The organism is Klebsiella sp. RCJ4 (assembly GCF_009025755.1).
Classification (GTDB): Bacteria; Pseudomonadota; Gammaproteobacteria; order Enterobacterales; family Enterobacteriaceae; genus Klebsiella; species Klebsiella michiganensis.
In genome coordinates this window covers 1-114,510 of record NZ_WCIN01000036.1, presented here as the reverse complement: position 1 = coordinate 114,510, position 114,510 = coordinate 1, and the positions used below count along the sequence as shown (strand labels likewise).

The following is a 114,510-nucleotide window of genomic DNA, read 5'->3' as shown; positions in this document are numbered from 1 at the left end:
GGTGGACGCCGGCAACCGCTACGGTATGCCGGTGCTGGCGGTAACCGGCGTGGGCAAAGAGATGACCCGCGACGCCCGCTACTTCTCGCTGGCCAGCCGCATTGCCGCCGAAATGGGGGCGCAGTTCGTGAAAACCTACTTTGTTGAGGAAGGCTTTGAGAAAGTCACCGCCAGCTGCCCGGTGCCGATCGTCATCGCCGGGGGTAAAAAGCTGCCGGAGCAGGAGGCGCTGGAGATGTGCTGGCGGGCGATCGACCAGGGGGCTTCCGGCGTGGATATGGGGCGGAATATCTTCCAGTCCAGCGCGCCGCGCGCGATGCTGAAGGCGGTGAAAAAAGTGGTGCATGAGAACCTGAGCGCCCGCGAGGCGTATCAGTTCTGGCAGGAGGAAAAACAGGGAGAGCTGCAATGAACGTAACGCTGGTGGAAATCAATATCAAACCGGAACGGGTCGACGAGTTTCTTGAGGTGTTCCGCGCCAACCACGAAGGGGCGCTGCAGGAGCCGGGCAATCTGCGCTTTGACGTCCTGCAGGACCCGGAGGTGAAGACGCGCTTTTTTATCTATGAAGCCTATATCGACGATGACGCGGTGCTGGCGCACAAGAAAACCCCGCACTATCTGGCCTGCGTGGCGAAGCTGGAGGCGCTGATGTCGCAGCCGCGGCAGAAGCGCAGCTTTATCGGCCTGCTGCCGGAGGTGTAAGACGAGCCCTCACCCCGGCCCTTTCCTGAAGGGCTGAGGTACCCCAGAAAAATGAAAAGCACGGTGAAGTGCGATCTGCTGGTTGCGCTAACAAAACAGCAGAGACTTCATCGTGCATTTATTACAGTCTGCCAGAAGCGCTTTTCCACATCTCTACACGGTATCCATTCCTTCCGTACTAATGTGCTTACTGATATGGCTACGGCTTGTTGTCATGTCGACTTTTTGACATACGGCCACAGGATGGACAGGCACGTTTACGGCCATCGATCCGGCTATCGTTATTCTCGGTAACAGGCCGCATTCGCCAGTGGCGACATATAGATGGATTGTCGAACAGATTTATGGTGCACTGAAATAACAACGAAAAAATGAAAAGGGACTCAACAGAGTCCTTTTTTTAATTATAAACTGCTTGCAATATAAACCCTACTATCATTGTAGGTATGGAAATAATCCATAAAACTGCTTCTATTTTAAAACCAATAGTCAATTTTTTTGGTAAATTGTTTATATAATCATATTGTTCTTTTGTCATATCATGATTGGATATTTTATTATATGGCAATGTTAATGTTTCTATAATGAATCCAATTTTTGCAAAATATGCACCTGGCGTGACTATTAAACTAGCCTCTTTTGCTAATGCTGCTGTTATTGGTAGCCGTGAATATTTATTAATATAAAGCGAAACGATTTTTCTGTAGGCAATCTTATTAATAAATGAAATTATCATAATTAATAACATGCCAAGCATAGAAAATGCCACCAGATAAACAATGAAATTCGGATTGCTATTTAAAAATTTTCTCATAAAGAATATCCCCTCCAAAAGATTCACCTAAATCTTCTGCTCCTCCTTCAACTAGCTTTGCTGCTCCTAGCGAAGCTCCCACTCCTGTAACTAAACATAAGCCAGCGCCTAATGCGCCAACTTCAGAAGTTACTATTCCCAGTATCCACATACAGGCTCCACGGGCAGCCCATCCACTTGCACTACCAACAGCAGCACTTCCAATTTGCTTAAACCCAAATTTACTATATTCAGTAATAGCTGCCTTACGGCATTCACTTTCTCGCCCCTTCGAACATGCATCATAAACATTTGAAGTATAACTTGCAAAATCTAAACCTATGCCCACATACCCTACTGTTTTCATAATCTTCATAAGTTTAGCTGACTGTTCAATATATGTTGCATATCCTTCTATATTATCAACACCTGTTCTATCCCAGCGGTGCATAATAGATCTTGTTGACAAGCCTAACGCTCTTTTAATGCTCTGATATTCGCCTAAGTTTAACTGTGCTTTTGAGAATTTAGTTAAAACCAAATCAAGTTGTTTGAATAACCTTGTCCTTTGACCAAAAAACTCTTGACCTGAAATAATACCTCTGTTGCGATTGTAAGTGTTTTTATATAAATCTTCAATCTCAACCAAAATTCTATTGATTTCATCATAATAACTTTTTCCTATTTCACTGATATAGCCTAATCCATCACCAGCTTTACCTAAATTATCGGCAAAAAGCTGATATGAAAATGCATCTACCGCCCCTCTGTTATCATGCAATAACTTTGCTTCCTGAACTGTCAGAGGGGCCAATGCTGCATCAATTCTGTCTCTTGCTCGCTGTAGCGTCTCAACCTGTTCTGGTTCCTGCTTTTCAGGATCCACCACGATTAATATCGAACCAGGCTTTTTCTTCATTTCTGGATTCAGTTGATAATAGAGTTCTCGTGTTCCCGCTGGAGGCGTAGTGAAAAGATACGGTTCATATGATGCGGGAGTCGCGCCATAGGGCAGTACGCAAAAGCCTGCATCTACGGGGTCACGCTTTTCCTGCGGTTTTGTAGGCGCTTCAGCAAGTTCTACAACGGGTGTAACGGGTTTTGGTGCTGGTGATGATTCTGATAATGATTGTGAGTGTATGGGTGAAGTGGGCCGGGTAGCACTCGCAGTACTTTTAATAGTTTCAGATTCATATCCATAAATACAATCAGTAAAAGAATTTATAAAATAGCATTTGCAAGCACATGTCCCTCTGCTATGTGCAGTTCCAGCTGCTGCAACGCCATGTATAAAATAATTAGGTATGCCTCCCGCAATATGATATATTTTTTTATCAACTCCACATATATATTTATCACCATTACGTGCTGTGGCCTGACCGTGTATAGAATGATTATCACATCCTTCTATAATACTACCACCACAGGTTGTTCTATTACCACGCACTAAAAAATAGCCAATGCCCATAATGACCTCATTTAATCAAAGTTAAATTTTCTGGATTATTAAAAATCCAGTTGTTTTTCCATGTGGTAATATATTGGCAGTCTTCTATACTGTTAGATTCAATTAAGCTTAAATTATTGTATGCAAGTAAGGCTTGTTCCTGAATGATTTCATTATTCGAACCTGCAAGGAATTCAGTATAATCTTTAAAATCTGCAAATCTTGATTTCCAGTATTTTTCAAAGTGTTCTATGACGTTTGATGGTATTCTTAATATGGCATGACCATTTTCATTTGCTACAGCATTGGAGTTATAAGTAATCGGAATCGTAACCTGTACAAGATGATGTCCTGAATACATTAATTGATTATCTTTATTAGCCCAAAAACCTGCACTCAGCAATACATTATAATCTTCACTTTTTTTAACACGCTGATTATGAATCATCATTTCTTTAATGTTAAATTCATTCAGGGAATAAACTGCCCATTTTTCACTGAATTTTTTCTCCAGATGTATACTGTATATTGTAGCTTCTATTCTGGATAAAAATACCATTACCCCCTCTAAATTTGCATTGTATTTTCTCCAAAGTGGCTCTAACATTTTTTCTTTTTTGTTTGTATTGCTGTTATATAGATCAACAACGCGCCCTGGAACCCATAATTCGTGCTGACATATATACTGATGGATGTTTTTATCTTCCTGGAGAAAGTACATGCGTGATTCACCACTCTAATGAAAGACTGAACATCACACATTTTTATAATTAAATAATGCGGTCGTGATCACATAAATAATAAAAGGAATCTGAATTTCTTCAATGAAATTCAGACCAGGAATTCATATTTAGTTAATAATTATCTGGTGAATGATTCAGCGAAACTTTTGATGCTTAACTAGCATTTCAATTTCTTTAAGCCCATTAACTGATAACAATAAATTTAAAGCTTATCTTTTTACTCAGTGAGTTATAACAAGTCCGCTATTAAATTATAGTCAATGATTTTGAATACCCCTCTCCCTGGGGGAGAGGGGGAGGGTGAGGGTGAGGGCAATATTCTATGGCTTACGGAAAAACTCGTTATACAGCATGTACAGATGCGCCGCGCTCCAGGAGAAGTTCGGCGCGCCCTGCTGAGCGCCGGTGAGCGGATTGTAGTTCTCCTGAATCGGGCCATCGGAGGTTAACCCCCGGGCGTGCCTGAAGAAGGCGTCCGCCAGCTGCAGCGCCTCTTCGCGGTGGCCGTAGCGCTCCATCCCTTTCAGGCCGAACCAGAACTGGTCCACCCACACGCGGCCGCGCCAGTAAATATCCGCGCCAAACGCCGGATTCGTTAATGCGGCGGTACCCAGCGGTACGAAAGTATTGAACTCTTTGTTGTCCAGCATCACCGAAATGACGTCATCGGCATGCGCCTGAGTGGCCGCGCCGTTGAACAGCGGCGACCAGCCCTCCGGCCCTTTGCCGCGCTCGACGATCGGCTTACCGGCACAGCCGTTTGCCAGCGGCTGCGCTTCAATGCGAATGTCGTAATAGAATTTGCTCTGCGGGTCGAACATGCAGGTGTTGATATAGTCGGCGAGCTTTTGCGCCAGCGCCCGGTAGCGTTTTGCCTCCTCCGGCTTGCCGAGAAGGGTCGCCATCTCCGCCAGATAGTGGTTGTCGCTGTACATATAGCTGGCCTGATCGACCGACTCCTGCAGCAGCGAATAGCCGAGCAGATTGCCGCTTTTATCCCGGTTTTCAGCAAATTTCACCGTCCAGTCGCTGCGTTTTCCGCCGTCGGCGATGTATTTATCCAGCTGATCTTTATCGATAAAGCCGAAGACCGCCGCGTCGTCGCGCCCCGACTCCCAGGAGGCGGCCACCTGTGCCGGGATCTCCAGGCTGTCGTAATCGCCCTTCGCCGTCACCTGCTCGTAGGTTTTCAGGCCGGAAAGCGTCCGTTCTTTATCGCCCTTTTTCACGGTAAACAGCATCGCGCCATCGGCGGTGTTGTGCGCTTTATCGCGGGTCGCACCGTACTCCGGCACGCCGTTGCCGTTGTGGTCGCGATTGCGCAGCCACCAGTCATGGTAGGCCACCAGCTTCGGGTACATTTCCACCAGCCAGGCTTTATCTTTCGTGACGTTATAGACTTCCATCACCGACCAGGCCGCCAGGCTCGGTTTGGTATTCCGCTCGTTCCAGTTGCTGCCGTCGCCGCCGCGCTCCGGGCTCAGGTTCCAGGCGATCAGATCCGGAATGAACCCGGCATCCTGCGGCCGCACTTTATCGTCGGCGGCAATCTGCCAGGAGAAGACGGCGCGGATGTTCTCTTTCGCGATCTCCGGGTTGAAGTGGGCCATGGTGTAGGCCTGCTTCCAGGTATCCCACGGCCAGGTCTGGTTGCCGGAGAACCAGCGCCCGGTTACCGACGGCGTGACGGTGTTGTGCTTAACGGCGCCGCCCGGCGCGCGCCAGTTGCCGTTAAGGGTTTCGATCGCTTTCACCGCCACCCGGGTTTGCTGCGCCGTGGCATCAGGATTGGTCAGCCCCTTTTGCAGATAGCCGTTCCAGCGCGCCTCGGAAGCGCGCAGATAGTGCGCCGGTCGCGCCAGAATATCGCGGATTTGCGCTTTCTCAAGGCGCACCTGCTCGGCGTTCAGCAGGTGCGAGTAGGTGGTATAGAGCGTGGTCGAGCCGTTGATTTGCGCGCTACTGGTGAATCGATGGCCATCGATTTGGGTGACCGTCGGCAGGGAGCGATGGATCTGATACTGCGATTCGCCGGAGGTCATTAAATCCGATGCGGAACGGACTTTACCGAAGCTGACCGTCAGTCCGTCGTGGGTCGCGCTCAGGCGGCGCTGATAGTCCGGGAAGGCCTGGTCGATGGTTTGCGTTGACTGCGGTTTCCCCTCTTTGGCGGAGAGCGTCTCCAGCAGCTCGCCGTCCCAGACCAGCTTAAGCGGACCGCTGCTGGTGATTTTAGTCTCCAGTAAAGAGGTGTGCGCGCTGGCAAAGCGCAGGGTCATCTCGATCTGTACGCCGGGCGCGGAGAGCGTTTGCACCAGCGCCCCGGGCAGGCTCCAGGCCTGCATGGTGAAGGCCACTTTTTTGCCGTTCTGGTACACCGTCAGGCGATCGAAATAGGTCGCCATAAAGTTGATGTACTCCTCGGTGAGCAGCGCTGGCCCCGGAAAGCTGCCCATGGTGGCTGGACCGTCCGGCAGCAGATGCCCATGCCATGCGCCCAAATCGAAAAACGGGTTGAAACGCTGGTGGTCGTCGCCATCGAAATCCTGCATCGCCTGCGGCGCGCCGCTGCGGTTGATAACATTTTTAAAGTCATCCGCGGTCAGCGCGTGGGCGGAAAAGCTTAGCAGCAGGGCGCAGGCCAGCGGCGTCAGAGTGGTGATGATTTTCACGGTATTGATATCCCTTTTTACCAATAGAAATATTGCATCAGGAAAACCTGGTCGCTCGGGTCTCCGGAGGCGTTTTTCATGTAGAAGCGGCCGTCCGCGGCGGTCGCGAACCGTCCGCCGCCGTATTCGTACCAGATGCCGAACTGCATAAACGAGGTGGTTTCCTCAGCGGCGCGATCCGGGCGGTGTTTGGCGTAGCTATAGGCGGTAGAGAGATACACGCCCTTGAGCGCTTCATACATGGCGCTGGCCATAAAGCCGGTCTCCGTTCCCGGCACGTTTTGCCCCCTGGCGCGCCCGGTATGGTGCCAGGCGCGGGCGGCGAGGTTGGGGGTGAGAATACCGGTTAACAAGAGCTGACCGGTACCGTCGGTCAGCTCAAGACCGTTCATCCAGGTGACCTTTTCGGCAATATCGTACTGGACGTAGCCGTTGACCATCGCCGGGTAGGTATATTTATCGTCGTAGCGGTCGTATTTGCCGAAATGGAGCCACGCTTTGCTTTCATCGTGGTGCCCGGCGGGCGTGGCGGTCACGCTGTAGCGAAAATCTCCCGCCAGGTTCTGCACCTTGAGCGCGTACATAATATCGCGCGTATTGGGGATCACGTAGCCGAGGTCGGGTGTGAAATCGCCCCACCACTGCAGATCGTCGAGCGATGAATCCTGGCGCAGGCTGAGCATAATCTCGGTGCTGCTATCGGTTTTATATCCGCCGTAGAGGCGGTTTATTCCACCTTCAAATCCGCCCCAGCCGTGGTCCGGTACCCAGGCATTCCCCTGACGATCGGCCTGGACCGTCCAGCCTTCGCCATAAATTAAGCCAAACCAGCTGCCGTGCTTTATTTCCAGCCCGCCTTCAATATAGGTGCCATCGCTATATTTATGTTTATCCTCGCCTTCTAAATCCATATATCCGCCGACCCCCAGTTCACCGTAAAAACGATAGGAAGTGGTGCTCAGTTCAGGCGTTTTCATATCATCATGTTCCGCCGGGTGAGCAACATCAGCCGCTATGGCAGGTGTGCAGAAGGCCAGGGCGGCAAGCGCCCCGTAAATCAAGTTATTATTTTTCATCGCATTATTAAGAGATATTGTAATTTATTATTTTAGGGAAAATGGCTTATGACGCGTCGGAAGCCGGCGCCGCTTCAATTATTTTTTCTTCTGCCGTTAATCCCTTCACGTATTTGCTGTATTTCCACCACGCAAATCCGAGGAAGATAACAATGCCGCCGACGTTATAGAAAATAATGGTCAGAATATTGCCGCCGGTGGGAAAGGTTGAGGCGACGAAGCCGATAGCGAAAATAACAATCAGCATCGAGACCACCGTAATACCGGTGGTGCGTGAGCCCATTTTAAAATCGCGCGGCAGATGATCGAGCCTGCGGCGCAGGTTGAGATACGCCAGCATGATAAACAGCGGCGGCAGCATCGAGGCGGCGGCGGTCATGTTGATGATGGTGTTCATTAAATCCTGCACGGTACTGGAGCCCATCATCGGGATAATCATCAGCGGAATCACAATCAGGAACTGGATCCACGCCGCGCGCGCCGGTACGCCGTTTTGATTGAGCTCGACGGTTTTTTTACCAAATATGCCGGCCGGGATTTCGGAGAAAAAGATTTTGACCGGCGTCGCGGTCCACATTAATAACGAACCAAACATGGCGGTAAAGGAGACCAGGCCGACAAAACGGTTGACCACGATTTCCGGCAGGCCAAACCAGACCGCCATGCCGTGGAAGACCTGTACCGATCCGCCGGTATATTTCAGCTCTTTACTGCTGATAAACACGTTAATCAGCACCGAGGAAATGGAGTACAGCACGCCAATCACGATCCCGGCGAGGATAATGACCTTAACAAATGATTTCGAGCCGCCTTTCACGTCATTGACGTACACCGCGACGGACTCCGCCCCGCCGGCCGCCATAAAGATCCATGTGGTGATGCCGAGGAACGCCCAGTTAAAGTTCGGGATCATTGCATCCACGGTAATCGGATCCGCTGGCTGAATACCGCCCACCAGCGCGCTGCCGGAAAGCAGAATGTAGGAGAGCGTCAGCAGCAGCATTAACGACGAGGTCACCGAGGTAATAGGACCCAGCATTTTTGCGCCGTTGGTGGACACCCAGGTCGACAGGGCGAACAGTGCCATGCTCAACATCGTGGTGGCCACGGGCGTCAGAATGTACTCGTAGCCGAGGAAGGCGTAGGAGGCATACGCGATGACCCTCGGCAGCAGCGAGGTGAAAAAGAAAAGATTCACGAACCAGTAGGTGTAGGCGGTAATAAAGGCCCAGCGCCCGCCGAGGGAGCTTTTTACCCACGCATAAACCCCCGCTTCGGAGTTTTTATTCAGCGAAACGAATTCCGCGATGATCAGGCAGAAAGGAACGAAGTAGAGCAGGGTCGCGAGGAAGAACATGGGTGCCGACGCCAGCCCCAGCTCAATATTGTTATTGATCACGTTGTTAAAACTGAAGACGGCGGCGAAGGTCAGCGACAGCAGGCCGAACTTGCCGATGGTATTACGTTTGATATCAGACATAACACATCTCCACACATTGTCCTTCAGAGAATGGCCGAAGGGGATTGTGTTGTTTGTAGGGTAGAGGTAGTTAAGTATTGTGGTTAATTTTAGTAAAAATTTTAGTAAATAAAAGCGGTAAAAATGAATTGCTTTAACTCGATCACGAAAATGGTTGAGCGCGAGATCCCGGCTGGCGGGTAAAAAAATCCCGCCAGGCGATTTAACGCTGGCGGGAGGAACGGTCGCTTATTTCACCGGATTTACGGCTGATTTCAGCACCGATGGTTGGCTCTTGCGCTGTTTTTTCTCAAAGCGGGTTATCCACCACCACGCGAGTCCGGAGAAGACTGCGGTCATAAAGACGTTAATGAAGAAGGCATTCACCAGATCGACCCCCGGCGGGAAAGCCGAGGCGGTCATGCTGACCAGGAAAATCACCATCAGCATCGACACCACGGCCATCCCAACCTTTCGTGACCCCATGCGGAAGTCGCGCGGCGTGTCGTCGTGTTTCCAGCGGAAAACAAAGTAGGCGGCCATGATAAACAGCGGCGGTAGCATCGCGGTACCCGCGGTCAGGTTGATAGCGGTGTTCATCATTTGCTGAACGCTGGCGGAGCCGAAACCGTTCACGATGAGCATCAGAAAGACGAAGACAAATTGCCACCAGGCGGCGCGCACCGGCACGCCGTGGACGTTCAGCTCGGTGGTTTTTTTGCCATAGATGCCGGCAGGAATTTCAGAGAAGTGAATTTTTACCGGTGCGGCGGTCCACATCATCATGCTGCCGAAAATGGCGATAAACAGAATGATGCCGACGAAGCGGCCCATCAGCGCTTCTGAAATATGGAAATAGGCGCCGAGGCCGGTGAAGATTTCCACCATGCCGGCCGCATAGGTCAGATCTTCACGTGCCACAAAGACGTTGACCAGCAAAGAGCCCAGCGCGTACATGCCGCCAATCAGGATCCCGGCGGTGATGATGACTTTAATAAACGATTTCTGCCCACCTTTGGTGTCGTTCAGGTACGCGGCGACGGTTTCAGCCCCGCCTGCCGCCTGGAAAATCCAGCACATGATCCCCAGCGTCGCCCAGTTGATGGTAGGCGCCATGGCGTGCAGCGTAATCGGCTGCGCGGGGATATGGCCCGCGCCCAGCGCGGTAAAAGCGCCGACCACGTAAATCGCAAATAGCGCGAAGACGCCATACGCCACGCATTCGGAGATTTTCCCCAGCCAGGTCGCACCTTTAGTGGAAATGTGGGTGGCCATGGCGAACAGGACGATAGAGATCAGCGACGTGACCATCGGCGAGAAAGGAATGGCGTAACCCATAATGGCGTACGAGGCGTAGGCCACCACGTTCGGCAGCAGCGACAGGAAAAAGAACAGGTTCACAAACCAGTACAGGAACGAGCCGAGATAGGCCGCGCGGGTACCTAAAGGCTGCTTCAGCCGGGCGTACATACCTGATTCGGAATTCTTATTCGCTGACACGAATTCGGCGATGATAAACACAAATGGAATAAAATAGACCACCGTCGCAAACAGAAAGATAGGGGCGGAGCTGAGCCCTAACTCGATGTTGTTATTAACAATATTTCGTACGTTAAATACGGCGGCAAACGCCATCGACAGCAGGGCGAATTTACCTATTTTGGCACGAACTGATTCGGACATAAGTCCTCCGAAAAATTATCTGGCCCGCATTGAGGGTTAGGGCCGGGAAGGCCAGCGAGTCAACCCGCTGGCCTCATCTTGCTTCACGCGGGCTTACTTATTCAGGAAGTAGCCGTCTTCGATAGTTACTCTGAGCACCACCTTTTTGACCGGCGAGTCGCAGATAAAGCGATAGGCTTCATGGGTGTCGCAAATCACCATTTGTCCTTCGTGAACCTGCACGGTTTCACCAATGCCTTTCAAATATTCACGGTCGGTTTCATCGCGATAGCAGGCCACGGTCTGCAGCTGCTCTTTGGCGGCAAACTCAATTTTTTGCTGACCCTGAAGGTAGTAATGCACCTCGAAATAGCGGCGGTTGCCAACGAACAGCGCATCCGTGGTGCTGTCGCTTGCCACGCGATAGGAGAGCGAATCGCCGATAGAGTGGGCCACCCCGGGCCGAATATTGTCGATGTTATTAATCGCTTCTACGCAGCGCTGCCATTTACGCCCACTGTGATAAATTTGCTTAAACTGTTCTAAGTTATCGAGAATTCTCATTTTTCAGCCTCGCTGTGTGAATCGGAGGAAAAGAAACCGGCGCCAAAGCTATGATTCGCCAGCGTCTGCGAGGAAGCGCTCCCGCCTTCCAGCGGCAGCAGCGTAAAGCCATAGTTGAACGGTTTGAGCCACACCCGCCAGCTATCCAGCACCTCGCTCCCCCAGGAGTTAGAGCCCAGGCCGAGCAGTTGGGCGTCGATATTCAGGGTGATGTCATCGCTGCGACGCAGTTCGTTACAGTGCTGCGCGGCGTGCAGATTCTCCGCCGTATAGTGCCAGGCGCTGATGTTGAGCGGATCGCGCGGGACCACCATCAGACCGCTGCCGTGACGGTCGGTAAACGCGGCCCAGCGGACGTGCTGGCGGTTGCCGTTGTTCTGCGGGAACGGATAGTTCACGAACATGTCGTCCACGGTGGTGCGCCAGAGGTCAATGATGTTGCTCTGCTGGCTGTCGGCGTAGTTTTCGCCGGGACCGCGACCGTAGTAACCCACCTGTTCAAACTGACCGTTAATGCCCAGCATAAAACCGATGCACGGCACGATGTGCGGATAGTCGCCGTAACGTTCGCCCGCAAGCTCAACGTTAATATGGCCCTGCGGGGTAATCTGCCAGCGATAGGTGCAGCGCATGCCGAAATCGAAAACCGGCGGGGCGATGATGCTGCGGGCGGTGATAATCACCGTATCGTCGCGCTGCTCGGCGCTGAATTCGCGCAGATGCTCCTGCATGATTTGCAGATGATTGGGCTGCCACAGCCCTTCGTATTCCTGCTTGTGGTTATCAATCATTGGCTTGAAGAAGTTAATCTTCGGTTCACGGGTCACCTGGTCTACGCCGTTCACCTGCCATTCGCTCAGTTTGCCGCTGACTTTAGAGAAGACCACGCGGAAGTTATGCCCGGTGATGCTGTAGCTCAGTCGTTCATCAACTATCCGTAGCGGGGTTGCGCTGGCATTTATCAGCGGCGCTTTCGCTGTGGTCTGCTCCTTAAGCCGAAACTGGTAAACGGCGATCGGATGGTTGGCCTCGCTGTACGGCGTACGGGAATCTTTGGTCACTATGATGTTGACGAAGGTTTCGCGGTCGTCGAGCGCCGGCAGGTCGATTTTGATATCGCGGCCGCTGTTTGGCGCAAGATCGCGCACCTTAAGCTGCTGGCTGGCAAGCGTAGCCCCCTCGGCGCGCACTTCCACGCGCAGGGTGTAGTCATCGAGGGTCGAGAACCAGAGCTTATTGTCGATGCGCAGCTCGCCGCGGGCGATGTCGGTCGCCTGAACTTTTACCGGGGCGATAACCTGCTTGTACTCTCTGAGCCCGGGTCCAGGCGTCTGGTCGGAGAAAATCAGCCCGTCGAGGCAGAAGTTGTAGTTATTGGGATAGTCGCCGTAGTCGCCGCCGAATTTGTACCATACCGCGCCGCTGTCGTCGGTGGCCTGGATTCCGTGATCGCACCACTCCCATACGTAGTGGCCCTGAATACTGTCATGCTGATAGAACACGTTCTGGTATTCGCTCAGCCCGCCTGGACCGTTGCCCATCGCATGGGCGTATTCGCAGATAATCCGCGGCTTGGCATGCGGATATTCCCCAAATTCGTTCATCAGCGGCACGCGGGTATACATGGTGGAGATGATATCCACCACCTCCGCGTCGCGATCCTCTTCGTAATGCACCAGCCGGGTATCATCGATCGCCTTAGCGGCGTGATACATCGCGCGAATGTTGCAGCCGTAGCCGGACTCGTTGCCCAGCGACCAGATGACGATCGACGGATGGTTTTTCTGCGCGTGGACGTGGCGCACGATCCGCTCAACGTAAATATGCTCCCATGCCGGGTCATCGGTGATGGCGCTCAGGTTGCCGACGTTGGCGAAGCCGTGGGATTCGACATCGGTTTCCGCCATCACGAACAGGCCGTAAATGTCGCACATCTCATAGAAACGCGGGTCGTTGGGATAGTGGGCGGTACGTACCGAGTTGATATTGTGCTGCTTCATCAGCAGCAGATCTTTCTCAACGCGATCCATCCCTACGGCGCGGCCCTTCAGATGGTCGTTGTCGTGACGGTTAACGCCGTGCAGCATCACGTAGCGGTTATTGATATAGAACAGGCCGTTGCGCACTTTGATATCGCGAAAACCGACGCGCTGCGGGATAACTTCGATAATCTCCCCGGCGGCGTTTTTCAGCGTCATCACCAGGTGATAGAGCCAGGGATTTTCCGCCGACCACTGCTGCGGCGCCTTCACGTCGATCGCAAAGTCGACGTTCAGCAACTGGCTGACGCTCAGGCGCGGCGTTGCACCTTCATACAGTACCTTTTCGCCGTCGAACAGCGCGTATTCCAGCGTCGCTGCGTCCGGCTGCGCGGCGAGATTTTCCAGCACCAGCTGGCAGGAGAGCGTGGCGTCGACGTAGTCATCGTTAAAATCGGTGCGCAGAGTGAAGTCCTGGACGTGAAGCGGGTTTTTGCCCATCAGATACACGTCGCGGAAGATACCCGCCGACCACCACATATCCTGATCTTCTATATAGGTGGAGTCCGCCCACTGCATGACGCGCACGCAAAGCAGGTTGTCGCCGATTTTTACCGCGTGACTAATATCAAACTCCGCCGTCAGGCGGCTGCCTTTGCTGAAACCGATGTACTGACCGTTAACGTACACTTCAAAATAGGTTTCGACGCCATCAAATTTAATCAGGGTCTGCTGGCCCTGCCAGCCCTCGCTGAGGGTAAAGATGCGCTGATAGGCGCCGGTAGGGTTGTCGGTCGGCACGTAGGGAACGTCAATCGGGAAAGGAAAGCCTTCGTCGGTGTACTGTAGCTGGCCGTGGCCTTCCATCTGCCACATTCCCGGTACGGTAATCGGCCCCCAGTCGCTCATGTATTGCGAGGTGAACGCTTCCGGCACCCGCAGCGGGTTGTTAAAGAAGCAGAAGTTCCACTGTCCGCTAAGGGACAAAAAGCGGCTGCTGGTTTCACGGGCGAAGGTTCGCGCCTGGGCCAGCGAATCGTAAGAGAAGAAATAGGCGCGCGGAGGCAGCCGGTTTTCATGAGTGAGTTGAAGATTTTCCCAGCGATTCATATCGCCTCCCTGAACGGACTAAACGGATGGAGGTTATTTTAGTAAAGTTTTTACTAAATAAAATCACCGGGAGCGATTTACTTTAACTCGATCACAAAATGAGCGTTACCGGACGCCTGCGGTTAGCGTCGGGAAGGGGACATTCCCGGAGGCGATGCTGCGCATCTGTCCGGGCTACCGTTTGGCAGGCGGCGGTGAACCCGTAGCCCGGGCAAGGCGCGATAAGCGCCGCCCCCGGGGGCCGGGCGCAGAGGATTTAGCGCCAGAAACGGGATTAGCGGGTGGTGCCGCGCAGCTTCAGCACGCTGGGGACAAAGACGTTTAGCGGCAGCGCGCGGCCATCGCGGGCTTTCTCAACCAGCAGGTTGACGCCCTGGCTGCCCATCATTTCTGAATGAATGCGCACCGTGGAGAGCGGCGGAAAGGTAAAACGCGCGGTGGGGATATCGTTAACGCTAATGAGCGAAATATCTTCCGGGATCGAGAGACCGCGTTCATGAATGGCGCGCAGCACGCCGATGGCGATAGAGTCTGATGCGACGAACAGCGCAGTGGGGAAATCCGCCTTTGCCAGCATCGTTTTTGCCAGCTCATAGCCGGAGGAACTGGAAAACCCGCCGCGCCAGATATCTTCTTCCGAAACCACTCCCTTCAGGCGGCCATATTCGACGAAGGCCACTTCGCGGATGTCGGCTTTACCCGGCTCATCCTGGCCACCAATAAAGCCGATGCGCCGCGCGCCCTGGGCGATAAAAAAGTCGATAACTTCTTTGGCGATGCGCACCAGATCGATGTCGACGGCGTCATAGCCGCTGCCGGGTTCATGGAAATCAATAAAGCAGACGTTGTCGGTTAACGCCGTGGCGGCGTCGCGAATCGCCCGCGAAGGCTGGCCGACAATCAGAACGCCGGTCACTTTTTTCAGCTCGGGTAGCGCGTTGTTAAAGTAGCAGTTGGTCAACTCGATACCGAGCTTTTCGCATTGTGTTTCGATGCCGTGGCGGATCGCCAGATAGTAAGGATCGTTGATTTCCAGATCCTGCTGGTAGCTGTAGATGGCCAGAATATGGTGGTGGCCGACGGTGTGAACCTGAGCCTTACGCGAGCTGGTACTTTTATATTCCAGCTTTTCCGCCACCTCAAGAATGCGATGTTTTGTCTCTTCTTTCACGTTCAGAGTGGGGTCGTCGTTTAAAACGCGGGAAACCGTCGCCAGTGAAACGCCTGCTTCGGTCGCGATATCTTTTAGTGTGGCCATTGTTTTCCTTATCTGACGTTGCCCCATCGACGCAAACCATTGTAAAGCAAGCGCGGGCAGCTGCATCTCTTTTCAGTAAATTTCCGCCGTATTATTCATCTCCGCCGCAGCGTTTCCAGCGCGCAAAAGAGTGATGAATCTAACATTCTTCGCACTATTATGCGGAAACCTCGCCGACATTTGTTATCTTTTACTAAAATTTTACTTGAGGGGTGCAAGATGGAAACGGTGCTTTATGCTGATTTTGCCAGACTGGAAATGCGTACGGGAAAAATTGTGGCGATAAAACGACATGAGAATGCCGACAAGCTCTATATTGCCCGGATTGATGTTGGCGATCGCACGCTGCAGACGGTAACCAGCCTCGTGCCGTACTACAGCGAAGAAGAGCTGCTGGGAAAAACGGTCGTGGTCCTGTGTAATCTGGCGAAAGCCAAAATGCGCGGTGAAACCTCGGAGTGCATGCTGCTTTGCGCCGAAACGGACGATGGCAGCGAAAGCGTACTGCTTACGCCGGAAAGGGCGATGCCTGCTGGCGTGCGGGTGGTATAACGCAATGCCCTCTCCCTGTGAGGGAGAGGGCAGGTCACTACGCCTCTTCCACCGAAACCCGCAGCGCCGCCAGCGCCAGGCGGGCCGCTTTTAGCACCTGTTCACACTGCTCAGGGGTCAGCGTCAGCGGCGGTTCAATGCGGATCGTCCTTGCGTTGTTGAGCGTTCCTGCCACCAGTACGCGCTGGCGGAACATCTCGCTGGCAAAGTCATAGCCGATTTCGTTATCGACAAACTCAATGGCCATCAGCATACCTTTGCCGCGCACGTCATTCACCAGATCCGGATATTCGCGGGCCAGCTGACGGAAGCCGTCCAGCAGCATGTCGCCTTTCTGCTCCGCCTGCGCGGGCAGGTTTTGCGTCAGCAGCACGTTGATGGTCGCCAGCGCCGCCGCGCAGGCCAGCGGGTTGCCGCCGAACGTGGTGGTATGCAGGAACGGGTTATCGAACAGCACCGAGAATACCTCTTCGGTGGCGACCGTTGCGCCAATCGGCATGACGCCGCCGCCCAACGCTTTGGCAAGGCACAGAATGTCCGGCTGGACGTTTTCATGCTCGCAGGCGAACATCTTGCCGGTGCGCCCCATGCCGGTTTGCACTTCATCGAGGATCAGCAGCGCGCCAAACTCGTCGCACAGCTTGCGCACCGCGGGCAGATAGCCCGGCGGCGGCAGAATCACCCCGCCTTCGCCCTGAATAGGCTCAAGGATCACCGCCGCGACGTCATCACCGGTCTTTTTGCACTCGCTCAGCAGGGTGCGCATCGCGTTGATATCGCCAAAAGGCACGTGACGGAATCCCGGCAGCAGCGGCATAAAAGGCTTACGGAAAGTCGATTTCGCGGTGGCCGAAAGCGCGCCCAGCGACTTACCGTGAAACGCGCCGCTGGTGGCGACGAAGGTAAACTTGCCGCGCGGAGACTGATAAGCCTTCGCCAGCTTTAACGCCGCTTCGACCGATTCGGTACCGCTGTTGCTAAAGAAGCTGTATTTCAGTTTGCCCGGCGTTAAGGCCGCCAGGGTTTTAGCCAGCATGGCCCGCAGCGGGTCCAGCAGTTCCTGACTATGAAGGGGTTGTTTAGCGAGCTGATTTTCGACGGCGGAAACGACAACTGGATTACGGTGCCCTACATTAAAAATCCCAAACCCACCCAGGCAGTCGATAAACTCCTGTCCCTGAGTGTCGACAAGCGTATTTAACCCTCCCGCTTGCCACTCTACGGCTCCGTAATCCCCGCCAGCAGTGACCGATTTTCGATACGCTAAAAACCCCGGGTTCACATGCTCTTTAAAGTATTCCCTGACCTCCTGGTTAAGTGATTTCATCTCCTCATGATCGAGCGTTCGCTTCTCAATGAGATTCAGTGCGTGTGCGCTGCAGGCCAGAGCCGATGCGCTGGAAGGTAACCTGTTCAAAATATGCTCCTGGGCGGGGCGTATCACATGATACTGAATTAAGTATTGCAGGGATTACGCCACTTCGGCGCGGGCCAGGAAAATCGGGATAAACGCAACGTGAAATTGCGGTTGAGCAAAATTTAATCTTATCGCGAAATTATTGGCATGTTTTACTCCTGAAGGCGTGAAACCATGCGCAGAAGGGGTCCCGCCGCGTGCTTCGCGGCGGTGCAGGCTGCCCGGCGATGGAGCAGAGGGCTAGTCGAGCTGGGAGATTTCCATTGCCGCGCGGTCAATGACGCCGACGATCTGCTTTAGCTGAGCTTCGGTTATTTCCTGCTGGTTAACCCTTAAATCCAGTACCGCCTTAAAATTCTCCAGCGCGCGCTTCATCTGCGGATTTTTACGGAGTTCACAGCCCACCATGCGCGCCTGCAGCCTGGTCTGAATATGCTCCAGCTGCTCCAGGTTTTCCGCGTGCAGCTGACTGCCTTCGGCGGTAATGGCGATTTTTTTGCGGCCGTTTTCGTCAGCCACGCTGATTAATCCCTGATCCTGAAGTAAATCGAGCGTCGGGTAGATGACGCCGGGGCTCGGGCTGTAGTTGCCCTGGGTCAGGGTTTCGATCTCTTTAATCAGTTCGTAACCGTGGCTGGCATTGCGGGTGAGGATGTCCAGAATCACCAGGCGCAGCTCGCCGTGACCAAAGAAGCGCTGCCGGCGTCCGCCGCCTCTGCGACCGTGCTCGCCGTGTTCGCTATGTTCCCCGTGGCGTCCGCGTGGGCCACGGCCTTCTTCGTGATGGTGTCTCATGTTTTGTTCCTGTGGTTATTTGATATATCTAATTTATATCTAAAAATAATAAAGTAGCAACAAAGTAGTGAATGTATTTTTTATTTAATTGATATTTAACGTTTTAATTTTTGATTTTGGCTTTTGTGGCGTTTTTCTATGACTATATCAAAAAACGCTTGCATTCTTTTTTAATGGCAATCATTATCATTTGCAAGATTTTTAGATATATCTATTCCGTTCACGAAGGCGATGAAAGATGACAACGACCAGACACCCCAAATACCCGCAGCGCGTACGTAATGAACTGCGCTTCCGTGAGTTAACCGTATTGCGCGTCGAGCGTATCGGCAGCGCATTCCAGCGTGTCGTGCTGGGCGGAGAGGCGCTGGAAGGCTTTGTTTCCCAGGGTTTTGACGACCACACCAAGCTCTTTTTCCCGGCCGCGGGCGCTGCGTTCACGCCGCCGGAGGTGACGGATGAAGGCATTAACTGGGGCGATGGCGTGCGTCCGGCGACCCGCGACTATACGCCGCTGTACGACGCCGGGCGTCATGAGCTGGCGTACGACTTTTTTATTCACGATGGCGGTATTGCCAGCAGCTGGGCGCTGGCGGCGAAAACGGGCGATAAGCTGGTGATCGGCGGGCCGCGCGGTTCGCTGGTGGTGCCGGAAGATTACGCCTGGCAGCTGTATGTGACCGATGAGTCAGGCATGCCCGCGCTGCGCCGCCGTCTGCTGGGATTGCAGCAGCTTCCGACGCGCCCGCAGGTCACGGCGATCGTCACCATTGGCGATGAGTCTTATCAAGATTACCTGGCCGATCTCGATGGTTTTCATATCGAGTGGGTGGTGGGACATCACTCCACTGCCGCGGCCGAGCGCCTGGCGCGAATAGCGGTGCCGGCTGAGGATTATTTTATCTGGCTGACCGGGGAAGGCGCGGTGGTGAAATCGCTGCTGGCGCGCTTTGAAGGCCCGGAGATTGATCCGCAGCTGGTGCGTTCGCAGGCCTACTGGCACAGCAAATAAGCGCGGAGAAACCCCGGGTTGCGGCTGGCGCCTTACCCGGGCTACCGGCCCGCAGACGGGGGTGAACCCGTAGCCCGGGCAAGGCGCGTTAAGCGAAGCCCCCGGGAGCAGAGCCCAGAGTGGCCGATTTTCCCGGAGGCGATGCTGCGCATCTGTCCGGGCTACCGGCCCGCAGACGAGGGGGAACCCGTAGCCCGGGCAAGGCGCGTTAAGCGCCGCCCCCGGGAGCAGAGCGCAGAGTAGCTGAATTTCCCGGAGGCGATGCTGTGCATCTGCCCGGGCGACCGGTCCGCAGACGAGGGGGAACCCGTAGCCCGGGCAAGGCGCGTTAAGCGCCGCCCCCGGGAGCAGAGCGCAGAGTGGCCGATTTTCCCGGAGGCGATGCTGCGCATCTGCCCGGGCGACCGGCCCGCAGGCGGTGGTGAACCCGTAGCCCGGGCAAGGCGCGTTAAGCGCCGCCCCCGGGAGCAGAGCGCAGAGTGGCCGATTTTCCCGGAGGCGATGCTGCGCATCTGCCCGGGCGACCGGCCCGCAGGCGGTGGTGAACCCGTAGCCCGGGCAAGGCGCGTTAAGCGCCGCCCCCGGGAGCAGCGCGCAGAGTGGCTGATTTTCCCGGAAGCGATGCTGCGCATCTGTCCGGGCTACCGGCCCGCAGACGAGGGTGACCTGTAGCCCTGCTAAGCGCAGCGCGAGCAGGGGAGACTATTTCTGCGCCAGCGCTTTAAATACCATGGCCACCGCGTGGGCGCCGGGGTCCATATTGCCGCGCAGGCTATCGCTGTTCAGATACGATGCGCGCCCGGCGCCCGCTTTGCTGGCGTGAAGCGTACGATCCGCGCCCGCCTGGGCCGCGGCGAAAGCCGCCTGCAGGTTATCCGGTTCGGCCAGCAGCGCCGTGAGCGCCGGCTGCAGGGCGTCAATCATGGTCCGGTCGCCTTCATCCGCACCGCCGTAAAACTTCATCTGCGCCAGACCGGCGTTTAATGCTTCGGCGACGCTTGCCCCCTGTTCCAGCTTCTGCCCGGCGGCGGTAAAGAAAATCGACATCAGCACGCCGCTGGAGCCGCCCATCACAACCGTCAGACGCTCGCCAATCAGGGCAAACAGCGTGGCGAGGTTAGCCAGCGGCAGCTGACGACGCTGAAGTAAGTCGGCGATGTCGCGCGCGCCGGCGGCGAAGGTGGAGCCGGTATCGCCGTCGCCGACTTTCGCATCCAGCGCGTTAAGGTCTGCTTCCAGCCCGGACAGCGTGCCGGTCACCCGTTCCACGTAGCCCGCAACTTCGCTGTTCTCCGAGGGCGCAAACTCCACCCGCGTACTGCGCAGCGATGATGGCATCACGCTGACCGCGCGCGGCTGTACCGGCGTCTGCCAGCCGGCGGTTTCTACCGCGGAAAGCAGCGCCTTCTCAATGCTCTCTTCCAGCACGATGGCGGTGAGGGAGAAGCCTTTCATATCCAGCGCGGTGACCAGCGACGCCGGACCTATCAGCCAGTCGATACGCTGATGCAGCGCAGTATTGGCCAGCTCGCGGGTCAAAATCGCCATTTCGGCAATCGACACGCCGCCGAGATTATTGATCATCACCGCCAGGCGGCCGGTTTCCGGCAGGGCGGCGCTGAGCTTCTCTACCATCAGCGTAACGATTTCCGCGCTGTTCTGCGTGGCGATAACCGAAGCGCCCGGTTCGCCGTGGATCCCCATCCCCAGCTCGGCCTGGTCCGGATGATGGCGCGGAGTCGTTTCCGCATCCTGCGGCAGATGACAACTGGAAAGGGCCAGGCCGAGGCTGAAGGTGTGTCTGGCGGCATACTGCGCTTCGCGCAGCACGGTTGCCAGATTGTGGCCGCGTTCGGCGAAGTAGCCGGCCACTTTATGCACCAGAATCGTCCCGGCAATGCCGCGCGGATGTTTGTTATCCGGCAGTGAAATATCATCGCCAACGATCAGCATCTCGACGTTATAGCCCATACGGCGCGCTTTCTCCGCGGCGAGGCCGAAGTTCAGACGATCGCCGGTGTAGTTCTTGACGATCAGCAGGCATCCGGCATCGCCGGTCACGGCCTGGATGGCGGTCAGCACCGCATCGACGCTCGGCGAGGCAAACAGATCGCCGCAGACGGCGGCGGTCAGCATGCCTTTACCGACAAAGCCCGCGTGGGCCGGTTCGTGACCGGAACCGCCGCCGGAGATTACCGCCACGTTGTTTTTGTCGAGATCGCGACGCACCACCACGCGAATGGCGGGATCGCTCTCCAGCCGCGCCAGGTTGTTCCACGGGCTGGCGATAATGGTCCCTTCAATCACTTCGTTGACGAGGTTGGCGCGCTGATTAAAAAAGAATTGAGACATAACGGATCCTGAAAGTTAAGCGAGTTCCCGGAGGGGACAGCCTCCGGGGCGGAAAGGTTAGGGCAGGTTAGCCGCGAATCACGCGTTTGCCGGGAATATCAAGGATGACGTTCTCGCCATCTTGCAGCGTCAGGGCATCGCTCTGCTGGCACAGCATCGCAATACCCGCCTGGCGGGCGATAATGGCGCCGTGAGAGAGCTCGCTGCCGGCCTGCAGGCAGATCCCCTTCACCTGCTCTGCGTTAAGCTGCAGGACGGTAGAAGGGAAGATATCGTCGGCAACGAGGATCGAAGGCGCGCTAAACTGCGGCAGCGCTTCATCGCGCTCGTTAAGGTGACGCAGCGTGCGGTGCAAAATATCTTCAATATCAATATAGCGCGCCTGCAGGTAAGCATCGTCGAGATGGCGATATTGTTGGCTTAAATCGCTCAGCACCTGTTGCCAGGCCCACGCCGCGCTGCACTGCTCGTCGCGTATGATGTCGCACGCCGCTGCGTATAAATCAGGGTCATCGAGCAGGGTATGATGCCCGGAGAAGATCGCCGCGATGTCGGCGGAAAACGTCGCCTCTGCCAGAGTCGTCAGCGCGCTAAGGTCTTCCAGCGTCCGGTCGATGGCCCGTTTCAGCCGCAGCTGCTGCTGGCCGATGGCGGCGCTCGTTTCCCGCGAGATCCTATCCCGCGGCTGGGGATAAAGCACGACCTTACCCTCAACGCGGTCGGCGCTGGCGGGCCGACGCGCGGGCGCCGCCTCCGTTGGCTCGCCGAAGTTCTCCGCCGCCAGTGTCTGGAACGCCGCCAGCGCGGCGTCGGCGTCCGGGCCGCGGGCAAGCAGCCTTAAGGTATCGTTTCGGCGCACCTGAAGCAGGGCGATTTGGTTGAGGCTGTCCGGCGTGACGCATTTACCCCCTTTCTCCAGCACCAGGTCGGCATTGAATCCCGCCAGCGCGGCGACCAGCTTTGACGCCGGGCGAACGTGCAGTCCGTTGTGGTTTTGAATCACCACGGAAACCGAGCGCGCGTCGCGGTCGTCGACCGGCGCGGCGGTCAGCGAAGCGTGTTGCGGTTGCGATGGTAACCCCAGCTGTACGCGTTTTGCCTCCAGCGCGTTCATGGCGTCTTCGATCACCTTGTCGATGCCGGCTCCGGCGGCGGCGCTCACCGTCGCCGCCAGAGTCCCTTCTACCAGCGGCGCCGCGCACAGGCGAACCTTAGCCGCAATGGCCGGATCGAGGAGATCCAGCGCGGTTTCGGCGCTCAGCAGGGCGCTGCCGATATCCATCATCACCAGGATATGATCGGCGTCGGCGACGGACTCGATAGCTTCCATAACCTTAATGGGATCGGTGCCGATCGGACTGGCGGGATCGTCAATTCCGGCGGCGATCGCCAGCTTACAGCCATCGTTCATTAACATCTGCCGGGCCAGTTCTCCGACACCTTCGCCCAGACGGGCGCTATGAGAAACAATAACCAGGTTTACCATCGCGTTTTCCTTACTCTTTGGCCGCTGCGGCCAGCATCTGAACCATCAACATCACCGAGGTCGCGCCCGGATCCTGGTGCCCGATGCTGCGTTCGCCCAGGTAGCTGGCCCGCCCTTTGCGAGCCTGCATGGCGATTGTGGCGTGGACGGCGGCTTGCGCCTGTTCGCAGGCAGCATCAAGGGCGCCTGGTATCGACAGGTGCTGTTCGCTGGACTGGCGCAACGATTCCACCACCGGCAGCCAGACGTCGCACATGGTTTTATCGCCAGGCTCGGCTTTGCCGCGATTCACCACCCCTTCCGCGCCTTCGCGAAAGGTCTGATAGAGCTCCTCCAGGGTCAGGCTCTGGTGGGCCTGGGTCACCTGAGCGGCGCGAATAAAGAAGGTGCCGAACAGCGGGCCGCTGGCCCCGCCGACGTTGGAGAGCAGCGTCATACCGGTATTTTTAAGAATAAAACCAATGTCTTTATCGGCAATCGACGGCAGCTTTTCTACCACCTTGCTAAAACCGCGATGCATATTCAGGCCGTGGTCGGCATCGCCGATTTCCCGGTCCAGACCGGTCAAAAAATCGCTCTCTTTGGTGAAGATATCGCCGCAGCGATAGAGCCAGTCTACGATTTGCGTTCTGCTTAATGACATGTCGTTGCTCCTTATTTGCCCCAGTTCAGCGCCGGGGTGTGGACCGGGGCGTCCCATAATGCCAGCGTCTCTTCATCGGCCTTTAGCAGGGTGATGGAAAAGCCCACCATATCCAGAGAGGTACAGTAGCTGCCGATAAGGTTGCGCGCGATAACGATACCGGCCTCCTCGCAGCGCTGCGTCAGACGGTTATAGACGCCGTAGAGTTCGGACAGCGGCGTGGCGCCGAGGTTGTTGACCAGCGCGATAACCCGATCGCCTTTTTGCAGCGCCTGCTTGGTCTGCGTGACCTCCTGCCACGCGCCTTTCACGTTGTCCCAGTGGCGCAGCGTGCGGCTATAGGCGCCGTTTTCCAGCAGGGTATCGAACATTTCGTCAACGGTGCGATCGAGAGAGGTGAAGCGGCGGCGGTCGATGCCCGGTTCGCCGTGAATGCCGACGCCGAACTCCATCTCATCGTCCTGCAGTTCGAATGAGGGTTGCCCGGCGGCCGGAACGGTGCAGGCGCCGAGCGCGATGCCGATAGAGTGGCCGAGGTTGTTGAGCTTGCGCCCCAGTTCGGCGCAGGCTTCCAGCGAGTCGCCGCGTTCGGCGGCCGCGCCCACCAGTTTTTCAATCAGCACGGTATTCGCCACGCCGCGCCGCCCGGCGGTATAGAGGCTGTCCTTCACCGCCACGTCGTCATCGACTACCACGGTGGTAACCTTGACGCCGCTTTCGTGCAGCAACTCGGTGGCGGTTTCGAAGTTAAGAATATCGCCGGTGTAGTTTTTGATAATCAGCAGCACGCCTTCGCCGCCGTCGATGGTCATGGCGCACTCAAACATTTTATCCGGCGTCGGGGAGGTGAAAATTTCTCCCGGGCAGGCCCCGGAAAGCATGCCCTGGCCAATATAGCCGCAGTGCATCGGCTCGTGGCCGCTGCCGCCGCCGGAGAGCAGCGCCACTTTCCCGGCCACCGGCGCATCGGCGCGGGTGACGTAGACCGGATCCTGGTGCAGCGTCAGTTCAGGGTGGGCTTTTGCCAGGCCAGCCAGTTGTTCACTCAGGACATCTTCGACACGGTTAATCAGTTTTTTCATTGTTTATGCTCCGTCGGAGTTTCGATGCGGCCTCTCTGCTGACGGAGGCGGTCATCGTGTAGGGGTACCGCCTGACGATATGCGATATCGGGCGATGTATTGATTCTGGCTGAGTTGGCGGGAAAAAAAATCGCCATAAAATGAGTTTCATTACGAAACGTAATTATTAATTTTTGTTCCTTAATGAAACATTTTTGCGCAAGGAAAGGGAAAAATGCGAAGTAAGGCGCCTCTTTCACCTCGCTTCATCAGCGTGGAAAGCCCGCTCAGAGAAATAATTTTGCCCTTTCTTGCCGCCCGTGGTGGTGAAAAACGTCGACGATCGTCCGGTTGGTGACCTTCTTTTGCGCCAAAGGGGCGGATCGAGATCGCAATCCCATCGTTTCACATGAATTCATGTTTCAATATGAAACAATAAAATTTATGTCCTGTTTCATATCGGGACAAAAAGGGGAAAGATTTTTTTGCCCGCGGCTCGCCCTACAGTGATGGCATCGCTCAGGTAGCGCTTTCGTCCCCGCCTTTGATGTAAGGCCGGACGGAGAAACACCGGGGCTCATCATGTCAAAACATGCACTTATTTGAGGGTGAACGGAATGCTAAAAGTTATTCAATCTCCAGCCAAATATCTCCAGGGACCAGATGCATCCACGCTGTTTGGGCAATACGCCAAAAACCTGGCGGACAGCTTTTTCGTGATTGCCGATGACTTCGTGATGAAGCTGGCGGGAGAGAAAGTGCTGGAAGGTTTGCACAGCCATAATATCAGCTGCCATGCGGAGCGCTTCAACGGCGAATGCAGCCACGTTGAGATCAATCGCCTGATCGCCATTCTGAAACAGCACGGCTGCCGCGGCGTGGTGGGCATCGGCGGCGGCAAGACGCTCGATACGGCGAAAGCCATTGGCTACTACCAGAAGCTACCGGTGGTGGTGATCCCGACGATCGCTTCCACCGATGCGCCAACCAGCGCGCTGTCGGTTATCTACACCGAAGCCGGCGAATTTGAAGAGTATCTGATCTACCCGAAAAACCCGGACATGGTGGTGATGGATACGGCGATTATCGCTAAAGCGCCGGTGCGCCTGCTGGTAGCCGGGATGGGGGATGCGCTTTCAACCTGGTTTGAAGCCAGGGCCTGCTATGACGCCAGAGCCACCAGCATGGCGGGCGGTCAGTCGACGGCAGCGGCGCTGAGCCTGGCGCGCCTGTGCTATGATACGCTGCTGGCGGAAGGCGAAAAAGCCCGCCTCGCCGCCCAGGCCGGCGTGGTGACCGATGCGCTGGAACGTATCGTTGAAGCGAATACCTACCTCAGCGGTATCGGCTTTGAAAGTAGCGGTCTGGCCGCCGCGCACGCCATTCACAACGGTTTCACCATCCTCGAAGAGTGCCACCATCTGTACCATGGTGAGAAAGTGGCGTTTGGTACCCTGGCGCAGCTGGTGCTGCAAAATAGCCCGATGGAAGAGATCGAAACGGTGCTGAACTTCTGCCATACCGTCGGGCTGCCGGTTACGCTGGCGCAAATGGGCGTTAAAGAGGGCATCGATGAGAAAATTCAGGCAGTCGCCAAAGCGACCTGCGCGGAAGGTGAAACCATTCATAACATGCCGTTCCCGGTCAGCGCGCAGAGCGTGCATGCGGCGATTCTGACCGCCGACCTGCTCGGACAGCAGTGGCTGGCGCGCTAATTTAGCGTCGATCTGCCCCGTCTCATTTTAGCGATGAGACGTTTTCTCCCCCTCTGGCGGTAGCCGCCGGAGGGGTTGTCGTTTATGAAACAGCGGATAGGGATATGACTGCGCAGACTCAGAGCTTTCCTTTGGTGATAACCCAGTCGTGGCATCGCTGCAGCAAGTTTATGCAGCGGGAAACCTGGCAGACGCCGCATCAGGCGCAGGGGCTGACGTTTGAATCGATTTGCCGGCGCAAGACCGCGCTGTTGACGATTGGTCAGGCGGCGCTGGAGGATGCCTGGGAGTTTATGGATAACCGCCCCTGCGCGCTGTTCATCCTCGATGAGTCCGCCTGTATTCTTAGCCGCTGCGGCGATCCGCAGACCCTCGACCAGCTGGCGGCGCTGGGATTTCGTGACGGCAGCTACTGCGCGGAAAGCATTATCGGCAGCTGCGCGCTTTCGCTGGCCTCCATGCTCGGGCAGCCGGTCAAAACGACGGGCGAGGAGCATTTTAAACATGCGCTGCACGGATGGTCGTTTAGCTCCACGCCGGTGTTTGATAACCACGGGCGTCTGTTCGGTTCCATTTCCCTGTGCTGCCTGACGGAAGAACAGGCTTCGTCTGACCTCTCCCTGACCCTGGCTATCGCCCGGGAAGTCGGCAACTCGCTGCTCACTGATAGCCTGCTGGCCGAGTCGAATCGCCATCTTAACCAGATGTACGGTCTGCTGGAGAGCATGGATGACGGGGTGATGGCGTGGAACGAGCAGGGGATTTTGCAGTTTCTTAACGTGCAGGCCGCGACGCTGCTGCATCTTGATGCCCAGGCCAGCCAGGGGAAAACCATTAATGAGCTGGTGACGCTGCCGGCCCTGCTGCGTCGGGCCATTAAGCACGCGCGCGGGCTGAACCATGTGGAGGTCACCTTCGAAAGCCAGCATCAGTTTGTCGACGCCGTGATTACGCTCAAGCCAATCGTTGAAGAGCAGGGCAACAGTTTCATTCTGCTGCTGCATCCGGTCGAGCAGATGCGACAGCTGATGACCAGCCAGCTTGGCAAAGTGAGCCATACCTTTGAACAGATGTCGGCGGACGACCCGGAAACCCGGCGGCTGATTCACTTTGGCCGCCAGGCGGCGCGCGGCGCTTTTCCGGTGCTGCTTTGCGGTGAAGAGGGGGTGGGTAAGGAGTTGCTCAGCCAGGCGATTCACAATGAGAGCGAGCGGGGCGGCGGGCCGTATATCGCGGTCAACTGTCAGCTGTATGCCGACAGCGTCCTGGGCCAGGATTTTATGGGCAGCGCGCCGACGGACGATCAAAACGGGCGTCTTAGCCGTCTTGAGCTGGCCAACGGCGGGACGCTGTTTCTGGAAAAAATCGAATACCTGGCGCCGGAGCTGCAGTCCGCGCTGCTGCAGGTGATCAAGCAGGGGGTTTTAACCCGTCTGGATGCCCGCCGCTTGATTCCGGTAGACGTTAAAGTGATCGCCACCACCACCGTCGATCTTGCCAATCTGGTGGAGCAAAACCGCTTTAGCCGCCAGCTTTACTACGCGCTGCACTCCTTTGAAATCGTTATCCCACCGCTGCGCGCGCGGCGTAACAGTATTCCTTCGCTGGTGCACAATCGCCTTAAGAGCCTGGAAAAGCGCTTTTCCTCGCGGCTGAAGATGGATGACGATGCGCTGGCGCAGCTGGTGGCCTACTCCTGGCCGGGCAACGATTTTGAGCTGAACAGCGTGATTGAAAATATCGCCATTAGCAGCGATAACGGCCATATCCGGCTGAGTAATTTGCCGGAATATCTGTTTGCCGAGCGGCCCGGCGCCGACGCGGGCTCCTCGCTGCTGCCCGCCAGCCTGACCTTTAGCGCCATTGAGAAAGAAGCGATTATCCATGCCGCCCGGGTGACCAGCGGACGGGTGCAGGAGATGGCGCAGCTGCTGAATATTGGCCGCACCACGCTGTGGCGAAAAATGAAACAGTACGATATCGATGCCGGCCAGTTTAAGCGCGGACGTATGGAGTAGTTTCCTGTGAGGAATGGTACGAAATAGTCGAGCAGAAAAGCACCACGCAAGCGTTTAGCTGCGGTCTGAATCAAAGAAAGGCAACGATCTCTTTGATATCCCGGCGAAGATGGGTCCATAGTGTCATCATGTTCATTACGTGGTTAATTTTAAGGATAAGAGTATGCCAACAGCAATCGATAAAGCCCTGGATTTTATTGGTGGTATGAACACATCGTTGTCGGTGCCGAATACTATGGATGAAAGTACCGCTAAGGGAATTTTGAAGTATTTGCATGAACTGGGCGTACCGGCAAATCCTGCCGACGTCATGGCCCGGGGTGAAAAGGAGGGATGGGATGCCGGGTTCACGGAAAAAGTGGCCGGCTGGGCGGAAAAAATTGCCTCCGGTAACCGGATCGTCATTAAAAACCCGGAATTCTTCACCGTCTATATGCGCGAACAGCTGCAGGGGCTGGTGTAAGCCGCCTGTCGCGAACCTCACGTTAAGCTGCGGCGCCCCGAGGGGGCCGCACAATGCAAAAGGGCTGACGATTTCTCGTCAGCCCTTGCTGTATCTGGTGGCCCCTGCTGGACTTGAACCAGCGACCAAGCGATTATGAGTCGCCTGCTCTAACCACTGAGCTAAGGGGCCGTGGCGAGGGATTATAAAGTAACTGTTCCCCGCAATCCAGCCTAAAAATCACGCCTGCTGTTTTTATAAACAACGCATTTTCAATCCTTTATAATTACCTTTTAGGCATTGAGCTGGGGAAAACATGATTAACGATATTCTGGCGCCGGACCTGCGGGTGGTCTTTTGCGGTATCAATCCGGGGAAGTCTTCCGCCCATACCGGTTTTCATTTCGCCCATCCGGGCAATCGCTTCTGGAAAGTGATTCACCAGGCCGGCTTTACCGACCGTCTTCTGAAACCCGAGGAGGAACTGCAGCTGCTGGATACTCGCTGCGGGATTACGATGCTCGTCGAACGCCCGACGGTGCAGGCCAGCGAGGTTGAACTGCTGGAGCTCCGCGACGGTGGCCGTGAACTGGTCAGAAAAATGGAAGAGTATCAGCCGCGCGCGCTGGCGATCCTGGGTAAACAGGCCTTCGAGAAAGCATTTCAGGTGCGCGGCGTAAAATGGGGCAAGCAGCAGGTGACCATTGGGGCGACGGAAGTGTGGGTGCTGCCGAATCCCAGCGGCCTCAACCGGGCGACGCTGGATAAACTGGTGGAGGCCTACCGGGAGCTTGACGAGGCGCTGGCCACGCGAGGGCTTTAATGCATTTCCGACGACAAAAGGGTTACGGCTTTCACCCCGGTCGTCGGCGGCTGGCTTAAGCCTGAGGCTTTAGTCAGCTTTTTCGCAATCGCTAATATTCCCTTTTTCTATCATGAATAAGAGGGCGTCAAAAGCGAAGTCGAGAAAGGCTTTACGGTCTTTCTCAAGGTGACGTAAAAGACATTCTTCTCTGTACGAGGACTTTTCCACTAGCCCGGTCAGGCAGAGCCAGAACAGCATCATGACGTCCGCGACGGGAGCATTTAATCCAATCTCTTTTTTTTCGGTGGCGTCTGTGATTCGTTTTGCGATAAGCTGGTGGATCTGTTCTCCAGTCATTGCGATATTTTTCAACGCCTTATTGTTTTTAGTGATTTTTTCAGAACAGGCGATCTTCCCGGCTATCGCGGAAAAGTAGGCAAGGCTTGTTTCGTGGAGAGCCATCAGCGCATGGCACAGCTCGCGATAAAATTCGCGAAATGAATTTTGCCTATTGGCGATTGGTATGAGCTCCTGATAGAAACGCGCCATTACCTCTAGGATAAGATGATCCAGAATATCCTTTTTATTGTCGAAATAGGTATAAAGCGTGGTTTTACTAAAACCGGCTTCATGTGCGATCTCATCCATGGTGGTACTTTCTATTCCACGGCTTAGAAATAATGTATTAGCGGTGGTTAAAATAACCGTTCTATTAAAATCAGCCAGCTGAATTTTACGCTTGCTATTCATTTCATTTCCCTATGATTTGCCTGCGGTTTTAGGCGTAAATACGCTCCATCAACCAATAGTACAATCGTAAAACTATGAGTCCAGCGGTTTAATGGCACATAAATAAATAATAAGAATAAAACCTGGATATATATTGATGAGTTTTATATTGGGCTTTTAATATTTATTAAATAAATAGTTTCTGCTTAGACATAAAAAAAGCCAGTCATGTGACTGGCTTTTCAGGGGACGCGGCGATAATTAATCGTCGAGGAAGCTACGCAGTACTTCAGAACGGCTCGGATGGCGCAGTTTACGCAGCGCCTTCGCTTCGATCTGACGAATACGTTCGCGGGTTACGTCAAACTGTTTACCCACTTCTTCCAGCGTGTGATCGGTATTCATGTCGATACCAAAGCGCATACGCAGGACTTTCGCTTCACGGGCGGTCAGGCCAGCCAGAACGTCGTGGGTGGCGGCGCGCAGGCTCTCGGTGGTGGCAGAGTCCAGCGGCAGCTCGAGGGTGTTATCCTCGATGAAATCTCCCAGATGCGAATCTTCATCGTCGCCAATCGGCGTTTCCATGGAGATAGGCTCTTTGGCGATTTTCAGCACCTTACGAATTTTGTCTTCCGGCATCAGCATGCGTTCGGCCAGCTCTTCCGGCGTCGGCTCGCGGCCCATCTCCTGCAGCATCTGGCGGGAAATACGGTTGAGCTTGTTGATAGTCTCAATCATATGCACCGGAATACGGATGGTGCGCGCCTGGTCTGCGATAGAGCGGGTGATCGCCTGACGGATCCACCAGGTTGCGTAGGTGGAGAACTTGTAGCCGCGGCGGTATTCAAACTTATCAACCGCCTTCATCAGACCGATGTTGCCTTCCTGGATCAGATCGAGGAACTGCAGACCGCGGTTGGTGTATTTCTTGGCGATCGAGATAACCAGACGCAGGTTCGCTTCAACCATCTCTTTCTTCGCACGGCGCGCTTTCGCTTCACCGATGGACATACGACGGTTGATATCTTTTACCTGCTCGATGGTCAGGCCGGTCTCTTGTTCAATCTGCTGCAGTTTCATCAGGCCGCGCTGAACGTCTTCTTTCACGTCAAGCAGCTTCTCTGACCACGGCTTGTTCATGGCGATGGCCGCATTGAACCAGGTTTCGCTGGTTTCGTTGCCGGTGAACAGAGTGATGAAGTTTTTCTTCGGCATTTTGCACTGCTCAACGCACAGCTTCATGATGATACGTTCTTGAGTACGAACGCGATCCATCATGATACGCATGCTGTTAACCAGGTAATCGAACTGCTTCGGTACCAGACGGAACTGTTTGAACACTTCGGACAGCTTGAGGATCTCTTCCTGCGCTGCGGCGTGGCTACGACCTTTCGCTTTGATGGTGTCGCGGGTCAGTTCGTACTGCGTACGCAGCTCGGCGAATTTCTCGCGCGCCAGCTCGGGGTCGATGCTGTTGTCGTCATCGCTGCTGTCGTCGTCTTCTTCTTCATCTTCGTCTTCGTCGTCATCCATCTCTTCCTGAGAGAGTTCAGAACCGACGTGCGTCGCCGTTGGCGCCATATCTTCTTCGGCGTTCGGGTCGACAAAACCGGTGATCAGATCGGACAGACGCGCTTCTTCCGCTTCAACGCGATCGTACTGCTCCAGCAGATAGGTGATCGCTTCAGGGTATTCAGCCACCGAGCACTGAACCTGGTTAATACCGTCTTCGATACGTTTAGCGATGTCGATTTCGCCTTCGCGCGTCAGCAGTTCGACGGTACCCATTTCACGCATGTACATGCGCACTGGGTCGGTTGTGCGTCCGATTTCAGACTCAACGCTGGAGAGAACCTGCGCCGCAGCTTCTTCCGCATCTTCGTCAGTATTGTTGTTCGTTTCAGCAAGCAAAAGATCATCGGCATCCGGTGCTTCTTCCATCACCTGAATGCCCATGTCGTTGATCATTTGGATGATGTCTTCGATCTGGTCGGAGTCGACGATATCTTCCGGCAGATGGTCATTGACCTCGGCATAGGTCAGATAGCCTTGCTCCTTACCACGTTGGACAAGAAGCTTCAGCTGTGACTGCGGGTTTTGCTCCATAAGACGGTATCCACACTTAATTCGTTTGATTGGTGTAAGCAGGCGAACTGCCAACATTTAAAGCGAGGGCGTACTTATATTATTGCCGCTGCGCCTCGAGCGGCTGTCGGGGTCTTCCCGAACGATATTCGGCACTTAAGCCGTTCAATGCGTTATCTTTCAAGTTGTCTCTGCGTTAGCTACGTTCTCTCATCCTGGTCATGTGCTTGTGCGCACTCCCGGGGATTCGTTCTCTTGCTGCTTTGATACAACTTGAATGAGTTCGTCTTTCGTTTATTTTTTGGCCAGTTCCTGGCTGATGGTCCAGAGTTCCCGGCGCTCTTCGCTGCTTAAGCCGTGCGTGCGGTCGCGAGCTATCAACTCTTCTTGCCGCAGCTCCAGCAGTGAATCAAACATATGGTTGAGCGAGTCGGTGAAGGTTTTTTCAGCAATATCCTTATCTGCTATATCGTCCCACATCGACAGTTTTTCAAGGGTTGCGGCCTCATTTGTGCCGCGATACTGCTCTAACAGCAGCCCGGTGGTCAGGCCCGGCTGTGCCAAACAGGTTTTAACCAGTTCGTTGAACAACCCAAGCCCCGGCATTTTACGCGGGTCCAGCCCTTCCAGGGGCGGTACCAGCGGCGCCAGATCCGGGTTTTGTACCAGTAACCCTATCAGTATACGCATGGTCGTGCGTTTTAGCTGCGGAGCAGGGCGCTGGATGCCATTTTCAGACTGTTTTGGCATTAAACGTTCAAGCTGCGCATCATCTAAAATCCCCAGCTTATTGCCTAACTCCTGGCGCAGGTAAATGCGCAGCGTTTCACCCGGCACCTGCGTTATCAGCGGCAGCGCTAAGGTACTCAGCTGCGCGCGGCCGTCCGGGGTGCTCAAATCCACCTGCGGTAGCAGGCTGTTGAACAAAAACGTGGAGAGCGGTTGAGCCTGCTCCATCCGCGCTTCAAATGCGGCTTTCCCTTCTTTGCGCACCAGCGTATCCGGGTCTTCGCCATCCGGCAGAAACATAAAGCGCAGCTGGCGCCCGTCGGTCATATACGGCAGCGCCGTTTCCAGCGCGCGCCAGGCGGCATCGCGGCCAGCCCGGTCGCCGTCGTAGCAGCAAACCACCTGATTGGTGACCCGGAACAACAGCTGAATATGGTCAGCGGTCGTCGACGTTCCCAGCGACGCAACGGCATAGTTAATGCCGAACTGCGCCAGAGCCACCACGTCCATATAACCTTCGACCACCAGCAGGCGGGGCGGTTCAGCGTTATCCTGCTGCGCTTCATAAAGACCGTACAGCTGGCGGCCTTTATGGAAAATATCGGTCTCCGGGGAGTTCAGGTACTTCGGCATGGCGTCACCCAGCACGCGACCACCAAAACCAATCACCCGGCCTCGCTTATCGCGGATGGGGAACATCACCCGTTCGCGGAAGCGGTCGTAACTGCGCCCCTGATCGTTAGTGACCAGCATGCCCGCATCAATCAGCGACTGGCGGTTTTCTTGATTACCGCCAAAACGTTTTAAAACGTTGTCCCAACCGGGAGGGGCGTAGCCAATCGCGAAGCGCGTAATCACCTCGCTGCTTAAGCCGCGTTTTTCCAGATACTGGCGCGCGGGGCCGGCGGCGGGTTGCATCAGAGACTGTTGATAAAACGTGTTCAGACCATCCATCAGCTGATAGAGATTTTGCCGCTGATGGCGCTCAATCTGGCTGGGTCCGCTACCTGCTTCATACGGCACGTCTAAATTATGCATGGCAGCCAGCTCTTCGACGGTTTCCACGAACTCGAGCTTGTCGTAGTTCATCAGGAAGTCGATAGCATTGCCGTGCGCACCGCAGCCGAAGCAGTGGTAAAACTGTTTTTCACCGTTGACGGTGAAAGAGGGGGTTTTTTCGTTATGGAACGGACAGCACGCGTGAAAATTTTTGCCCTGCTTTTTCAGCTTTACCCGGGCATCGATCAGATCGACGATATCGGTGCGCGCCAGCAGGTCATTGATAAATACTCGTGGAATTCGTCCAGCCATATGCCCCGTTTTATACACGTTACCCTTCAAGCTGCCTCTGCGTTGGCTTCGCTCGTTCACCCCTGTCACTTACTTCGGTAAGCTCCGGGGACTCACTCCCTTGCCGCCTTGATGCATCTTGAATGATTGGGTGTATATGCTAATGCATAAACGAAAATAAGCCGCGCATTCCTTTCGGAAGCACGGCCTTACAACTACAACTCGGTCTGAATTGAGAGCCTGGCTCCCAACAGATTAGTACAGACGAGTGCGGCGTGCGTTTTCGCGAGCCAGTTTCTTCGCGTGACGTTTCACTGCGGAAGCTTTAGCGCGTTTACGTTCGGTAGTCGGTTTTTCATAGAACTCACGACGACGAACTTCCGCCAGAACACCTGCTTTTTCGCATGAACGTTTGAAGCGACGCAGCGCTACGTCGAACGGCTCGTTTTCACGTACTTTAATTACCGGCATGTAACTCTCACCTTTGATAAATTCGGTTTGCCGCTGGCATCAGCCAGCTTATTTCAAAATGGTGCGGAATTTTACTGCAATTGCTGCTGCTTTGTAAAGCACCGACGCGATTTTTGAAAGGGACTTTTATAAGGACAGGGAGTATACACGAAGTGAACGCCAGGGGTGAGGAAAGTTTTATACCCGTCGTCTTTCAGCCCGCAGGAGCGTTGGCTTTTCTCGCTTACCCCAGTCACGTACTTTCCGTACGCTCCGGGGGATGCGCTGCGTCGCCGCCTTCCCGCGACCTGAAATTCTTAGGGTATACATCAACCCGCATTGGTCCTACACTGCGCGGTATTGAAACGAGGTAAAACTAGCCATGCGTGTACTGGGAATTGAAACATCCTGCGATGAAACCGGCATCGCCATTTATGACGACGAAAAAGGTCTGTTAGCCAACCAGCTGTATAGTCAGGTGAAATTGCACGCTGACTACGGCGGCGTGGTGCCCGAGCTGGCCTCGCGCGACCACGTACGTAAAACCGTCCCCCTGATTCAGGCGGCGCTCAAGGAAGCCGGGCTGACGGCAAAGGATATCGATGCCGTTGCGTATACGGCGGGCCCCGGCCTGGTTGGCGCGCTGCTGGTCGGCGCGACGGTAGGCCGCTCGCTGGCCTTCGCCTGGAACGTGCCGGCGATCCCGGTACACCATATGGAAGGGCACCTGCTGGCGCCGATGCTGGAAGATAATCCGCCGCAGTATCCTTTTGTCGCGCTGCTGGTTTCCGGCGGCCATACCCAGCTGATCGGCGTCACCGGCATTGGCCAGTATGAACTGCTGGGCGAATCGATTGACGACGCGGCGGGCGAAGCCTTCGATAAGACAGCGAAACTGCTGGGGCTGGATTATCCCGGCGGCCCGATGCTGTCGAAGATGGCCTCCCAGGGCACCGCAGGGCGCTTTGTCTTCCCGCGCCCGATGACCGACCGCCCCGGGCTGGATTTCAGCTTTTCTGGCCTCAAGACCTTTGCCGCGAACACCATTCGCAGCAACGGCGATGACGATCAAACCCGCGCCGATATCGCCCGCGCTTTCGAAGATGCGGTTGTGGATACGCTGATGATTAAGTGCCGCCGCGCGCTGGATCAAACCGGCTTTAAACGGCTGGTGATGGCGGGGGGCGTCAGCGCTAACCGTACGCTGCGCGCGAAGCTGGCCGAAATGATGAAAAAGCGCGGTGGTGAAGTCTTCTACGCTCGTCCTGAATTCTGTACCGATAACGGCGCGATGATTGCCTATGCGGGGATGGTCCGTCTGCGCTCCGGCGCTAAAGCGGAGCTCGGCGTCACCGTTCGTCCGCGCTGGCCGCTGGCTGAGCTTCCGGCGGCATAACGTCTGATATTTCACAGGCCGACGTCCTGTCGGCCTGCCTTCGCGACTTATTCCATACTCTTACACAGCGAGCAAATCGCCCCCTGGTGCTTGTGCGAATGCATCACGTCAGGACGTTCGTACTCTTCCCGGCAGCTCAGGCAGCGGTAAACGGTGATCGACGCGTTACCCTGCGCATCGTAGCGCGGCTCGGCGATACCATCATCGTGCTGTTTAATGTAATAGCGCCCGCGGGTGGCGATCCCCATGACCGGCGTCATCACGAAAGCCACCGCCAGCGCAATCAGCGGCGAGAACGGCGCCAGCGTTTCGCCCAGCAGGCCGAAGAAGGCGCTAATCGAAAGGCCTGCCGCTAGGGCAAAAGAGACTACGCCTACCGGGTTGACGTTGTAGATCATCCCGCGGCGATACTCCGGCTGCGCCGGCGCCAGCTTCAGCACCCCTTTGTTGACGGTGATGTCGGTGGCGACCACCACCACCCAGGCGATGGCAAAGTTAGAATAGAAGCCGAGGATCCACGCCAGAGCGCTAAACATATCGCCTTCCATCAGGGCAAGGGCAATCGTCAGGTTGACGATGACGAAAATAATCCGCCCCGGATAACGTTTGGTGGTGCGCGTCCAGGCGCTGGTCCACGCCAGCGAGCCGGAATAGGCGTTGGTGACGTTAATTTTAATCTGCGAGATAACCACCAGCACTACCGCGAGGGTGAGCGCCAGCCAGCCGGGGACCAGGTTATCGAAGACGCTGACGAACTGTTGCACCGGTTCGGTGTTGTGCACCGCCGGGAAGCGGGTCAGCAGATAGAAGCCGAGGAAAGCGCCGATAATCTGTTTAATCGCGCCTAATACGACCCAGCCCGGGCCGGCGGAGAACACCGCCAGCCACCAGCTTTTGCTGTTTTCCGCGGTCTTCGGCGGCATAAAGCGCAGATAGTCGATCTGCTCGCCAATCTGCATGATCAGCGACAGGCAGACCCCCGCGCCGAGCATAATGGCGGTTAAATCTACCGTTGCGGCGTTGTTTTTACCGGCGAAGTTCATAAAGCCGTCCACCAGATCCGGGTCTTTGGCGATAAGCCAGACCACCGGAACCACCATCAGGACCAGCCACAGCGGCGTCGTCCAGACCTGAAGGCGAGTCAGCGCCTTCATGCCGTAGACCACCAGCGGCAAGACCATCAGCGTGGCGATGAGGTAGCCCATCCACAGCGGGATCCCCAGGCCCACCAGCAGCCCCTGCGCCATGATCGAGCCTTCAAGCGCGAAGAAGATAAAGGTAAATCCGGCGAAGATAATGCTGGTGATCACCGAACCAAAGTAGCCGAAACCGGCGCTGCGGGTGATCAGGTCGAGGTCGATGTTATAGCGCGCGGCGGTAATCGCCAGCGGAATACCGGTAAGAAAAATAACCAGCGCCGCCAGCAGGATCGCGTAAATCGCATTGGTGGTGCCCCAGGCCATGCCGATGCTGGCGCCGATAGAAAAGTCAGCCAGATAGGCGATGCCGCCCAATGCGGTCACCGCGACAACCCCCGGTCCCCAGCGGCGAAAGCTCAGCGGAGCATAGCGAAGGGTATAATCTTCCAGCGTTTCTTTGGAGCCGGAGGAACTGGTTTGCGCAGGTAAATCAGTTTTTATATCCAGTGATGACATAGTCATTCCTTAATGGTTAGGCATGACTGGAATTAGCAAACCTTATGCCACATCGCAGGGCAGGCGCTATCAGGGCTTCATGAAGGGGATGGCTAAAGAGAGGGCAGGGTATGCACCATCCCGACACCTCTGCGCCGGGATGGTGCAGGGGTTACTTGCCGAGCATGCCTTTGTCTTCGATAAAGGCGATGATATTTTGCAGGCCGTCGCCGCTTTTCAGGTTGGTGAAGCTCCACGGGCGTTCGCCGCGCATGCGCAGGGTATCGCGCTCCATCACTTCCAGAGACGCGCCCACGTACGGTGCAAGATCGGTTTTGTTGATCACCAGGAAGTCGGATTTGGTGATCCCCGGTCCGCCTTTGCGCGGGATCTTTTCCCCTTCCGCCACGTCGATGACGTAGATGGTGAGATCCGCCAGCTCCGGGCTGAAGGTGGCGCTCAGGTTATCGCCGCCGCTTTCCACAAAGATGAGATCGAGATTGCCGAATTTATCGCTCAGCGCTTCCACCGCGGCAAGGTTCATCGACGCATCTTCCCGAATAGCGGTATGCGGGCAGCCGCCGGTTTCGACGCCGACAATGCGTTCAGGCTCCAGGGCGCCAGCCTCGGTGAGAATGCGCTGATCTTCTTTGGTGTAGATATCGTTGGTCACCACCGCCAGCTGCCAGGTGTCGCGCATGGCTTTGCAGAGGGCTTCCAGCAGCGCGGTTTTTCCGGAGCCGACCGGGCCGCCGACGCCGACGCGCAGCGGTTGCTTAATCATGTTCATACCTTCTCCTAAGAACGGAATAATCGGGAATACTGGGTTTCGTGCCGGGCGGAAGCGATAGCCGCAAGCGGCGTCGCCGAACCGATGGCGTCGTCCGGGGTCGCCAGGGCGCTGTCCATGTCCGCCGCGTAGCGGTCGCACAGGCGAAGAATCAACTGCTGGGCCGCCTGCTGGCCAAAGGGCACCAGCTTGACGCCCGCCATCACCGCGTTTTCAATCCAGCTATAGCCAAGGCTCAGGGCCAGGTCAGGAATGGCGATTTGCCAGCGTACGCCGAGCCACGCCATACCGGTTAGCTGACTTTGCTGGCACAGCTTGCGCCACTCGGGCGGGCAGTCCGGCTGCCAGTCGGCCAGCAGCCGGGTGAAGGCCGCGCCGCGGTTGCGCTCTTCATCGCGCAGCTCGCGAGTTTCCCGGCAGGCGAGCAGATAAGCGGTCCAGCGCCGGGCGCAGGCCAGATCGCCCGCTTCGCAGGCCCGGTAGAGGCGGGCAAACAGCGGCAGGTCGACGGTAAAAAAGCTCTGCTCCATTTGGCGCAGCTGCCAGCGCTCAAAGGCGGCGGTATCCGCTACCCAGCCCGCTTCCACCGCCCACTCCAGCCCCTGGGACCAGCTGTAGCCGCCAACCGGGAGGCTGCTGCTGGCAAGCTGCATCAAGCGCAGACGTTTTTCCGGCGTCGGCATTTAGTGGCTGTGCTCACGATCGTGATGGTGGTGGTGATGGCCGTGCGATTCGCTGGCGTAGGCGCCGGCTTCCGGTTCAAACGGCAGATGCGCGAAATCCACGGCCAGGCCAAACTGGCGCAGCATATCGTCCAGGACGTGATCGTGATGATAGCGCAGCTCGCCGGGCATAATCTGTAGCGGCACGTGGCGATTGCCAAGGTGATAGCAGGCCTTCGCCAGCATAAAAGGATCGGCGCAGCGTACGACCGAAACGGCTTCATCAGCGGCGATCACTTCAATGAATTCGCTACCGTTTTCGTTACTGAGAATGTCGCCGCCGCGCAGCAGCAGACCGCGCGGCAGCAGCAGGCCCGCCTGACGGCCATCGTTAAGCGTGACTTTAATGCGGCTTTTTACCCGCACGTCAATCGGCAGGGTAACGCTGGCCGTGGCCTGCGCCGGGGTCTCCACCCGTTGGGTCAAATAAAGCATTTGCGCTCCTTAAAACAGGAAATAACGTTGCGCCATCGGTAACACGTCCGCCGGTTCGCTGGTTATCAGTTCGCCGTCGATGCGCACCTCGTAGGTTTGCGAATCCACGGTAATAGTGGGCAGCAGGCCGTTGTGGTGCATATCGCCTTTTTGTACCGTGCGGCAGCCTTTAACCACCGCCGTCGCGCTGTGCAGGTTCAGCCGTTCAGCGACGCCGTTTTCCGCCGCCGCCTGCGACAGAAAGGTCAAACGGCAGCGGTGGCGAGCGCTGCCCAGCGCGCCGAACATCGGGCGATAGTGCACCGGCTGCGGCGTCGGGATAGAGGCGTTGATGTCGCCCATCGGCGCCATCGCGATCATGCCGCCTTTGACGATCGTCGCCGGCTTCACGCCGAAGAACGCCGGGGACCACAGCACCAGATCCGCCAGTTTCCCCACTTCAATCGAACCGACTTCATGGGCGATACCGTGGGTTAACGCCGGATTAATGGTGTATTTGGCGATATAGCGCTTCACGCGGAAGTTGTCGTTGTCGCCGCTCTCTTCCGCCAGCGGGCCGCGCTGGACCTTCATCCGGTGCGCCACCTGCCAGGTGCGCAACACCACTTCGCCGACGCGGCCCATCGCCTGCGAATCAGACGAGGTGAGGGAGAAGGCGCCCAGATCGTGCAGGACGTCTTCCGCGGCAATGGTTTCCCGCCGAATGCGCGATTCGGCAAACGCCACGTCCTCGGCGATATCCGGGTCGAGATGATGGCAAACCATCAGCATATCCAGATGTTCGTCAATGGTGTTGACGGTATAGGGCAGCGTCGGGTTGGTCGACGAGGGCAGAATATTGGGGTGCGCGCAGGCGGTAATAATATCCGGCGCATGGCCGCCGCCCGCGCCTTCGGTATGGAAAGTATGGATAGTGCGCCCGCCGATGGCCGCCAGGGTATCCTCAACGAATCCGGACTCATTGAGGGTGTCGCTGTGCAGCGCGACCTGTACGTCCATTTCGTCGGCTACCGTCAGCGCGCAGTCGATTGCCGCCGGGGTCGCGCCCCAGTCTTCGTGAATTTTCAGGCCGATAACCCCGGCCGCGACCTGCTCACGCAGCGCATCCGGATTCGAACCATTGCCTTTACCCAGCAGGCCAATATTGACCGGCAGGCTGTCCGCGGCCTGCAGCATCCGCGAGATGTACCACGGCCCGGGCGTGCAGGTCGTGGCGTTGGTGCCCGCCGCCGGGCCGGTCCCGCCGCCGATCATGGTGGTGACGCCGGAGACCAGCGCCTCTTCCGCCTGCTGCGGACAGATCCAGTGAATATGCGTATCGACGCCGCCGGCGGTGACGATCTTGCCTTCCGCCGCAATAATTTCCGTGGCCGCGCCGATCGGGATCGTGACGTTTGGCTGAATATCCGGGTTGCCGGCTTTGCCGATCGCGAAGATCCGCCCGTCTTTGACGCCAATGTCGGCTTTGACGATCCCCCAGTAATCGACGATCAGGGCATTGGTCAGCACCAGATCCACGCACCCGGCGGAAAGCATCTGTCCCTGGCCCATACCGTCGCGGATCACTTTGCCACCGCCGAATTTGACCTCTTCGCCGTAGGTGGTCAAATCATCTTCGACCTCGATCCACAGCTCGGTGTCCGCCAGGCGAACTTTATCGCCGGTGGTGGGGCCGAACATGTCGGCATAGGCCTGACGTGAAATGTCACTCATCGTTTGCCTCCAGCGCGCCCATAACGTCTCCGCGGAAACCGTACACCGCGCGGGTTCCGGCCAGCGCCACCAGCTCCACCTCGCGCTTTTGGCCCGGTTCGAAGCGCACTGCGGTGCCGGCGGCGATATTCAGGCGATAGCCGGTCGCCTGCTGGCGATCGAACTTCAGCGCCGGGTTGACCTCGGCGAAGTGGTAATGCGAGCCGACCTGAATCGGCCGGTCGCCGTGATTTTCAACGATAATGCAGCAGGTGGCGCGGCCGACGTTAATCGCTATCTGGCCGGGTTTTACCTGATATTCTCCTGGGATCATCGCGCTACCTCAGATTATCGGGTTATGGACGGTAACCAGCTTCGAGCCGTCCGGGAAGGTGGCTTCGACCTGGATATCGGGGATCATTTCCGGCACGCCTTCCATGACCTGGTCGCGGCTCAGGACGTGGCGTCCCTCTTCCATCAGCTCGGCGACGCTTCTGCCATCGCGCGCGCCCTCCATAATAAAGGCGCTAATCAGGGCCACGGATTCGGGATAATTGAGCTTCAGACCGCGGGCCAGGCGACGCTCCGCCACCAGCGCGGCGGTAAACAGCAACAGCTTGTCTTTTTCTCTGGGTGTCAGTTCCATAGCGTTCTCTTAAGTCAGCCAGATTCGGGGGAGTACCGGAGATTTGCCGGTCAGGTGCGGGCGCATAAATTGCCAGATATCGCGCATCGCCCGCTGGCAAAGCAGATTATCGTCACTTAGAAAGCGTACCGTCAGCAGGCCGTCGGTGAGCGTCGCGCCGGCGTAGTTTGCCAGCGGCGTAAGTTTTTCGCGTACGCCTTCGAGCAGCGTTTCGTTCGCCGGGTAGAACAGCATCGTTCCCACCCACGGCTGCTGCGCGACGCAGGCCAGCTGTCCATCGGCCAGGCTCAGGCGCTCAATCAGCAGCGGAGAGCCGTCGACCCACACCTCCAGGCGATTGGCGAGCGCGCCGTGGCTAAAGGCTTCGCCGATGACCGGCCGGCCAAGGCACAGCAGGTCCCACGCCAGCAGCGTGCTGGAGGCGGAGAGATGAAAGGCGGTAGACAAAGCGGCGTTGGCGCCGGGAAAGAAGATGGCGTCCTGCGGCAGCCACTCGAGCGTTGAGTTTTCGGCCAGCGTCAGGGTTTGCTGAAGACGCGCCTGCGCGCCGCTGCTGCGATAGAACTTGCTGGCGCCGGGCATGGTGATCAGCGTGTGGCACCCGGGATCCATCGTCGCGCTAATGGTGAGCTCATCGCCGCCGACGATACCGCCGGGCGGATGAAGCAGATAGAGGTGGCAGGTCTCTTCTTCGGGATAAAACGGGCGCTGAACGGTGAGGGGACCGACATGACGACGGGAGGCGAGCGTGGTTTTCCCGCCGAGAAATTGAAACTGGAGGTCCAGCGAGGCCTGCCAGCCTTTTTTATTCTGTGGTAACACGGTGCCGTGCAATGTCGCGCCCCTGCAAAATCAAGATAAAACAGCAGCGAAGAGTATTGATCGGGGGCCAATCATCCCGGTCATATGAAAAGCTTATGCTCGTCATACTTCGAGCCGCAGCCGCGTTGGTTTACTTTAATCACCTGGGGCTTACTTGCCGCGAAGTTGCGGCGCAGCAAAGGTTATTTCTGCTCCGGCGTTTTTTTCTTCTTTTTGAGCCGGGTCCAGATGCGGGTTTCCTGACGACGCCACAGACGCTGTATGTTGTCGTGATGGCGCAGCAGAATCAGGCATGACAGCATCGAAACCGGGAAAGTGTACTGCGGTTTGAACCACCAGACATAGAACGGCGCAATCAGCGCGCTCACGATAGCCCCCAGCGAGGAGTAGCCGCTGAGCAGAATCGTCAGCAGCCAGGTTCCGGCCATCACGCCGGTGAGATCCCAGCCGATAGGAGCAATGGCGCCGAAAGCGGTGGCCACGCCTTTACCGCCGCGAAAGTTAAAAAATACCGGCCAGATATGGCCCACGCAGGCGGCGATCGCCACCAGGCCGAGCCAGAACGGCGTCAGGCCTAACGCCCACGCGCCCCAGACCGGCAGCATCCCTTTCAGGACGTCAAAAATAAGCACCGCTACGGCTGCGCCCTTGCCGCCAATTCGCAGGACGTTCGTCGCCCCTGGATTGCCGGAGCCGCTGTCGCGAGGGTCGGGAAGGCCAGCGAGGCGGCAAACGAGAATGGCGCTGGAGATTGAGCCGCAGAGGTAGGCGAGGATAACCAGTCCAGGCGCGATTGCACTCATCAGCTGTTCCATTTTGAAAGTGTCGTTTTATCCCCTGCGCACTGCGCGTTGTCCGCGCATTGGCTCGCCGGGACCCATAGCGACGCTATGCTCCTGGAGCCTTGCCGCGTCACTGTCTTCCTGCAACGCAAATTATTTAGGGGATGTCTTTGCATCTGTGGATAATACGCATAATTGGCCGGAAGTGGTATCCGGTTTAGCCAAAAAGCAGGCAGGTCGTGATGGATATTGTATTTATAGAGCAACTTTCGGTAATCACCACAATTGGTGTTTACGACTGGGAACAGACCATCGAACAGAAGCTGGTGTTCGATATCGAAATGGCGTGGGATAACCGCAAAGCGGCGGCCAGCGATGATGTCAGCGATTGTCTCAGCTATGCTGATATCAGCGAACTGGTAATCAGCCACGTCGAAGGCGGGCGTTTTGCGCTGGTGGAACGCGTGGCGGAAGAAATTGCCGACCTGCTGCTGGAAAAGTTTCAATCTCCATGGGTACGTATTAAAGTCAGCAAACCTGGGGCGGTAGCCCGGGCGGCTAACGTCGGCGTCATTATTGAACGTGGCCTTAATCTGAAACAAAACTTTTCAGGTCATACTCGTTAAACAAATTGCGTTTATACCGGTCATAGAATCCGGCCATCAGGCTATTTTCTTTGCCGTTTTGCCCTGTGACAGCGCTCGAAATCCTTGCGTACAACCTGTACGCTCACTTTTCTGCGCGCTGTCTGTGGCCAAATAAGCACGCCTGATAGCTCGGTTCTTCGTTCCTGGTTTTTTTCATTTTACTTTTTAAAGGGTTTAATTGGATGAGCGATATACACTCGCTGCTGATAGCGGCAATATTGGGTGTGGTTGAGGGTTTGACAGAATTTTTACCTGTCTCCAGTACTGGTCATATGATTATTGTCGGTCATCTACTGGGTTTTGAAGGCGATACCGCGAATACGTTTGAAGTCGTCATTCAGCTTGGTTCCATTCTGGCCGTTGTGGTGATGTTCTGGCGCCGCCTGTTTGGTCTTATCGGCATTCATTTTGGCAAAAAACCCGAGCATGAAGGCCAGGGCAGCGGTCGCCTGTCGCTTATCCATATTCTTTTGGGGATGATCCCGGCGGTGGTGCTGGGGCTGATTTTCCACGATACCATCAAATCGCTGTTTAACCCGATAAACGTGATGTATGCGCTGATTGTGGGCGGCGTGCTGCTGATCGCGGCGGAGGTGCTGAAGCCGAAACAGCCGCGCGCGGTGGGCATTGATGATATGACCTATCGTCAGGCGTTCGTCATCGGCTGCTTCCAGTGTCTGGCGCTGTGGCCGGGCTTCTCGCGTTCCGGGGCGACGATTTCCGGCGGGATGCTGATGGGCGTCAGCCGCTATGCGGCCTCTGAGTTCTCGTTCCTGCTGGCGGTGCCGATGATGATGGGCGCAACCGTACTGGATATGTACAAGAGCATTGGCTTTCTGAACGCCGGCGATATTCCGATGTTTGCCGTCGGTTTTATCACGGCGTTTATCGTCGCGCTGATTGCGATTAAAACCTTCCTGCAGCTGATTAAACGTATTTCGTTTATCCCGTTCGCCATCTACCGTTTTATCGTTGCGGCAGCGGTCTACGTGGTCTTCTTCTAAGCGCCCGCCCTCAGTCCCGCGGCTGAGGGCAACGCTTTTCTTTCCAGCGGGCGACGGCCTGAATCCGCCGACGCGTCAGCTCTTCACGAATTTCAACGCCCTGAAAACCTTCCGCCACCACCTCTTTTGTTGAAACCGACCGGGCAACGTCCCAGGCTTCCAGCAGCAGGCGACCCTGCGGATAATCGCAGGCTTCAAAGCCGGTGCGCCCGCGCACGTCGGCCTCGCTGGTTAACGCGATTTGCCTGACACGATGCGGCTTGCGCCAGGCGTCGATATTATCGAACAGCTTGACCAGCGTTTTCGGCTGCAGGATGGGCAGCGTATGAATCAGATCGTGAAATTCGGCGACCAGTTTTGCCAGGTCGCGCAGCTCGTTTGGCACCCGCAAACGGGCGCAGAGCTGCTCGACCAGCTTAACGCCAGCCGGACCGTGACCATGATGGCGCGGCCAGAGCGCTTTCGGCGTTAGCCCTTTCCCGAGGTCGTGGCATAGGGTGGCAAAACGGACATCCACTTCGGGCGAGAGCATCGCCGCCATGGTGACGGTCATCAGCGTATGCAGGCCAGTGTCGATTTCCGGGTGCCATTTAGCCGGGGCCGGTACGCCATAAAGAGCGTCGACTTCCGGGAACAGCACCTTGAGCGCGCGGCAGTCGCGTAATGTCTGGAAGAAGACCTGCGGATTGCGGGTAGAGAGGGCGCTTTCCGTCTCTTTCCACACCCGCTCGGGCGTGAGGTGCGCCAGCTCGCCAGCATCGGCCATCGCCCGCATCAGCGCCATGGTTTCATCGGCGATACGGAACCCCAGATGCGCGTAGCGGGCGGCAAAACGCGCCACGCGCAGGACGCGTAGCGGGTCCTCGCTAAAGGCGGGCGAGACGTGGCGCAGCAGGCGCTGGCGTAAATCAGCCTGGCCGCCGTAGGGATCGATAATCTGGCCGTCGGCGTCCTGGGCCAGCGCGTTGATCGTCAGATCGCGGCGCAGCAGGTCTTGCTCAAGGGTAACGTCAGCGGCGGCATAGCAGGTAAAGCCGGTGTAGCCGGAGCCGGACTTGCGCTCGGTGCGCGCCAGCGCATACTCTTCACGGCTTTGCGGATGCAGGAACACGGGAAAATCACGGCCTACCTGCTGGTAGCCCGCGTCGAGAAGTTGCTGAGGCGTGGCGCCAACCACGACCCAATCTTTGTCTTTAACCGGTAGCCTTAATAACGCATCTCGTACTGCACCACCGACCAGATAAACCTTCACGCCTCACTCTCCCGTCTTTATTTTCTTACGATGATACGTAAGTCTGGCAGAGAAGACGAATTAGTTCATCCAGCGGTCTTTGCGTTTGCGGCTCGGTACCAGGTGCGGCAACACCAGTCCGAGGATCAGGCCGACGCCCAGCACGCCGCCGCCGTACATAAACCACTGCATGATAATGGTGCGCTGTTTGTCATCAAGCTGCAGATTTGCGGCGTTTACCTTTTTCTGCGCGACAACCAGCTCATTTTTCAGCTTTTGGTTCTCTTCTTTCAGACCGTTTATCACGGCGTCGCTACCGGCGACTTTCTTCTGCATGTCCGCCGTGCGCTGGTTCCAGGTGGTGTCGATGTTGTTGAGTTTGTCGGTCAGGGTTTTGACCTGGTTTTCCAGATCCGGCACGCGGGTGCGCAGGCTGGGCTCGTTGCTCAGCTCTTTCAAGGGGATCCAGGCGGTACGGCCGCTGTTGTCGCGTACCTGAGCGTAGTTCGTGCTGTCGTTGGTTTGCAGCACCGCGACTTCTTCACCGGCGTTGATGGTGCCCACGAGACGATAGTTATCGCCCGGACCGCTGCGCACCCAGGTATTCAGTTCATCTGAAACGTAACGTTTTTCTTCCGCGTGAACCGCCGTGGCGGCGCTCAGCGCCAGCAAAGTCAATGTAATAAGGCGTAATTTTGGCATCAGGTCATCGTTTGGTCATAAAAAGTTGAACGATAGTAGTGGCATCGCCGAAGCGACGCAAAGTTTTCCGCCACAATCGGAATCATCCAGGAGGTGGCCCGGCAAAATGCGCATTGCATGGCGATTCGCCGCAAAATACTATTTACTGACAAGAAATATCGTTGTTAGTTCGCCGCAATTTCCCGGCACAGCATATAAGCGGAAGAATTCAGTCATGGCTCAAGAAATCGAATTAAAGTTTATCGTCGCTCAGGATGGCGTTGACGCGCTGCGTCAGCACCTCAACGCGCTGGAGGCAAAGCATACGCCAGCGGGTCAATTGCTGAATATTTACTATGAAACGGCGGATAACTGGCTGCGCCGCCACGACATGGGGCTGCGCATTCGCGGCGACCAGGGGCGCTATGAAATGACGCTGAAAATCGCCGGGCGCGTCGTCGGCGGCCTGCATCAGCGTCCGGAATACAACATTCCTCTGGGCACGCCGGAGCTGGCGCTGGAGAAACTGCCGGCTGAGGTCTGGCCGCAGGGGGAACTGCCGGCGGCGCTCGCACAGAACGTACAGCCGCTTTTCAGCACCGATTTTGAGCGTGAAAGATGGGTGGTCAAAGAAGGCGACAGCGAAATTGAAATCGCGCTTGACCGCGGCGAAGTTAAAGCCGGCGAGCATCAGGAACCGATTTGTGAACTGGAGCTGGAACTGCTGTCCGGTACTACCCAGGACATTCTGACCCTTGCCCGTCGCCTGCTGGATACCGGCGTACTGCGTCAGGGCAGCCTGAGCAAGGCGGCGCGCGGTTATCATCTGGCGCAGGGCAATGAAGAACGTCCGCTGACCGCGTTAACGATCCTTCGCGTCGCGCCGAAGGCCAGCGTCGAGCAGGGTCTGGAAGCGGCGCTGGAAAGCGCGCTGGCGCACTGGCTGTATCATGATGAACTCCTCAATCGCGGCAATGCAAAAGCGAAAGCGGAGATTTTGCACGCTATCGCCCGCGTGCGGCACGCGCTGGTGCTGTTTGGCGGTATTGTCCCGCGCAAGGCCACCACGCTGCTGCGTGAGCGTCTGAGCGAAGCTGAGGCGGCGCTGGCGGAGGCCGAAACCGCCCAGGCGGCGCTTTTCAGCGTGGCGACCGTCAGAGCCAAGCTGACGCTCACCGATCTGCTGATAAACCGCGGCTGGCGTCCCTTCCTGAACGCAGCCGGAGAGCAGAAAATTGCCGGTTCGTTTAAACGCTTCGCGGATATTCAGCTCTCCAGAGCGGCGGCGGAGCTGAAAAACGCCTTCCGCCAGCCGTCCGCTGACGGTTATGTCGATCAGCTTCCGCGCCTGACCCGTGAAATTGACACCGTTCAGCTGCTATCCGGAGCTTATATCGACGCTGCCGCGCCGTGGCTGGAAAACTGGCAAGAAACCCGCCGGGCGATTGCGCATAACGACAGCAGCGTCATCGAATATTTTCGTCGCCAGGCGCTGGCCGCGGAGCCGTTCTGGCTGCATAGTGGAAAACGATAATTTTCAGGCCAGGGAGCCCCTAAGATGCCGCTTTCTTCGCAATTACAGCAGCACTGGCAGACGGTCGCAGACCGGCTACCAGCGGATTTTCCCGTATCGACGTTGAGCGATCGGGCGCAATCGGTCATGGCCTTTAGCGATTTCGTCGAACAGAGTCTGATCGCGCAGCCGCAGTGGCTGGCGGAGCTTGAAAGTGCGCCCCCCGAGGCGCAGGAGTGGCATCACTATGCCGAATGGCTGCAGGTTCGCCTGGCCGAGGTTAATGATGAAGCCGCGCTGATGCGCGAGCTGCGCCAGTTTCGCCGTCGGATCATGGTGCGTATCGCCTGGGCCCAGGCGCTATCGCTGGTCAGCGAAGAGAGCAGCCTGCAGCAGCTAAGCGCGCTGGCGGAGACCTTAATCGTCGCCGCGCGCGACTGGCTATACGCCGCCTGCTGCCGTGAATGGGGCACTCCGTGTAATGCTGAAGGTACGCCGCAGCCGCTGCTGATCCTCGGGATGGGCAAGCTCGGCGGCGGCGAGCTGAATTTCTCCTCCGACATCGATCTGATTTTCGCCTGGCCGGAGCATGGCGCCACGCGCGGCGGCCGTCGCGAGCTGGACAACGCCCAGTTTTTTACCCGCCTCGGGCAGCGCCTGATTAAGGTGCTGGATCAGCCCACCCAGGATGGCTTTGTCTACCGCGTGGATATGCGCCTGCGCCCGTTTGGCGACAGCGGCCCGCTGGTGCTGAGCTTTGCCGCGCTGGAGGATTATTACCAGGAGCAGGGGCGCGACTGGGAGCGCTACGCGATGGTGAAAGCGCGAATCATGGGCGATAACGATGGCGTTTACGCCAGCGAGCTGCGCGCCATGCTGCGGCCGTTTGTCTTCCGCCGCTATATTGATTTCAGCGTGATTCAGTCTCTGCGCAACATGAAGGGAATGATCGCCCGTGAGGTGCGCCGTCGGGGACTGAAGGACAATATCAAGCTCGGCGCGGGCGGCATCCGCGAAGTGGAGTTTATCGTCCAGGTCTTCCAGCTGATTCGCGGCGGACGCGAACCGATGCTGCAACAGCGGGCTTTGCTGCCGACGCTGGCCGCCATCGAAGAGCTGCACCTGCTGCCGGAAGGGGATGCGCAGAGGCTGCGCGAAGCCTATCTTTTTTTGCGTCGCCTGGAAAACCTGCTGCAAAGCATCAACGACGAGCAGACGCAAACCCTGCCGCAGGATGAACTTAATCGCGCCCGGCTGGCCTGGGGGATGGGGGCTGCCGACTGGGATACGCTCAGCGCGCGGCTGGCGGAGCAGATGGCCAACGTGCGGCGCGTGTTTAATGAATTGATAGGCGACGATGAAACCCAGTCGCCGGATGAACAGCTTGAAGAGTACTGGCGCGAACTGTGGCAGGACGCGCTGCAGGAGGATGATACCAGCCCGGCGCTGGCGCATCTCGCCGACAGCGATCGCCGCAGCGTGCTGGCGCTGATCGTCGATTTTCGTAAAGAGCTGGACCGGCGCACGATTGGCCCGCGCGGCCGTCAGGTGCTCGACCAGCTCATGCCGCATCTGCTCAGCGAAATCTGCTCGCGCGCGGATGCCCCGGTGCCGCTGGCGCGCATTACGCCGCTGCTCACCGGGATTGTCACCCGCACAACCTATTTGGAGCTGCTGAGCGAATTCCCCGGCGCGTTAAAGCACCTGATTAGCCTGTGCGCGGCGTCGCCGATGGTCGCCAGCCAGCTGGCTCGCCATCCGCTGCTGCTGGACGAGCTGCTGGACCCGAATACGCTTTATCAGCCGACGGCCACCGATGCCTATCGCGATGAACTGCGCCAGTATCTGCTGCGCGTACCGGAAGATGATGAAGAGCAGCAGCTGGAGGCGCTACGCCAGTTTAAGCAGGCGCAGCTGCTGCATATCGCCGCGGCCGATATCGCCGGAACCCTGCCGGTGATGAAAGTGAGCGATCACTTAACCTGGCTGGCGGAGGCGATGATTGACGCGGTGGTCCAGCAGGCCTGGCTGCAGATGGTGGCCCGCTACGGGCAGCCGACGCACCTGCACGATCGCCAGGGGCGCGGTTTTGCGGTGGTTGGCTACGGTAAGCTGGGGGGCTGGGAGCTGGGCTACAGTTCCGATCTCGATCTGGTGTTCCTCCACGATTGTCCGATGGAGGTGATGACCGACGGCGAGCGCGAAATCGACGGTCGTCAGTTTTATCTGCGGCTGGCGCAGCGCATCATGCATCTTTTCAGCACTCGCACCTCGTCGGGCATTCTGTACGAAGTGGACGCTCGCTTACGTCCTTCTGGCGCGGCGGGCATGCTGGTGACCACCGCCGATGCCTTTGCTGATTATCAACAAAATGAGGCATGGACCTGGGAGCATCAGGCGCTGGTTCGCGCCCGCGTCGTGTATGGCGATCCTGAGCTACAGGCGCGCTTTGACGCCATTCGTCGGGATATTCTTACTTCCCCGCGAGAAGGCGAAAAACTGCAGACCGAAGTGCGGGAAATGCGCGAAAAAATGCGCGCTCACCTGGGGAATAAGCATCACGATCGCTTTGATATTAAAGCCGATGCCGGGGGTATCACGGATATTGAATTTATTACCCAGTATCTGGTCCTACGCTATGCCAGTGATAAACCGAAGCTCACGCGCTGGTCCGATAACGTCCGTATTCTGGAACTGCTGGCGCAGAACGACATTATGGACGAGGCAGAGGCGAGGGCGTTAACTCACGCTTACACCACGCTGCGCGATGCGCTCCATCACCTGGCGCTGCAGGAGCAGCCGGGGAACGTGGCGCCAGAAGCGTTTAGCCAGGAGCGTGAACAGGTCAGCGCCAGCTGGCAGAAGTGGTTGATGGCTTAACTAAAAAACCGGGTGTGCTATTATCGCGCGCAAAGTTTGCGTCTCGCAGGAGAGAGGAATGAAAGTAACGCTGCCAGAGTTTGAACGTGCAGGAGTGTTGGTGGTTGGCGATGTGATGCTGGACCGCTACTGGTATGGTCCCACCAGCCGTATTTCGCCGGAAGCGCCGGTGCCGGTGGTGAAGGTGGAAAATATCGAAGAACGTCCTGGCGGCGCGGCAAACGTGGCGATGAATATTGCGTCGCTCGGCGCGACCTCTCGTCTGGTTGGCCTGACCGGGATTGACGATGCCGCCCGCGCGTTAAGCAAGGCGCTGGCCGACGTCAACGTGAAGTGCGACTTTGTGTCCGTCCCGACCCATCCGACGATTACCAAACTGCGCGTGCTGTCGCGCAACCAGCAGCTGATTCGTCTCGATTTTGAAGAGGGTTTCTCCGGCGTCGATCCGCAGCCGATGCACGAGCGTATTCAGCAGGCGCTGAGCTCCATTGGCGCGCTGGTGCTGTCTGATTACGCCAAAGGCGCTCTGACCAGCGTCCAGACCATGATTAAGCTGGCTCGCGACGCGGGCGTTCCGGTGCTTATCGACCCGAAAGGCACGGATTTTGAACGCTATCGCGGCGCCACCCTGCTGACGCCTAACCTCTCAGAGTTTGAGGCGGTCGCGGGTAAATGTAAGGATGAAAAAGAGATCGTTGAGCGCGGGATGAAAATCATCGCCGATTTTGACCTCTCGGCGCTGCTGGTGACCCGTTCCGAGCAGGGGATGACGCTGCTGCAGCCGGGGCGACCGCCGCTGCATATGCCCACTCAGGCCCAGGAAGTCTATGATGTTACCGGCGCGGGTGATACGGTCATCGGCGTGCTGGCGGCGACGCTGGCCTCCGGCAATACTCTGGAAGAGGCCTGCTACTTTGCCAACGCGGCGGCGGGCGTCGTGGTGGGTAAACTCGGTACCTCTACCGTTTCGCCTATCGAACTGGAGAACGCGGTGCGCGGGCGCTCCGAGACCGGTTTTGGCGTGATGAGCGAAGAAGAGCTGAAGCTGGCGGTTGCCGCGGCGCGCAAGCGCGGCGAGAAAGTGGTGATGACCAACGGCGTGTTCGACATTTTACACGCGGGCCACGTTTCCTACCTGGCTAACGCCCGCAAGCTGGGCGATCGGCTGATCGTTGCGGTGAACAGCGACGGGTCAACCCGGCGTCTGAAAGGCGACTCTCGCCCGGTCAACCCGCTGGATCAGCGGATGATCGTGCTGGGCGCGCTGGAAGCCGTCGATTGGGTGGTCTCTTTTGAAGAGGATACCCCGCAGCGTCTGATTGCCGGAATTCTGCCGGATCTGCTGGTGAAAGGCGGCGACTATAAGCCGGAACAGATCGCCGGTAGCGAAGAAGTCTGGGCAAACGGCGGCGAGGTGCTGGTGCTCAACTTTGAAGATGGCTGCTCGACGACCAACATCATCAAGAAGATCCAGAAAGATAACAAACAGTAATGTTTTCTCTTCGCACCGTAGCGGCGGTATGTCCGGAATTATCGCGCTAACCGAGGCGTAATCGGCGATAACGCTGCAAAACAGGACAAAAGAGGCCCGCGATCGTCTAATCGCGGGCCTCTTTTTATTTAATGACGGCATAAATGATTTGGCTCAACAAATCGCCATTTGAGGCGCATTTTTCGTACAAAAAAAGCTAAGGTAAGGATAAATACTGAAGTCAGTAAAAAGCATATGACCAATCAGAACACCAACGGCTGAAGGAGTATGCGTATGAAGAAAAACGATATGTATTTAATGAAGAATTTTGATTTTCTGGCCCAGAGCTTCGCCAGAATGAACGCACAAGGTCAGCCCGTCGATCTTCAGGCCATTGTTGGTAATATGGATGAAGCGCATCGCGAATGGTTTTGTCAACGCTATGAACTTTACTGCCGCCAGGCGAATAAAACCATGACGCCAGAAGCGGAGCTGGAGCACTAATCTACTTATCGCAGTACAGATACGACAACGGGCCTGACGGCCCGTTGCTTGTTTTTACGGCTTCTCTTCGACGTCCGGCGCTGCCGGTGCGCTCGGCGAACGGTTTTCCAGATCGTTAAGACGCTGCTCCAGAAGCGCCAGCTTTTCACGCGTGCGTAACAGCACCTGCGTCTGCACGTCGAACTCTTCGCGGCTTACCAGGTCCAGGCGAGTTAACTGCGACTGGAGCACCTGACGGATTTTTTTCTCCACGTCTTCCCCCAGATCGCGGAGCCCCTTCGGCATTGATTCATGAACCTGACGGGCGATTTGTTCAATTTTTTTCGGGTCAATCATGGTGGTTTCCTGCTCTGGTCGGTTATCCGCTCATTGTAGTGCGATCGTCGGCGCCTATAAACCATAAATGTTTGAAGCTTATGCATTGCCGACGATAGTCAATAGCGTTATAGTTGCTTTGCTTATTCTCAGGGCGGGGCGAAATTCCCCACCGGCGGTAAATCAACCATAGCGTTGAAAGCCCGCGAGCGCTTTCTGCGAATGCAGAAAGGTCAGCAGATCCGGTGTAATTCCGGGGCCGACGGTTAGAGTCCGGATGGGAGAGAGTAACGGCTCAGCCGGGTTTGTACCCGCTTGCGTTGACTTTTGCCGCTAAACCGGCGCTCCTAAGACTGCCCTGATTCTGGTAACCATACAATTAATGAGGTTTTTTTTACCATGAATCAGACGCTACTTTCCTCTTTTGGTACCGCTTTTGAACGTGTAGAACGTGCTCTGGATGCACTGCGCGAAGGCCGCGGTGTGATGGTGCTTGACGATGAAGACCGTGAAAACGAAGGCGATATGATTTTCGCCGCTGAAACCATGACCGTTGAGCAGATGGCGCTGACCATTCGCCACGGCAGCGGCATTGTCTGCCTGTGCCTGACGGAAGATCGCCGTAAACAGCTCGACCTGCCAATGATGGTTGAGAACAACACCAGCGCCTACGGTACCGGTTTTACCGTGACCATCGAAGCCGCTGAAGGCGTGACCACCGGCGTTTCCGCCGCTGACCGCGTGACCACCGTGCGCGCGGCAATTGCCGATGGCGCGAAGCCGTCCGACCTGAACCGTCCTGGACACGTTTTCCCGCTGCGCGCGCAGCCGGGCGGGGTTCTGACCCGCGGCGGCCATACTGAAGCAACCATCGATCTGGTCACGCTGGCTGGCCTCAAACCGGCGGGCGTACTGTGTGAACTGACCAACGACGACGGCTCTATGGCGCGTGCGCCGCAGTGCATCGAGTTTGCTCAGCAGCACAATATGGAAGTGGTCACGATTGAAGATTTAGTGGCCTACCGTCGCGAACACGAGCGTAAAGCTAGCTGATTGCAGTTGTTGCGCTCATAAACAGTATCCTCCAATATAGTCGGAGGATACTGTTCGTTGTGTGGGTAAAATTGGTCTACTGATAGTTTATTTTTATGATTAAATCTTTACTGAAAGGCCCTTCCACAAGACTTTTTGTTGGATGCTTCGTCAACTCAGCAATGTAGTTATGGGTTACCGTTGCAGCGCTACCTGGAATATAGCTTGCAAAATTTGCATATTGGTTATACACGATATCGCTGTTAATTGTTTTGTCGTTAATTCGCATCAGAAGACCATTTCCCATATCCAGATGAGTATTATCGTATAGCGTATCATTAGTATAAAAACTGGTTTTGACATCAAATTTATCGGTACATCCCGCAGCTTCATTTTTAATAGTGGATATGCTAAATGGTTTCTTTGCTGGTTCTTTCAATATAACACTATCAGATATTTGACCGAAGTCGACAATTTGTGATTCGGGATAAATTTTAATATCTACGCTACAATCTAAAAAATGAATGTTTGAAAGCCCGTCAATATCATAGTGCAAGTTTTTAGCATGCGCCAGCCGGTTTATTCCTCCAGAACCATCAAAGGCTAATACGGTGACTGCAGGAAAATTATACTCTATCTGTGAAGGTGGAATTGATTTTAGCTTAACGTATAAGCGAAAACGAACGGTAAATGTCGTGTTTTTCTGGATTGTATGGCCATTACATGCCTTATGCTTATATGACTGGTCAAAGTCACTCATTTGATCAAGGCATGCGCCTGTATTGATTTTTGTGTTCGGTATGTCGTAATCCACACCATTATAGGTTACACCAAATGCCAGATAAGAATTATTGGTAACCAGGTTATCGGTGTTATGGAAGCTATCCAGAATATAAGCATAAACGTTTTCTGACCAAGGCGATTTGGGATCTTTATTGTTATGTGAGGCTTCATCACAATAAACGGTTACAGTAATATCGCCGCTTTCCCATATTTTTTTTCCAACAGGTGCGTCTGCGGGGACAGTAAATGGCGGCAGTGATGTGGTAACGAGATGGTCTCCACCGTAGTTATTTTGATAACAGTCGATTGCCCAGGATGATGATGAAAAAAGGCAAATCAGCAAAATAAAAAAAATGAATAATTTTTTCATTATTAGCCCCTTTTCACTGGTTCAGACTGACATACTATTTGTACCGAATTACAGCTAATTTTAAACATATTCAGACCACCATAATCGCCAATAAAGCCCACCTGGAAATTAGCAGGCAGGTCTTTAATCTCCTGCGACGCCTGGCCAAACGGTTCAGCCATCATGCTGGATGTTTTTGGCAGCAGCGTTTTGCCATTCGTGCCGATATAACCAACGGTGATAAAATAGGGGGAGTTATTCTTTAACGTTAACCCGCTGGCCGTTCGGCTAATATCGAATTTACCGGTCAGATTCACCTGTCCGTTCTTCACTTCGACAGCCTTTGGTCGCCAGAAAATTTTAATGCGGCTCTGCATGGCGATTTGCATGACGTTTTTTTGTTCCGAGCGAGGCGGAATCTCGCGCACATTGAAATAAAACAGCGATTCCCTGTCTGCCGGAAGCTGCGTCAACGTTGGCTGAGGAATCAGGCGTACCTGTACTTGCTCACCCGCCTCCAGGCGCACCATTGGCGGAACAGCAGTAATATAGTTTCGGGATTTTTTATTATCCTTGTCCTCAATCCATGATTGAGCAAGGAAAGGGATTGTTGTGCTCTGGTTGGTCAAGCGCACGGAGACGCTCTTATCCGACTGGTTAAGAATAATGCGGGTTCTGTCGGGCGACACGGCGGCATTTACCGCAAAGCTGGTACCCAACAGAAATAATAGTCCTTTCGCAAACGTGTTAATTTTCATCATCATTCATCCTGAATTAATGTGCGGGTTTACATGGTAAAATAATGGCCTGGCCGTTGATGTTGCTATGGTTAGGCGGCGTCATATCACACACGTTGTCGTTCCATTTTAGCGTCAGGATGCTGTTTTCCTGTATTCCGCTCAGATACACAAAGCCGTCATCAGCGACTAAACCTATATCGCGACCGGTTGCTTTGTCGGTTACGGTCACGCCCAGCGGTGGATAGCGTCCGTCTTCCAGGCGGATAACGCCGATGATCTGATAGCCTTTGGTCGCGCTCAGGGGCATATAGCCAATAGCACCTTCGGTCAGCGTGGTGCGGATAACGGAGTTGGTAACATCCACGCCATCCGGCAGGTTGTTATTGTTCACCATTACCGTCGCAGTTGTGTAGTTACCCACTGACGGAACCACGGAAATACCAAACATATTGGTCATACTACGGTTATTGTTCACCTCAACACCGGCTATTCCATCCGCATCCACCATTACGCGAGAACTGTTGCCTGTGTTGTAGTCATGCAAGGCCGCACCGTAACGGGTTGCCGTAAATGAGCCGTTCCAGCCAGCGCTGAACGAGCGATAGCTGCTCGGCTTCACGCTACCGTTTACATTCAACCGGCCATAGGGTGAATAGTGCTGATAGTACCCGCGCATGGCCGCTTCGCCATCGCCAAACTCTTTATCTGTGCCTGAAACGGACATATTCCACGGGTTATTACGATCTGAACCATCGTACCAGGTTGCCGTTTGCGTCGTTGCGTCGTCGCCATAGCGCTGCAGGCTGTACATAATATTGCGATTATTTTCTAGCGGCAGAGAGAGTGAAAGGTAATATTGATTTTCTTGATTATTATTCCAGCTCACACGGCTCATCGCCAATGAAGCTGAAATATTTTTAAACGCGTCAATATCAAAGCTACGGCTCAGAGAAAACGAGTAGTTCGTATTGGTTTGACTGTTCCAGTAGGTATTACGTGTGATACTCAGATAGGTATTTAGCTCCAGCGGCGCAACGTACTGGTTAAAGGAGAGCACATAGCTCTCTTTCTCATTGGAACTGGAGTCGGAACCATCGCGCGAGCTGATATATTCGCTCATCGTGACGTATTCTTTATCTGAGAATCGGTAACCCGCGAAGGTTACCTGACTGTTTGTTTCTTCAAAACGTTTGGCATAGTTAGCGCGATAGCTAAAGCCGCGCTGTTTACCTTGATCGTCATTACGTAGATTGGCCTCGGCGCGGGTAATATCAAGGGAGAATGAGCCAAAACGGTTAAGGTTAAAGCCAACCCCACCGGTTGCCGCCTGATAGTCATCGGCGGTGACGATAGCGCCGCCGTAGAGAGAGATATCACTCAACCAGCCCCAGGAAGCCTCCCCGGTCCAGAAAAGGGGGTTATTCACATCGTTGTGAGTCGTTGATGTGGGTTTACCCAGTGAACTTTTATAACGTACCTGCCCTTTACGCGTCAGGTAAGGGATAGAGGCGGAACCAACCTGAAACGTACTTTTGCGTCCGTCTTCTTCCTCGATCGTAACATCCAGTTGCCCCTGCAAGGTCGTGCCCAGATCGGCGATGGTGAATGGCCCGGGGGAGACGGTCGTTTGATAGAGCGTGCGGCTGTTTTGCGTAATGGTGACCTTAGCGTTGGTCTGTGCAATGCCGCTTATTTGCGGCGCATAGCCGCGTAAATCCGGCGGAAGCATTTGTTCATCACTTTCCAGAGAGGCGCCGGTAAAGTGGAAAGTATCGTAGAGGCCTGAGCTCAGGTCGTACTGGCCCATTGTGAATTTTGACGCCAGGGACGGAATCGGGCGGAATAAATAGGTACGCGGCAGGCTACTGCTGGTTCCCGTTGATTTACGCTCAATAAACGATTGATCGTATTGATAATCGCTACGTAAGCGCCATGCGCCGAGATTGAAACCCAGGGTGCCATATGAGTTGACGCTCTGGTTACTGTCGCCGTGGCTCGGCGTGTACTGGCTGGCGTACAGGTTATAATCCAGCATAAGACCCGCGATACCGTCGTCCCAGTACTCCGGTGGCGTCCAGTTTTTAGCCTGATATTTCATCCATGCCTGGGGTACGGTTAACGTCAGCACCATGTTTGCTTTATCCAGACGAATAATCAGTTCTGGCTGATGGCTGAGATCGAGACAGCCTTTTTGAGCCCACACGTGTAGTGGCTCAATAAACGCGTCGGCAAAGCCGAACTCTGCCAGGCGCTCTTTAGTCAGGCAAAGCTGAGAACCGCTTTCGTTATCGGCTTGTACCCACTCCAGGTGATAGGCTTTTGGTAAGGTGTTTTTGTTGATCTGTATGCGCACCAAATAGGTGCCGACAGGGATATAACCTTTTTTTTCAAATTGTGAGAGATCGATATTTTCCCTGTCCTCTGCATCAATCATATCGGTATTGAATTCTAGTGCAGAAAGCGGCATTGATAGCGATGCGATAATAGCTACTGAGTATAGGGTATGCTTTATTAAAAGGGATAGCTTTCCTGGCGTTAAACCGCTATGAATGATAGTACGCATAAAATCCGTTTCTTTTAATAAAATAGACCGGGAAAGCCGGTGAATCCCTCACCGGCCTGAATCAATAAAAATTAAGCGAAAGCGATAATTATTTATAAGCCAGGACGTAGTTTGCCTGAGCGTAAACATCACCCTCGGTCGCATTTTTACCTTTAGATTCCATGCGGGCGTGGAAGTCCAGATTCTGCGTCGGGTTGGTATCGGTAAACACTACCGGTACTGCGGAGCCCAGGGTTACGGTGTTGTAACCTGCGTCCATGATACGTACGCCAACGCCGGTAGCGCCACCGTAGTTGCTTTCTTTGGTATTCACCATCAGGCTGGCGTCGCTGCTGTCGACGTTGGCAGAAGTGAAGGTGACGCTCACTTTATCCGTTGTCGTTTTCACGCCTTTATCATCCGTTGTGCTCAGAATACAGTCGCGCAGTTTGATAGAGAAATCTGCAGGCTGAGAGTACTGGCCGCCGTTCAGTACGCTATCGGCAACCTGCCCGAGATCGACATCAATCTGAGCGCTTTCCGGTGTCACAGAGCAAGGGGAGGTAATAACGGTACCGGAGAAGGTGACAATACCGTGGCCCTGATCTTCTGCGCTGGCATTAAAAACCGTCGCAGAAAAAACAGCGGTGGTGGCAACAGCAAGCAGCGTTTTTTTAAACATGGAATATAGTCCTTTATAGATGATCAATATTAAATATGAGGTATACGACAACTGGTATGGGATTGGCTTTGCTTGAATTAATATTAATTCAATGCGTAAAAAGTATCATGCTTCTCACTGTTACGCATGTTAATTGTAATTAAAGGTAACTCGCAGTTTTCCTTAATGCATGTATTTCAATGCGCTTTTTTTAGGGTTTTTCTCAACACACTCTCTCTTTTAACGGTGGTTTTACGTATGTTTATTGTTTGTGTGAATGAATTTTCGTGTGATACCCGAAAAATTACGTTAAGTTAATGCCAAATAAATGGAGGGGCGCTGTAAAAACGCTATTTATGTAGGGTTTTAATTGACTGAAAGTTAAATCAAATATCTATTCTCAATCCATCATTGTGATGAATTTATGTGATAAATTGACAAGTGAAATATAGCGCTGCAAATAATTGGAGCATTGGCTCAGCCAATGCCCACCGTTTGCAAAACCACCAGGCTTAATCCCATCACTGACATCCCGCACAGCACGCCGTAGCTCGGGTTGCTTTGCGGATCGAGCTCTTTCGCCAGCGGCATAAGCTCATCAACCGACAGCGCAATCATGATACCGGCAACCGCGGCCATAACGGCGCCCATCATCACCGGGGATATCGCGCTGCCCAGCACCAGCCAGGCCAGCACGCCGCCGAAGATTTCCGCCATGCCGGAAAGACCCGCCCAGAACACCGCTTTACTTCTGGAGCCAGTAGCGGCATATACCGGTCCGGCTACCGCCAGTCCCTCCGGGATGTTATGTAGCGCAACGGCTAACGCGACCCCCATGCCCAGCTCGAGATTATTGCTGGCCGTCACGAAGGTCGCAATGCCCTCGGGGAAGTTATGCAGGCTGATGCCTAAGGTTAGTAAAATCGCCGTACGCCGCAGGTTGCGCGGGCGGGAAATGCCGGGAGACATCAGATCCTGCGGGTGGGCGTGAGGCAGCATGCGGTCAAGCGCAAAGTAGCCAAGAAGGCCGATAATAAACATGCCGTAGCCGAGCAGGGGAGACATGCCTTCGGTAGCCAGCGCGGCGGGCAGCATCTCCATCAACGAAATCAGCAGCATGATCCCGGCGGCGAATCCCAGCGAGAATCCCAGTAAGCGATTCGAGGGTTTCTGCCCGATAACGCCGAAAATGGCGCCAATAAAGGTAGCGCTCCCTGCCAGCAGGGTCAGAATGACGGGTGAGGACAACATTCACCTCCTTATGAAAATAATTCTTATTAAGAGTATCGTGTTCCATTGACGATCGCGAGCGCGCGGATTCACTCTTTACCGCCGCTTACATTCAAATTTTCTGACGATCATCATCATGCTTATCTGAGTTTATCCTCCATAGAAAGAGCGTAATGTAAATACATCAACTTTCTTAATAAAGGATATCACTATGTCCCGTACCCGCATGCCCGCGCTGTTTTTAGGTCACGGTAGCCCGATGAACGTGCTGGAAGATAACATCTATACTCGCGCCTGGCGGCATTTGGGCGAGACGCTGGCGCGGCCTAAAGCCATTGTGGTGATCTCCGCGCACTGGTTCACTCGCGGTACAGGAGTGACCGCGATGGAGGCGCCGAAAACGATTCATGATTTTGGCGGTTTTCCCCAGGCGCTCTACGATACGCATTATCCGGCGCCGGGTTCGCCTGAACTGGCCCAGCGTCTGGTTGAGCTGCTGGCGCCGGTGCCGGTGACGCTGGATAAAGAAGCCTGGGGCTTTGACCATGGTTCCTGGGGCGTGTTGATTAAAATGTATCCCGATGCCGATATTCCGATGGTACAGCTGAGTATTGATAGTACGAAGCCCGCGGCATGGCATTTCGAAATGGGGCGTAAGCTGGCCCAGCTGCGCGATGAGGGCATTATGCTGGTGGCAAGCGGCAACGTGGTGCATAACCTGCGTACCGCACGCTGGCACGGCGAAAATACACCTTATCCCTGGGCGGCGTCGTTTAATGACTACGTGAAGGCGAATCTGGACTGGAAAGGTCCCGTAGCGGAACATCCGCTGGTGAATTACCTGGCGCATGAAGGCGGATCGTTATCGAACCCGACGGCCGATCACTTTCTGCCGCTGCTTTACGTGCTGGGCGCCTGGGACGGTGAAGAGCCGATTACGATCCCGGTTGAAGGGATGGAAATGGGCTCCCTGAGCATGCTGTCAGTGGTCATTGGCGCCTGAAAATAGATAAACCCCGGCAGTAAACGATGCCGCCGGGGTTCGATGTTACTCGACGAAAATGTGCGGATAAAAGCGCGACAGATCCTGAGTGATCAGCGCCCGGTCTTCGCGAATGCCAATACCCGCCGGCTGGTCGTTAATCAGCCAGCTGCCGATGAGCGTGTAGCTGTCGCCAAACTTCGGCAACGGATAGAACGCCTGCACGATGGTGCCCTCTTCGCCGTACGGCCCTTCTACCGCCTCCAGCACTTTGCCATTTTCCACGATAGAGACGTTAGCGCCCTCGCGGGAGAAGATCGGCTTGATAACGTACTTCTCCAGCTCCGGATGCGCATCTTCGCTGAAATAAGCGGCCAGCAGGTTCGGATGGTTGGGGAACATCTCCCACAGCAGCGGCAGCAGCGCTTTGTTGGAGATAATGCTCTTCCACGCCGGCTCCAGCCAGCGCACGCCGGCATCTTCCAGCTTGGTGGAGAACACCTCGCGCAGCATGTACTCCCACGGATAGAGCTTGAACAGATTACCAATCACCTGATCCTGCAGATCGGTAAACTGGCCTTTTTCTCCGAGACCAATATCTTCGATGTAGAGGAACTCGGTTACCACGCCCGCTTCTGCGGCGCAGTCCTGCAAATATTGCACGGTACCGCGGTCTTCAACGGTATCGCGACAGCAGGCCATATGCAGCAGCTGGAAGCCGAACTGCTCGCGCAGCTCGCCAAAGCGATCGATCAGCTTCTCCTGCAGGCTGTTGAACTGATCGCTGCCCGCCGGCAGCTGACCGGCGTTCAGCTGATCTTCCATCCAGATCCACTGGAAGAATGCCGCTTCATAGAGAGACGTCGGCGTATCGGCGTTGTTTTCGAGGAGCTTCGGTTCACCCACGCCGTCCCATGCGAGATCGAGACGCGAATACAGCGAGGGCTGATGGGTTTTCCACGACTGGCGTACGAAGCCCCAGGTGTGTTTGGGGATGCGAAATTTGGCCATTAACTCATCGCTGGCGATGACTTTTTCCACCGCCTGCAGACACATCTGATGCAGCTCTGCGGTGACCTCTTCAAGCTTCTCAACCTGCGCCAGCGTCAGTTTGTAATAGGCTTCTTCGCTCCAGTACGGCTCGCCGTACATGGTGTGAAAGTTAAAGCCATATTCTGTCGCCTTTTCGCGCCAGTCCGGGCGCTCGTTAATGCTGATTCTTTCCATGTCGCTTAGCCGCCCATCGAGCGTGAAGAAGAGGAGCTTGCTGAGCTACGCTGCATGGTTGATTGCTTAGCGACCGAGTCGCCAAACCCGCCGCGCGTCACGGTGCTGGTGGTGGCTGGTTTTGGCGCCATCGCGGTTTTCGGCACGGTCATGGTACGGCCCGGCTGCGCTGCGCCGTAGCTCTTACCGCCCGCGTCGGTGTATTTACCATAGGCCGGGCTGGCCGGGTTTTTTGAGCTGAACAGCGGCTGCTGAGCGCCCATTCCGCCGCCCATCATCCGGCCCATCATGTAGCCAGCCATCAGCGGCATCCAGAAGCTGCCGCTGCTTTGCGCCTGGGCCTGGTTTTCCGGAGCCATGCCTGCCTGAGCCGGCGCCTGCTGGCACTGACCTTCACCGAATTCGGCGACGCAATCTTCACGGGAGGCGTATTTTGGCGCGGTACGCTCCGCTTCTTTGAGCGCGTTGTTGTAAGCGGTGGTGCACTCTGCGGATTTGCTCGGGTTAGCGGCAGAGCAGTCATCGGCGTTTTGATACAGAGAAACCGTTTCATCGCTTTGTTCACAGCCGGCGAGCATAAATACCGCCGTCACGGCGAGCGCAACGGGAGTTAAATGACGGGCGCTCCAGCTTTTGCGGAAGGAGGCGTGTTTAATATTTTTTGTCCGTTTCATGTTTGTCTTCCTGGACCCAGTGGTATGCGTTTTGTTAACGCTCAGGATAGAGGATGAGTGGTGGAAAATGAAGCGAATAGGGGCGGAAAGCGGGGGATCTTTACGTTGCCTTACGTTTAACGCTTCGCTTACCCGCCGGGTAAGCGAAGCGCGGACTGCGCAAGCTTGATTACTGGCGGAACGGATTGCTGCCGCTGGTGCTGCGGGCTGATGCCGGTTTTGCCGCGGCGGTGTTGCTGTAGCCGTCAGCGCTGGCATCCTGCTGCGGGTTCTCCGGCGCAACGCTATCCGGTGAAGTCGGAATCGCTTTACCCAGCGTGTTGTTCAGCGCAACCAGGTCCTGCTCGTTCAGCGTACCGAGCGCGGATTTGATGTTCAGCTCGTTAATCAGGTAGTTATAACGCGCGTTGGACAGCTGCTGTTTTGCGTTATACAGCGTGGTGGTCGCATCCAGGACATCGACGATGGTACGCGTACCCACTGAATAACCGGCTTCCATGGCATCCAGTGAACTTTGGGCAGACACCACGGCCTGTTTGTAGGCATTGATGCTGCTGATGGACGCGTTCACGTTGTTAAAAGAGGAACGAACGGTCTGTACCACGCTGCGGTGCGCGCTTTCCAGCTGCTCGCTGGCACCGACAAAGTTGTACTGCGCCTGTTTAACCTGGGAGTTCACCATCCCGCCCTGATACAGCGGCAGGGAGAAGTTCAGGCCGATTTGGTTCTGCCCGATATCTCTGTCCTGCGTGGTGTTTTTAGAGCCACTGTAGCTGTTATTAGATACGCTACTGGACGCGTTTAAATTCAGGGTCGGCAGATGCCCATCCTGCGCCTGGCGAATTTGCTCGCGCGCCAGGTCCTGGCTGAGCCGGGCCTGCAGCAGCGACAGGTTGCGGTTTTCCGCTTCTTTCAGCAGCGCGTTCACCGCCGACGGTTTAGTGGTTTTAAAACCATCAACGTTCAGCGAGGCCAGCTCCGGATAGTAGTTGCCGGTCACCTGACGCAGCCCTTCTACGGCGTTATCGAGGTCGTTGCGCGCGGTGACTTCATTCGCCAGCACGGCATCGTACTGCGAACGGGCGTTCTGTACGTCAGTAATCGCCACCAGGCCAACGTTAAAGCGCTGGGTGGTCTGATCTAACTGGCGGTAAATAGCCTGTTTCTGCGCTTCGGTATAGGAGAGCGTATCGATCGCGGCCAGCACTTTAAAATAGGCCGTCGCGGTGTTCAGAATCAGCGTTTGCTGATCCGTCTGATAGGTGACGTCCTGAATGCCGGCGTTCTTTTCCTGCAGCGTCAGCGCACGCCATTTCGACATATCAAACAGAACCTGCGTGAGCTGCAGCGAGCCGCTGGTGACGTCGGAATTCTGGTCTTTAGCATCACGGAAGCCGCTGGTATAGGTATAATCTGCACCCAGACCGAGCTGTGGCAATAACGGGCTACGCGCTTCGTTGATCTTCTCGAATGCGGCATCACGATCGGCTGCTGATTTACGCAGATCAGGGTTGCTGACACGCGCCTGCTGATAAACCTGCAGCAGGTTTTCAGCCTGGCTCATGGCGCTGAAGCCAGTCAGGCCCAGGCCGATAAGGATGGGAAAGAGTTTCTTCATTTGCATTCCTTGTTGTGAAGCATTTAGCGCTACTCAAATTCTAAAAATAATCACTGATTGTATAGAGTCTGTTACCGTAAAAAGTTGGCGTTATGTGCCATGGGGCGGTAATTTGCACCAATCTAGCATACGAGCCGTAAAACGGTAGCCACACCGCCTATAAATTCATAACTTCATGTTCTACAGGATATCGAAATGAGCGACGTCAATCAGCAGGGGATTACCTTCTCTAAAAACGATGTAGAAATTATTGCACGCGAAACGCTTTATCGCGGTTTTTTTTCGCTCGATTTATATCGTTTTCGCCATCGCCTGTTTAACGGCGGGATGAGCGGCGAAGTGACCCGCGAAATTTTTGAGCGCGGCCACGCCGCAGTCTTGCTACCCTTTGACCCGGTACGCGATGAAGTTGTGCTCGTCGAGCAGATCCGTATTGCGGCGTATGATACCAGCGCGAGCCCGTGGCTGCTCGAAATGGTCGCCGGTATGATAGAAGAAGGTGAGTCTCCTGAAGATGTCGCCCGTCGTGAAGCGGTGGAAGAGGCCGGGCTTATTGTTGGCCGGGTGAAACCGGTGCTGAGTTACCTGGCCAGCCCCGGCGGCACCAGCGAAAGGCTGTCTATTATGGTGGGTGAAGTCGATGCAACGACGGCAAAAGGAATTCATGGACTGGCCGACGAAAACGAAGATATTCGCGTTCATGTGGTGAGCCGGGAACAGGCTTACAGATGGGTGGAAGAGGGGAAAATCGACAACGCAGCCTCTGTCATCGCGCTGCAATGGCTGCAACTGCATTATCACAATTTACGAAACGAGTGGACAAAATGAAGCGTTATACGCCTGACTTTCCTGAAATGATGCGCCTGTGTGAAACCAACTTTGCCCAGCTGCGCCGCCTGTTGCCGCGAACGGATGCAGCGGGAGAAAAGGTGAGTTACCAGGTGGGCAACGCGCAATACCGATTAACCATCATCGAATCGACCCGCTACACTACGTTAGTGGCGATTGAACAGACTCTGCCTGCGGTGAGCTACTGGAGTCTGCCGTCAATGACGGTACGGCTCTATCACGATGCAATGGTCGCTGAAGTGTGTTCAAGTCAGCAGATCTTTCGCTTCAAAGCGCGGTATGATTATCCTAATAAAAAGTTGCATCAACGCGACGAAAAGCATCAAATTAATCAGTTTCTGGCCGATTGGCTGCGATACTGTTTTGCACATGGAGCGATGGCGATTCCGGTTTGTTAGCGTCGTGAAACCTAAGGACACCATTTGGAAAGCCTGTTAAACCTACCTTTGGCTGGTGAGGCCAGAGTCAGGATATTACAAATTACCGATACTCACCTGTTTGCTGAAAAACATGAAACGCTGTTAGGTATCAATACCTGGGAAAGCTATCAGGCCGTACTGGATGCGATCCACGCCTCACAGCGAGAGTGCGACCTGATCGTTGCTACAGGCGATTTGGCGCAAGATCACTCTGCCGCGGCCTACCAGCATTTTGCTGAAGGCATCGCGAGTTTTACTGCACCCTGCGTCTGGCTACCGGGTAATCATGATTTTCAACCGGCAATGTACAGTACGCTGCAGGAATCCGGCATCTCTCCCGCTAAACGCGTATTGCTGGGCGACCACTGGCAAGTATTGCTGATGGATAGCCAGGTGTTCGGTGTACCGCACGGCGAGCTGAGCGATTTCCAGCTGGAATGGCTTGAGCAGAAGCTGACCGAAGTTCCGCAGCGGTATACGCTGCTGCTGTTGCACCATCATCCCCTGCCGTCAGGCTGTAGCTGGCTGGATCAGCATAGCCTGCGCAATGCCGGGGCGCTTGATTGCGCGCTGGCCGCTTTTCCTCGCGTTAAGCATCTGCTCTGCGGCCATATTCACCAGGAGCTGGACCTTGACTGGAACGGACGGCGCATGATGGCCACGCCATCCACCTGCGTGCAGTTTAAGCCGCACTGCGCGAACTTCACGCTCGATACCGTCTCCCCAGGCTGGCGCTGGCTGGAACTGCATCCTGACGGCACATTGACCACTGAAGTTTGCCGCCTCGAAGGCGTGAAATTTCACCCGGATATCGCTTCAGAAGGATACTGATGTCTACGCTTCTCTATCTGCATGGTTTTAACAGCTCGCCTCGGTCGGCAAAAGCGACTGCGCTGAAAGCGTGGCTGGCGCAGACCTATCCTGACATCTCGATGGTGATACCGGAGCTCCCGGTTTATCCCGCGCAGGCGGCTGAGCATCTGGAGTCTATCGTGCTGGAGCATGGCGGTGAACCGCTGGGCGTTGTCGGGTCGTCGCTGGGGGGATATTACGCGACCTGGCTATCGCAGTGCTTTATGCTGCCCGCCGTGGTAGTGAACCCCGCGGTGCGCCCGTTTGAGCTGTTGAACAATTTCCTTGGCCCCAATGAGAATCCATACACGGGGCAGCAATATGTGCTAGAGTCTCGCCATATTTACGATCTCAAGGTCATGCAAATTGACCCGCTGGAAGCGCCGGATTTAATCTGGTTATTGCAGCAAACGGGTGATGAAGTGCTTGATTACCGCCAGGCCGTGGATTATTTCGCCTCCTGCCGACAAACGGTAGAGGAGGGCGGTAATCACGCATTTGTTGGCTTTGAAGATCATTTCACTCAGATTATCGATTTTCTGGGCCTGCGCTGAGCGGTTCAGAACGACCTACGAATACACACCATGACGCAATCTTCATATAACGCTGATGCCATTGAGGTACTCACCGGGCTAGAGCCGGTTCGCCGCCGTCCGGGAATGTACACTGATACCACACGTCCAAACCATCTTGGTCAGGAAGTTATTGATAACAGCGTGGATGAGGCCCTGGCCGGTCACGCGAAACGCGTGGAGGTGATTCTCCACGCCGATCAGTCGTTGGAAGTCATCGACGATGGACGCGGAATGCCGGTGGATATCCACCCTGAAGAGGGGGTTCCGGCAGTTGAACTGATTCTTTGCCGCCTGCACGCCGGGGGGAAGTTCTCCAATAAGAACTACCAGTTCTCCGGCGGCCTGCACGGCGTAGGGATTTCGGTGGTCAACGCCTTATCGAAACGCGTTGAGGTGAACGTGCGCCGCGACGGCCAGGTCTACAGCATCGCGTTCGAAAACGGCGATAAAGTAGAAGATCTCCACGTGACCGGTACCTGCGGTAAGCGCAATACCGGTACCAGCGTGCACTTCTGGCCGGACGAAAGCTTTTTCGATAGCCCGCGTTTTTCCGTCTCGCGCCTTTCTCATTTATTAAAGGCCAAGGCTGTTCTCTGCCCGGGCGTAGAGATTGTTTTCCGCGATCTGGTTAACGACAGCGAACAGCGCTGGTGCTACGCCGATGGTCTGACCGACTATCTTAGCGAAGCGGTTAACGGCCTGCCGCTGCTGCCGGAAAAACCGTTCGTCGGCACCTTCTCCGGCGATACCGAAGCGGTTGACTGGGCGCTGCTGTGGCTGCCGGAAGGCGGTGAACTGCTGACCGAAAGCTACGTCAACCTGATCCCGACGATGCAGGGCGGTACCCACGTTAACGGCCTGCGCCAGGGGCTGCTGGACGCCATGCGCGAGTTCTGCGAATACCGCAATATTCTGCCGCGCGGCGTGAAGCTGTCGGCGGAAGATATCTGGGAGCGCTGCGCCTACGTCCTGTCCGTGAAGATGCAGGACCCGCAGTTTGCCGGGCAAACGAAAGAGCGCCTCTCTTCACGTCAGTGCGCCGCGTTTGTTTCCGGGGTGGTCAAAGATGCCTTCAGCCTGTGGCTGAACCAGAACGTTCAGTCGGCAGAGCTGCTGGCGGAAATGGCGATCTCCAGCGCCCAGCGTCGCCTGCGCGCGGCGAAGAAAGTGGTGCGTAAAAAGCTGACCAGCGGTCCGGCGCTGCCCGGTAAGCTGGCGGACTGTACCGCCCAGGATTTGAACCGAACCGAACTGTTCCTTGTGGAAGGGGATTCGGCGGGCGGATCGGCCAAGCAGGCGCGCGATCGCGAGTATCAGGCGATCATGCCGCTGAAAGGTAAAATCCTGAACACCTGGGAAGTCTCTTCCGATGAGGTGCTGGCTTCCCAGGAAGTGCATGATATTTCCGTCGCCATCGGTATCGATCCGGATAGCGACGACCTGAGCCAGCTGCGCTACGGCAAGATTTGTATTCTGGCGGATGCCGACTCCGATGGCCTGCACATCGCGACGCTGCTATGCGCGCTGTTCGTCAGGCACTTCCGCACGCTGGTTAAACAGGGGCACGTCTACGTGGCGCTGCCGCCTCTGTACCGTATCGACCTCGGCAAAGAGGTGTATTACGCGCTTACAGAAGAAGAGAAAACCGGCGTGCTGGAGCAGCTTAAGCGCAAGAAAGGCAAGCCGAACGTGCAGCGCTTTAAAGGGCTGGGCGAGATGAACCCGATGCAGCTGCGCGAGACCACGCTGGATCCGAATACCCGCCGTCTGGTACAGCTGATTATCAACGATGAAGATGAGCAGCAGACGACCGCCATGATGGATATGCTGTTAGCGAAGAAGCGTTCTGAAGATCGGCGTAACTGGCTGCAGGAGAAGGGCGATCTGGCGGAGCTGGACGGATAATAAAAAATCGGCCGGGAAACCGGCCGATGTCGTTTGCTTGCTTAAATACCCGCTTCAAGAATACGAATATTCATTTCCAGTACGTCGCCTTTCACGGCTTCGCCGTAGGCTTTCATGTGCGGCGTCTGCAGGTGCGCTTCAAGATGCGCGACGCTTTCCCACTGCTCGACCATCACGATGGAATCTGGTGAAGTAGTCTGAAAACTGACGCCAGCGGCGTGATCCACCAGCGGCGCATAGCCGTGGCAGCCTTCTTCCTGGAGAACGGTCGGGGTAATTTTTGCGAACTGATCCAGCACCGCCTGACGATGGTGTTGGCCCGGACGAGTGCGAATTTCAGCGATCACTGTCAACATGGTTAACTCAACTCCTTCTGTATATTCTCATCATACTTCAAGCTGCCGCTAAAATGAGCCGCGCTTGTCGTCTTTTCATAACTCACTACAGTTAACCAAAAATTTCCGCCAGATGCTTGCGATATTCTGCCGTATAACGCGGAACATCGGGCATTTTGATCACATCGTTGGCGATGAAGGTGGGCAGGGCGCTCATCCCAAGGAACTGGTTGGCCTTATGGAATGGCAGGTACACCCCGTCGACGCCAACGCCGTGGAAGAACTGATCTTTCTCGGTGAACGCTTCCATCGGCGCGTTCCAGGTCAGGGACAGCATATATTTTTTCCCCTGAATCAGGCCGCCGGAACCATATTTCTTACTGGCGTCGGAGCGGGTGCGGCCATCGCTGGCATACAGCGCGCCGTGACCTTCGGTAAAGACATCATCAATGTACTTTTTCACCGTCCACGGTGCGCCCATCCACCAGCCCGGCATCTGCCAGATAACCACGTCTGCCCAGAGAAAATTCTGTACTTCTTCTTTGATGTCGTAGTCGCTCTCGGCGCGGACGACCTTAACATCATGCCCGGCGTCGCGCAGATAACCATCCGCGACCTCGGTCAGGGTGTCGTTCAGCTGGCCGTTAGAGTGGGCGAATTTTTTCGCACCGTTAATAATCAGGATGTTGCTCATTTTTTATCCTCAACTTTTCAATTTTGAGGCTAATTTTACCCCGCAGGGCAAAGCGGTAAAATGAGCAAAATGTGCAAAGTCTTTTGCTTTTTTAGCAATAATGCCGCTACCAGCGAATGCGCGCCTCGAATCCGCCGTCCCGGGCGTTGTCGAAGCTGGCCGTCATCCCGTGCAGCGCGGCGATGCGTTTGACGATGGAGAGCCCAAGGCCGCTGCCGGGCTGTTCCTGGCCGGGAGGGCGATAAAAGCGCTCGCCGATGCGCGTCAGGGCCTCGGCGCTGATGCCCGGGCCGTTATCGCGTACGCGAAATTCACCCGCATCAAGGATGATGTCGACCTGGCTTCCGGCGGCGCTATAGCGCACGGCGTTATCCAGAAGATTGCGCACCAGCAGGCTCAGCAGCAGCGGCTGGCCGGTGCGCGTGATGTTTTTCGCGTTCAGGTGCAGGCGTAGCTCAACGCCGGCCTGCTGGGCGGGGTGGTACATCTCCATGACCGCCGACTGCAGCAGTTCATCAAGGGCGATAGTCTGGAGATCGTCCAGCTGCGCCAGCGAATCCAGACGCGACAGGGTGAGCAGCTGGTCGACCAGGCGAGTGGCGCGATCGATCCCCTGGTGAAGCTGCGCCAGCGCTTTATCCAGCCCTTGCGGATCGTCCGTTGAGAGCTGGGCCACTTCGGTCTGCACCTTCAGCGCCGCCAGCGGGCTGCGCAGCTCGTGGGCGGCATCGGACGTGAAGCGACGCTCGCGGATCATGGTGTCATGCGTCCGGGTAAAGAGCTGATTTAGCGCGTCGACCAGCGGGCGAACTTCGCTGGGTACGTTCTCGCTATTTAGCGTTTCGGCGGAGTCCGGCGCCCGGGCGCGCAGCGTGGTGGCCAGCTTTTTCAGCGGCGCCAGCTCCCGGCTCAACAGCACGATGAGCAGCAAAAACATCAGCGGCAGCGCAACCAGCCAGGGCGTAAGCTGGGAGGTGACGATATCCAGCGCCATCTCGCGGCGGTAATCCCACTCCTGACCGACGGCGATACGATGGCGACCATCGCGGGTGGTAAGCCACAGGAAGCGCCACTCGTCATCGTCGCCGCGCAGGTAGCCATCGCTGAACCCCTCCCGATGGTTACCCCACTGGATATCCTGGCCATTTTCGCCATCGTTAAGCACCATTTTGCCGTCGGCGGTAAAGATAGCGAAAGCCAGCGCATCGTCATCGAGATGGCCATGTTTGACCTTTTTCTGCTCCCGTACCTGCGGAGCGAGGGTATGGAGTTCGTCAACATTCATCGCGCTCAGGCGGCGGGCGAACAGCAGCTGCTGGGTATCGAACAGTTTATCCAGTTTGTCGGCGGTTTGTTGCCAGGCCACAAGGCTGGCAATGCCCCAGGCGGCGCTGGTCAGCAGCAGGAAAAGCAGCGTCAGGCGGACGCGCAGGCTTAGTCTACCCAGTCGTTTCATGCGTCCCCCAGGGTATAGCCGATGCCGTGCACGGTGCGAATGAAGCCGCTGCCGAGCTTACGGCGCAGATGATGAACGTGTACTTCTACCGCGTTGCTGGAGACATCGTCATCCCAGCTATAGAGCTTTTCCTCAATCAGCTTACGCGGCAGCACGCGTCCGGCGTTGCGCATCAGGAGTTCCAGCAGAGCAAACTCCTTTGGCTTGAGCGGCAGGCTCTCGCCGTTTAGCGTGGTCGTGAGTCGGCCCGGATCGAGAACAACATTGCCGTGCCGCAGCTCGCTGCTGCTGTGGCCGTGGGCGCGACGCATCAGCGCTTCCAGACGCGCGGCGACTTCAACCAGTGCGAAAGGTTTGCAGAGGTAGTCATCGGCGCCGAGACGTAACCCTTCAACGCGCTGGCTGAGCGCGTCGCGGGCGGTGAGGATCAGTACCGGTTCGTGGCGGCCTTTGTCGCGCCATTCGCGCAGAATATCCAGCCCATCGATGCCGGGCAGGGTCAGGTCCAGAATAATGGCGTCGTAAGGGGCGTGGTACAGCGCGGCTTTGCCCTCTTCGCCGCGGGTAAACCAGTCGACGCTGAAGCCCAGCTTGGTCAGGCCGGTTTTAAGGCCGTCGCCGATCAGTTTGTCGTCTTCCACCAGTAAAATGCGCATTTTCTGCTCCTGTGTCCCTCGGATATTCCCGCAGTAAAGCGCGTTGCGGCGCGCGCTGTACAGGAATAAAATTTATTTTTTCCGCTTAAGAAGTCGTTAAGTTTTGCCCGGTGTAATAGTGACGATATAAACACAAAGGGAGAACACATCATGAAGAAAATCGCCGCAATGACCGCTATCATCGCCTTAGTTTCCATGCCGGTACTGGCCGCCGGGCAGGGCGGATTTTCCGGACCCGGCTCGACGCAAACCAGCCAGACGACCACGCAAAACGGCGGGTTCATTGGCCCGAACGGGAGCGTAACGACGGTTGCGAATGCGAAAAGCCTGCGTGACGATACCTGGGTGACCCTGCGCGGTAAAATCGTGGAGCGTATTTCCGACGACCTGTATAAATTCCAGGACAGCTCCGGCACCGTGAACGTCGATATCGATCACAAGCGCTGGAACGGCGTGACCGTGACCCCGCAGGATACGGTAGAGATTCAGGGTGAAGTGGATAAAGACTGGAACTCAGTGGAAATCGACGTAAAGCAGATTCGTAAAATCACGCCATAATTTTCTTATCATCTTAAGCAAGATCGGTCAGGAACCGCACTCCTCGCTCTGTCAGAGTATGTTTCCGGGAGGATGCGATGAACGATACTCAGGTAAGCCCGGCCTTTGCCGGGCGTTTTCAGCAAGTGTGCTTGTACATTGAACGCCATCTGGACACGCCGCTGTCGCTGGAGACGCTTAGTGCGATAGCCCACAGCTCGCCGTATCATTTTCACCGGCAATTCAGCGCCTATAGCGGGGTACCGCTCTATCGCTATATCCAGTGGCTACGTCTGCGTCGCGCCTGTTGGCGACTGGCGTTTAATCCACAGGAAAAGATTATCGATATTGCCCTTGATGCGGGGTTCCAGAATCCTGAGTCGTTCAGCCGTGCCTTCCGCAGCGCTTTCGCGCAAAGCCCCAGCCAGTTCCGTCAACAGCCGGACTGGCTGGAATGGCATCGACGCGTGCCGAAACATACGCTACAGGAGCAACACCCGATGGATGTTAAAATAATCCAGCTACCTACCACTCAGATCGCGAGGCTGCGGCATCGCGGCAACCCTGATTTAGTCAATGAGACCGCCGCGAAGTTTATCGCCTGGCGCAAGGTGAGCGGTCTGTCCCCGGTCGCCAGCTGCGCAACCTGGGGAATCTCCTGGGACGACCCCGCGGCCACGCCGGCTGACGATTTTCGTTTCGATATTGGCGGTACGGTCAGCCAGCCGGTGCCGGAAAACAGCTTCGGCGTGGTGAATGGCGAGATCCCCGGCGGACGTTGCGCAGTGGTGCGTCATCACGGCTCTCTGGACACGCTCGCGCAGAGCATCTGGTTTCTTTATCGCGACTGGCTGCCCGCATCGGGAGAGTCGCTGCGCGATTTCCCTGTTTTCTTTCGCTACCTCACTTTCGTGCATGAAGTCGGTGAACATGAGCTGCAGACGGACGTTTATCTTCCGCTGAAATGAAGGATGTCCACTGAATTCCTCAACCAGCCTAACGCCCTGTGACTCAGGGCGTCAGATAGGGTATTATCGCCGGTAGTTTTGCCGTCCGAACGGCCGGTACGCAGATTGAGGATTCACGATTAATGAGCGATATGGCAGAGCGCCTTGCGCTGCATGAATTTACGGAAAACGCCTACCTGAACTACTCCATGTACGTCATCATGGACAGGGCGCTGCCGTTTATTGGCGATGGCCTGAAGCCGGTCCAGCGTCGCATCGTCTATGCGATGTCTGAGCTGGGTCTCAACGCCAGCGCCAAGTTCAAAAAGTCCGCCCGCACCGTCGGCGACGTGCTGGGTAAATACCATCCGCACGGCGATAGCGCCTGCTATGAAGCCATGGTGCTGATGGCGCAACCCTTCTCTTACCGCTATCCGCTGGTTGACGGTCAGGGGAACTGGGGGGCACCGGACGATCCTAAATCCTTCGCCGCGATGCGTTATACCGAATCCCGTTTGTCGAAGTATGCTGAACTGCTGCTGAGCGAACTGGGGCAGGGCACCGTTGACTGGGTACCAAACTTCGACGGCACTTTGCAGGAGCCGAAGATGCTGCCTGCGCGCTTGCCTAATATTCTGCTCAACGGCACTACCGGCATTGCCGTCGGCATGGCGACGGATATTCCGCCGCACAACCTGCGTGAAGTCGCTCAGGCGGCCATTACCCTGATTGAAAAACCGCAGACCTCGCTGGACGATCTGCTGGATATCGTACAGGGGCCGGATTACCCGACCGAAGCGGAAATCATCACCCCCCGCGCCGAGATCCGCAAAATCTACCAGAATGGCCGCGGTTCGGTGCGGATGCGCGCGGTGTGGGCGAAAGAAGACGGCGCGGTGGTGATCAGCGCGCTGCCGCATCAGGTTTCCGGCGCCCGCGTGCTCGAGCAGATCGCCGCCCAGATGCGCAACAAAAAGCTGCCGATGGTGGATGACCTGCGCGACGAATCGGATCACGAAAACCCGACTCGCCTGGTGATCGTCCCGCGCTCTAACCGCGTGGATATGGAGCAGGTGATGAACCACCTGTTCGCGACGACCGATCTGGAAAAGAGCTATCGTATCAACCTGAATATGATCGGGCTCGATAACCGTCCGGCGGTAAAAAATCTGCTGGAAATCCTCTCGGAATGGCTGACTTTCCGCCGCGATACCGTGCGCCGTCGTCTCAGCTACCGTCTGGAAAAAGTCCTTAAGCGCCTGCATATCCTGGAAGGTTTGCTGGTGGCGTTTCTGAATATCGATGAAGTTATCGAAATTATCCGTCACGAAGATGAGCCTAAGCCGGCCCTGATGTCGCGCTTTGGCATCAGCGAAACCCAGGCGGAAGCGATTCTGGAGTTAAAACTGCGCCATCTCGCCCGGCTGGAAGAGATGAAGATTCGCGGTGAGCAGAACGAGCTGGAAAAAGAGCGAGACCATCTGCAGGCCATTCTGGCGTCTGAACGCAAAATGAATAACCTGCTGAAGAAAGAGCTGCAGGCCGACGCCGACGCCTTTGGCGACGATCGCCGTTCGCCGCTGCGCGAGCGTGAAGAAGCGAAAGCGATGAGCGAGCACGATATGCTGCCGTCCGAGCCGGTCACCATCGTTCTGTCGCAGAGCGGCTGGGTGCGCAGCGCCAAAGGCCACGATATCGACGCGCCGGGGCTGAACTATAAAGCGGGCGACAGTTTTAAAGCCGCAGTAAAAGGGAAGAGCAATCAGCCGGTGGTCTTTATTGACACCACCGGGCGTAGCTACGCGATTGACCCAATCACCCTGCCGTCCGCACGCGGACAGGGCGAGCCGCTCACCGGTAAGCTGACGCTGCCGCCGGGGGCGACGGTAGAACATATGCTGATGGAGGCCGATGACCAAAAACTGCTGCTGGCTTCCGACGCAGGATACGGGTTTATTTGTACTTTCAACGATCTGGTCGCGCGCAATCGTGCCGGTAAGACGTTGATTAGCCTTCCGGATAACGCGCACGTAATGCCGCCGCTGGTGATTGAGGATGAGTCCGATATGCTGCTGGCCATTACCGCAGCCGGCCGCATGCTGATGTTCCCGGTGAGCGACCTGCCGCAGCTGTCGAAAGGCAAAGGCAACAAGATCATCAGTATTCCGTCGGCGGAAGCGGCTGCGGGCCAGGATGGCCTGGCGCACCTGTTCGTTCTGCCGCCGCAAAGTACGCTGACGATTCACGTCGGCAAACGGAAAATCAAACTACGCCCGGAAGAGCTGCAAAAAGTCACCGGCGAGCGCGGCCGCCGCGGCTCTCTGATGCGCGGATTACAGAAAATTGACCGGGTGGAGATTGATTCACCGCGTCGCGCCTCCGCGGGCGATAGCGAAGAGTAGGAGCATCCTCCCCCGCGGTTTGGCGGGGGAGGTTAATATTTACCGCAAAATCGTTGTTTATTCAGGCATTGCGATGAACAATATCCGCCAGCGTCATTCGAGATGCGCAACGCGCTTTGCAATGATGCCCGATGCCTGCAATCTGCGAAACAGCGAGTATAATTCTAAGCGGTTTGGGTTTCAGAGGTAGCTATGCTATTTATTTTTCGACTAATTATCGTTGTCATCTATTGTATTCTGGTCTGCATCTTCGGCTGTATTTATTGTCTGTTCAGCCCGCGTAACCCTAAGCACGTCGCCACCTTCGGCCACCTGTTTGGCAAACTGTCGCCGGTCTTCGGCCTGAAAGTCGAGCTGCGCAAGCCAGCCGACGCGGAAAGCTACGGCAACGCTATCTATATCGCTAACCACCAGAATAACTATGATATGGTGACGGCATCAAATATCGTGCAGCCGCCGACCGTGACCGTGGGTAAAAAGAGCCTGGCGTGGATCCCCTTTTTCGGCCAGCTCTACTGGCTCACGGGGAACCTGCTGATCGATCGCAATAACCGGGCAAAGGCGCATGGCACTATTGCCGAAGTCGTGAACGCATTTAAAAAGCGCAATATCTCTTTTTGGATGTTTCCGGAAGGGACCCGCAGCCGCGGCCGCGGTTTGCTGCCTTTTAAAACCGGCGCTTTTCATGCTGCTGTCGCGGCTGGCGTGCCCATTATTCCGGTGTGCGTGTCTAATACATCGAATAAAATTAATCTCAATCGCCTGAATAACGGTCTGGTGATTGTAGAAATGCTGCCGCCGGTAGATACCAGCCAGTATGGAAAAGAGGGCGTTCGCGCGCTGGCCACGCACTGCCGCGAGCTGATGTCCGCGAAAATCGCTGAGCTGGATAAAGAAGTTGCCGAACGCGAAGCGGCCGCAAAGAAATAACACAGGAAACGCCGCAAACAGCGCGCGGATTGCTGGCGGGAAACGAATTCCCTTATTAATTAGTCAGTATTTCATGGAGTTAATATGTCACTCAGTCGGCGTCAGTTCATTAAGGCTTCAGGCGTAGCGCTGTGCGCGGGCGCCGCGCCGCTGAAGGCACAGGCCGCTGGCCAGCAGCCTGCGCTGCCGATCCCCCCTCTGCTGGAGTCCCGCCGCGGGCAGCCGCTATTCTTGACGCTACAGCGCGCGCACTGGTCGTTTACGCCCGGTACCCGCGCCTCGGTGTGGGGGATTAACGGTCGCTATATGGGGCCAACCATTCGCGTCTGGAACGGCGATGATGTCAAGCTGATCTACAGCAACCGCCTGACGGAAAACGTGGCGATGACCATCCGTGGTCTGCAGGTCCCCGGTCCGCTGATCGGCGGCGCCGCGCGCATGATGTCCGCTAACGCCGACTGGGCGCCGGTACTGCCAATCCGCCAAAGCGCGGCGACCCTGTGGTATCAGGCCAACACCCCAAACCATATGGCAAAACAGGTCTATAACGGCCTGGCCGGCATGTGGCTGGTGGAAGATGATGTCAGTAAGAATCTGCCGATCCCCAATCACTACGGCGTGGATGATTTCCCGGTGATTATTCAGGACAAGCGTCTGGATAACTTCGGTACGCCTGAATACAGCGAGCCCGGTAGCGGTGGTTTCGTGGGCGATACGCTGCTGGTGAACGGCGTACAGGGGCCTTTCGTTGAGGTGTCGCGCGGCTGGGTGCGCCTGCGCCTGCTGAATGCGTCCAACTCCCGTCGCTATCAGCTGCAGATGAGCGATGGCCGATTGCTGCACGTGATTTCCGGTGACCAGGGGCTCCTGCCCGCGCCGGTTTCGCTGAAGCAGCTGTCGCTGGCGCCGGGCGAGCGTCGAGAAATTCTGGTCGATATGACCAACGGCGATGAAGTGTCGATCACCTGCGGGGAAGCGGCAAGCATCGTCGATCGTATTCGCGGCTTCTTCGAGCCGTCGAGCATTCTGATCTCCACGCTGATTCTGACATTGCGCCCGACGGGCCTGCTGCCGCTGGTGACCGATAGTCTGCCCGTGCGTTTGCTGCCGACGGAAATTCTGGCCGGCGCGGCGATTCGCAGCCGTGAGATCACCCTTGGCGACGATCCGGGGATCAACGGTCAGCTGTGGGATCCGCAGCGTATCGATATTACGGCGCAGCAGGGCACCTGGGAGCGCTGGATTGTGCGCGCCGACCGGCCGCAGTCGTTCCATATTGAAGGCGTCATGTTCCAGGTGCGTAACGTCAACGGCTCCGCGCCGTTCCCGGAAGATCGCGGCTGGAAGGATACCGTCTGGATCGACGGCCAGGTTGAACTGTTGGTCTATTACAATCAGCCCTCCTGGCCGCACTTCCCGTTCCAGTATTTAAGCCAGACGCTGGAGCTTGCCGACCGGGGCTCAATTGGCCAGATTCTGGTGAATCCGGCGCCGTAATTTATTCTGTCCCGGTTCCATGCGGCCGGGATTGGAAAAACCTCCTTCATTTCTTCCATCGTTCCGGCTTATAATCGCCGCCCTTTTTGATTATTTTTTTATCATTTCCCCGGAAGCAATATGAGCGCAATATCCCTGATCCAACCGGATCGTGACCTTTTCTCCTGGCCGCAGTACTGGGCCGCCTGCTTTGGCCCCGCGCCGTTCTTGCCGATGTCGCGAGAAGAGATGGATCAACTTGGCTGGGATAGCTGCGACATCATTCTGGTTACCGGCGATGCCTATGTCGATCACCCGAGCTTCGGCATGGCGATTTGCGGACGCATGCTGGAAGCGCAGGGATTTCGCGTGGGGATTATTTCCCAGCCGGACTGGAATAATAAAAACGATTTTATGCGCCTGGGTAAACCGAATCTGTTCTTCGGCGTCACCGCCGGCAACATGGATTCGATGATCAACCGCTACACCGCCGACCGCAAGCTGCGTCATGACGATGCCTACACGGCGGGTAACGTTGCCGGTAAACGCCCGGATCGCGCCACGCTGGTCTATACCCAGCGCTGTAAAGAAGCCTGGAAAGATGTCCCGGTGATCCTCGGCGGTATCGAAGCCAGCCTGCGCCGTACCGCGCACTACGACTACTGGTCTGATACCGTGCGTCGCTCGGTTCTGGTGGACTCCAAAGCCGATATGCTGATGTTCGGCAACGGCGAGCGTCCGCTGGTGGAAGTGGCGCACCGTCTGGCCGCCGGCGAGCCCATCGGGCAAATTCGTGACGTACGCAACACCGCCATCATGGTGAAAGAGGCGCTGCCGGGCTGGAGCGGAGTGGATTCCACGCGTCTGGATACGCCGGGGAAAATCGACCCGATTCCGCATCCGTACGGTGAAGATTTGCCGTGCGCGGATAACAAAACCGTCGCACCGCCAAAACAGGAAGCGAAGCGCGTTACCGTGCAGCCCCCGCGTCCGAAGCCGTGGGAGAAGACCTACGTCCTGCTGCCTTCCTTTGAGAAGGTGAAAGGCGACAAGGTTCTCTACGCGCACGCGTCGCGTATTCTGCACCATGAAACCAACCCCGGCTGCGCCCGCGCGCTGATGCAGAAGCACGGCGAGCGCTATATCTGGGTTAACCCGCCCGCCATCCCGCTCTCCACCGAAGAGATGGATAGCGTGTTTGCCCTGCCGTATAAGCGCGTTCCGCATCCCTCATACGGCGATGCCCGCATTCCGGCCTACGAGATGATCCGCTTCTCGATTAACATTATGCGCGGCTGTTTTGGCGGCTGTTCCTTCTGCTCAATTACCGAGCATGAGGGGCGTATCATTCAGAGCCGTTCCGAAGATTCGATCATCAATGAAATCGAAGCGATTCGCGACACGGTTCCCGGTTTTACCGGCATTATTTCCGATCTTGGCGGCCCGACGGCCAACATGTATATGCTGCGCTGCAAGTCGCCGCGCGCCGAGCAGACCTGCCGCCGCCTGTCATGCGTTTATCCGGATATCTGCCCGCATATGGACACTAACCATGAGCCGACGATTAATCTCTATCGCCGCGCCCGTGACCTGAAAGGCATCAAAAAGATCCTCATCGCTTCCGGCGTACGTTACGACATCGCCGTTGAAGACCCGCGCTATATCAAAGAGCTGGCTACCCACCACGTTGGCGGCTATCTGAAGATTGCCCCGGAGCATACGGAAGAGGGACCGCTGTCGAAAATGATGAAGCCGGGTATGGGCAGCTACGATCGCTTTAAGCAGCTGTTTGATACCTATTCGAAGCAGGCAGGTAAAGAGCAGTATCTGATCCCATACTTTATTTCCGCCCACCCCGGCACGCGGGATGAAGATATGGTGAATCTGGCGCTGTGGCTTAAACAGCATCGTTTCCGCCTGGATCAGGTGCAGAACTTCTATCCGTCGCCGCTGGCGAACTCGACCACCATGTATTACACCGGCAAGAACCCGCTGGGTAAGATTGGCTATAAGAGTGAGGATGTGGTGGTGCCGAAGGGGGACAAACAGCGCCGCCTGCACAAGGCGCTGCTGCGCTATCACGATCCGGCCAACTGGCCGCTGATCCGCCAGGCGCTGGAAACCATGGGTAAAAAGCACCTGATCGGCAGCCGCCGCGATTGCCTGGTACCGGCGCCGACGATCGACGAAATGCGCGAAGCGCGTCGCCAGAACCGCCATACCCGTCCGGCGCTGACCAAGCATACGCCGATTGTGCACCAGCGCTCGAACGGCGGGGAAACGGCGAAGAAGCCCGTAAAACGCGGTAAGGTCGCCGGTCGTTAATTTGACTGCATTGCCCGCTGGCGCTTCGCTGACCGGGCCTGATAATTTCGGGCCCGGGCAGCCGCTTGCCAAACGGCAAAGCAAATTCTATGGCTATGCCTCTCTGATTCTGGCCGCCAGCGCCGCCAGCTTTTCATCATCCGCCCGCTCATGATCGTGGGAGGAGAGATAGCCTTCATATTGCGCAAAAAACTTAGACTGACGCGACTCGATAGGCCGCCATTGGGTCATATCCCCGGTGCCGTGCATCGGGCTGAGTTTGCTGTGGACATGATCAACGCCATAGCCTTCAAAAAACATCCCCGTACGGCCCACGTCACCAAAGGCTTTATCCAAAAGCTTCGCCACCTTCTGCGTCGCCAGCACCAGATCGGCCAATGCCTGCGGCGGCATATCAAACGCATAGCTGGGGTAGTGCTTCTTCGGGATCACGACCGTAAAACCGTCGGTATTAGGGAAAATAGAGAGAAAGGCGAGGTGGTGTTCATCTTCCCACACCTTATGGCAGGGGGCTTTCCCCTCAACAATTTGGCAGAAAATACAGCTCATCAGCACGCATCCATTTGATTGCAATAAACTCTGAATGTACGTGGTTTTAGCCAGATAGCAAAGCGATGCTCCGCCGGAAGCCGACGGAGCGGGAAAGGTTAACCGCCGAACTGATCCGGGTCTGGCCCCAGGCGTTTGTTCTGGTCCAGTTTAGTGATTTCACTCAATTCATCTTTATCAAGACGGAAGTCCCAGACGTTAAAATTCTCGGCAATGCGCGATGGCGTCACCGATTTCGGGATCACCACCAGGCCGCTGTCGAGATGCCAGCGGATAACGATCTGCGCCGGGGTTTTACCGTATTTATCCGCCAGTTGACGAATAATTTTCTGATCGAATACCCCTTCGCCGCCCTGCGCAAGCGGGCTCCAGGACTCGGTCTGGATCTTATGCGTCGCATTCCAGGCGTGAAGCTGGCGCTGCTGCATCAGCGGGTGAAGTTCAATCTGGTTTATCACCGGAGCGACGCCGGTTTCATCGATGATTTTTTGCAGATGATGAACCTGGAAATTACAGACGCCGATGCTTTTTACCAGCCCCTGCCGCTGCAGCTCAATTAAGCTTTTCCAGGCGTCGACGTAATGGTTAGTTGCCGGAACCGGCCAGTGAATGAGGTATAAGTCGACGTAGTCGAGCTTCAGTTTTTTAAGGCTTTCCTGCAGCGCTTCTTTGGGCTGTTTTTGATCGTCATTCCACAGTTTCGTGGTGACGAACAGCTCATCGCGGGCGACGCCTGCGCTGCTTAACGCATTGCCGACGCCGGTTTCATTCTGGTACACGGCGGCGGTGTCAAACGAGCGATAACCGACTTCCAGCGCCTTATGAATGGCGGAGACGACTTCCTCGTTGCCTGCTTTCCACACGCCGAGCCCCAGCTGCGGCATCAGGTTGCCGTCGTGTAGTTTTATAACGGTTGGATGTGTCATGCCTTCCTCCTGTTAATGAACTCAGCGGAATAAATTCCGCCGAGGGGTAGCATTAAGTCTGGACGAAATAGCTAAAAACGGTAGTTAAACTCCTCTCCTTTGCGCGAGTTTACGCGTCGGAGAGGGCGTTGATTAGCGCGCAGCCTCGTAAATACGGCGGCTGACGTCCAGCGTAATATCCTGATTTTCACCGAGCTGGGTCATGCCGTGCTCTTCCAGTTTCGCCAGCAGCGCCGGGATGGAGCTGCCATCCAGACCGTAGGCGGAAAGGCGCGTCGGGACGCCCATCTGTTCGAAGAAATCACGCGTTGCGGCGATGGCGGCGTCAATGCGCTCTTCCTCGGAACCTTCGGTGATGTTCCAGACGCGGGCGCCGTACTGCAGCAGCTTGGCGCGTTTAGCATCGCGTTTTTCATTCCACAGGGCCGGCAGAACGATAGCCAGCGTCTGGGCGTGATCGAGACCGTGCATGGCGGTCAGCTCGTGGCCGAGCATATGGGTCGCCCAGTCCTGCGGCACGCCTGCGCCAATCAGGCCGTTCAGCGCCTGGGTGGCCGCCCACATAATATTGGCGCGAACGTCGTAGTTTTCCGGCTCTTTCAGCGCTTTCGGGCCGTCTTCCACCAGGGTCAGCAGAATACCTTCGGCAAAGCGGTCCTGGATTTTGCCGTCAACCGGATAGGTGACGTACTGCTCAACGGTATGGACGAATGCGTCAACGACGCCGTTAGCCACCTGGCGCGGCGGCAGGGTGTAGGTGTAAACCGGATCCAGAATAGCGAACACCGGCTGGACGTGGGTGGACATAAACGCGCGTTTGTCGCCGGTGGTTTTACGCGAGATCACCGCGCCTTTATTGGATTCGGAACCGGTCGCCGGCAGCGTCAGCACGGAGCCCATCGGGATAGCGCTGGCCACTTTGCTGCCGTAGGTTTCGAGAATTTCCCACGGATCGATACTGGCATCGTAGTGGGCCGCCGCGGCGATGAATTTGGTGCCGTCGAGAACGGAGCCGCCGCCCACCGCCAACAGGAAAGTGATCTTTTCATCACGCGCGATTTTCACCGCGTTCATCAGCGTTTCGTAGGACGGGTTTGGCTCGATGCCGCCAAATTCCCGAACGTCAATGCCGTTCAGCGCGCTCAGAACCTGATCAAGCACGCCGGTTTTCTTCACGCTACCGCCGCCGTAGGTGACAAGCACGCGTGCATCCGCCGGGATTTGATCGCGCAGATTTTCAATCGCGCCTTTACCGAACAGAATGCGGGTTGGGGTATGTAGGTCGAAATTATTCATGGCTGGTGCCCTCAAATAGATAAAACCGCCAACAGAGACAATACCTCTGCCAGATGACGGACATTGTGTTCCCGCGGGCCGTTCCCCTCAATGCACATTCCTGCCGTTGTCTTGCCCATTTCTCCTTGGGGCTGGAGAAATTCGGCGGAAGTGCGCACAATGCGAAGGTATAAAAACGTTCGGAGAAGCACGATAAATGAACCGCGCTGAGATATGCCAGCTATTAACGCATAAGGTTAATCAGCTGAAAGATAAAGAAGAAATGCTTAATGCTCTGCTGCCGGATATTCGCCTGCTGTACGGTACCCAGCCGGGGACGCGCACGCCGGTTATGTATCAGCCGGGGATCGTTTTTCTCTTTTCCGGGCATAAAATTGGCTACATTAACGAGCGTACCTTTCGCTATGACACCAATGAGTATCTGCTGCTGACGGTACCGCTGCCGTTTGAATGCGAAACCTTCGCCACTCCGGAAGTCCCGCTGGCGGGGATTCGGCTGAACGTCGATATTCTTCAGCTGCAAGAACTGCTGATGGATATCGGGGAAGATGAACAGTTTCAGCCGTCCATGGCGTCGAGCGGAATCAACTCTGCGGTACTGTCCGAAGAGATATTGTGCGCGGCGGAGCGCCTGCTGGATGTCATGGAGCGCCCGCTGGACGCGCGCATTCTTGGCAAACAGATTATCCGCGAAATTCTCTATCACGTGCTGACCGGGCCGTGCGGGGGGGCGCTGCTGGCGCTGGTCAGTCGTCAGACCCACTTCAGCCTGATTAGCCGCGTATTGAAGCGTATTGAAAGCCAGTACACAGAGAACCTCAGCGTCGATCAGCTGGCGGCGGAAGCGAATATGAGCGTCTCGGCGTTCCACCATAACTTTAAATCAGTCACCAGCACCTCCCCGCTGCAGTACCTGAAAACCTATCGCCTGCATAAAGCGCGCATGCTGATGATCCACGATGGTATGAAGGCCAGCGCGGCGGCGATGCGGGTGGGGTATGAAAGCGCGTCGCAGTTCAGCCGCGAGTTTAAGCGTTATTTCGGCATGACGCCGGGGGAGGATGCGGCGCGTATCAGAACGATTCAGGGGATGTGACGAACGATGTAAGGGCGGCGAATCCGCGCCGCCCCGGTAAACGATCAGGCGTTACAGTATTTCTTTTTAATCACCACGATAACCGTACCGAGCAGCCCGGCGATCAGCAGCGCGATAGGTAGAATCATCAGGCAGGTCATAACCTGATCTTCATGGCGCTTAACGAAGGGAATCATGCTCAGCGCATAGCCCAGACCGGTGACTACGCCAACCCACAGCAGCGCGCTCAGCCAGTTGAAGAACTGGAAGCGGCGGTTTGGCAGCCCGGAAATGCCCGCCATGGTGGGCAGCAGGGTGCGAACAAACGCCAGGAAACGCCCGGCCAGCAGCGCCAGCAGGCCGTGTTTGTCAAACATGCAGGTTGCCCGCTGATGGTACTTATGCGGCAGATGCCCAAGCCAGCGCTTAACCGTAACGGTGTTACCCAGCCAGCGCCCCTGGATATAGCTCAGCCAGCAGCCGAGGCTGGCAGCGGCGGTTAAAATGGCGACCGTAGGTACAAAGTCCATTACGCCTTTGGCGATGAGCGCCCCGGCGAGCAGCAGCAGGCTATCGCCCGGTAAAAATGAGGCGGGCAGCAGACCGTTTTCCAGAAACAGGGTTGCGAACATGACCAGATATACAACGCCCACAACGTGGGGGTTTGCCAACGCGGCAAAATCATGCTGCCACAGCGCGGCGACAATTTCTTGAATGACAACCATGGACTTTCCTAAGTGGTACCGTGTTTTTTGTCTAGTGTACTCCTGAAGAGGCTCGGGCACCTTGATCCCGGGCGCAACTAAAGCGGCCGTTTTTCTAAAAAACGTCCGCTATTGTTGCCACTGACTGTCACTTTACACGATACGCGCGAAGCCCGCCGCTAAATCATCCAGCAGATCGGTAACATTTTCTAACCCGATATGAAGGCGGATCAGCGTGCCGCTGAAATCAACTTCAGCATCAGGACGGATTGCGGCAATGTGTTCCGGCTGGTTGGCTAAAATCAGCGATTCAAAGCCGCCCCAGGAGTAGGCCATGCTGAACAAGCTGAAGTGGTCCAGATAAGCGGACAGTTCGGCGTCGGTCAGGCGTTTATTGAGCACGAAAGAGAACAGACCGCTGCTGCCGGTGAAGTCGCGCTTCCAGTACTCATGGCCTTTGCTGCCGGGCAGGGCGGGATGATTCACGCGCGCCACCTGCGGATGCTGCGCCAGCCATTCGGCAATCTGCAGGCTGCTTTCATGGTGCTGACGCAGGCGTACCGCTAAGGTGCGCAGGCCGCGGCTGGTCATATAGGCGGTATCGGCATCCACCATTTGCCCCATCAGATAGGCGTTTTCGCGCAGCTGCGCCCAGCAGCGCTCATTGGACACGGCGGTACCCACCATCGCGTCGGAATGGCCGATCAGATATTTGGTGCCGGCCTGAATGGAGATATCGATACCAAACTCCAGCGCTTTAAACAGCACGCCCGCCGCCCAGGTGTTGTCGATCATAATGATGGCTTCGGGAGCGACGCGACGTACCGCCGCGACGATCGCCGGAACATCATGGACTTCCATGGTGATGGAGCCGGGGGATTCGAGGAACACCACGCGGGTGTTCGGCTGCACCAGACGGGCGATATCGCCGCCGATGAGCGGGTCGAACCAGCCGGTGGTAACGCCGAGTTTGGCGAGAATTTTCGTACAGAAATCCTGGGTAGGCTCATAGGCGGTGTTGGTCACCAGAATATGGTCGCCCTGCTCGACGAACGCCAGAATGGTATTCGCGACCGCCGCCGCGCCGCAGGGGAAGAGGGCGCAGCCGGCGCCGCCTTCCAGCTCGCACATCGCTTCCTGCAGGGAGAAATGGGTTAGCGTCCCGCGACGCCCGTAGAACAGCTCGCCTTTGGCGCGGTTGCGCGTCGCGTGCTTTTTCGCTTCGACGGTGTCGAAAACCAGCGATGAGGCGCGCTGAATGACGCTGTTTACCGAGCCCAGGGTGTATTTTTGGCTGCGCCCGGCGTGAACCAGCGCAGTATCAAGATGTTTATCAGCCATGTTCAGATAACCTGTTTTTATACGTCTGGACGTCTAAACTAACATGAATACCCGTTGATGTACCGGGTCGCGGCGGATACAGGTAAAAATTTTATCAACGGCGGGGTCAGCAACTTTTTTACTGCGTAAGCGCAAGGAAAATAAACGTGATTTGCTGCACAGTGTAAATACTAATGAGAACCACTATCAATTCGATGTCGTTTTGATATTATTGTGCGCAGATTTTGTGATTTACGTCCTGGAGATACAGTGTGGGTAATAATTTGATGCAGGCGGATCTCTCCGTTTGGGGTATGTATCATCATGCCGATATTGTCGTTAAGGTAGTGATGATCGGCCTGATTCTGGCGTCGGTAGTCACATGGGCTATCTTTTTCGGCAAAGGCGCAGAGATCCTGGCCAGCAAGCGTCGCCTCAAGCGCGAACAGCTGCTGGTTGCTGAAGCACGCTCTCTCGACCAGGCCAGCGATATCGCTAACGGTTTCGATGCGAAAAGCCTGACCTCGCGGTTGATTAACGAAGCGCAGAACGAGCTGGAGCTTTCCGCAGGTTCTGAAGATAACGAAGGCATTAAAGAACGTACCGGTTTCCGACTGGAGCGTCGCGTGGCGGCGGTGGGTCGTTACATGGGGCGCGGCAACGGTTATCTGGCGACCATCGGCGCGATTTCTCCGTTCGTTGGTCTGTTTGGTACCGTCTGGGGCATCATGAACAGCTTTATCGGTATTGCCCAGACCCAGACCACTAACCTGGCGGTGGTTGCGCCGGGTATTGCGGAAGCGCTGCTGGCCACGGCAATTGGCCTGTTCGCTGCGATTCCGGCGGTGGTCATCTACAACATTTTTGCCCGCATGATCGCCAGCTACAAAGCATCCCTTGGTGATGTCGCCGCCCAGGTTCTGCTGCTGCAAAGCCGCGACCTGGACCTGAGCGCCAGCGGCGTTAAGCCGGTACGTACCGCCCAGAAACTACGCGTAGGTTAATGCTTTATGGCGATGCATTTTAACGAAAACCTCGATGATAACGGCGAAATGCACGACATCAACGTGACGCCGTTTATCGACGTCATGCTGGTGCTGTTAATCATCTTTATGGTGGCGGCGCCGCTGGCTACCGTCGACGTGAAGGTGAATCTGCCTGCTTCCTCCAGCCAGCCGCAGCCGCGTCCGGAAAAGCCGATCTATCTGTCGGTGAAGGCGGATAAAACCATGTTCCTCGGCAATGACCCCATTACCGACGAGAGCATGATCGCCTCGCTGGATGCGCTGACCGAAGGCAAGAAAGACACCACCGTCTTCTTCCGCGCGGATAAAACCGTGGACTACGAGACGATGATGAAGGTCATGGATACCCTGCACCAGGCGGGCTATCTGAAGATTGGCCTGGTGGGCGAAGAAACCGTCAAAGCGAAGTAATCACTCTCCACCCATCTTCTCAGGCTGGCCTTGCGCCAGCCTTTTTTATCGCCTCCAATCGCTCTCTTGTTGGACGCCTGTTGCTATAACGTTGCCCTGTTGCGGTATAATGGCGGCCGTTTATGTTAACTGACAGGATCTTATGGAACGCTTTCTGGAAAATGCTATGTACGCCTCGCGCTGGCTGCTGGCGCCGGTTTATTTTGGCCTTTCGCTCGGTTTGATTGCGCTGACGATCAAATTTTTTCAGGAGATCTTCCACATACTGCCGCATATTTTCAGCGTCAGTGAGTCGGATATGATTCTGACCCTGCTGTCGCTGGTGGATATGACCCTGGTGGGCGGTCTGCTGGTGATGGTGATGTTCTCCGGCTATGAAAATTTTGTTTCCCAGCTGGATATCAACGAGGGCAAGGAGAAGCTCAGCTGGCTGGGCAAAATGGACGCCACTTCGCTGAAAAATAAGGTTGCCGCCTCCATCGTGGCGATCTCTTCCATTCATCTGCTGCGGGTGTTTATGGATGCGAAAAACGTCCCGGACAATAAGCTGATGTGGTACGTCATCATCCACCTGACCTTTGTGCTGTCGGCCTTTGTGATGGGTTACCTCGATCGTCTGACCAAAGTGAAACACTGATCCCTCCTCTCCCGGCGGTGTTGGCCGCTGGGCTTTTTACTCCCCGTTTCTGCTTTTCTCCGCTGGCGTATGTCCGGGCTTCTGCTTTGCTTAAAGGGCGCTTAATAACGGAGGCAGGGTGATGACGCGACTAACGGCCAAAGATTTTCCGCAGCAGCTGCTCGAATACTATGACTACTATGCCCACGGCAAAATCAGCAAACGCGAGTTTCTCCAGCTGGCGGGGAAGTATACCGTCGGCGGGATGACCGCGCTGGCGCTGTTTAACCTGCTGAAGCCCGACTATGCTCTGGCGGAGCAGGTGGCGTTTACCGACCCGGATATCCGTCCGGAGTATATTCATTACCCTTCTCCTGACGGCCACGGCGAAGTGCGGGCTTATCAGGTGACGCCGGTGAAAATAGCCGACAAAGCGCCCGCCGTGGTGGTGGTTCATGAGAATCGCGGCCTGAATCCCTATATTGAAGACGTTGCCCGGCGGGTGGCGAAAGCGGGCTATATCGCGCTTGCGCCGGATGGCCTGAGCTCCGTCGGCGGCTATCCCGGTAATGATGATGAAGGCCGCGCGCTACAGCAGAAAGTCGATCCCGTGAAGCTGATGAATGATTTCTTTGCGGCGGTCGCGTTTATGGCGAAGCATCCGCAGGCGACGGGGAAGGTCGGTATCACCGGGTTCTGCTACGGCGGCGGCGTCAGCAACGCGGCGGCGGTGGCGATCCCTGAGCTGGCCTGCGCGGTGCCGTTTTACGGCCGCCAGCCGCCGCTGAATGAGGTCGATAAAATTAAAGCGCCGCTGCTGCTGCATTATGCCGGACTCGATAGCGGCATTAATGAAGGCTGGCCCGCCTATGAAAACGCGCTGAAGGCGCATAATAAAGTCTACGAGGCCTATATTTATCAGGGCGTTAACCACGGCTTTCATAATGACTCCACGCCGCGCTACGACCGGGCCGCGGCTGACCTGGCCTGGCAACGCACGCTGGCGTGGTTTGAGAAGTATATGCGCTAGCGCAAACGCCATAAATAGCGCTACCGCTCGCTCAAAAAATCGCTATATAATTTTATATATAACGATTGGGAGGGCGCGATGGAAAATCATTTTGGAAAAGGCTTAATGGCGGGGCTACAGGCATCCCATGCTGACACCGCCGCCCATGCGGCGAATTTTTGCGCCGACTATAAACGCGGTTTTGTGCTCGGCTACTCGCACCGTATGTTTGAAAAAACCGGCGACCGCCAGCTCAGCGCCTGGGAAGCGGGGATCCTTACCCGTCGCTATGGTCTGGAAAGAGATATGGTGATGGACTTCTTCAAAGAGGGCTGTTCCTCGACCGCGCAGCGCTACTTTATGGCGGGCTATCGGCTGGAAAGCTAAAAACCGGAGGCGGAAGCCTCCGGCGGGCATGGGCGCTACGCCTGGCGTTTATCTTCGGTTTGCGTGTCGAAGTCGCTGGCGTCATGGCGCTCGTGAAGCTGCTCGTTGAGCGGGCCTGAGGTGCGGTTAACCATCCGCCCGCGCTGAACGGCGGGGCGCTTACCCACATCCTGCGCCCAGCGCAGCACGTTTTTATAGCTACCGGCATCCAGGAACTCGGCGGCGTTGTAAACATTCCCCAGCACCACGTTGCCGTACCACGGCCAGATGGCAATGTCGGCGATGGTGTACTCCTCTCCTGCCACAAAACGGCCGCGGGCAAGCTGCTTGTCCAGCACGTCCAGCTGGCGCTTGGCTTCCATCGTAAAGCGGTCGATCGCGTATTCGATTTTCACCGGCGCATAGCTGAAGAAGTGGCCAAAGCCGCCGCCGAGGAACGGGGCCGAGCCCTGCAGCCAGAACAGCCAGTTGAGGGTTTCGGCGCGGCCTGCCGGATCTTTGGGCAGGAAGAAGCCGAACTTTTCCGCCAGATAGAGCAGGATGCTGCCGGATTCAAAAACGCGGGTCGGCGGAGTGGTGGAGTGGTCGCGGAGCGCGGGGATTTTTGAGTTCGGATTAACCTCGACAAAGCCGCTGGAGAACTGATCGCCTTCGCCGATGCGAATCAGCCAGGCGTCGTACTCCGCGCCGCTGACGCCTAACGCCAGCAGCTCTTCCAGCATAATGGTCACTTTCTGGCCGTTGGGCGTCCCCAGCGAATAGAGCTGAAGCGGATGCGCGCCCACCGGCAGCTCCCGATCGTGCGTTACGCCGGAGACGGGACGGTTGATATTGGCGAATGCGCCGCCGTTGTTTTGCTTCCATTCCCACACTTTAGGTGGCTGGTAGTTATTCTCTGACATGCTGATCTGCCTTTTTAGTGAGGTGTTGATGTCGTGTCGCTGGCGCTACCGCGCCGGCGCGGGAGAGTCGTACTAAGCCAGAATCCGCGCGGCCCATACGCTGACGTCGTCGCCGCTGCCGAGATCCGCCTGCACCAGGCCGTTAACCATAAAGGTCGGCGACACGTGGATGCCGTTCTGGCGCGCGTACTTGCTATGCCATTTGATCTCGTTTTGCAGCTCCGGGCGGGCAAACGCCGCGGCCAGCGAGACGTGGCTATAGCGTTCGATACGCTCGATAATCTGCTGCGGCGTGGCGTTCATGTTCGGCCCGCTGCAGTGGTCGGTAAACTCAAACTCTTCGCGGTGGTCGGCGACGGCTTTAAGCACCTTATGCGCCTGCTCGCGGCCGTGCGGCAGGGTGGAGGCTGCGAGAATGCAGCGGACGATGACGCCGGAAAACAGATGCCACGGTTGAGACTGCAGACGAATTTTGATCGTCACGTTATCCGCGCCAACTTCATCCAGCAGGTCATCAAGCTTATTAAATGCCCGCACGGAGAAAGGACAGGTGGGTTCGAGGAACACCTCAAAGGTGCGGGGGCCATGCCCCCAGACCAGCGGTTGGGCGGTCAGATGCGATGGTGTGCTCATTGTCGACTCCTGATTGTTTTTTTATCTCAAATAACGATATCACTTTTGCCCGGGGGCGCAGGCTTATTTTCCTTAAGGGCACGATTAGCGAATCGAATGAGTGGTATCATCATTCCACCTCTGTCTGGTAAGTGCCTGCGGCAGGATAAGAAGAGGGAGTTTTGTTTCGCCAACTGCCCGGGCTGCATTAATTTGAGGTCAGGCTAAATGAGCAAAGGTTCCACAAGCAGTGACGCCCCGTTTGGTACACTATTAGGCTACGCACCGGGCGGCGTGGCGATTTATTCTTCTAATTACAGTAGCTTAAATCCGCAAGATTATCCGGATGACGCCACGTTCCGCAGCTATATCGGTAATGAGTATATGGGGCACAAATGGCAGTGCGTGGAGTTCGCGCGCCGCTTTCTGTTCCTCACCTACGGTTTTGTTTTCACCGACGTCGGCATGGCCTACGAAATCTTCTCCCTGCGTTTTCTCCGCGAGGTGGTCAACGACAATATTCTGCCGCTGCAGGCGTTCGCCAACGGCTCCCGCCGTCCGCCTCTCGCCGGCTCACTGCTGATCTGGCAGAAAGGCGGCGAGTTTAAGCACACGGGCCACGTGGCGGTGATTACGCAACTGATAGGGAATAAGGTCAGGATCGCCGAACAGAACGTCATTCACTCGCCGCTGCCGCAGGGCCAGCAGTGGACCCGCGAGCTGACGCTGGAAGTGAAAAACGGCCTCTACACGATTAAAGACACCTTTGCCGATACCGAAATCCTCGGCTGGATGATCCAAACCGCCGATATCGAGCACAGCCTGCCGCAGCCGGTGCTGCCGGGTGAGGCGATGGCCATCAAAGGCGCGCGTCTGCCGAATAAAGGCCAATACCGCGGCAACTGGCTCAACGAGAAAGATTCACTGCAAAAAGCCTACGTGGAAGCCAACGGCCACGTCATCAATAAAGACCCTTACCAGTATTTCACCATCACCGAAAGCGCCGAGCAGGAGCTTATCAAAGCCACCAATGAGCTGCATCTGATGTACCTGCACGCTACCGACAAGGTGATGAAGGATGACAGCCTGCTGGCGCTGTTCGATATTCCGAAAATTCTCTGGCCGCGTCTGCGCCTCTCGTGGCAGCGCCGTCGCCATCATATGATTACCGGCCGCATGGATTTCTGTATGGATGAGCGCGGGCTCAAGGTGTATGAGTACAACGCCGATTCCGCGTCCTGCCATACCGAAGGCGGGCTGATCCTCGAGCAGTGGCTGAAGCAGGGCTACTACGGCACCGGTCACAACCCGGCGGAAAATCTGCTGGATGAGCTGGCCGGAGCGTGGAAGCACAGCCGGGCGCGTCCTTTCGTGCACATCATGCAGGATAAGGATCTGGAGGAGAACTACCACGCGCAGTTTATCCAGCGTTCGCTGACCCAGGCCGGCTTCGAGAGCAAAATTCTGTTTGGCCTGGATGAGCTGCGCTGGGATGCCGCCGGGCAGCTGATTGATGCCGACGGTCGTCTGGTCAACTGCGTCTGGAAAACCTGGGCATGGGAGACCGCCATTGAGCAGGTGCGGGAAGTCAGCGCCGATGAGTACGCGGCGGTGCCGATACGTACCGGACACCCGAATAATGAAGTGCGCCTGATAGACGTTCTGCTGCGCCCGGAAGTATTAGTCTTCGAGCCGCTGTGGACGGTCATCCCCGGCAACAAGGCGATTTTGCCGGTGCTGTGGTCGCTGTTCCCCAATCATCGCTATCTTCTGGATACGGATTTTGTGGTCAACGAGCAGCTGGCGGAAAGCGGCTATGCGGTTAAGCCTATCTCGGGCCGCTGCGGCAACAATATCGACCTGATTGGCCCGCAGGACGAAGTGCTGGATAAAACCAGCGGCCAGTTTTTCGACCGCAAAAATATCTACCAGCAGCTGTGGTGCCTGCCAAAAGTGGATGGCAAATACATCCAGGTTTGCACCTTCACCGTCGGCGGTAACTACGGCGGGACCTGCCTGCGCGGAGATGATTCTCTGGTGGTTAAAAAAGAGAGCGATATTGAGCCGTTAATCGTGCTAAAAGACACAGATAGCCGTTAAGTTTGGCCCCGGATTGCGGCGGTGAGCGCCTTATCCGGGCTGCGGTTCTCGTCACCTGCGGCATTTGTAGCCCGGGCAAGGCGCATCGCGCCGCCCCCGGGGGAAGGCCGCAGGATGCTGAAGAATAACCCGGAGGCGATGCTGCGCATCTGTCCGGGCTACCGAACATACGAACCCGTAGCCCCAGTGAGCATAGTGCGACCGGGGGAATGAACGGTAAAAATAGATAAAACATCACAACAACAAGACAGAAAAGGAAAATAGTATGCACGATCGGCGACTCGCCGCCCGCGCGGGTGAACTTAAGCCCTCCGCCGTCCGCGAACTCCTCAAGCACAGTAAGCTGCCCGGCGTTATCTCTCTGGGCGGCGGTATTCCGGCCCCGGAGCTTTTTGATACCGAAGGCCTGAACCTGGCGGTGCAACAGGTGATGAACGGGCGCTTTAACGATGCGTTCCAGTACGGTTTGACCGAAGGTTATCCGCCGCTGCGTCAGGCCGTTAGCGAACTGTGTCAGGCGCGCGGCGTGGCCTGTTCGGCAAGTCATGTCTATATCACTTCCGGTTCGCAGCAGTCGCTGGATATCGTCGCCCGCACTCTGCTCGATCCGGGTGATGCGATTGTCGTTGAGCGTCCGACCTATCTGGCGGCGCTGCAGGTGTTCCAGCTGGCGCAGGCCAATATTCTCAGCGTGGATACCGACGATGACGGCATGCTGGTGGAACAGCTGGCCGATCTGCTGGAAACCACGCGTGTGAAAGCCGTTTACCTGGTGCCGACGTTTGGCAACCCCGGCGGGAAAACCCTGAGCGAAGCGCGCCGCCGCCGCCTGGTTGAGCTGGCGAAAAAGCACGACTTCGTCATTATCGAAGACGATCCGTACGGTGAAATCAGCTTCACTGATGAAGTACGCCGCCCGCTGTATCAGTATGCGGTTGAGCTGGGCTGTGAAGATCAGGTGGTTTATACCTCCACCTTCTCCAAAATCCTCGCGCCGGGGATGCGTATTGGCTGGATCGTGATGCCGGACTGGCTGGCGCAGCAGACGGTGATCGTTAAACAGGCGGCGGATCTGCACACTAATATGCTCTCGCAGGTCATCACCGCGGAATACCTGAGCATGAACCGCCTGGAAAGCCAGATTGCCCTGATCCGCGAAGATTACCGCAAGAAGTGCGTGGCGCTGGCCGACGCGCTGGAATCGCAGCTTGGCGAGCATCTGGCGTTCAGCCGTCCTAAAGGCGGTATGTTCCTGTGGGCTCGCTTCCGTTATCCGTTCGATACCATGGAATGGATGAAGAAAACGCTGGAAAATGGCGTGGTCTACGTACCAGGAGAAGCGTTCTATAACGATAACCCGGATACCCGCACGCTGCGCCTGTCCTACTCGACGGTGTCGACAGAGGGTCTGATGACCGCCGTCGAGCGCCTGGCGAAGTCGCTGTAATCGCCGTGCTCCGCGCCGTCGGCGGCGCGGGGCTCCCTTCTCGTTTTCTTCTTTAAGCCCCTGTTTTTATGCGAATGCATGACCTGCCCGGCGGGCGAAAATCATCAGTGCGTAATGTGAAAACGGGATTGGCGGGGTTTTTGAATCGCCCGCAGCCGATGGCTACGGGCGAGAGAAACACAGAGGCGGGCGGTTTTGCGGCTTATCGCCGGCCCCGGTCGTTAATCCTGGTCGGTAATGCGATCGTCAAGCCAGATCAGCATCAACGTGGAAAGAAAAGCAACAGCGACGGTACCAATAGCTAACAGCATAAGAAGAGCCTCAGGGGTTTTTATTATTTTTCTGCTTTGACCGATGAGCGATTATTTCTGTCTGTGATGGTGACTTTTGTTCCTGACTGGGATGTTGCGAGGGTGAAAAAATCGTCAGCATCAATATCGAAATTGAGAACGATTTCTTTGTACTTCCCACAATTCATTAACTCTTTTGCTTCTTTCATACTACTGGCTGTAATAGTAGGCATCAGTTTCATCTCGTTTAAAAACTGAGAAGCAAAATAAGAGCTTGTCGATACCAGATCAACTACTTTTTATGGTAAGGACAATCATGCATCAGATTGATGATTGCCGCTGCCAGTAGCGGATTGAAACATAATTTCTGTTTTACCTTTCCTGCCAGCGTTTCGTTTTGCCCATGGCGGCGAAAAATGCGCCGATCCTCGGCGGTGTATGTTTAACCGCTTTGCAATTTCGTGGCTAAGAGCAAGCCGCCCGCGGCGGCCTGCTATGGATGTTTAAAAGGCGTAGCCCACGCTAAGGCTGCCGCTGTAGCCGTGGCTGTCGCCGCCGCTGGCGACGTCAGCCTGGCCGCCAAGGTTCAGGCTCAGCGCACCGCGCGTGATGCTCAAACTGGCGCCAGCGTTGACCATGTCACGGCTATCGAAGGCCGCGTTCTGTACGACCTCATAGTGATAAACCTGTCCCTGAGTGCGTACCGAAGGGCCGCTGAAACTGTGTTCATAGCCGATATTTATCGCCGGCGTGAAGCGCCAGCCGCCGCCGTTTTGCGAATGAAATGCGATACTCACATTGGCAATACCGCTGGCGTTATTTTCACTGACGCGGTCGACGTTGAGCGCCAGCTCGCTGCCGCTTTCGCGGAAAGCGTCCATCCGCAGGTGGGTCAGGCGGGTCCCGACGGCGTACTCAACGCTGGCAAAATCGAGCGGACTGACGTAGCCGAGGCGCAGCGTGCCGCCAACCAGCTGGCCATGGGTATCGCCGGTGGCCGTACCCAGCCCGCCATTCAGCCGGCGCGTACTGCTATAATCGATCCAGCCTGCGTTAAGATCGGCGGCGGCAAAGAGGCCATGATTTAAATCCTCAAAAGCATAGCGACCGCCGACCCCCAGCAGAGTGGTGTTGGCATCCGCATCGGCGCTGGCGCTGCCCAGCGAGCCCCAGCTATATCCCAGAGTGCCGTAGCCGCTAAGCTGCGCGTTAAACCGCCAGGTATAGCCCAGCAGCGAGCCGGTGGTATGCTCATTACTGCTGGCGGCGCGGGCGGAACCATCGGTGCCAAGATAGCCGCTAAGCCCGGTCAGCCACAGTTTTCCTTCCCCATCCCGCAGCTGACGGCTATCAATATTCGGCGTTAACGCCCTGTCTAATCGCGATCCGCTGCGCAGCAGGTAGCTGGCGGCGTCCGCGTAGATCTGCCCGCCGACCTGAGTCTCCACGCCGCCGAGGGTTCCGGCATCAATGGCTGATTGCAGATAATAGTTATAGTCGGTGTAGCGGCCCGATAGCTCGCTGTTTTGCAGGGCGTTAAGCAGCGCAGCGCCCTGCGCCGCATTCCCCCGCAGTTCGCTTTGTCCCGGCAGCTGGCCGTACTGCACCATTTTGCCGCGCAGGACGTAGAGCGTCTCCTGCGACAGCCCCAGGCCCTGCTTCAGATAGTTATCCACCGATCCGTACTCGCGGCTGATTTCATCCAGTCCGGCCTGAAGATAGCTGGCATCGACGCCCAGCAGCGGCTCGTAAATCGCCGCCATGGCGGGGGGCATCATCGCCAGGGTCGCTTCGACGCGCTGGCGGGTATAGTCGTTGGTGGCGAGGTAGTTTTCCATAATGGTCCCCTCATCGACGCCGGCAATGCTCAGCAGCATCGCGGCGGTCCAGCCGGTGCGGTCCTTGCCCGCAGTACAATGGAACAGCGCTGCGCCGTCGGCGCTGGCCAGATCGTTAAATAGCGTGGTGAACCGGGCGCGCATCCCGGCATCGCTGACGAAGGAGACGTTGGTCTGCTGCATCATCGCTTTGGCTTCAGCGGCGCTACTGAACGTTATTGAGGTGATGTTGCTGCCCGAAGCGGTGTTGCCGATGATATCAATATGGGTATACCTCGCCCCGTCGGGCATCACGTCCGGGCTGCTGGCGATTTCGCTGGCCGTGCGCAAATCATAAACATCGCTGATACCGAGCGTGCTCAGCGTTGCCTGGTCCGCGGAGGATAATGCCAGAGCATTAGAACGATAAAAAACGCCGGTGCGCAGGGTGCCGTCGTGGCTGGTGGTATAAACAGACGTCGTGCCAGCGATATCGCGGAAATTATCCATCGTAGCGAGTACGGGCGTATTTATCGGCGCAGCGTAGAGCACGCCGGAAACGCCGACGGAGACCAGAGAGAGCGAAACGGGAATATAGCGAATCAAAATAAGCCTCGATAATTATTGGTTATAATTTACTGTTTATTAAGGCTTGGAAATATAAGAGGAGATTGTGACGGAATTATTTCCAGAACGATTTTTTTTAAAATAAATAGGGTGATAATAACGTCAGGATATCGATTAAATATAACTTTTTCGCGCGCTAAATACTGTTATTCATTCGCCATGTTTATGTTTAACATTCCGCTCGTCGCAGCAGAATGTTATTTTCTATTATTGTCAGCGAGTCATTTTGCGCAGTAATATGCCTTAATCCGGGCGCTGCTTTTCGCTCATCAGCTGGCGACAGCGCTGCTGGTCCTGGCTGATACTTTTCTGCTCTTCCGGCGTCAACTGCTGCCAGGTGTCCAGCATCCGTTGGCCCAGAGCGGGCACGTAGTGGGTCTTATGCAGCGCATAATCCGAATTACCGCCTTCAATCATATTTTCCATATCGCGGAGAAACGCACGGCTGTCCTGATGGTCAATAACGCAGAAGACGGAGCGGTAGTACGCGACGTCCTCTTCGGCGTAGCGGGGCGTGAACCACCAGATAAGTAGAGCGATAAGTGCCAAAAGCGGGGCAATAAAAGCGAGTTTCTTCAACATGAGTCATTCAAAAAGGCAAATTGAAGGATAAGTGTAGCCGTTGATGAAACAGGATGTAAACGCCGTCGCGGGCCGGCAGCGTCATTCCGGCCCGCAGCGGCGCCGGTCAGTAGCCGACCTTATAGAGCCGTCCGCTCTGAACGCCTTCTACGCTGCGGCGGTAGGCCTGAGCCACGCTGGCGGCGGGGACGCTGGTAAAACCGGGGAAGAAACCGTCGTAGGCTGCCGCCGATTCCGTTAATACGGTGGGGCTAATCAGGTTAATACGTATTCCGCGCGGCAGTTCGCAGGCGGCGGCGCGAACGAATCCTTCCAGCCCGGCGTTGACGGTGGTGGCATTGACGCCCTGAGCGATGGGCTCATGGGCGACGATCCCGCTAATCAGCGTAATAGATCCGCCGTCGTTCAGATAATGCTGGCCGGTCAGCGCCAGGCGAATCTGCCCCAGTAGTTTATCCTGTAAGCCCTGGTTGAAATCGCTGTCGGTCATGGTCGCCAGCGGGCCAAAGAAGAGATTGCCGGTGGCGGAAACAATCGCGTCTACCCGACCGGTTTTCGCAAACAGATTCTGCACGCTCTGCTGTGAGGTGATATCGACCTGATAGTCGCCCTGAGTGCGGCCGACGCGAATGACTTCATGACGCTGGTTTAATTCTTGCGCAACCGCGCGGCCAACGGTACCGCTGGCGCCAATAATGATGATTTTCATAGCAGGTTCCTCTCTCGGGTGAGAGGCTATTCTTTAATAAAACAAATATCGGATAAACTGGCTAAAAGTTAAATAATTACTAACCAGGGGTTTGTAATATGGATAAGCTGCGGGCGATGGAGACCTTTATTGCGGTCGTGGAGTGCGGAAGCTTTACCAGTGCCGCAGCGCGGCTCGAGATGTCGGCGGTGATGGTCGGGAAATATATCGCGCTGATCGAGCGGCAGCTTAATACCCGTCTTCTTGAGCGCAATACCCGCCGCCAGAGCCTGACCGACGCCGGGCGGGTCTATTTTGACGAGGCGAAACGCGTCCTGGAGCAGGTCTCCATCGCCGAAAGTTCAGTGGAGAGACTACGGGTCGCGCCCGCGGGCACGCTGCGGATAAGCGCGCCGACGTCGTTTGGCGCCTGCGTGATTGCCCCGCTGACCGCCACGTTTCTGCATGCCTGGCCCGACGTGCGCGTGGAGCTGGATCTGACCAACCGGATGGTCGATCTGGTGGATGAGGGCATCGATCTGGCGATCCGCATCGGCGAGATCCGCAATAACGATCTGGTGGCAAAGTATCTCGCGCCCTACCGGATGACGATCTGCGCCGCGCCCGGGTATTTAGCCCGCCACGGTACGCCGACAACGCCTGCGGACCTGGCCGATCATCTCTGTTTGTCGCATACGGTGTGGACCGCGCGCAATGAGTGGAAGCTGCCGGGCGCGGAGGAGGGCGTACGCTGGAAGCGCGACGCTGTTCTGCGCTGTAATGATGGCTATGCGCTGCGAACGGCGGCGATCGCCGGCGCCGGGCTGCTGCTGCAGCCGGAAGTGCTGCTGGCGGATGCGCTCGAGTGCGGCAAACTGGTGCGCGTGCTCGAGGCGTATACCCCGCAGCCGAGGCCGATTCACCTGCTCTGGCGGCAGGATCTGCGGCCGCTGCCGAAGCTGACGCGCTTTGTTGAGCATCTTCTGCAGGGGCAGGGCCAGAACGGGCAGACTGCTTAATTCTCTGCCGGGCGGCGGGCCTGATGTGATGGGGGATCTTGTCGCCCGGCAAGGCGTTAGCCGCCGCCGGGCAATCTGCTTAGTCGCGCAGCGCGTGGCGCCAGTCGGCGATCAGATCCTGCGGATCCTCAATCCCTACCGACAGCCGAATCAGCTGCGGAGTAATGCCGTTGGCTAAACGCTGCTCCAGCGGGATCGACGCGTGAGTCATGCTAAACGGCTGGCTCACCAGGCTTTCCACGCCGCCGAGGCTCTCCGCGAGGGTAAACAGCTTCAGCTTACGAATAATCCGCTCGGCGTAGCCATCGTCGCCTTTGACCACCACGGAGATCATTCCGCCGGGAAGCGCCATCTGCCTGCGCGCCAGCTGATGATGCGGATGCGAGGCCAGCCACGGGAACCAGACCTTTTCGACCTGCGGCTGCTGCTCCAGCCACTCGGCAAGCAGCAGCGCATTGCTGCTGTGACGCTCCATACGCAGCGCCAGGGTACGAATACCGCGCAGCGTCAGGAAGCTGCTGAACGGGTCGAGGACGCCGCCGACCGCGTTTTGCAGGTAGCCCAGCTTTTCCGCCAGCGCGGCGTTGTCGCCGACCACCGCCAGCCCGGCGACCACATCGGAGTGGCCGTTAAGGTATTTGGTCGCCGAATGCACCACGATATCAAAGCCCAGCTCCAGCGGACGATGGATAGCCGGCGAGGCGAAGGTGTTGTCGGTAACGCTGATAATATTGTGCCGCCGCGCAATGGCGGCGATGGCGCTGAGGTCGGCCAGCTTAAGCAGCGGGTTGGTCGGCGTTTCAACCCAGATCATGCGCGTGTCGGGTCGGATGGCCGCTTCGATGGCCGCCAGATCGTCGGGCTTCACCCAGCTCACCCGCAGGCCGGCGCTGCGGCGGCGAACGTTTTCAATCAGCCGGTATGTGCCGCCGTAGACGTCGTCGACGGCGACCAGGTGGCTGTCTTTATCCAGCAGCTCCAGCACGGTTGAGATGGCCGCAAGGCCGGAAGCAAAGGCGTAGCCGCGCGTGCCGCTTTCCAGGTCGGCAATCGCCGTCTCCAGCGCGTGACGGGTCGGGTTGCCGCTGCGCGAATATTCGTACCCGGTATGCTGGCCCGGCGCGGGCTGAGCAAAGGTGGAGGTGGCATAAATAGGCGGCATCACCGCGCCGTGTTCATCGGTAAATGTGCCGCTATGTACGCTCAGGGTATGCAAATTTGTCATTGAGAAGTCCTTACTGTTCGAGTCGGTTACGCCAGGTGGTCAGCACATCGCTGCGGGTAATGAGGCCAAGAAAACGATCGTTGTCGGCGATAACGGCCACCAGGCCGCGATCGAAAATGGCCTTCAGCGCGCTTTCCGGCGCGTGCTTATCCAGGGTCTCCACGTTACGGGTCATCGCTTCCCTGACCGGCAGAGAAAAGCGCTGACTGTCGCCCTGGACGTGGCTAATTAGATCCCATTCGTCGACGATGCCGACGACGCGGCCGTTTTCCAGCACCGGCAGCTGCGAGATGTCGTAGAGGCGCATACGCGCGAGGATGGCCGCCAGGGTATCGTCCGGCGCGGCGGTGACGGTTGCCCCTTCGTCGTGGCGCAGAGCGATAAAATCGCTGAGATCGCCGCGCGTAGGGCGGCTTAAAAAGCCCTGCTGGCGCATCCAGTCATCGTTAAACATCTTTGATAGATATTTATTGCCGCTGTCGCAGGCGAAGGTCACCACGCGTTTAGGGGATGTCTGCGCCCGGCAGTAGCGCAGGGCGGCGGTGAGCAGCGTTCCGGTAGAGGAGCCTGCCAGAATGCCTTCAACCTGCAGCAGCTGGCGGGCGGTGGCGAAAGCTTCGCTATCGGTGACGCGGTATGCGCTGCGGACGCCTTCAAGATGGGCCAGCGGCGGAATAAAGTCTTCGCCGATCCCTTCCACCAGCCAGGAGCCGGTTTCGCCGTAGCGCCCGGTTTCGACCTGGTCCGCCAGAATGGAGCCCGCCGGATCGGCGAGGATAAATTCCGTTTCAGGGGAGTGCTCTGCAAACCAGGCCTGTAGCCCGCCGAGCGTTCCGCCGGAGCCGACGCCGACGACAATCGCGTCAATATCGCCATCCAGCTGCCGGAAGATTTCCGGGGCAGTGGTAGTGGCATGCGCCAGCGGGTTAGCCTCGTTATTAAACTGGTCGATATAAAAGGCGCCTGGCGTTTCGTCGGCAAGGCGCCGGGCGTAGTCCTGATAGTAGGCGGGATGGCCTTTGTTAACGTCCGAGCGGGTAAGCTGTACCTGCGCTCCCAGCGCGCGCAGGTGGAAAATCTTCTCGCGGCTCATTTTGTCCGGCACCACCAGGATCAGGCGATAATTTTTCTGCGCGGCGATCAGCGCCAGCCCGAGGCCGGTATTGCCGGCGGTGGCTTCGATAATCGTGCCGCCGGGTTTTAATTTTCCTTCGCGCTCTGCCTGCGTAATCATGGATAGCGCGACGCGGTCTTTTATCGAGCCGCCGGGATTTTGATTTTCCAGTTTTAGAAACAGGCTGCAGGGGCCGGTATCCAGCTTATGAAGCTGCAGCAGGGGAGTATGACCAATCAGGTCGCTAACGGAATGAAAAACTGACATAACATTTTGCCCATTCGTATCGAGATGATTTGAATGGTAGGGCTGCAAAATTGGCATTTTAAAGAACTTTTGTCTGCCGCTAAGAGCAAAAAGGAATATAAGATGCTTTTTAGCCGTCCGGAGGGAAAGGTTGTTAGCCGCCTGGGCGTGTTGATTTCCAGAATAGCGCGCTTTTGCCCGGTTTTTCACCGAATTATCCGTTTTTACGCGCTGCTTTATCTCTATTTCAGAAATGGATTGCCGAAAATAATCGATGGATCTCTGGGGCTATTTTAGATGTTGGTGAAACTATCAACGCCGCGTATACCGGCGCGGCAGCCAAAGACAGAAATTCAGACGAAGGAAATTAAAGCTAATAAAGTCGGCCTGCTCGCTTCAATAAATCGTCTCTATCAGGAACCTCTTTCCGGAAATATCCTGACCTGGGTGTCATTCAGCAAGGAAATTGTCTGGTACGATCCAGTTAACAGAACAGGAACATAATTTATACCTGAAGGACATATACATGTAATGATTCAGTCGTAACCAGTTACAAGGAAGCTACTATGAATAAAAACGACATGAGTCCTTTACCCACCAATACCCATGAGTGGTTTTTTAATCGTAACAGCATCATCATTTTGCTCGATATTGTTTTGTTTATCGTTCTCTACAACACGCTACCCTATGAGCCGAAGGTGGTTATGGGGCTGAGTATGCTCGCTTTTATCGCCGTATTATGGTTAACGGAAGCGCTGCACGTGACCGTTACGGCAATCATGGTTCCCGTCATGGCCGTGCTTCTGGGGGTATTTAATACCCAGGCGGCGCTAAACAGTTTCGCCAACTCAACGATATTCCTTTTCCTCGGCGGTTTTGCTCTGGCGGCGGCGATGCATGTGCAGGGGCTGGATAAAGTCATTGCCGATAAGGTATTAGCGATGGCGAGGGGCAAAATGCGCCTCGCGGTCTTTATGCTATTTGGCGTGACGGCGCTGCTGTCAATGTGGATCAGTAATACGGCGACGGCCGCAATGATGATGCCGCTGGTATTGGGGATCCTGAGTAAAGTCGATGGCAAAAACCGCCATTCGACCTATGTGTTTGTGCTCCTCGGTATTGCCTATAGCGCCAGCATTGGCGGGATGGCGACCATCGTCGGCAGTCCACCGAATGCGATTGCCGCCGCCGAGGTGGGGCTCTCCTTCTTTGACTGGATGAAGTTCGGTTTCCCGGCAATGATCGTCTTACTGCCAGTCGCTATTGCGATTCTTTACCTCGTGTTCAGGCCGGAACTTAAGGGGACCTTCGAAACGAATACTGAGCAGGTCGATTGGGATAAAGGTAAAGTTGTCACCCTGGCTATTTTTGCGCTTACCGTATTCTTCTGGATTTTCAGCGGCCCCATTAACGACCTACTGGGCGGTTTTAAATCCTTCGATACCATTGTGGCTTTAGGCGCCATTATATTAGTCAATTTCGCCCGGGTGGTTCACTGGAAGGATATAGAGAAAACGGCTGACTGGGGCGTGTTGTTATTATTCGGCGGTGGTATCTGCTTAAGTAATGTGTTGAAAGAGACGGGTACCAGTCTGTTCCTGGCAAACCAGATTAGCGGGATGGTGGCTCATATGGGGATATTTATTATTATCCTGGTGATTGCAACATTCGTGGTGTTTCTGACCGAGTTTGCCAGTAATACGGCCAGCGCCGCTTTGCTTATTCCCGTATTTGCCTCAGTGGCCGAAGCGTTCGGCATGTCGCCTGTGATTCTGTCGGTATTGATTGCCATTGCGGCTTCATGCGCTTTTATGCTGCCCGTGGCGACGCCGCCAAACGCTATCGTTTTCGCCACCGGCCATATCAAGCAGCAGGAGATGATGCGCGCCGGCCTGTTTTTGAATGTCGCCTGTATCGTCGTTTTGACCGGATTTAGCATGTTGTTTTGGGTATAACTTCTGATAAGTGAGTTTCCACCCAATATCTTGCAAAATAAGACTGCCGTGCGGCGAATAATCGAACGGAGTTCGATGGAGAGTCCGGTCGCAGAAAAGCAAAAACCCGCCTTTTGGGCGGGTTCTTAAAATAGTTGTGCCGGACTCGGAATCATATCCACGATTAACATGCTGTTTGTTATTGGTTTTGTTGGTATTGCTTGCAAACAGTGCTCCACGAAGGCCCCTACAAAAAATTGCTTTGGTTTGGTGAGAGGTATCACGAAAAATCGGTGTTTAAGGAGAGAGGCTTCGTTATGTGTGGAGTCAGGTCCACACATAACGGTCTGAGGTTCACATATAGCGGATGGAACTCCACACATAACGGATTGAGGTCCACATATAACACCCTGAACCCCACACATAGCGGCGCTAGAAATCCATGATGCATCATGCAAGCAAAGCCCCATCCCTCTTCGCATTGAACATCTTTCAAACTTACATTTGATATGTTGGAACAAAGGATTTTGAGATAATCAGAAACGGTGTTCTTTCTAAATTATAGATTCTATTAGTATTTTTGCTATACTTTTGAGATGCCGTCATGCACCAGTTGAGATAACTAAACATCATGGCTCAATTTAATCACTTTGAACTGTCGCTTCTGAATCCCAGCTTTGACTCCCCTTTGGTCGACGCGCTGACGGAACTGGAGTTACTCCGGCATCTGCGGCTGGAAACTGACGTTCACCCAATCCTGTTTGCGCAGTTGAAGGCCGTTTTCCATATGCTGGAGAGTCTGGGTTCTGCAAGGATTGAGGGAAACCACACTACGCTTGCCGACTATGTTGAAAGCAAGGTAGAAGGAACCCAGAGTTCGACGGATCAGCTCAAAGAAATCAATAATATTGAAGCCGCGATGGAGTTCATCGACGAATATCTGAACAATGGCGATGAGATAACGGAATATTTTATCCGCGAGTTGCATAGTCTGGTAGTTGCCGGGCTGCAACAGGAAGGCGACAGAACGCCCGGCGCATATCGACAACATAATGTCAGCATCGCTCAGTCTGACCATTTGCCGCCGGATCACATCCGCGTTGATGATTATATGGCGGAACTGACCGCCTTTATTAACCGTGCCGATAAGCCAAAGTACGATCTGATGAAGATTGCACTGGTGCATCACCGTTTTGGCTGGATACATCCCTTTGGCAATGGTAATGGCAGAACGGTCAGACTGCTGACCTATGCGTTGCTTATCAAGTATGGTTTTAACGTTCAGGCTGGCGGGCGGGTTCTCAATCCGACAGCGGTATTCTGTAACGATCGTGAGCGCTATTACGCCATGCTTTCGTTAGCCGATAAGGTAACAGAGCAAGGACTGGAAGAGTGGTGCTTATATGTGCTTTCGGGGATCTCCTCTGAGCTGAAGAAAGTCGACCAACTGACAAGCCACGCTTTCCTGAGCGAAAAGATCCTGTATCCGGCTATCGATTTTTCGTCGGAAAGAGGGCTGATCAATCCGCTGGAATCGAAGGTTCTGAAACGTGCCGTTGAGCTGGGGACGATAAAAGCGGGCGATCTCCGCGCCGTTTTACCTGACCTGAAACCGACGCAGGTGACTTATCAGCTCGGTAAGCTGATTGAGCGAGGACTGCTTCAGCCTGTAGAAGAGGGGGCGCGTACCTATACGGCGAAGTTTTCTAACTCGTATCTGATACGTGGGGTGATTAAGGTACTGCGGGAAGAGGGGTTTATTCCTGATTTGTAATAACGCCCCATCTGTAATTCAGATGGGGCGTTATGTTAAAGCAGGGCCTGAATTTCAAGCCAATATAATTTGTTCTGTTTAACTTTTGACTTGATTTCGGCTCTGTTTAATATGTATAACTGATTGTTTTCTTGATCATATTTAAGGTGTTTAGGGAAGTTTTTCTTTAAAAATATTGCACAATGTCTGGAAAATCCCATAAATTGCAATTGCCATACAATAGGATCATTCGAGCCAAACTCTATGAATTGTGACCAATTTGCTCCAGGGTTATTTTCAAAAATAAGTGAAAGAAGTTGACAATAATGTGAAATATAATTTTGTAGCTGATAACCTATTTTTAATTCTATATCTTTAATTGTATCATTTACTAATTTTGTTATATGAATAGAATTATTTTGATTAAATGGCTCTTGAGTCTTATCTGAAAGATAGATATTCTTTTTATTCGATATGTAATAAATAATCGCGTCAGAGATTATTTCACTTAATGTATTACCATGCATCCACTTAGATAAAATGACTGCGTAATATGGAATTGAATTAAAATTAAGACGATCTAATCCTTTACTATATTTATCTATTTGATAAATATTGAATATGAGAGCTAATTTTTCTTTTATTTCATCATTTGTAGGATTCCATGATAACTTTAGTTCGTCAATTGAATAATTTTTGATGCTATTAAATGCATTGTGTTGTGAGTTAATAGCAATATGGCTATTTGCAAGTAAAATATGTGTAGGTATGTTAATATTACCTATGCTTTTCAAGGCATAGTGTAATATATCGTTATTTCCATTATTTCTGAAATAATTGATAAGCGGTAAATTATTGGCTTTGTCAGTTCGTAGGGTATCAATCCTTACCATATCACTTAGTGTTCTGAGAAATTCACTATTTTGAATCCCTTCAGTAGAACCAGTTTTTATTATTTGTTCTAGTTCTTTAATCCTTTTAGAATCATTAAGATAAAAGCTGGGAGTCAGTTCAATTTCATTTTTATTGGATAGGATTAATTTTTTTACCGCCTTATCATTCCAAGTTCCACTTTCATCTTTTACGCAAAATATATCACCAGCTAACTCTATGGCCAGTCTTCCCGCTCTGCCTGCGAGATTCCAAAAATCCACAGGTTCAAAATATCTAGTACCCTTTTTTGATGTCAAAATAAATACTGAACGTGCGGGTAAATTTACCCCCTCAAGAAGAGTTGATGTGCAGAACAAGTAATCTATATTACCAATTTTAAAGTGATGTTCAATAAGATCTCTTATTGCTTGTGGCAGATTTCCGAAATGAAATGCTACTCCATACTCTATAGCTTCAGCAAGTTCGTAGCCATTATGCACAAATTCTCGGACCTGAGATGCTAGATCAAAATTTTGAGGTTTCTTTTTACTTTGTAATTTCTTTATATAACGTAGAAAACCCCTTGTCCGAGATAATGTGTTATCGATACCTCCAGTGTAAATAATCTTACTTTTCCCTTTGTTAATCTGAAAGATAAGATCATTAGCAGATGTATAAGTCTGATTAACATTATCTATATCAATTAATTTGTTTTTATCAACATAACTAAACTTGTTGTTTAATAAGTCAATAAAGTACAAGTTCTGAGCTGTAGCGCCTTCAATGCTGCGATAAACTTTAGCATGGTCCCGATTAAATAAATCATTAAATACTTCAGGGTTGGATAAATTTGGTGATGAGAAAAATAGTTTTGCACTTGAATTTAAATTTAATGTTTGTTCGATCGCGGAATAGGTCACGAGACTTCGTGTATCATTTTTAATAGTAAGTTTTTGTGCTTCGTCGACAAAAATATAATCAATAATTATATCAGGAGATGAACTAATTAAGCTAACTAATCTCTCTGGAGTCAATACGAAAATATACCCTTTACTATGATCAATACCTCCTCTGAGCATGTAAGATGTTGTTACTATCTTATACTGATTGCCATCAATTTTATCTCTTAGTTCATTTTTTAATTTTAATGTACTTTGGCTAATTAATGCTCGAGTTGGGACTATGAGCACTATATTTTTTTTAGCATTACCAAAAATAATATGTTTTATATATTCATTTATGACGAACGATTTCCCCATTGACGTAGGGCCGGCAAAACTTAGAGTGTTTGAGTTAATTAGGGATTGATAAAGTTCATATTGTTTGTCTGTAAAAAATAATCCATCTATACTAGTTCTTTGGAATGATTTTTTTATGGATGATTCTATTTCTCGGTCTAACGGTAAGTGTACTTCCTGTGATATTAAATTATCTGCTGCAAATATACCTAAACGATTTATGACCGCCGAACCTATCATTTTAAAATAAGGATCATCTGAATGAAATGCAGCTATTTTACTTATAATTTCAAATGATTTTGTTCGATGGGTTTCAACAGGTGAATGAGACAGAATATCAGCAAAACGTAAAGCTTTTTCTATTTTTGTTGTGTCAATAAATATAGGTTTCTGAATGCCGTTATTATTAAATAAACAATTGTCATATAAAGCTGATATGTAATTATAGATCTCTTTAAAGTAGCTACTTGTATAAGCGTCCATCGAAAGACGCTGTGCTAATGGAACTTTTCTTACTATATCTTTTTCGTTCATATTCTTATCCAATTGTTAGCATTTCTTGGATTAATTTTTTACGAGTGATATCTATGTCTGTGAAAGGGACAATGTATATATGAAAATCGTGACCAAAGAGTTTATGCTTTATAATTCTTTTTTCTATCGTATCAATTACGCGAGAAGCATTATTTTTTACAAATGAATATGCCCAATCCCGGAATTCGTTGTTTTTCATAGATAATTGTGTATCATTAACAGGTAACTCAAATCCTAGGAAAACGCCAAAAGATAGATCAAGGTTTGGCCCATCATTTCCTGAAGGTAATAGTATAGATTTTATTGTCTCGTATCCTTCTTCAGTAACCATTTCATTTATCACATGAGTATCTATTAGGCCTCGTTCAAATCTTAATCCGTTGGCTTTAAAGTCAGCAATAGAGTCAAACGCTTCACGAGCCCCCTCCAGTAAGTCCAAATACATTTTGGACTCGCCAAAGATTAGTTGATAATTATTGTCGATCTCTAATAAATGTATACCATCGGAACCTTTGATATAATCATTTGCATCAGTCTTTAACTCCATTTTGGATAGCAATTTGGGTGCGTTTAGACCTGATTCAAGAAATGCATATAATAGTAGTTCGCCTAACTCACCTTCATTTGATGTATAGGTCCGAAATTTCTGTATTGCCTCTAAATATGGTTTGGGACTAAAAGATGGATGATTTTTTTCAAACTCAGCTATTCTTCTATTCGAATGTACGTAACAGACTATTAAGTCTCTTAATTCCTCAACCAATTTGTTATAAACAAAACTGTTACTCTCAATGTTTAGAACATGTAAGTTTACGGTAGATTGCCGTGGTGCTTTGTCTAATGTAAGTGTTCTAAATAAATTCAAGAACCGCTTGTTGACTCGTATGGGCAGCAGCATATCCATAATACCTTGTTGTTATCATGGATAAAATTTATCATGTGCGCCTCATTTTGTCGATTTTATACTCACAGTATATATACTGTATAAAAACACAGTCAAGAGTAATTTTCAATTAAATTTGCTGTAGTTTAGAACCGCGGTAAGCCATTTAGACAAAAAATTATTCATGAAGTGAATGTTTTTTACTAATGCGATTTTTAGTATGTTAAATAAGTTAAACTACTTATAAAACAATTAATTGTATGAAAAATCATTATTAACGAATAGGCAACACTTGTCGCTATAGATCAATCGCGGTTCGTTTATAAGTACCTGCAAATTCAGGTGCCGGGATTGGTCTCCTGAAGATATTCCTTACTGGCGACATATGACGCGCTTTGCGTCTTTTTTATGTCGTTCATCCGGCTACATCTCAATGGTGGGCCGGGCGGAGGCACCGCAAGGTGCGCCAATGTCCAGTAAGGCCGGTAAGACCAACTCCGTCTGGTTCCACCACCCGCAAGATTGGTCTCTTCGGTGGTGGTTCAATTAATCACTTACTGGAGGCTGCCATTATGGCTACCACCCCAATCCAGACACACCCGTTACTTTCCGTTCACTTCAATGCCGCCACGGACTTCACCGTCCTTGCCGACCACTGCGACCGCTTCGCTGAAACCCTGATAGAAAACGACGACCCCGCGCTGAAAATGGCGCTCTGCGGCAGACTCAGCAGCGCGCTAACGCTGCTCCAGCCCACGCTGTTAGAACCCGTCCCGCCCCATCTTATTGAAAGCCTGACCGTCGATACCCTCCCGGCAAATTCCCCCGAGTTTGGGCCGGAATGCACCGAGCTTTGTCGCTACTGCCTCGCCCTGACGCAGACGCTGGCGGAGCAGGGATTTTCTTCTGAAAAAGAGAAACAGCTGAGTTATCTGCTGTACGACCTGATCAACTACTTCGCGGCGGAAATGAAAGCCCCGCGCTGGCTGCGCACCGTCGACGGCGTGAAGTTTATTGATGGGGAGGCGGCATGAGCATGATGCAACCGGAATGGCATTCCGCCGACATTATCGCGGCGCCGAAAAAGCGTGGAACGTCGCTTTCAGCCGTTTCCCACAAATCCGGGCTGGCGTCCTCCACGATGGCAAACGCCCTTAACCGCCACTGGCCCAAAGGGGAAAGGTTGATCGCCGAAGCACTGGCGTTGCGCCAGAGAAAATCTGGCCTTCCCGCTATAACTAGTCAGGCCAGAGATGGGGCTTCGGATTTCCATTTCCAGAAAAGCAAAAACCCAGCCATAGGCTGGGTTCTCTGAATAAGTGGTACCCGGACTCGGACTAACGCTGCAGGCGTTGAACAGCGCGCTTGTCGCGCTGGCCCCGAAGGGGTGAGCCGCCGTGCGGCGAATAATCGAACCAAGGATTCATTGACACGACAATGAAATCACCGAATAACAGTACGTTACCTTTACGCTTCGATTCCGAATGTACCACTATTTTGTACCATGGACAACATTCTCAAGGGACCTAAGTTGCCGCTATTTAGCAAAACTTCCCAACGAGCTCATCAATGTGTTCACGAGCTTCACGATATCTTTCCCGAACGACATTAATGATTTCACCATTTGGCATCTCATAGTGAGTTTGGGCTGGTAGTTTGAACAGAGGGATGAATCGCCACGGATAACCTAGACACTTCTGAGTCGTTGATAATATAGGTTTTCATATTCAACTGGTGGCATCTGCTCGCTCGAACCATGCCGACGCTTACTGTTATAAAACATTTCGATGTAATCAAAAATATCGCTTCTGGCTTCGTCTCTAGTTCCGTAGATCTTTTTCTTAATCCGTTCGCGCTTCAGTAGCTGGAAAAAGCTTTCCGCAACCGCATTGTCGTGGCAGTTTCCGCGACGGCTCATGCTGCCTTCCAGAGCGTGTGATTTCAGGAACGACTGCCACTCATGGCTCGTGTACTGACTGCCCTGATCAGAGTGAACCAGTACCTGCTTTTGAGGATTACGCCTCCACACCGCCATAAGTAATGCGTTCAGGACAATCTCTTTTGTCATTCGGGGTTGCATTGACCAGCCGATAACTTTTCGGGAGAACAGGTCAACCACCACGGCCAGATACAACCAGCCTTCGTGGGTTCGGATGTAGGTTATGTCCGTAACCCAACGTTCATCCGGTGCTTCCGGGTTGAACTGCCGCTGGAGCTTGTTGGGCGTCACAATACTGGCTTCACCTTTACGCGCCCGTGGACTTCGGTATCCGACCTGAGCCTTTATCCCCACACGTTGCATCAACCGCCAGACTTTGTTTACACCGCATTGTTGCCCGGAATCCCGCAGATCGAGATAGATCTTGCGATAGCCATAAACACAGCCCGACTCCAGCCAGAACTGCTTAATATGTCCCGTCAGCTTCAGGTCAGCATGAAACCGTCGTGAATGTGGCTGCTTAAGCCAGGCGTAAAACCCACTCGGATGCACATCCAGCACCTGGCAGAGCAGACGGACAGGCCAGCAACGATTGTTGTCACGGATAAAGGCGTACCTCAGTCGGACAGCTTTGCGAAGTACGCCGCGGCTTTTTTTAATATATCCCGTTCGTCAGTAACCCGCTTTAACTCCTTCTGGAGTCGGCGGATCTCGGCCTGAGCATCTGACTGTTCATTATTAGTGGAAGAATCCGGACCGTACTTCTTTATCCAGGCGTAAAGGCTGTGGGTGGTGATATCGAGACGAGTTGCAACGCTGGAAACAGAATGACCACGATCAACAACCTGTTTGACTGCTTCAATTTTAAACTCTTCAGGATAACGCTTACCGCTCATGGGCACCTCTCTTTAAGTCATCTTAAATGACTCTGGGGTGTCTGTTAAACCCGTGGCGATTCA

101 protein-coding genes, 1 tRNA gene, 4 pseudogenes and 1 riboswitch (1 of these 107 only partly in view) are annotated in these 114,510 nt (G+C 55.0%); of the genes and pseudogenes, 45 read left to right on the top strand and 61 right to left on the bottom strand.

Translation table 11 applies throughout. The annotated features are described in order from the left end of the window. The 3 genes and pseudogenes from lsrF to F8562_RS12815 form a co-directional block, all read left to right on the top strand. Nucleotides 1-412, top strand: the 3' end of a protein-coding gene (gene lsrF / locus F8562_RS12825) for a 3-hydroxy-5-phosphonooxypentane-2,4-dione thiolase (RefSeq protein WP_014839603.1). Its footprint begins 476 nt before the window's first position; the window shows 412 of its 888 coding nt (coding positions 477-888); the start codon falls outside the window, past its left edge; the stop codon is at nucleotides 410-412. Continuing rightward, on the top strand, nucleotides 409-705 hold the full coding sequence (gene lsrG, locus F8562_RS12820; protein WP_004854408.1) for a (4S)-4-hydroxy-5-phosphonooxypentane-2,3-dione isomerase: 297 nt from the start codon (nucleotides 409-411) through the stop codon (nucleotides 703-705). The genes lsrF and lsrG overlap by 4 nt, the downstream gene beginning before the upstream one ends. A gap of 238 nt (nucleotides 706-943) precedes the next feature. After that, nucleotides 944-1,066: pseudogene (locus F8562_RS12815) on the top strand (hypothetical protein); the annotation flags it as partial. Nucleotides 1,067-1,105: 39 nt separating this feature from the next. Here the strand turns inward: F8562_RS12815 and F8562_RS12810 are convergent. From F8562_RS12810 to ebgR, 10 genes are all read right to left on the bottom strand, one after another. Beyond that, nucleotides 1,106-1,519, bottom strand: a complete 414-nt coding sequence (locus F8562_RS12810; protein WP_071886347.1) for a hypothetical protein — start codon at nucleotides 1,517-1,519, stop codon at nucleotides 1,106-1,108. Next, on the bottom strand, nucleotides 1,500-2,966 hold the full coding sequence (locus F8562_RS12805; RefSeq protein WP_089046395.1) for a PAAR domain-containing protein: 1,467 nt from the start codon (nucleotides 2,964-2,966) through the stop codon (nucleotides 1,500-1,502). Before F8562_RS12805 ends, F8562_RS12810 begins: the two co-directional genes overlap by 20 nt. A 7-nt stretch (nucleotides 2,967-2,973) precedes the next feature. Continuing rightward, nucleotides 2,974-3,666: a hypothetical protein gene (locus F8562_RS12800; protein ID WP_014226917.1), complete on the bottom strand. Its 693-nt coding sequence runs from the start codon at nucleotides 3,664-3,666 to the stop codon at nucleotides 2,974-2,976. 342 nt (nucleotides 3,667-4,008) lie between these two features. After that, a complete protein-coding gene (ygjK, locus tag F8562_RS12795; protein WP_042934418.1) occupies nucleotides 4,009-6,360 on the bottom strand; it encodes an alpha-glucosidase in 2,352 nt (783 codons plus the stop codon). 17 nt (nucleotides 6,361-6,377) lie between these two features. Beyond that, entirely contained in the window at nucleotides 6,378-7,436 is a 1,059-nt protein-coding gene (gene ygjJ, locus F8562_RS12790) for a protein YgjJ (protein ID WP_042934188.1), read from the bottom strand. Between the two features lie 46 nt (nucleotides 7,437-7,482). After that, nucleotides 7,483-8,916, bottom strand: coding sequence for an amino acid permease (locus F8562_RS12785; protein WP_032720234.1), 1,434 nt, complete (start codon nucleotides 8,914-8,916; stop codon nucleotides 7,483-7,485). 228 nt (nucleotides 8,917-9,144) lie between these two features. Next, nucleotides 9,145-10,578, bottom strand: a complete 1,434-nt coding sequence (locus F8562_RS12780) for an amino acid permease (RefSeq protein WP_014839596.1) — start codon at nucleotides 10,576-10,578, stop codon at nucleotides 9,145-9,147. Between the two features lie 93 nt (nucleotides 10,579-10,671). Further along, on the bottom strand, nucleotides 10,672-11,121 hold the full coding sequence (locus F8562_RS12775) for a beta-galactosidase subunit beta (protein WP_014226912.1): 450 nt from the start codon (nucleotides 11,119-11,121) through the stop codon (nucleotides 10,672-10,674). Next, the gene (gene ebgA / locus F8562_RS12770) at nucleotides 11,118-14,210 is read right to left on the bottom strand and encodes a beta-galactosidase subunit alpha (RefSeq protein ID WP_094909421.1); all 3,093 of its coding nucleotides are present in this window, start codon (nucleotides 14,208-14,210) and stop codon (nucleotides 11,118-11,120) included. Before ebgA ends, F8562_RS12775 begins: the two co-directional genes overlap by 4 nt. A gap of 274 nt (nucleotides 14,211-14,484) precedes the next feature. Beyond that, nucleotides 14,485-15,468: a transcriptional regulator EbgR gene (ebgR, locus tag F8562_RS12765; RefSeq protein WP_014226910.1), complete on the bottom strand. Its 984-nt coding sequence runs from the start codon at nucleotides 15,466-15,468 to the stop codon at nucleotides 14,485-14,487. A 219-nt stretch (nucleotides 15,469-15,687) separates the two neighbouring features. On the opposite strand from ebgR, the gene F8562_RS12760 reads away from it, so the two are divergent. Continuing rightward, nucleotides 15,688-16,020 carry a tRNA-binding protein gene (locus F8562_RS12760; RefSeq protein WP_014226909.1) on the top strand — a complete coding sequence of 111 codons (333 nt, stop codon included), beginning with the start codon at nucleotides 15,688-15,690 and terminating at the stop codon, nucleotides 16,018-16,020. A 37-nt stretch (nucleotides 16,021-16,057) separates the two neighbouring features. On the opposite strand, the gene ygjG is transcribed toward F8562_RS12760, so the two are convergent. Together ygjG and F8562_RS12750 are read right to left on the bottom strand one after the other, a co-directional pair. Beyond that, entirely contained in the window at nucleotides 16,058-17,437 is a 1,380-nt protein-coding gene (ygjG, locus tag F8562_RS12755) for a putrescine aminotransferase (RefSeq protein ID WP_004854393.1), read from the bottom strand. 240 nt (nucleotides 17,438-17,677) lie between these two features. Beyond that, the gene (locus tag F8562_RS12750; protein WP_004854392.1) at nucleotides 17,678-18,232 is read right to left on the bottom strand and encodes a PadR family transcriptional regulator; all 555 of its coding nucleotides are present in this window, start codon (nucleotides 18,230-18,232) and stop codon (nucleotides 17,678-17,680) included. Nucleotides 18,233-18,470: 238 nt separating this feature from the next. Between F8562_RS12750 and F8562_RS12745 the strand changes: the two genes are divergently transcribed. Next, nucleotides 18,471-19,244: a siderophore-interacting protein gene (locus F8562_RS12745; protein WP_014839592.1), complete on the top strand. Its 774-nt coding sequence runs from the start codon at nucleotides 18,471-18,473 to the stop codon at nucleotides 19,242-19,244. A gap of 702 nt (nucleotides 19,245-19,946) precedes the next feature. Here the strand turns inward: F8562_RS12745 and F8562_RS12730 are convergent. The 4 genes from F8562_RS12730 to dhaK form a co-directional block, all read right to left on the bottom strand. Further along, nucleotides 19,947-21,596, bottom strand: a complete 1,650-nt coding sequence (locus F8562_RS12730) for a glycerone kinase (RefSeq protein WP_014839591.1) — start codon at nucleotides 21,594-21,596, stop codon at nucleotides 19,947-19,949. Nucleotides 21,597-21,663: 67 nt separating this feature from the next. Beyond that, entirely contained in the window at nucleotides 21,664-23,082 is a 1,419-nt protein-coding gene (gene dhaM, locus F8562_RS12725) for a dihydroxyacetone kinase phosphoryl donor subunit DhaM (protein ID WP_014839590.1), read from the bottom strand. Nucleotides 23,083-23,092: 10 nt separating this feature from the next. After that, nucleotides 23,093-23,725 carry a dihydroxyacetone kinase subunit DhaL gene (gene dhaL / locus F8562_RS12720; protein WP_014226902.1) on the bottom strand — a complete coding sequence of 211 codons (633 nt, stop codon included), beginning with the start codon at nucleotides 23,723-23,725 and terminating at the stop codon, nucleotides 23,093-23,095. A gap of 11 nt (nucleotides 23,726-23,736) precedes the next feature. Beyond that, nucleotides 23,737-24,807: a dihydroxyacetone kinase subunit DhaK gene (gene dhaK, locus F8562_RS12715; RefSeq protein ID WP_009651831.1), complete on the bottom strand. Its 1,071-nt coding sequence runs from the start codon at nucleotides 24,805-24,807 to the stop codon at nucleotides 23,737-23,739. 596 nt (nucleotides 24,808-25,403) lie between these two features. On the opposite strand from dhaK, the gene F8562_RS12710 reads away from it, so the two are divergent. From F8562_RS12710 to F8562_RS12700, 3 genes are all read left to right on the top strand, one after another. Further along, nucleotides 25,404-26,501, top strand: a complete 1,098-nt coding sequence (locus F8562_RS12710; protein WP_009651847.1) for a glycerol dehydrogenase — start codon at nucleotides 25,404-25,406, stop codon at nucleotides 26,499-26,501. Nucleotides 26,502-26,605: 104 nt separating this feature from the next. Then, a complete protein-coding gene (dhaR, locus tag F8562_RS12705) occupies nucleotides 26,606-28,519 on the top strand; it encodes a dihydroxyacetone kinase operon transcriptional regulator DhaR (protein WP_038423683.1) in 1,914 nt (637 codons plus the stop codon). A gap of 139 nt (nucleotides 28,520-28,658) precedes the next feature. Beyond that, complete coding sequence (locus tag F8562_RS12700; protein ID WP_071886345.1) at nucleotides 28,659-28,982, top strand: DUF1889 family protein; 324 nt, start codon at nucleotides 28,659-28,661, stop codon at nucleotides 28,980-28,982. 95 nt (nucleotides 28,983-29,077) lie between these two features. Here F8562_RS12700 and F8562_RS12695 read toward each other — a convergent pair. Beyond that, nucleotides 29,078-29,153: transfer RNA gene (locus F8562_RS12695), tRNA-Ile, on the bottom strand. 124 nt (nucleotides 29,154-29,277) lie between these two features. Between F8562_RS12695 and mug the strand changes: the two genes are divergently transcribed. Next, complete coding sequence (gene mug, locus F8562_RS12690) at nucleotides 29,278-29,784, top strand: G/U mismatch-specific DNA glycosylase (RefSeq protein ID WP_009651862.1); 507 nt, start codon at nucleotides 29,278-29,280, stop codon at nucleotides 29,782-29,784. A 69-nt stretch (nucleotides 29,785-29,853) separates the two neighbouring features. Here the strand turns inward: mug and F8562_RS12685 are convergent, their stop codons facing one another. The 4 genes from F8562_RS12685 to rpsU form a co-directional block, all read right to left on the bottom strand. Next, on the bottom strand, nucleotides 29,854-30,516 hold the full coding sequence (locus tag F8562_RS12685) for a TetR/AcrR family transcriptional regulator (protein ID WP_038423682.1): 663 nt from the start codon (nucleotides 30,514-30,516) through the stop codon (nucleotides 29,854-29,856). Between the two features lie 240 nt (nucleotides 30,517-30,756). Further along, nucleotides 30,757-32,601 (bottom strand): RNA polymerase sigma factor RpoD, encoded by a 1,845-nt coding sequence (gene rpoD, locus F8562_RS12680; RefSeq protein ID WP_004105908.1) that lies wholly within the window; start codon nucleotides 32,599-32,601, stop codon nucleotides 30,757-30,759. A 273-nt stretch (nucleotides 32,602-32,874) separates the two neighbouring features. Continuing rightward, nucleotides 32,875-34,620 carry a DNA primase gene (gene dnaG, locus F8562_RS12675; RefSeq protein ID WP_014226898.1) on the bottom strand — a complete coding sequence of 582 codons (1,746 nt, stop codon included), beginning with the start codon at nucleotides 34,618-34,620 and terminating at the stop codon, nucleotides 32,875-32,877. A 234-nt stretch (nucleotides 34,621-34,854) separates the two neighbouring features. Further along, on the bottom strand, nucleotides 34,855-35,070 hold the full coding sequence (gene rpsU / locus F8562_RS12670; protein WP_001144069.1) for a 30S ribosomal protein S21: 216 nt from the start codon (nucleotides 35,068-35,070) through the stop codon (nucleotides 34,855-34,857). Nucleotides 35,071-35,431: 361 nt separating this feature from the next. On the opposite strand from rpsU, the gene tsaD reads away from it, so the two are divergent. Further along, a complete protein-coding gene (gene tsaD, locus F8562_RS12665) occupies nucleotides 35,432-36,445 on the top strand; it encodes a tRNA (adenosine(37)-N6)-threonylcarbamoyltransferase complex transferase subunit TsaD (protein ID WP_014839584.1) in 1,014 nt (337 codons plus the stop codon). Between the two features lie 47 nt (nucleotides 36,446-36,492). Here tsaD and F8562_RS12660 read toward each other — a convergent pair whose 3' ends face one another. The 8 genes from F8562_RS12660 to F8562_RS12625 all read right to left on the bottom strand — a co-directional run bounded on the left by F8562_RS12660 (nucleotide 36,493) and on the right by F8562_RS12625 (nucleotide 43,198). Further along, a complete protein-coding gene (locus F8562_RS12660) occupies nucleotides 36,493-38,100 on the bottom strand; it encodes a purine-cytosine permease family protein (RefSeq protein WP_014839583.1) in 1,608 nt (535 codons plus the stop codon). 151 nt (nucleotides 38,101-38,251) lie between these two features. Next, complete coding sequence (ureG, locus tag F8562_RS12655) at nucleotides 38,252-38,869, bottom strand: urease accessory protein UreG (protein ID WP_042934183.1); 618 nt, start codon at nucleotides 38,867-38,869, stop codon at nucleotides 38,252-38,254. Between the two features lie 8 nt (nucleotides 38,870-38,877). Then, nucleotides 38,878-39,552, bottom strand: a complete 675-nt coding sequence (locus F8562_RS12650; protein ID WP_014839581.1) for an urease accessory protein UreF — start codon at nucleotides 39,550-39,552, stop codon at nucleotides 38,878-38,880. Beyond that, nucleotides 39,553-40,026 carry an urease accessory protein UreE gene (ureE, locus tag F8562_RS12645; protein ID WP_014226894.1) on the bottom strand — a complete coding sequence of 158 codons (474 nt, stop codon included), beginning with the start codon at nucleotides 40,024-40,026 and terminating at the stop codon, nucleotides 39,553-39,555. A gap of 9 nt (nucleotides 40,027-40,035) precedes the next feature. Then, a complete protein-coding gene (gene ureC, locus F8562_RS12640; protein ID WP_014839580.1) occupies nucleotides 40,036-41,739 on the bottom strand; it encodes an urease subunit alpha in 1,704 nt (567 codons plus the stop codon). Beyond that, nucleotides 41,732-42,052 carry an urease subunit beta gene (locus F8562_RS12635; protein ID WP_014226892.1) on the bottom strand — a complete coding sequence of 107 codons (321 nt, stop codon included), beginning with the start codon at nucleotides 42,050-42,052 and terminating at the stop codon, nucleotides 41,732-41,734. The genes ureC and F8562_RS12635 overlap by 8 nt, the downstream gene beginning before the upstream one ends. Before the next feature lie 9 nt (nucleotides 42,053-42,061). Next, nucleotides 42,062-42,364, bottom strand: a complete 303-nt coding sequence (locus F8562_RS12630; protein WP_014226891.1) for an urease subunit gamma — start codon at nucleotides 42,362-42,364, stop codon at nucleotides 42,062-42,064. A gap of 9 nt (nucleotides 42,365-42,373) precedes the next feature. Then, nucleotides 42,374-43,198 carry an urease accessory protein UreD gene (locus tag F8562_RS12625; protein WP_014839579.1) on the bottom strand — a complete coding sequence of 275 codons (825 nt, stop codon included), beginning with the start codon at nucleotides 43,196-43,198 and terminating at the stop codon, nucleotides 42,374-42,376. Between F8562_RS12625 and F8562_RS29465 the strand changes: the two are divergent. Further along, nucleotides 43,188-43,271 (top strand): annotated as a pseudogene (locus F8562_RS29465) (short-chain dehydrogenase); the annotation flags it as partial. The gene F8562_RS12625 and the pseudogene F8562_RS29465 overlap by 11 nt on opposite strands. Nucleotides 43,272-43,368: 97 nt before the next feature. Here F8562_RS29465 and plsY read toward each other — a convergent pair. Then, nucleotides 43,369-43,989, bottom strand: a complete 621-nt coding sequence (plsY, locus tag F8562_RS12620; RefSeq protein WP_004854283.1) for a glycerol-3-phosphate 1-O-acyltransferase PlsY — start codon at nucleotides 43,987-43,989, stop codon at nucleotides 43,369-43,371. A gap of 221 nt (nucleotides 43,990-44,210) precedes the next feature. On the opposite strand from plsY, the gene folB reads away from it, so the two are divergent. Then, nucleotides 44,211-44,594 carry a bifunctional dihydroneopterin aldolase/7,8-dihydroneopterin epimerase gene (gene folB / locus F8562_RS12615; RefSeq protein WP_014226889.1) on the top strand — a complete coding sequence of 128 codons (384 nt, stop codon included), beginning with the start codon at nucleotides 44,211-44,213 and terminating at the stop codon, nucleotides 44,592-44,594. Nucleotides 44,595-44,797: 203 nt separating this feature from the next. Next, a complete protein-coding gene (gene bacA / locus F8562_RS12610) occupies nucleotides 44,798-45,619 on the top strand; it encodes an undecaprenyl-diphosphate phosphatase (protein WP_004854277.1) in 822 nt (273 codons plus the stop codon). 10 nt (nucleotides 45,620-45,629) lie between these two features. Here the strand turns inward: bacA and F8562_RS12605 are convergent, their stop codons facing one another. Beyond that, nucleotides 45,630-46,871, bottom strand: coding sequence for a multifunctional CCA addition/repair protein (locus F8562_RS12605; protein ID WP_014226887.1), 1,242 nt, complete (start codon nucleotides 46,869-46,871; stop codon nucleotides 45,630-45,632). A gap of 60 nt (nucleotides 46,872-46,931) precedes the next feature. Next, nucleotides 46,932-47,552: a TIGR04211 family SH3 domain-containing protein gene (locus tag F8562_RS12600; protein ID WP_014226886.1), complete on the bottom strand. Its 621-nt coding sequence runs from the start codon at nucleotides 47,550-47,552 to the stop codon at nucleotides 46,932-46,934. A gap of 214 nt (nucleotides 47,553-47,766) precedes the next feature. Between F8562_RS12600 and F8562_RS12595 the strand changes: the two genes are divergently transcribed. The 4 genes from F8562_RS12595 to glgS all read left to right on the top strand — a co-directional run bounded on the left by F8562_RS12595 (nucleotide 47,767) and on the right by glgS (nucleotide 53,899). After that, a complete protein-coding gene (locus tag F8562_RS12595; RefSeq protein ID WP_014839578.1) occupies nucleotides 47,767-49,065 on the top strand; it encodes an inorganic triphosphatase in 1,299 nt (432 codons plus the stop codon). Between the two features lie 24 nt (nucleotides 49,066-49,089). Beyond that, entirely contained in the window at nucleotides 49,090-51,924 is a 2,835-nt protein-coding gene (gene glnE / locus F8562_RS12590) for a bifunctional [glutamate--ammonia ligase]-adenylyl-L-tyrosine phosphorylase/[glutamate--ammonia-ligase] adenylyltransferase (RefSeq protein ID WP_014839577.1), read from the top strand. Between the two features lie 58 nt (nucleotides 51,925-51,982). Then, a complete protein-coding gene (gene hldE / locus F8562_RS12585) occupies nucleotides 51,983-53,416 on the top strand; it encodes a bifunctional D-glycero-beta-D-manno-heptose-7-phosphate kinase/D-glycero-beta-D-manno-heptose 1-phosphate adenylyltransferase HldE (protein WP_014839576.1) in 1,434 nt (477 codons plus the stop codon). A gap of 273 nt (nucleotides 53,417-53,689) precedes the next feature. Continuing rightward, on the top strand, nucleotides 53,690-53,899 hold the full coding sequence (gene glgS / locus F8562_RS12580) for a cell surface composition regulator GlgS (protein ID WP_004854266.1): 210 nt from the start codon (nucleotides 53,690-53,692) through the stop codon (nucleotides 53,897-53,899). Nucleotides 53,900-53,953: 54 nt separating this feature from the next. On the opposite strand, the gene ubiK is transcribed toward glgS, so the two are convergent. After that, the gene (gene ubiK / locus F8562_RS12575; RefSeq protein WP_004854265.1) at nucleotides 53,954-54,235 is read right to left on the bottom strand and encodes a ubiquinone biosynthesis accessory factor UbiK; all 282 of its coding nucleotides are present in this window, start codon (nucleotides 54,233-54,235) and stop codon (nucleotides 53,954-53,956) included. 120 nt (nucleotides 54,236-54,355) lie between these two features. Further along, nucleotides 54,356-54,507: riboswitch (FMN riboswitch) on the top strand. A 106-nt stretch (nucleotides 54,508-54,613) separates the two neighbouring features. On the opposite strand from ubiK, the gene ribB reads away from it, so the two are divergent. Further along, entirely contained in the window at nucleotides 54,614-55,267 is a 654-nt protein-coding gene (ribB, locus tag F8562_RS12570; protein ID WP_004854262.1) for a 3,4-dihydroxy-2-butanone-4-phosphate synthase, read from the top strand. Between the two features lie 76 nt (nucleotides 55,268-55,343). On the opposite strand, the gene F8562_RS12565 is transcribed toward ribB, so the two are convergent. The 5 genes from F8562_RS12565 to zupT form a co-directional block, all read right to left on the bottom strand. Continuing rightward, nucleotides 55,344-56,399: a pilus protein gene (locus F8562_RS12565; RefSeq protein ID WP_014226882.1), complete on the bottom strand. Its 1,056-nt coding sequence runs from the start codon at nucleotides 56,397-56,399 to the stop codon at nucleotides 55,344-55,346. Nucleotides 56,400-56,401: 2 nt separating this feature from the next. Beyond that, nucleotides 56,402-57,139: a molecular chaperone gene (locus F8562_RS12560; RefSeq protein ID WP_014226881.1), complete on the bottom strand. Its 738-nt coding sequence runs from the start codon at nucleotides 57,137-57,139 to the stop codon at nucleotides 56,402-56,404. A gap of 13 nt (nucleotides 57,140-57,152) precedes the next feature. Further along, nucleotides 57,153-59,681, bottom strand: a complete 2,529-nt coding sequence (locus F8562_RS12555; protein WP_014839574.1) for a fimbria/pilus outer membrane usher protein — start codon at nucleotides 59,679-59,681, stop codon at nucleotides 57,153-57,155. An 88-nt stretch (nucleotides 59,682-59,769) separates the two neighbouring features. Then, the gene (locus tag F8562_RS12550) at nucleotides 59,770-60,342 is read right to left on the bottom strand and encodes a fimbrial-like protein (RefSeq protein WP_014226879.1); all 573 of its coding nucleotides are present in this window, start codon (nucleotides 60,340-60,342) and stop codon (nucleotides 59,770-59,772) included. A 456-nt stretch (nucleotides 60,343-60,798) separates the two neighbouring features. Further along, nucleotides 60,799-61,569 carry a zinc transporter ZupT gene (gene zupT, locus F8562_RS12545; protein ID WP_025105919.1) on the bottom strand — a complete coding sequence of 257 codons (771 nt, stop codon included), beginning with the start codon at nucleotides 61,567-61,569 and terminating at the stop codon, nucleotides 60,799-60,801. Between the two features lie 193 nt (nucleotides 61,570-61,762). On the opposite strand from zupT, the gene ygiD reads away from it, so the two are divergent. Further along, complete coding sequence (ygiD, locus tag F8562_RS12540; protein ID WP_014226877.1) at nucleotides 61,763-62,554, top strand: 4,5-DOPA dioxygenase extradiol; 792 nt, start codon at nucleotides 61,763-61,765, stop codon at nucleotides 62,552-62,554. A gap of 45 nt (nucleotides 62,555-62,599) precedes the next feature. On the opposite strand, the gene F8562_RS12535 is transcribed toward ygiD, so the two are convergent. The 3 genes from F8562_RS12535 to tolC all read right to left on the bottom strand — a co-directional run bounded on the left by F8562_RS12535 (nucleotide 62,600) and on the right by tolC (nucleotide 66,052). Then, nucleotides 62,600-63,760 carry a glutathionylspermidine synthase family protein gene (locus F8562_RS12535; protein ID WP_014839571.1) on the bottom strand — a complete coding sequence of 387 codons (1,161 nt, stop codon included), beginning with the start codon at nucleotides 63,758-63,760 and terminating at the stop codon, nucleotides 62,600-62,602. A 5-nt stretch (nucleotides 63,761-63,765) separates the two neighbouring features. After that, nucleotides 63,766-64,434, bottom strand: coding sequence for a DUF1190 family protein (locus F8562_RS12530; protein ID WP_004125303.1), 669 nt, complete (start codon nucleotides 64,432-64,434; stop codon nucleotides 63,766-63,768). 169 nt (nucleotides 64,435-64,603) lie between these two features. Further along, on the bottom strand, nucleotides 64,604-66,052 hold the full coding sequence (gene tolC / locus F8562_RS12525; protein WP_004854252.1) for an outer membrane channel protein TolC: 1,449 nt from the start codon (nucleotides 66,050-66,052) through the stop codon (nucleotides 64,604-64,606). A gap of 195 nt (nucleotides 66,053-66,247) precedes the next feature. Here tolC and nudF point away from each other — a divergent pair, with 195 nt between their 5' ends. The 5 genes from nudF to parE are packed head-to-tail and all read left to right on the top strand — an operon-like array spanning nucleotide 66,248 to nucleotide 70,652. Continuing rightward, nucleotides 66,248-66,880 (top strand): ADP-ribose diphosphatase, encoded by a 633-nt coding sequence (gene nudF, locus F8562_RS12520; RefSeq protein WP_004854249.1) that lies wholly within the window; start codon nucleotides 66,248-66,250, stop codon nucleotides 66,878-66,880. Beyond that, nucleotides 66,877-67,299, top strand: coding sequence for a DUF1249 family protein (locus F8562_RS12515; RefSeq protein ID WP_014226874.1), 423 nt, complete (start codon nucleotides 66,877-66,879; stop codon nucleotides 67,297-67,299). The genes nudF and F8562_RS12515 overlap by 4 nt, the downstream gene beginning before the upstream one ends. Nucleotides 67,300-67,323: 24 nt before the next feature. Continuing rightward, nucleotides 67,324-68,151: a 3',5'-cyclic-AMP phosphodiesterase gene (gene cpdA / locus F8562_RS12510; RefSeq protein ID WP_014839570.1), complete on the top strand. Its 828-nt coding sequence runs from the start codon at nucleotides 67,324-67,326 to the stop codon at nucleotides 68,149-68,151. Continuing rightward, on the top strand, nucleotides 68,151-68,726 hold the full coding sequence (gene yqiA, locus F8562_RS12505; protein ID WP_004854243.1) for an esterase YqiA: 576 nt from the start codon (nucleotides 68,151-68,153) through the stop codon (nucleotides 68,724-68,726). The genes cpdA and yqiA overlap by 1 nt, the downstream gene beginning before the upstream one ends. 30 nt (nucleotides 68,727-68,756) lie before the next feature. Beyond that, nucleotides 68,757-70,652, top strand: coding sequence for a DNA topoisomerase IV subunit B (parE, locus tag F8562_RS12500; protein ID WP_004854242.1), 1,896 nt, complete (start codon nucleotides 68,757-68,759; stop codon nucleotides 70,650-70,652). A 41-nt stretch (nucleotides 70,653-70,693) separates the two neighbouring features. Here the strand turns inward: parE and F8562_RS12495 are convergent, their stop codons facing one another. The 4 genes from F8562_RS12495 to qseB all read right to left on the bottom strand — a co-directional run bounded on the left by F8562_RS12495 (nucleotide 70,694) and on the right by qseB (nucleotide 73,793). After that, nucleotides 70,694-71,008 (bottom strand): putative quinol monooxygenase, encoded by a 315-nt coding sequence (locus tag F8562_RS12495; protein WP_004125281.1) that lies wholly within the window; start codon nucleotides 71,006-71,008, stop codon nucleotides 70,694-70,696. A gap of 91 nt (nucleotides 71,009-71,099) precedes the next feature. Further along, a complete protein-coding gene (locus F8562_RS12490) occupies nucleotides 71,100-71,681 on the bottom strand; it encodes an NAD(P)H-dependent oxidoreductase (protein WP_014226872.1) in 582 nt (193 codons plus the stop codon). A gap of 106 nt (nucleotides 71,682-71,787) precedes the next feature. Then, nucleotides 71,788-73,137 (bottom strand): quorum sensing histidine kinase QseC, encoded by a 1,350-nt coding sequence (gene qseC, locus F8562_RS12485; RefSeq protein ID WP_014839569.1) that lies wholly within the window; start codon nucleotides 73,135-73,137, stop codon nucleotides 71,788-71,790. After that, nucleotides 73,134-73,793: a quorum sensing response regulator transcription factor QseB gene (gene qseB, locus F8562_RS12480; RefSeq protein ID WP_014226870.1), complete on the bottom strand. Its 660-nt coding sequence runs from the start codon at nucleotides 73,791-73,793 to the stop codon at nucleotides 73,134-73,136. The genes qseC and qseB overlap by 4 nt, the downstream gene beginning before the upstream one ends. Before the next feature lie 150 nt (nucleotides 73,794-73,943). On the opposite strand from qseB, the gene F8562_RS12475 reads away from it, so the two are divergent. The 6 genes and pseudogenes from F8562_RS12475 to F8562_RS12450 form a co-directional block, all read left to right on the top strand. Further along, nucleotides 73,944-74,351 carry a YgiW/YdeI family stress tolerance OB fold protein gene (locus F8562_RS12475; RefSeq protein WP_014839568.1) on the top strand — a complete coding sequence of 136 codons (408 nt, stop codon included), beginning with the start codon at nucleotides 73,944-73,946 and terminating at the stop codon, nucleotides 74,349-74,351. A gap of 77 nt (nucleotides 74,352-74,428) precedes the next feature. Continuing rightward, the gene (locus tag F8562_RS12470; RefSeq protein ID WP_009651841.1) at nucleotides 74,429-75,298 is read left to right on the top strand and encodes an AraC family transcriptional regulator; all 870 of its coding nucleotides are present in this window, start codon (nucleotides 74,429-74,431) and stop codon (nucleotides 75,296-75,298) included. Between the two features lie 122 nt (nucleotides 75,299-75,420). After that, a complete protein-coding gene (gene parC / locus F8562_RS12465) occupies nucleotides 75,421-77,679 on the top strand; it encodes a DNA topoisomerase IV subunit A (protein ID WP_014226868.1) in 2,259 nt (752 codons plus the stop codon). 192 nt (nucleotides 77,680-77,871) lie between these two features. Next, entirely contained in the window at nucleotides 77,872-78,609 is a 738-nt protein-coding gene (plsC, locus tag F8562_RS12460) for a 1-acylglycerol-3-phosphate O-acyltransferase (RefSeq protein WP_004125254.1), read from the top strand. 84 nt (nucleotides 78,610-78,693) lie between these two features. After that, a complete protein-coding gene (gene ftsP / locus F8562_RS12455; protein ID WP_004854230.1) occupies nucleotides 78,694-80,106 on the top strand; it encodes a cell division protein FtsP in 1,413 nt (470 codons plus the stop codon). Nucleotides 80,107-80,136: 30 nt separating this feature from the next. After that, a pseudogene (locus tag F8562_RS12450) lies at nucleotides 80,137-82,377 on the top strand (YgiQ family radical SAM protein); the annotation flags it as partial. Nucleotides 82,378-82,503: 126 nt separating this feature from the next. Here the strand turns inward: F8562_RS12450 and F8562_RS12445 are convergent. From F8562_RS12445 to yqhD, 3 genes are all read right to left on the bottom strand, one after another. Continuing rightward, nucleotides 82,504-82,959: an HIT family protein gene (locus F8562_RS12445; RefSeq protein WP_089046393.1), complete on the bottom strand. Its 456-nt coding sequence runs from the start codon at nucleotides 82,957-82,959 to the stop codon at nucleotides 82,504-82,506. Nucleotides 82,960-83,057: 98 nt separating this feature from the next. Next, nucleotides 83,058-83,885, bottom strand: coding sequence for a 2,5-didehydrogluconate reductase DkgA (gene dkgA, locus F8562_RS12440; RefSeq protein WP_014226865.1), 828 nt, complete (start codon nucleotides 83,883-83,885; stop codon nucleotides 83,058-83,060). 132 nt (nucleotides 83,886-84,017) lie between these two features. Further along, nucleotides 84,018-85,181, bottom strand: coding sequence for an alcohol dehydrogenase (yqhD, locus tag F8562_RS12435; RefSeq protein ID WP_014839564.1), 1,164 nt, complete (start codon nucleotides 85,179-85,181; stop codon nucleotides 84,018-84,020). Between the two features lie 196 nt (nucleotides 85,182-85,377). Between yqhD and F8562_RS12430 the strand changes: the two genes are divergently transcribed. Further along, nucleotides 85,378-86,277 (top strand): AraC family transcriptional regulator, encoded by a 900-nt coding sequence (locus tag F8562_RS12430; RefSeq protein WP_014226863.1) that lies wholly within the window; start codon nucleotides 85,378-85,380, stop codon nucleotides 86,275-86,277. Nucleotides 86,278-86,321: 44 nt separating this feature from the next. On the opposite strand, the gene yghB is transcribed toward F8562_RS12430, so the two are convergent. After that, the gene (gene yghB / locus F8562_RS12425; protein WP_004125241.1) at nucleotides 86,322-86,981 is read right to left on the bottom strand and encodes a DedA family general envelope maintenance protein YghB; all 660 of its coding nucleotides are present in this window, start codon (nucleotides 86,979-86,981) and stop codon (nucleotides 86,322-86,324) included. Nucleotides 86,982-87,113: 132 nt separating this feature from the next. Further along, entirely contained in the window at nucleotides 87,114-88,301 is a 1,188-nt protein-coding gene (gene metC, locus F8562_RS12420; RefSeq protein WP_014839563.1) for a cystathionine beta-lyase, read from the bottom strand. A 251-nt stretch (nucleotides 88,302-88,552) separates the two neighbouring features. Between metC and exbB the strand changes: the two genes are divergently transcribed. The 5 genes from exbB to F8562_RS12395 all read left to right on the top strand — a co-directional run bounded on the left by exbB (nucleotide 88,553) and on the right by F8562_RS12395 (nucleotide 91,728). Continuing rightward, a complete protein-coding gene (exbB, locus tag F8562_RS12415; RefSeq protein ID WP_004854209.1) occupies nucleotides 88,553-89,284 on the top strand; it encodes a tol-pal system-associated acyl-CoA thioesterase in 732 nt (243 codons plus the stop codon). Nucleotides 89,285-89,290: 6 nt separating this feature from the next. Continuing rightward, entirely contained in the window at nucleotides 89,291-89,716 is a 426-nt protein-coding gene (gene exbD / locus F8562_RS12410) for a TonB system transport protein ExbD (RefSeq protein WP_014226862.1), read from the top strand. Between the two features lie 142 nt (nucleotides 89,717-89,858). Then, nucleotides 89,859-90,353, top strand: a complete 495-nt coding sequence (locus tag F8562_RS12405; protein ID WP_004105804.1) for a TIGR00645 family protein — start codon at nucleotides 89,859-89,861, stop codon at nucleotides 90,351-90,353. A gap of 121 nt (nucleotides 90,354-90,474) precedes the next feature. Then, entirely contained in the window at nucleotides 90,475-91,362 is an 888-nt protein-coding gene (gene yghX, locus F8562_RS12400; protein WP_014839562.1) for a YghX family hydrolase, read from the top strand. A gap of 78 nt (nucleotides 91,363-91,440) precedes the next feature. Then, the gene (locus F8562_RS12395) at nucleotides 91,441-91,728 is read left to right on the top strand and encodes a DUF2623 family protein (RefSeq protein ID WP_014226860.1); all 288 of its coding nucleotides are present in this window, start codon (nucleotides 91,441-91,443) and stop codon (nucleotides 91,726-91,728) included. Between the two features lie 35 nt (nucleotides 91,729-91,763). Here the strand turns inward: F8562_RS12395 and yghU are convergent, their stop codons facing one another. Continuing rightward, complete coding sequence (gene yghU / locus F8562_RS12390) at nucleotides 91,764-92,630, bottom strand: glutathione-dependent disulfide-bond oxidoreductase (protein ID WP_094909458.1); 867 nt, start codon at nucleotides 92,628-92,630, stop codon at nucleotides 91,764-91,766. Nucleotides 92,631-92,702: 72 nt separating this feature from the next. Beyond that, complete coding sequence (locus F8562_RS12385; protein WP_014839560.1) at nucleotides 92,703-93,263, bottom strand: DsbA family protein; 561 nt, start codon at nucleotides 93,261-93,263, stop codon at nucleotides 92,703-92,705. Here F8562_RS12385 and F8562_RS29690 point away from each other — a divergent pair. From F8562_RS29690 to F8562_RS12375, 3 genes are all read left to right on the top strand, one after another. Beyond that, entirely contained in the window at nucleotides 93,251-93,394 is a 144-nt protein-coding gene (locus F8562_RS29690; RefSeq protein WP_305955792.1) for a hypothetical protein, read from the top strand. The two genes, F8562_RS12385 and F8562_RS29690, sit on opposite strands and share 13 nt — an antisense overlap. A gap of 76 nt (nucleotides 93,395-93,470) precedes the next feature. Further along, the gene (gene gss / locus F8562_RS12380) at nucleotides 93,471-95,342 is read left to right on the top strand and encodes a bifunctional glutathionylspermidine amidase/synthase (RefSeq protein WP_014226857.1); all 1,872 of its coding nucleotides are present in this window, start codon (nucleotides 93,471-93,473) and stop codon (nucleotides 95,340-95,342) included. Nucleotides 95,343-95,607: 265 nt separating this feature from the next. Next, nucleotides 95,608-96,789, top strand: coding sequence for a PLP-dependent aminotransferase family protein (locus tag F8562_RS12375; protein WP_014226856.1), 1,182 nt, complete (start codon nucleotides 95,608-95,610; stop codon nucleotides 96,787-96,789). A gap of 334 nt (nucleotides 96,790-97,123) precedes the next feature. Here F8562_RS12375 and F8562_RS12370 read toward each other — a convergent pair whose 3' ends face one another. The 4 genes from F8562_RS12370 to F8562_RS12355 all read right to left on the bottom strand — a co-directional run bounded on the left by F8562_RS12370 (nucleotide 97,124) and on the right by F8562_RS12355 (nucleotide 100,814). Further along, nucleotides 97,124-97,312, bottom strand: a complete 189-nt coding sequence (locus F8562_RS12370) for a hypothetical protein (protein ID WP_014226855.1) — start codon at nucleotides 97,310-97,312, stop codon at nucleotides 97,124-97,126. A 270-nt stretch (nucleotides 97,313-97,582) separates the two neighbouring features. After that, complete coding sequence (locus F8562_RS12365; protein WP_094909459.1) at nucleotides 97,583-99,502, bottom strand: tyrosine-protein phosphatase; 1,920 nt, start codon at nucleotides 99,500-99,502, stop codon at nucleotides 97,583-97,585. Between the two features lie 264 nt (nucleotides 99,503-99,766). Next, nucleotides 99,767-100,105 carry a hypothetical protein gene (locus F8562_RS12360; RefSeq protein WP_014839557.1) on the bottom strand — a complete coding sequence of 113 codons (339 nt, stop codon included), beginning with the start codon at nucleotides 100,103-100,105 and terminating at the stop codon, nucleotides 99,767-99,769. A 106-nt stretch (nucleotides 100,106-100,211) separates the two neighbouring features. After that, nucleotides 100,212-100,814, bottom strand: a complete 603-nt coding sequence (locus F8562_RS12355; RefSeq protein ID WP_014839556.1) for a short chain dehydrogenase — start codon at nucleotides 100,812-100,814, stop codon at nucleotides 100,212-100,214. 98 nt (nucleotides 100,815-100,912) lie between these two features. Here F8562_RS12355 and F8562_RS12350 point away from each other — a divergent pair, with 98 nt between their 5' ends. Further along, nucleotides 100,913-101,812, top strand: coding sequence for a LysR family transcriptional regulator (locus F8562_RS12350; protein WP_014839555.1), 900 nt, complete (start codon nucleotides 100,913-100,915; stop codon nucleotides 101,810-101,812). 79 nt (nucleotides 101,813-101,891) lie between these two features. On the opposite strand, the gene F8562_RS12345 is transcribed toward F8562_RS12350, so the two are convergent. After that, nucleotides 101,892-103,037: a trans-sulfuration enzyme family protein gene (locus F8562_RS12345; RefSeq protein WP_014839554.1), complete on the bottom strand. Its 1,146-nt coding sequence runs from the start codon at nucleotides 103,035-103,037 to the stop codon at nucleotides 101,892-101,894. Nucleotides 103,038-103,047: 10 nt separating this feature from the next. After that, on the bottom strand, nucleotides 103,048-104,418 hold the full coding sequence (locus F8562_RS12340) for a pyridoxal-phosphate dependent enzyme (RefSeq protein ID WP_014839553.1): 1,371 nt from the start codon (nucleotides 104,416-104,418) through the stop codon (nucleotides 103,048-103,050). Between the two features lie 33 nt (nucleotides 104,419-104,451). Between F8562_RS12340 and F8562_RS12335 the strand changes: the two genes are divergently transcribed. The 3 genes from F8562_RS12335 to F8562_RS12325 all read left to right on the top strand — a co-directional run bounded on the left by F8562_RS12335 (nucleotide 104,452) and on the right by F8562_RS12325 (nucleotide 108,105). Beyond that, complete coding sequence (locus F8562_RS12335; protein WP_014226848.1) at nucleotides 104,452-104,694, top strand: hypothetical protein; 243 nt, start codon at nucleotides 104,452-104,454, stop codon at nucleotides 104,692-104,694. A gap of 269 nt (nucleotides 104,695-104,963) precedes the next feature. Continuing rightward, nucleotides 104,964-106,352, top strand: coding sequence for an SLC13 family permease (locus F8562_RS12330; RefSeq protein ID WP_032720259.1), 1,389 nt, complete (start codon nucleotides 104,964-104,966; stop codon nucleotides 106,350-106,352). A gap of 610 nt (nucleotides 106,353-106,962) precedes the next feature. Further along, nucleotides 106,963-108,105, top strand: a complete 1,143-nt coding sequence (locus F8562_RS12325) for a Fic family protein (protein ID WP_014839549.1) — start codon at nucleotides 106,963-106,965, stop codon at nucleotides 108,103-108,105. A 35-nt stretch (nucleotides 108,106-108,140) separates the two neighbouring features. Here the strand turns inward: F8562_RS12325 and F8562_RS12320 are convergent, their stop codons facing one another. Next, on the bottom strand, nucleotides 108,141-110,729 hold the full coding sequence (locus tag F8562_RS12320) for a DEAD/DEAH box helicase (RefSeq protein WP_042934413.1): 2,589 nt from the start codon (nucleotides 110,727-110,729) through the stop codon (nucleotides 108,141-108,143). Between the two features lie 4 nt (nucleotides 110,730-110,733). Further along, entirely contained in the window at nucleotides 110,734-111,633 is a 900-nt protein-coding gene (locus F8562_RS12315; protein ID WP_224256739.1) for a DUF1837 domain-containing protein, read from the bottom strand. Nucleotides 111,634-112,184: 551 nt separating this feature from the next. Here F8562_RS12315 and F8562_RS12305 point away from each other — a divergent pair. Together F8562_RS12305 and F8562_RS12300 are read left to right on the top strand one after the other, a co-directional pair. Beyond that, complete coding sequence (locus F8562_RS12305) at nucleotides 112,185-112,646, top strand: hypothetical protein (protein WP_014839546.1); 462 nt, start codon at nucleotides 112,185-112,187, stop codon at nucleotides 112,644-112,646. A 2-nt stretch (nucleotides 112,647-112,648) separates the two neighbouring features. After that, nucleotides 112,649-112,854: pseudogene (locus F8562_RS12300) on the top strand (helix-turn-helix domain-containing protein). A 445-nt stretch (nucleotides 112,855-113,299) separates the two neighbouring features. On the opposite strand, the gene F8562_RS12290 reads toward F8562_RS12300, so the two are convergent. Then, nucleotides 113,300-114,447 (bottom strand): IS3 family transposase gene (locus tag F8562_RS12290; protein WP_094909581.1). Its coding sequence is split into 2 segments (ribosomal slippage): nucleotides 113,300-114,210 and nucleotides 114,210-114,447, totalling 1,149 coding nucleotides; the frame shifts between segments, so codons are not numbered across the junction. Between the last annotated feature and the right edge of the window lie 63 nt (nucleotides 114,448-114,510).

What these genes read in the sequence shown, in the direction of transcription:
- lsrG (WP_004854408.1), top strand. Translation starts at nt 409, where the DNA reads ATGAACGTAACGCTGGTGGAAATCAATATCAAACCGGAACGGGTCGAC.
- F8562_RS12810 (WP_071886347.1), bottom strand. Translation starts at nt 1,519, where the DNA reads ATGAGAAAATTTTTAAATAGCAATCCGAATTTCATTGTTTATCTGGTG.
- F8562_RS12805 (WP_089046395.1), bottom strand. Translation starts at nt 2,966, where the DNA reads ATGGGCATTGGCTATTTTTTAGTGCGTGGTAATAGAACAACCTGTGGT.
- F8562_RS12800 (WP_014226917.1), bottom strand. Translation starts at nt 3,666, where the DNA reads ATGTACTTTCTCCAGGAAGATAAAAACATCCATCAGTATATATGTCAG.
- ygjJ (WP_042934188.1), bottom strand. Translation starts at nt 7,436, where the DNA reads ATGAAAAATAATAACTTGATTTACGGGGCGCTTGCCGCCCTGGCCTTC.
- F8562_RS12785 (WP_032720234.1), bottom strand. Translation starts at nt 8,916, where the DNA reads ATGTCTGATATCAAACGTAATACCATCGGCAAGTTCGGCCTGCTGTCG.
- F8562_RS12780 (WP_014839596.1), bottom strand. Translation starts at nt 10,578, where the DNA reads ATGTCCGAATCAGTTCGTGCCAAAATAGGTAAATTCGCCCTGCTGTCG.
- F8562_RS12775 (WP_014226912.1), bottom strand. Translation starts at nt 11,121, where the DNA reads ATGAGAATTCTCGATAACTTAGAACAGTTTAAGCAAATTTATCACAGT.
- ebgA (WP_094909421.1), bottom strand. Translation starts at nt 14,210, where the DNA reads ATGAATCGCTGGGAAAATCTTCAACTCACTCATGAAAACCGGCTGCCT.
- ebgR (WP_014226910.1), bottom strand. Translation starts at nt 15,468, where the DNA reads ATGGCCACACTAAAAGATATCGCGACCGAAGCAGGCGTTTCACTGGCG.
- F8562_RS12760 (WP_014226909.1), top strand. Translation starts at nt 15,688, where the DNA reads ATGGAAACGGTGCTTTATGCTGATTTTGCCAGACTGGAAATGCGTACG.
- F8562_RS12750 (WP_004854392.1), bottom strand. Translation starts at nt 18,232, where the DNA reads ATGAGACACCATCACGAAGAAGGCCGTGGCCCACGCGGACGCCACGGG.
- F8562_RS12745 (WP_014839592.1), top strand. Translation starts at nt 18,471, where the DNA reads ATGACAACGACCAGACACCCCAAATACCCGCAGCGCGTACGTAATGAA.
- F8562_RS12730 (WP_014839591.1), bottom strand. Translation starts at nt 21,596, where the DNA reads ATGTCTCAATTCTTTTTTAATCAGCGCGCCAACCTCGTCAACGAAGTG.
- dhaM (WP_014839590.1), bottom strand. Translation starts at nt 23,082, where the DNA reads ATGGTAAACCTGGTTATTGTTTCTCATAGCGCCCGTCTGGGCGAAGGT.
- dhaL (WP_014226902.1), bottom strand. Translation starts at nt 23,725, where the DNA reads ATGTCATTAAGCAGAACGCAAATCGTAGACTGGCTCTATCGCTGCGGC.
- dhaK (WP_009651831.1), bottom strand. Translation starts at nt 24,807, where the DNA reads ATGAAAAAACTGATTAACCGTGTCGAAGATGTCCTGAGTGAACAACTG.
- F8562_RS12710 (WP_009651847.1), top strand. Translation starts at nt 25,404, where the DNA reads ATGCTAAAAGTTATTCAATCTCCAGCCAAATATCTCCAGGGACCAGAT.
- dhaR (WP_038423683.1), top strand. Translation starts at nt 26,606, where the DNA reads ATGACTGCGCAGACTCAGAGCTTTCCTTTGGTGATAACCCAGTCGTGG.
- mug (WP_009651862.1), top strand. Translation starts at nt 29,278, where the DNA reads ATGATTAACGATATTCTGGCGCCGGACCTGCGGGTGGTCTTTTGCGGT.
- F8562_RS12685 (WP_038423682.1), bottom strand. Translation starts at nt 30,516, where the DNA reads ATGAATAGCAAGCGTAAAATTCAGCTGGCTGATTTTAATAGAACGGTT.
- rpoD (WP_004105908.1), bottom strand. Translation starts at nt 32,601, where the DNA reads ATGGAGCAAAACCCGCAGTCACAGCTGAAGCTTCTTGTCCAACGTGGT.
- dnaG (WP_014226898.1), bottom strand. Translation starts at nt 34,620, where the DNA reads ATGGCTGGACGAATTCCACGAGTATTTATCAATGACCTGCTGGCGCGC.
- rpsU (WP_001144069.1), bottom strand. Translation starts at nt 35,070, where the DNA reads ATGCCGGTAATTAAAGTACGTGAAAACGAGCCGTTCGACGTAGCGCTG.
- tsaD (WP_014839584.1), top strand. Translation starts at nt 35,432, where the DNA reads ATGCGTGTACTGGGAATTGAAACATCCTGCGATGAAACCGGCATCGCC.
- F8562_RS12660 (WP_014839583.1), bottom strand. Translation starts at nt 38,100, where the DNA reads ATGTCATCACTGGATATAAAAACTGATTTACCTGCGCAAACCAGTTCC.
- ureG (WP_042934183.1), bottom strand. Translation starts at nt 38,869, where the DNA reads ATGAACATGATTAAGCAACCGCTGCGCGTCGGCGTCGGCGGCCCGGTC.
- F8562_RS12650 (WP_014839581.1), bottom strand. Translation starts at nt 39,552, where the DNA reads ATGCCGACGCCGGAAAAACGTCTGCGCTTGATGCAGCTTGCCAGCAGC.
- ureE (WP_014226894.1), bottom strand. Translation starts at nt 40,026, where the DNA reads ATGCTTTATTTGACCCAACGGGTGGAGACCCCGGCGCAGGCCACGGCC.
- ureC (WP_014839580.1), bottom strand. Translation starts at nt 41,739, where the DNA reads ATGAGTGACATTTCACGTCAGGCCTATGCCGACATGTTCGGCCCCACC.
- F8562_RS12635 (WP_014226892.1), bottom strand. Translation starts at nt 42,052, where the DNA reads ATGATCCCAGGAGAATATCAGGTAAAACCCGGCCAGATAGCGATTAAC.
- F8562_RS12630 (WP_014226891.1), bottom strand. Translation starts at nt 42,364, where the DNA reads ATGGAACTGACACCCAGAGAAAAAGACAAGCTGTTGCTGTTTACCGCC.
- plsY (WP_004854283.1), bottom strand. Translation starts at nt 43,989, where the DNA reads ATGAGTGCAATCGCGCCTGGACTGGTTATCCTCGCCTACCTCTGCGGC.
- folB (WP_014226889.1), top strand. Translation starts at nt 44,211, where the DNA reads ATGGATATTGTATTTATAGAGCAACTTTCGGTAATCACCACAATTGGT.
- bacA (WP_004854277.1), top strand. Translation starts at nt 44,798, where the DNA reads ATGAGCGATATACACTCGCTGCTGATAGCGGCAATATTGGGTGTGGTT.
- F8562_RS12600 (WP_014226886.1), bottom strand. Translation starts at nt 47,552, where the DNA reads ATGCCAAAATTACGCCTTATTACATTGACTTTGCTGGCGCTGAGCGCC.
- F8562_RS12595 (WP_014839578.1), top strand. Translation starts at nt 47,767, where the DNA reads ATGGCTCAAGAAATCGAATTAAAGTTTATCGTCGCTCAGGATGGCGTT.
- glnE (WP_014839577.1), top strand. Translation starts at nt 49,090, where the DNA reads ATGCCGCTTTCTTCGCAATTACAGCAGCACTGGCAGACGGTCGCAGAC.
- hldE (WP_014839576.1), top strand. Translation starts at nt 51,983, where the DNA reads ATGAAAGTAACGCTGCCAGAGTTTGAACGTGCAGGAGTGTTGGTGGTT.
- glgS (WP_004854266.1), top strand. Translation starts at nt 53,690, where the DNA reads ATGAAGAAAAACGATATGTATTTAATGAAGAATTTTGATTTTCTGGCC.
- ubiK (WP_004854265.1), bottom strand. Translation starts at nt 54,235, where the DNA reads ATGATTGACCCGAAAAAAATTGAACAAATCGCCCGTCAGGTTCATGAA.
- ribB (WP_004854262.1), top strand. Translation starts at nt 54,614, where the DNA reads ATGAATCAGACGCTACTTTCCTCTTTTGGTACCGCTTTTGAACGTGTA.
- F8562_RS12565 (WP_014226882.1), bottom strand. Translation starts at nt 56,399, where the DNA reads ATGAAAAAATTATTCATTTTTTTTATTTTGCTGATTTGCCTTTTTTCA.
- F8562_RS12560 (WP_014226881.1), bottom strand. Translation starts at nt 57,139, where the DNA reads ATGATGAAAATTAACACGTTTGCGAAAGGACTATTATTTCTGTTGGGT.
- F8562_RS12555 (WP_014839574.1), bottom strand. Translation starts at nt 59,681, where the DNA reads ATGCGTACTATCATTCATAGCGGTTTAACGCCAGGAAAGCTATCCCTT.
- F8562_RS12550 (WP_014226879.1), bottom strand. Translation starts at nt 60,342, where the DNA reads ATGTTTAAAAAAACGCTGCTTGCTGTTGCCACCACCGCTGTTTTTTCT.
- ygiD (WP_014226877.1), top strand. Translation starts at nt 61,763, where the DNA reads ATGTCCCGTACCCGCATGCCCGCGCTGTTTTTAGGTCACGGTAGCCCG.
- F8562_RS12535 (WP_014839571.1), bottom strand. Translation starts at nt 63,760, where the DNA reads ATGGAAAGAATCAGCATTAACGAGCGCCCGGACTGGCGCGAAAAGGCG.
- F8562_RS12530 (WP_004125303.1), bottom strand. Translation starts at nt 64,434, where the DNA reads ATGAAACGGACAAAAAATATTAAACACGCCTCCTTCCGCAAAAGCTGG.
- tolC (WP_004854252.1), bottom strand. Translation starts at nt 66,052, where the DNA reads ATGAAGAAACTCTTTCCCATCCTTATCGGCCTGGGCCTGACTGGCTTC.
- nudF (WP_004854249.1), top strand. Translation starts at nt 66,248, where the DNA reads ATGAGCGACGTCAATCAGCAGGGGATTACCTTCTCTAAAAACGATGTA.
- F8562_RS12515 (WP_014226874.1), top strand. Translation starts at nt 66,877, where the DNA reads ATGAAGCGTTATACGCCTGACTTTCCTGAAATGATGCGCCTGTGTGAA.
- yqiA (WP_004854243.1), top strand. Translation starts at nt 68,151, where the DNA reads ATGTCTACGCTTCTCTATCTGCATGGTTTTAACAGCTCGCCTCGGTCG.
- parE (WP_004854242.1), top strand. Translation starts at nt 68,757, where the DNA reads ATGACGCAATCTTCATATAACGCTGATGCCATTGAGGTACTCACCGGG.
- F8562_RS12495 (WP_004125281.1), bottom strand. Translation starts at nt 71,008, where the DNA reads ATGTTGACAGTGATCGCTGAAATTCGCACTCGTCCGGGCCAACACCAT.
- F8562_RS12490 (WP_014226872.1), bottom strand. Translation starts at nt 71,681, where the DNA reads ATGAGCAACATCCTGATTATTAACGGTGCGAAAAAATTCGCCCACTCT.
- qseC (WP_014839569.1), bottom strand. Translation starts at nt 73,137, where the DNA reads ATGAAACGACTGGGTAGACTAAGCCTGCGCGTCCGCCTGACGCTGCTT.
- qseB (WP_014226870.1), bottom strand. Translation starts at nt 73,793, where the DNA reads ATGCGCATTTTACTGGTGGAAGACGACAAACTGATCGGCGACGGCCTT.
- F8562_RS12475 (WP_014839568.1), top strand. Translation starts at nt 73,944, where the DNA reads ATGAAGAAAATCGCCGCAATGACCGCTATCATCGCCTTAGTTTCCATG.
- F8562_RS12470 (WP_009651841.1), top strand. Translation starts at nt 74,429, where the DNA reads ATGAACGATACTCAGGTAAGCCCGGCCTTTGCCGGGCGTTTTCAGCAA.
- parC (WP_014226868.1), top strand. Translation starts at nt 75,421, where the DNA reads ATGAGCGATATGGCAGAGCGCCTTGCGCTGCATGAATTTACGGAAAAC.
- plsC (WP_004125254.1), top strand. Translation starts at nt 77,872, where the DNA reads ATGCTATTTATTTTTCGACTAATTATCGTTGTCATCTATTGTATTCTG.
- ftsP (WP_004854230.1), top strand. Translation starts at nt 78,694, where the DNA reads ATGTCACTCAGTCGGCGTCAGTTCATTAAGGCTTCAGGCGTAGCGCTG.
- F8562_RS12445 (WP_089046393.1), bottom strand. Translation starts at nt 82,959, where the DNA reads ATGAGCTGTATTTTCTGCCAAATTGTTGAGGGGAAAGCCCCCTGCCAT.
- dkgA (WP_014226865.1), bottom strand. Translation starts at nt 83,885, where the DNA reads ATGACACATCCAACCGTTATAAAACTACACGACGGCAACCTGATGCCG.
- yqhD (WP_014839564.1), bottom strand. Translation starts at nt 85,181, where the DNA reads ATGAATAATTTCGACCTACATACCCCAACCCGCATTCTGTTCGGTAAA.
- F8562_RS12430 (WP_014226863.1), top strand. Translation starts at nt 85,378, where the DNA reads ATGAACCGCGCTGAGATATGCCAGCTATTAACGCATAAGGTTAATCAG.
- yghB (WP_004125241.1), bottom strand. Translation starts at nt 86,981, where the DNA reads ATGGTTGTCATTCAAGAAATTGTCGCCGCGCTGTGGCAGCATGATTTT.
- metC (WP_014839563.1), bottom strand. Translation starts at nt 88,301, where the DNA reads ATGGCTGATAAACATCTTGATACTGCGCTGGTTCACGCCGGGCGCAGC.
- exbD (WP_014226862.1), top strand. Translation starts at nt 89,291, where the DNA reads ATGGCGATGCATTTTAACGAAAACCTCGATGATAACGGCGAAATGCAC.
- F8562_RS12405 (WP_004105804.1), top strand. Translation starts at nt 89,859, where the DNA reads ATGGAACGCTTTCTGGAAAATGCTATGTACGCCTCGCGCTGGCTGCTG.
- yghX (WP_014839562.1), top strand. Translation starts at nt 90,475, where the DNA reads ATGACGCGACTAACGGCCAAAGATTTTCCGCAGCAGCTGCTCGAATAC.
- F8562_RS12395 (WP_014226860.1), top strand. Translation starts at nt 91,441, where the DNA reads ATGGAAAATCATTTTGGAAAAGGCTTAATGGCGGGGCTACAGGCATCC.
- yghU (WP_094909458.1), bottom strand. Translation starts at nt 92,630, where the DNA reads ATGTCAGAGAATAACTACCAGCCACCTAAAGTGTGGGAATGGAAGCAA.
- F8562_RS29690 (WP_305955792.1), top strand. Translation starts at nt 93,251, where the DNA reads ATGGTGTGCTCATTGTCGACTCCTGATTGTTTTTTTATCTCAAATAAC.
- F8562_RS12385 (WP_014839560.1), bottom strand. Translation starts at nt 93,263, where the DNA reads ATGAGCACACCATCGCATCTGACCGCCCAACCGCTGGTCTGGGGGCAT.
- gss (WP_014226857.1), top strand. Translation starts at nt 93,471, where the DNA reads ATGAGCAAAGGTTCCACAAGCAGTGACGCCCCGTTTGGTACACTATTA.
- F8562_RS12375 (WP_014226856.1), top strand. Translation starts at nt 95,608, where the DNA reads ATGCACGATCGGCGACTCGCCGCCCGCGCGGGTGAACTTAAGCCCTCC.
- F8562_RS12370 (WP_014226855.1), bottom strand. Translation starts at nt 97,312, where the DNA reads ATGCCTACTATTACAGCCAGTAGTATGAAAGAAGCAAAAGAGTTAATG.
- F8562_RS12360 (WP_014839557.1), bottom strand. Translation starts at nt 100,105, where the DNA reads ATGTTGAAGAAACTCGCTTTTATTGCCCCGCTTTTGGCACTTATCGCT.
- F8562_RS12355 (WP_014839556.1), bottom strand. Translation starts at nt 100,814, where the DNA reads ATGAAAATCATCATTATTGGCGCCAGCGGTACCGTTGGCCGCGCGGTT.
- F8562_RS12350 (WP_014839555.1), top strand. Translation starts at nt 100,913, where the DNA reads ATGGATAAGCTGCGGGCGATGGAGACCTTTATTGCGGTCGTGGAGTGC.
- F8562_RS12345 (WP_014839554.1), bottom strand. Translation starts at nt 103,037, where the DNA reads ATGACAAATTTGCATACCCTGAGCGTACATAGCGGCACATTTACCGAT.
- F8562_RS12340 (WP_014839553.1), bottom strand. Translation starts at nt 104,418, where the DNA reads ATGTCAGTTTTTCATTCCGTTAGCGACCTGATTGGTCATACTCCCCTG.
- F8562_RS12335 (WP_014226848.1), top strand. Translation starts at nt 104,452, where the DNA reads ATGGTAGGGCTGCAAAATTGGCATTTTAAAGAACTTTTGTCTGCCGCT.
- F8562_RS12330 (WP_032720259.1), top strand. Translation starts at nt 104,964, where the DNA reads ATGAATAAAAACGACATGAGTCCTTTACCCACCAATACCCATGAGTGG.
- F8562_RS12325 (WP_014839549.1), top strand. Translation starts at nt 106,963, where the DNA reads ATGGCTCAATTTAATCACTTTGAACTGTCGCTTCTGAATCCCAGCTTT.
- F8562_RS12320 (WP_042934413.1), bottom strand. Translation starts at nt 110,729, where the DNA reads ATGAACGAAAAAGATATAGTAAGAAAAGTTCCATTAGCACAGCGTCTT.
- F8562_RS12315 (WP_224256739.1), bottom strand. Translation starts at nt 111,633, where the DNA reads ATGGATATGCTGCTGCCCATACGAGTCAACAAGCGGTTCTTGAATTTA.
- F8562_RS12305 (WP_014839546.1), top strand. Translation starts at nt 112,185, where the DNA reads ATGGCTACCACCCCAATCCAGACACACCCGTTACTTTCCGTTCACTTC.